89 protein-coding genes, 2 tRNA genes and 1 pseudogene are annotated in these 97,930 nt (G+C 65.2%); 49 read left to right on the top strand and 43 right to left on the bottom strand.

Annotation, left to right across the window (positions count from 1 at the left end; translation table 11 throughout):
• On the top strand, window positions 1-269 hold a 269-nt coding region (locus F1609_RS27730), incomplete at its 5' end, for a transposase (protein WP_167080114.1).
• A gap of 143 nt (window positions 270-412) precedes the next feature.
• On the opposite strand, the gene F1609_RS27725 is transcribed toward F1609_RS27730, so the two are convergent.
• The gene (locus F1609_RS27725) at window positions 413-1,024 is read right to left on the bottom strand and encodes a c-type cytochrome (protein WP_167080112.1); all 612 of its coding nucleotides are present in this window, start codon (window positions 1,022-1,024) and stop codon (window positions 413-415) included.
• A 118-nt stretch (window positions 1,025-1,142) separates the two neighbouring features.
• Here F1609_RS27725 and F1609_RS27720 point away from each other — a divergent pair, with 118 nt between their 5' ends.
• From F1609_RS27720 to F1609_RS27705, 4 genes are read left to right on the top strand one after another with little or no spacing between them, the layout of a single operon-like run.
• Window positions 1,143-1,556, top strand: coding sequence for a DUF6331 family protein (locus F1609_RS27720; RefSeq protein ID WP_167080110.1), 414 nt, complete (start codon window positions 1,143-1,145; stop codon window positions 1,554-1,556).
• Between the two features lie 50 nt (window positions 1,557-1,606).
• Window positions 1,607-1,924, top strand: a complete 318-nt coding sequence (locus tag F1609_RS27715) for a hypothetical protein (RefSeq protein ID WP_167080108.1) — start codon at window positions 1,607-1,609, stop codon at window positions 1,922-1,924.
• 60 nt (window positions 1,925-1,984) lie between these two features.
• Window positions 1,985-2,554 carry a 2OG-Fe(II) oxygenase gene (locus tag F1609_RS27710; protein ID WP_167080106.1) on the top strand — a complete coding sequence of 190 codons (570 nt, stop codon included), beginning with the start codon at window positions 1,985-1,987 and terminating at the stop codon, window positions 2,552-2,554.
• Between the two features lie 41 nt (window positions 2,555-2,595).
• On the top strand, window positions 2,596-2,847 hold the full coding sequence (locus F1609_RS27705) for a DUF2164 domain-containing protein (RefSeq protein ID WP_167080104.1): 252 nt from the start codon (window positions 2,596-2,598) through the stop codon (window positions 2,845-2,847).
• Window positions 2,848-2,851: 4 nt separating this feature from the next.
• On the opposite strand, the gene F1609_RS27700 is transcribed toward F1609_RS27705, so the two are convergent.
• Together F1609_RS27700 and F1609_RS27695 are read right to left on the bottom strand one after the other, a co-directional pair.
• Window positions 2,852-6,013 (bottom strand): hybrid sensor histidine kinase/response regulator, encoded by a 3,162-nt coding sequence (locus F1609_RS27700; protein ID WP_167080102.1) that lies wholly within the window; start codon window positions 6,011-6,013, stop codon window positions 2,852-2,854.
• Window positions 6,014-6,229: 216 nt separating this feature from the next.
• Window positions 6,230-6,637 (bottom strand): response regulator, encoded by a 408-nt coding sequence (locus tag F1609_RS27695; RefSeq protein ID WP_167080100.1) that lies wholly within the window; start codon window positions 6,635-6,637, stop codon window positions 6,230-6,232.
• Window positions 6,638-6,950: 313 nt separating this feature from the next.
• Between F1609_RS27695 and F1609_RS27690 the strand changes: the two genes are divergently transcribed.
• Both F1609_RS27690 and F1609_RS27685 read left to right on the top strand, forming a co-directional pair.
• Window positions 6,951-8,642, top strand: coding sequence for a sensor domain-containing diguanylate cyclase (locus F1609_RS27690; RefSeq protein WP_167080098.1), 1,692 nt, complete (start codon window positions 6,951-6,953; stop codon window positions 8,640-8,642).
• A 65-nt stretch (window positions 8,643-8,707) separates the two neighbouring features.
• On the top strand, window positions 8,708-9,334 hold the full coding sequence (locus tag F1609_RS27685; RefSeq protein ID WP_167080096.1) for a GGDEF domain-containing protein: 627 nt from the start codon (window positions 8,708-8,710) through the stop codon (window positions 9,332-9,334).
• A gap of 9 nt (window positions 9,335-9,343) precedes the next feature.
• Here F1609_RS27685 and F1609_RS27680 read toward each other — a convergent pair whose 3' ends face one another.
• Window positions 9,344-10,156, bottom strand: coding sequence for a TlpA disulfide reductase family protein (locus tag F1609_RS27680; protein ID WP_167080094.1), 813 nt, complete (start codon window positions 10,154-10,156; stop codon window positions 9,344-9,346).
• A 96-nt stretch (window positions 10,157-10,252) separates the two neighbouring features.
• Between F1609_RS27680 and F1609_RS27675 the strand changes: the two genes are divergently transcribed.
• From F1609_RS27675 to F1609_RS27665, 3 genes are all read left to right on the top strand, one after another.
• On the top strand, window positions 10,253-11,794 hold the full coding sequence (locus F1609_RS27675; RefSeq protein WP_167080092.1) for a phospholipase D family protein: 1,542 nt from the start codon (window positions 10,253-10,255) through the stop codon (window positions 11,792-11,794).
• A 204-nt stretch (window positions 11,795-11,998) separates the two neighbouring features.
• Window positions 11,999-13,921 (top strand): outer membrane protein assembly factor BamB family protein, encoded by a 1,923-nt coding sequence (locus F1609_RS27670; protein ID WP_167080090.1) that lies wholly within the window; start codon window positions 11,999-12,001, stop codon window positions 13,919-13,921.
• Between the two features lie 219 nt (window positions 13,922-14,140).
• Entirely contained in the window at window positions 14,141-14,704 is a 564-nt protein-coding gene (locus F1609_RS27665; protein WP_167080088.1) for a YcxB family protein, read from the top strand.
• A 297-nt stretch (window positions 14,705-15,001) separates the two neighbouring features.
• Here F1609_RS27665 and dsbD read toward each other — a convergent pair whose 3' ends face one another.
• The 7 genes from dsbD to mrtJ are packed head-to-tail and all read right to left on the bottom strand — an operon-like array spanning window position 15,002 to window position 22,219.
• Complete coding sequence (gene dsbD / locus F1609_RS27660; RefSeq protein WP_167080086.1) at window positions 15,002-16,834, bottom strand: protein-disulfide reductase DsbD; 1,833 nt, start codon at window positions 16,832-16,834, stop codon at window positions 15,002-15,004.
• A gap of 36 nt (window positions 16,835-16,870) precedes the next feature.
• Window positions 16,871-17,761, bottom strand: a complete 891-nt coding sequence (locus F1609_RS27655; protein WP_167080084.1) for an FAD:protein FMN transferase — start codon at window positions 17,759-17,761, stop codon at window positions 16,871-16,873.
• Complete coding sequence (locus F1609_RS27650) at window positions 17,761-18,906, bottom strand: DUF3570 domain-containing protein (RefSeq protein ID WP_229422102.1); 1,146 nt, start codon at window positions 18,904-18,906, stop codon at window positions 17,761-17,763. Before F1609_RS27650 ends, F1609_RS27655 begins: the two co-directional genes overlap by 1 nt.
• 17 nt (window positions 18,907-18,923) lie before the next feature.
• A complete protein-coding gene (locus F1609_RS27645) occupies window positions 18,924-19,157 on the bottom strand; it encodes a DUF4266 domain-containing protein (protein WP_167080080.1) in 234 nt (77 codons plus the stop codon).
• A 2-nt stretch (window positions 19,158-19,159) separates the two neighbouring features.
• Complete coding sequence (locus F1609_RS27640) at window positions 19,160-19,669, bottom strand: TlpA family protein disulfide reductase (protein WP_167080078.1); 510 nt, start codon at window positions 19,667-19,669, stop codon at window positions 19,160-19,162.
• 23 nt (window positions 19,670-19,692) lie between these two features.
• The gene (locus F1609_RS27635) at window positions 19,693-21,816 is read right to left on the bottom strand and encodes a choice-of-anchor D domain-containing protein (RefSeq protein WP_229422101.1); all 2,124 of its coding nucleotides are present in this window, start codon (window positions 21,814-21,816) and stop codon (window positions 19,693-19,695) included.
• A gap of 31 nt (window positions 21,817-21,847) precedes the next feature.
• Window positions 21,848-22,219, bottom strand: a complete 372-nt coding sequence (mrtJ, locus tag F1609_RS27630) for a JDVT-CTERM system glutamic-type intramembrane protease MrtJ (protein ID WP_167080076.1) — start codon at window positions 22,217-22,219, stop codon at window positions 21,848-21,850.
• Window positions 22,220-22,418: 199 nt separating this feature from the next.
• Between mrtJ and F1609_RS27625 the strand changes: the two genes are divergently transcribed.
• From F1609_RS27625 to F1609_RS27610, 4 genes are read left to right on the top strand one after another with little or no spacing between them, the layout of a single operon-like run.
• Window positions 22,419-23,015, top strand: coding sequence for an RNA polymerase sigma factor (locus tag F1609_RS27625; RefSeq protein ID WP_167080074.1), 597 nt, complete (start codon window positions 22,419-22,421; stop codon window positions 23,013-23,015).
• Window positions 23,012-23,662, top strand: a complete 651-nt coding sequence (locus F1609_RS27620; RefSeq protein WP_167080072.1) for an anti-sigma factor family protein — start codon at window positions 23,012-23,014, stop codon at window positions 23,660-23,662. Before F1609_RS27625 ends, F1609_RS27620 begins: the two co-directional genes overlap by 4 nt.
• Window positions 23,662-24,879: a S8 family peptidase gene (locus F1609_RS27615; RefSeq protein ID WP_229422103.1), complete on the top strand. Its 1,218-nt coding sequence runs from the start codon at window positions 23,662-23,664 to the stop codon at window positions 24,877-24,879. The genes F1609_RS27620 and F1609_RS27615 overlap by 1 nt, the downstream gene beginning before the upstream one ends.
• A 24-nt stretch (window positions 24,880-24,903) precedes the next feature.
• Window positions 24,904-25,596 carry a TorF family putative porin gene (locus F1609_RS27610; protein ID WP_167080071.1) on the top strand — a complete coding sequence of 231 codons (693 nt, stop codon included), beginning with the start codon at window positions 24,904-24,906 and terminating at the stop codon, window positions 25,594-25,596.
• A 55-nt stretch (window positions 25,597-25,651) separates the two neighbouring features.
• On the opposite strand, the gene F1609_RS27605 is transcribed toward F1609_RS27610, so the two are convergent.
• The 3 genes from F1609_RS27605 to F1609_RS27595 form a co-directional block, all read right to left on the bottom strand.
• A complete protein-coding gene (locus F1609_RS27605) occupies window positions 25,652-26,302 on the bottom strand; it encodes a hypothetical protein (protein WP_167080068.1) in 651 nt (216 codons plus the stop codon).
• Between the two features lie 185 nt (window positions 26,303-26,487).
• A tRNA-Arg gene (locus F1609_RS27600) sits at window positions 26,488-26,564 on the bottom strand.
• 140 nt (window positions 26,565-26,704) lie between these two features.
• Window positions 26,705-26,781, bottom strand: a tRNA-Arg gene (locus F1609_RS27595).
• 232 nt (window positions 26,782-27,013) lie between these two features.
• Between F1609_RS27595 and F1609_RS27590 the strand changes: the two genes are divergently transcribed.
• Entirely contained in the window at window positions 27,014-30,910 is a 3,897-nt protein-coding gene (locus tag F1609_RS27590; RefSeq protein ID WP_229422100.1) for a two-component regulator propeller domain-containing protein, read from the top strand.
• Window positions 30,911-30,964: 54 nt separating this feature from the next.
• Entirely contained in the window at window positions 30,965-32,110 is a 1,146-nt protein-coding gene (locus tag F1609_RS27585; RefSeq protein WP_167080066.1) for an alpha-hydroxy acid oxidase, read from the top strand.
• Between the two features lie 69 nt (window positions 32,111-32,179).
• Here the strand turns inward: F1609_RS27585 and F1609_RS27580 are convergent, their stop codons facing one another.
• The gene (locus tag F1609_RS27580; protein ID WP_167080064.1) at window positions 32,180-33,124 is read right to left on the bottom strand and encodes a D-2-hydroxyacid dehydrogenase; all 945 of its coding nucleotides are present in this window, start codon (window positions 33,122-33,124) and stop codon (window positions 32,180-32,182) included.
• A gap of 1 nt (window position 33,125) precedes the next feature.
• Entirely contained in the window at window positions 33,126-34,043 is a 918-nt protein-coding gene (locus F1609_RS27575; protein WP_167080062.1) for a LysR family transcriptional regulator, read from the bottom strand.
• A 132-nt stretch (window positions 34,044-34,175) separates the two neighbouring features.
• Here F1609_RS27575 and F1609_RS27570 point away from each other — a divergent pair, with 132 nt between their 5' ends.
• The 7 genes from F1609_RS27570 to F1609_RS27540 all read left to right on the top strand — a co-directional run bounded on the left by F1609_RS27570 (window position 34,176) and on the right by F1609_RS27540 (window position 43,053).
• Window positions 34,176-34,370, top strand: coding sequence for a hypothetical protein (locus F1609_RS27570; protein ID WP_167080060.1), 195 nt, complete (start codon window positions 34,176-34,178; stop codon window positions 34,368-34,370).
• Window positions 34,367-35,212 carry an alpha/beta hydrolase gene (locus F1609_RS27565; protein WP_167080058.1) on the top strand — a complete coding sequence of 282 codons (846 nt, stop codon included), beginning with the start codon at window positions 34,367-34,369 and terminating at the stop codon, window positions 35,210-35,212. Before F1609_RS27570 ends, F1609_RS27565 begins: the two co-directional genes overlap by 4 nt.
• Before the next feature lie 196 nt (window positions 35,213-35,408).
• Entirely contained in the window at window positions 35,409-36,680 is a 1,272-nt protein-coding gene (locus tag F1609_RS27560; protein WP_167080056.1) for an efflux RND transporter periplasmic adaptor subunit, read from the top strand.
• A 5-nt stretch (window positions 36,681-36,685) separates the two neighbouring features.
• Window positions 36,686-39,862 carry an efflux RND transporter permease subunit gene (locus tag F1609_RS27555; protein ID WP_167080054.1) on the top strand — a complete coding sequence of 1,059 codons (3,177 nt, stop codon included), beginning with the start codon at window positions 36,686-36,688 and terminating at the stop codon, window positions 39,860-39,862.
• 8 nt (window positions 39,863-39,870) lie between these two features.
• Window positions 39,871-41,328, top strand: a complete 1,458-nt coding sequence (locus tag F1609_RS27550; protein ID WP_167080130.1) for an efflux transporter outer membrane subunit — start codon at window positions 39,871-39,873, stop codon at window positions 41,326-41,328.
• Window positions 41,329-41,414: 86 nt separating this feature from the next.
• Complete coding sequence (locus F1609_RS27545) at window positions 41,415-41,996, top strand: sigma-70 family RNA polymerase sigma factor (protein ID WP_229422099.1); 582 nt, start codon at window positions 41,415-41,417, stop codon at window positions 41,994-41,996.
• Window positions 41,983-43,053: a hypothetical protein gene (locus tag F1609_RS27540; RefSeq protein WP_167080052.1), complete on the top strand. Its 1,071-nt coding sequence runs from the start codon at window positions 41,983-41,985 to the stop codon at window positions 43,051-43,053. Before F1609_RS27545 ends, F1609_RS27540 begins: the two co-directional genes overlap by 14 nt.
• A gap of 6 nt (window positions 43,054-43,059) precedes the next feature.
• On the opposite strand, the gene F1609_RS27535 is transcribed toward F1609_RS27540, so the two are convergent.
• The 3 genes from F1609_RS27535 to F1609_RS27525 all read right to left on the bottom strand — a co-directional run bounded on the left by F1609_RS27535 (window position 43,060) and on the right by F1609_RS27525 (window position 49,473).
• Window positions 43,060-45,912: a DUF2135 domain-containing protein gene (locus F1609_RS27535; protein ID WP_229422098.1), complete on the bottom strand. Its 2,853-nt coding sequence runs from the start codon at window positions 45,910-45,912 to the stop codon at window positions 43,060-43,062.
• 121 nt (window positions 45,913-46,033) lie between these two features.
• Window positions 46,034-48,952, bottom strand: coding sequence for a DUF2135 domain-containing protein (locus F1609_RS27530; protein WP_167080050.1), 2,919 nt, complete (start codon window positions 48,950-48,952; stop codon window positions 46,034-46,036).
• A 191-nt stretch (window positions 48,953-49,143) separates the two neighbouring features.
• Entirely contained in the window at window positions 49,144-49,473 is a 330-nt protein-coding gene (locus F1609_RS27525; RefSeq protein ID WP_167080048.1) for a hypothetical protein, read from the bottom strand.
• Window positions 49,474-49,672: 199 nt separating this feature from the next.
• Here F1609_RS27525 and ligD point away from each other — a divergent pair, with 199 nt between their 5' ends.
• On the top strand, window positions 49,673-52,237 hold the full coding sequence (ligD, locus tag F1609_RS27520; protein ID WP_167080046.1) for a DNA ligase D: 2,565 nt from the start codon (window positions 49,673-49,675) through the stop codon (window positions 52,235-52,237).
• A 36-nt stretch (window positions 52,238-52,273) separates the two neighbouring features.
• Here ligD and F1609_RS27515 read toward each other — a convergent pair whose 3' ends face one another.
• The 6 genes from F1609_RS27515 to F1609_RS27490 all read right to left on the bottom strand — a co-directional run bounded on the left by F1609_RS27515 (window position 52,274) and on the right by F1609_RS27490 (window position 57,021).
• Window positions 52,274-53,725, bottom strand: a complete 1,452-nt coding sequence (locus tag F1609_RS27515; RefSeq protein WP_167080044.1) for a catalase — start codon at window positions 53,723-53,725, stop codon at window positions 52,274-52,276.
• A gap of 95 nt (window positions 53,726-53,820) precedes the next feature.
• Window positions 53,821-54,180, bottom strand: coding sequence for a hypothetical protein (locus F1609_RS27510; protein ID WP_167080042.1), 360 nt, complete (start codon window positions 54,178-54,180; stop codon window positions 53,821-53,823).
• A gap of 38 nt (window positions 54,181-54,218) precedes the next feature.
• Entirely contained in the window at window positions 54,219-54,569 is a 351-nt protein-coding gene (locus F1609_RS27505; protein WP_167080040.1) for a hypothetical protein, read from the bottom strand.
• A 201-nt stretch (window positions 54,570-54,770) separates the two neighbouring features.
• The gene (locus tag F1609_RS27500) at window positions 54,771-55,007 is read right to left on the bottom strand and encodes a hypothetical protein (protein ID WP_167080038.1); all 237 of its coding nucleotides are present in this window, start codon (window positions 55,005-55,007) and stop codon (window positions 54,771-54,773) included.
• Between the two features lie 16 nt (window positions 55,008-55,023).
• Window positions 55,024-56,010, bottom strand: a complete 987-nt coding sequence (ku, locus tag F1609_RS27495) for a non-homologous end joining protein Ku (RefSeq protein WP_167080036.1) — start codon at window positions 56,008-56,010, stop codon at window positions 55,024-55,026.
• 15 nt (window positions 56,011-56,025) lie between these two features.
• Window positions 56,026-57,021 carry an SDR family oxidoreductase gene (locus F1609_RS27490; protein ID WP_167080034.1) on the bottom strand — a complete coding sequence of 332 codons (996 nt, stop codon included), beginning with the start codon at window positions 57,019-57,021 and terminating at the stop codon, window positions 56,026-56,028.
• 187 nt (window positions 57,022-57,208) lie between these two features.
• On the opposite strand from F1609_RS27490, the gene F1609_RS27485 reads away from it, so the two are divergent.
• The 15 genes from F1609_RS27485 (at window position 57,209) to arsH (ending at window position 70,701) form a co-directional block, all read left to right on the top strand.
• Window positions 57,209-58,645 (top strand): GGDEF domain-containing protein, encoded by a 1,437-nt coding sequence (locus F1609_RS27485; protein WP_229422097.1) that lies wholly within the window; start codon window positions 57,209-57,211, stop codon window positions 58,643-58,645.
• A 201-nt stretch (window positions 58,646-58,846) separates the two neighbouring features.
• Window positions 58,847-60,481 (top strand): SulP family inorganic anion transporter, encoded by a 1,635-nt coding sequence (locus F1609_RS27480; protein WP_167080124.1) that lies wholly within the window; start codon window positions 58,847-58,849, stop codon window positions 60,479-60,481.
• Window positions 60,478-61,149 carry a phytanoyl-CoA dioxygenase family protein gene (locus tag F1609_RS27475; RefSeq protein ID WP_167080030.1) on the top strand — a complete coding sequence of 224 codons (672 nt, stop codon included), beginning with the start codon at window positions 60,478-60,480 and terminating at the stop codon, window positions 61,147-61,149. The genes F1609_RS27480 and F1609_RS27475 overlap by 4 nt, the downstream gene beginning before the upstream one ends.
• A gap of 73 nt (window positions 61,150-61,222) precedes the next feature.
• Window positions 61,223-61,924 carry a 2OG-Fe(II) oxygenase gene (locus F1609_RS27470; protein ID WP_167080028.1) on the top strand — a complete coding sequence of 234 codons (702 nt, stop codon included), beginning with the start codon at window positions 61,223-61,225 and terminating at the stop codon, window positions 61,922-61,924.
• Window positions 61,925-61,952: 28 nt separating this feature from the next.
• A complete protein-coding gene (locus F1609_RS27465; protein ID WP_167080026.1) occupies window positions 61,953-62,540 on the top strand; it encodes a DinB family protein in 588 nt (195 codons plus the stop codon).
• A 99-nt stretch (window positions 62,541-62,639) separates the two neighbouring features.
• On the top strand, window positions 62,640-64,412 hold the full coding sequence (locus F1609_RS27460) for a DUF1302 domain-containing protein (RefSeq protein ID WP_167080024.1): 1,773 nt from the start codon (window positions 62,640-62,642) through the stop codon (window positions 64,410-64,412).
• 119 nt (window positions 64,413-64,531) lie between these two features.
• Entirely contained in the window at window positions 64,532-65,371 is an 840-nt protein-coding gene (locus F1609_RS27455) for an urease accessory protein UreD (protein WP_167080022.1), read from the top strand.
• A gap of 17 nt (window positions 65,372-65,388) precedes the next feature.
• Window positions 65,389-65,691 carry an urease subunit gamma gene (locus F1609_RS27450; RefSeq protein ID WP_167080020.1) on the top strand — a complete coding sequence of 101 codons (303 nt, stop codon included), beginning with the start codon at window positions 65,389-65,391 and terminating at the stop codon, window positions 65,689-65,691.
• A gap of 13 nt (window positions 65,692-65,704) precedes the next feature.
• Complete coding sequence (locus tag F1609_RS27445; RefSeq protein ID WP_167080018.1) at window positions 65,705-66,028, top strand: urease subunit beta; 324 nt, start codon at window positions 65,705-65,707, stop codon at window positions 66,026-66,028.
• A gap of 1 nt (window position 66,029) precedes the next feature.
• Window positions 66,030-67,730 (top strand): urease subunit alpha, encoded by a 1,701-nt coding sequence (ureC, locus tag F1609_RS27440; RefSeq protein ID WP_167080016.1) that lies wholly within the window; start codon window positions 66,030-66,032, stop codon window positions 67,728-67,730.
• A 12-nt stretch (window positions 67,731-67,742) separates the two neighbouring features.
• Window positions 67,743-68,255, top strand: coding sequence for an urease accessory protein UreE (ureE, locus tag F1609_RS27435; protein ID WP_167080014.1), 513 nt, complete (start codon window positions 67,743-67,745; stop codon window positions 68,253-68,255).
• A complete protein-coding gene (locus tag F1609_RS27430; RefSeq protein WP_167080012.1) occupies window positions 68,252-68,917 on the top strand; it encodes an urease accessory protein UreF in 666 nt (221 codons plus the stop codon). Before ureE ends, F1609_RS27430 begins: the two co-directional genes overlap by 4 nt.
• 23 nt (window positions 68,918-68,940) lie before the next feature.
• Window positions 68,941-69,555 (top strand): urease accessory protein UreG, encoded by a 615-nt coding sequence (gene ureG, locus F1609_RS27425; RefSeq protein WP_167080010.1) that lies wholly within the window; start codon window positions 68,941-68,943, stop codon window positions 69,553-69,555.
• Between the two features lie 90 nt (window positions 69,556-69,645).
• Complete coding sequence (gene arsC / locus F1609_RS27420; RefSeq protein ID WP_167080008.1) at window positions 69,646-70,002, top strand: arsenate reductase (glutaredoxin); 357 nt, start codon at window positions 69,646-69,648, stop codon at window positions 70,000-70,002.
• A gap of 15 nt (window positions 70,003-70,017) precedes the next feature.
• Entirely contained in the window at window positions 70,018-70,701 is a 684-nt protein-coding gene (gene arsH / locus F1609_RS27415; protein ID WP_167080122.1) for an arsenical resistance protein ArsH, read from the top strand.
• Here the strand turns inward: arsH and F1609_RS27410 are convergent.
• The 3 genes from F1609_RS27410 to F1609_RS27400 form a co-directional block, all read right to left on the bottom strand.
• Window positions 70,698-71,084 carry a diacylglycerol kinase family protein gene (locus tag F1609_RS27410; RefSeq protein WP_167080006.1) on the bottom strand — a complete coding sequence of 129 codons (387 nt, stop codon included), beginning with the start codon at window positions 71,082-71,084 and terminating at the stop codon, window positions 70,698-70,700. The two genes, arsH and F1609_RS27410, sit on opposite strands and share 4 nt — an antisense overlap.
• Window positions 71,085-71,211: 127 nt before the next feature.
• Complete coding sequence (locus tag F1609_RS27405; protein ID WP_167080004.1) at window positions 71,212-73,119, bottom strand: linalool dehydratase/isomerase domain-containing protein; 1,908 nt, start codon at window positions 73,117-73,119, stop codon at window positions 71,212-71,214.
• Window positions 73,120-73,217: 98 nt separating this feature from the next.
• The gene (locus F1609_RS27400) at window positions 73,218-73,766 is read right to left on the bottom strand and encodes a hypothetical protein (RefSeq protein WP_167080002.1); all 549 of its coding nucleotides are present in this window, start codon (window positions 73,764-73,766) and stop codon (window positions 73,218-73,220) included.
• A 370-nt stretch (window positions 73,767-74,136) separates the two neighbouring features.
• Between F1609_RS27400 and F1609_RS27395 the strand changes: the two genes are divergently transcribed.
• Together F1609_RS27395 and F1609_RS27390 are read left to right on the top strand one after the other, a co-directional pair.
• Entirely contained in the window at window positions 74,137-74,994 is an 858-nt protein-coding gene (locus F1609_RS27395; RefSeq protein ID WP_167080000.1) for a DUF535 family protein, read from the top strand.
• A 224-nt stretch (window positions 74,995-75,218) separates the two neighbouring features.
• Entirely contained in the window at window positions 75,219-75,545 is a 327-nt protein-coding gene (locus F1609_RS27390) for a hypothetical protein (RefSeq protein WP_167079998.1), read from the top strand.
• A gap of 10 nt (window positions 75,546-75,555) precedes the next feature.
• Here F1609_RS27390 and F1609_RS27385 read toward each other — a convergent pair whose 3' ends face one another.
• Window positions 75,556-79,602, bottom strand: coding sequence for a Pls/PosA family non-ribosomal peptide synthetase (locus F1609_RS27385; RefSeq protein WP_167079996.1), 4,047 nt, complete (start codon window positions 79,600-79,602; stop codon window positions 75,556-75,558).
• Window positions 79,603-79,780: 178 nt separating this feature from the next.
• On the opposite strand from F1609_RS27385, the gene F1609_RS27380 reads away from it, so the two are divergent.
• The 3 genes from F1609_RS27380 to F1609_RS27370 are packed head-to-tail and all read left to right on the top strand — an operon-like array spanning window position 79,781 to window position 82,200.
• A complete protein-coding gene (locus tag F1609_RS27380) occupies window positions 79,781-80,572 on the top strand; it encodes a DUF1444 domain-containing protein (RefSeq protein WP_167079994.1) in 792 nt (263 codons plus the stop codon).
• A gap of 2 nt (window positions 80,573-80,574) precedes the next feature.
• The gene (locus tag F1609_RS27375) at window positions 80,575-80,946 is read left to right on the top strand and encodes a hypothetical protein (protein WP_167079991.1); all 372 of its coding nucleotides are present in this window, start codon (window positions 80,575-80,577) and stop codon (window positions 80,944-80,946) included.
• 42 nt (window positions 80,947-80,988) lie between these two features.
• Window positions 80,989-82,200 (top strand): DUF1444 domain-containing protein, encoded by a 1,212-nt coding sequence (locus F1609_RS27370; protein WP_167079989.1) that lies wholly within the window; start codon window positions 80,989-80,991, stop codon window positions 82,198-82,200.
• Here the strand turns inward: F1609_RS27370 and F1609_RS27365 are convergent.
• From F1609_RS27365 to F1609_RS27355, 3 genes are read right to left on the bottom strand one after another with little or no spacing between them, the layout of a single operon-like run.
• Complete coding sequence (locus F1609_RS27365; RefSeq protein ID WP_187363151.1) at window positions 82,137-83,465, bottom strand: permease; 1,329 nt, start codon at window positions 83,463-83,465, stop codon at window positions 82,137-82,139. The two genes, F1609_RS27370 and F1609_RS27365, sit on opposite strands and share 64 nt — an antisense overlap.
• Window positions 83,466-83,468: 3 nt before the next feature.
• Window positions 83,469-83,714: a DUF2249 domain-containing protein gene (locus tag F1609_RS27360; RefSeq protein WP_167079987.1), complete on the bottom strand. Its 246-nt coding sequence runs from the start codon at window positions 83,712-83,714 to the stop codon at window positions 83,469-83,471.
• Window positions 83,711-84,175, bottom strand: a complete 465-nt coding sequence (locus F1609_RS27355) for a hemerythrin domain-containing protein (RefSeq protein ID WP_167079985.1) — start codon at window positions 84,173-84,175, stop codon at window positions 83,711-83,713. Before F1609_RS27355 ends, F1609_RS27360 begins: the two co-directional genes overlap by 4 nt.
• A 130-nt stretch (window positions 84,176-84,305) precedes the next feature.
• On the opposite strand from F1609_RS27355, the gene ubiU reads away from it, so the two are divergent.
• From ubiU to F1609_RS27335, 4 genes are read left to right on the top strand one after another with little or no spacing between them, the layout of a single operon-like run.
• Complete coding sequence (gene ubiU / locus F1609_RS27350) at window positions 84,306-85,334, top strand: ubiquinone anaerobic biosynthesis protein UbiU (protein ID WP_441294935.1); 1,029 nt, start codon at window positions 84,306-84,308, stop codon at window positions 85,332-85,334.
• A 10-nt stretch (window positions 85,335-85,344) separates the two neighbouring features.
• Window positions 85,345-86,247: a ubiquinone anaerobic biosynthesis protein UbiV gene (ubiV, locus tag F1609_RS27345; RefSeq protein WP_229422095.1), complete on the top strand. Its 903-nt coding sequence runs from the start codon at window positions 85,345-85,347 to the stop codon at window positions 86,245-86,247.
• Complete coding sequence (ubiT, locus tag F1609_RS27340) at window positions 86,244-86,705, top strand: ubiquinone anaerobic biosynthesis accessory factor UbiT (RefSeq protein WP_167079981.1); 462 nt, start codon at window positions 86,244-86,246, stop codon at window positions 86,703-86,705. Before ubiV ends, ubiT begins: the two co-directional genes overlap by 4 nt.
• A gap of 12 nt (window positions 86,706-86,717) precedes the next feature.
• Entirely contained in the window at window positions 86,718-87,098 is a 381-nt protein-coding gene (locus tag F1609_RS27335) for a putative zinc-binding protein (protein ID WP_167080118.1), read from the top strand.
• A 63-nt stretch (window positions 87,099-87,161) separates the two neighbouring features.
• Here F1609_RS27335 and F1609_RS27330 read toward each other — a convergent pair whose 3' ends face one another.
• The 11 genes and pseudogenes from F1609_RS27330 to F1609_RS27280 form a co-directional block, all read right to left on the bottom strand.
• Window positions 87,162-87,878 (bottom strand): anaerobic ribonucleoside-triphosphate reductase activating protein, encoded by a 717-nt coding sequence (locus tag F1609_RS27330; RefSeq protein ID WP_196785499.1) that lies wholly within the window; start codon window positions 87,876-87,878, stop codon window positions 87,162-87,164.
• Window positions 87,862-88,056: an anaerobic ribonucleoside-triphosphate reductase gene (nrdD, locus tag F1609_RS35125; protein WP_167079979.1), complete on the bottom strand. Its 195-nt coding sequence runs from the start codon at window positions 88,054-88,056 to the stop codon at window positions 87,862-87,864. The genes F1609_RS27330 and nrdD overlap by 17 nt, the downstream gene beginning before the upstream one ends.
• Window positions 88,057-88,087: 31 nt before the next feature.
• Window positions 88,088-90,103 carry a ribonucleoside triphosphate reductase gene (locus F1609_RS27320; RefSeq protein ID WP_167079977.1) on the bottom strand — a complete coding sequence of 672 codons (2,016 nt, stop codon included), beginning with the start codon at window positions 90,101-90,103 and terminating at the stop codon, window positions 88,088-88,090.
• A gap of 120 nt (window positions 90,104-90,223) precedes the next feature.
• Entirely contained in the window at window positions 90,224-90,814 is a 591-nt protein-coding gene (locus F1609_RS27315) for an SCO family protein (RefSeq protein ID WP_167079975.1), read from the bottom strand.
• Entirely contained in the window at window positions 90,811-91,605 is a 795-nt protein-coding gene (locus F1609_RS27310; protein ID WP_167079973.1) for a formylglycine-generating enzyme family protein, read from the bottom strand. Before F1609_RS27310 ends, F1609_RS27315 begins: the two co-directional genes overlap by 4 nt.
• 7 nt (window positions 91,606-91,612) lie before the next feature.
• Window positions 91,613-93,031: a copper-containing nitrite reductase gene (gene nirK / locus F1609_RS27305; RefSeq protein ID WP_167079971.1), complete on the bottom strand. Its 1,419-nt coding sequence runs from the start codon at window positions 93,029-93,031 to the stop codon at window positions 91,613-91,615.
• A gap of 187 nt (window positions 93,032-93,218) precedes the next feature.
• Window positions 93,219-93,410: pseudogene (locus F1609_RS27300) on the bottom strand (IS6 family transposase); the annotation flags it as partial.
• A gap of 52 nt (window positions 93,411-93,462) precedes the next feature.
• Entirely contained in the window at window positions 93,463-93,912 is a 450-nt protein-coding gene (locus tag F1609_RS27295; protein WP_167079969.1) for a zinc ribbon domain-containing protein, read from the bottom strand.
• Window positions 93,913-94,050: 138 nt separating this feature from the next.
• Window positions 94,051-94,431, bottom strand: a complete 381-nt coding sequence (locus F1609_RS27290; protein WP_167079966.1) for a SirB2 family protein — start codon at window positions 94,429-94,431, stop codon at window positions 94,051-94,053.
• A 16-nt stretch (window positions 94,432-94,447) separates the two neighbouring features.
• Window positions 94,448-94,705, bottom strand: a complete 258-nt coding sequence (locus F1609_RS27285; protein WP_166881875.1) for a DUF2249 domain-containing protein — start codon at window positions 94,703-94,705, stop codon at window positions 94,448-94,450.
• Window positions 94,706-94,772: 67 nt separating this feature from the next.
• Window positions 94,773-97,049: a nitric-oxide reductase large subunit gene (locus F1609_RS27280; RefSeq protein WP_167079964.1), complete on the bottom strand. Its 2,277-nt coding sequence runs from the start codon at window positions 97,047-97,049 to the stop codon at window positions 94,773-94,775.
• Window positions 97,050-97,225: 176 nt separating this feature from the next.
• Here F1609_RS27280 and F1609_RS27275 point away from each other — a divergent pair, with 176 nt between their 5' ends.
• A complete protein-coding gene (locus F1609_RS27275; protein WP_167079962.1) occupies window positions 97,226-97,675 on the top strand; it encodes an RrF2 family transcriptional regulator in 450 nt (149 codons plus the stop codon).
• Window positions 97,676-97,930: the final 255 nt, after the last annotated feature.

The raw sequence follows: 97,930 nt of genomic DNA, 5'->3' as shown, positions 1-97,930 counted from the left end.
CACTCGGCCGGATTGGCAAGCAGGAAGTGGTGATCGATCCGAAAAAACGGCCTCTGTGCGCTGCCATGGCAGAGAAGTTCAAATCCGTGACAACGCAGGCGGCTTACCGAAAACGCAAGTGGATCTCAGAACCGCCCAACGCCTGGGTGAAAAGCGTACTGGGTTTCCGCCAATTTAGCATGCGAGGACTGGCCAAGGCGCAGGCCGAGTGGAAACTCGTCTGCACCGCGCTGAACTTGCGGCGAATGGCAAAAATGATGTACGCGTAGACCTGGAAAGGGCGAAAATCGCCCAATTCGAGGCCGGAAGCTTCTATTTCATTCGACTTTCGCGCGCGAAAGTGAATCGCTATCGACGGCGGCGAAGACGCGCCTGGCATGCTCAGCGAAAAAACTGTCTGCCGCGCAGACTCCTAGCGCACTGTTGCCAGGTAGGCCGAGACGGCGCGCATGTCGGCGTCGCTGAGCTTGACCGCCACTTGTTTCATCGCAGTGGCCAGCGGATTGTTGAACCTGGGCGCGTCGCGGTACACCTTTAACTGTTCCAGCGTGTAGCCGGCCGGCTGCGAGGCGATGCGCGGGAACGGCGCCTGGCCGTGGCCCTTCGGCCCGTGGCAACTGGCGCAGGCTGGTGCGCCGTTTGCGCTGCCATGCTCGAAAACGTGCCGGCCCTGCCGTTCCATGGCTGCATCGGTCGGGGGCTGGGGCTTGGCCTGCTGGGCCGCGTAAAAGGCGGCCAGCTCGCGCATTTCCGGCGCGGTCAGCTGCTCGGCCACGGCGCGCATCTGCGCATGCGGCCGTTCGCCATTGCGGAAGTTTGTCAGTTGCAGTTCGATGTACGCCGCCGACTGGCCCGCCAGGTTGGGATACAGCGCGGCGGCGGCCGTGTTGCCGTTCGCGCCGTGGCAGGCGGCGCAGCGCTGCAGCAGCGCCGTCGATGGTACGGCCAGGGCGGGGAGGGCGAGTACGGCGAGCGTCAGTGCCAGCGCGGCGCTGGTCCGGTGACGGAAAATTGTGGTGTGCATGGTGGTGTCCTTTTCGCCCGGAACAGGCGGCTTGGGTAGCACCCGAGTATAGAAGGGCTTGCGCGGGAGGCACTTATACTTTGGTATAGTGGAAAAGCAAGTATAAAAGGGGACATCAATGAACAAGTCGGTAAAGCGTCCGCAAAACGCCATCGCGACCGGGCCTGATACGTGGATCGACCACGTGGAGCCGGCCGTGCCGTATGGGAAGGCGGTGACGATCGACGATTTGCTGGCCGACCTGACGCCCATGTGGGCGGCGCTGGAAACATATTGTGTGGCTGGCTGCTGCGGATTCGATGCCTTCGATTTTTCGGCCGATGGCGTGGCCGCGTCCCTGTCCAAAGTCAATGCGGCGCGTACCTGCGAGGCGCTGGCAACGCTGCGCGGGAATCTGCTGGCCTTGCGCGCCAATGCGGTGTCCAGTAATCGGCTGAATATGTATTGCGATAAGAACGAATTCCTGGAATTGCTCGGACACCTTGACAGATGTTATCGCGCTGCAATACCCGCCGGTCGAGATCAGCGTTGACGGCGCCGACATGATCGAACGAACCGCCGCATCCTATAATATACAACACAATGAGAACCCTGAAAAAACCGATCGCAGCGCTGGTACTGTTTGCTTCTGGCGCTCCTGCGTTTGCCGGCGAGGCGTGCGATGAGCAGGCATTGAACGCGCTACGGCCGTTGGTGAAGGTCAACCGGCCGGACTGCGCCAGCGTCCGGATGTTGGCCACTCCCTGCACCGTGCTGCCGGACGATCCGCGCAACACTGCCGCAGCCATTATTTTCCGGGGCGATCCCGGCAAGGTGGACGACGACAACGAGAATCACAACGGCCAGCAAGACGATATCAAACCCTACGTACAGGCAAAGGATCAGTGGTTCAGGCGATGACGGCGCGTCCCATTCACAGGGAACGTTGGCAATTTCACTTCATCGACAGGACAACTTATTATGCACATCGAAAAATTTGGCATGGGTATCTTCTATATACATGATTTTCTTACCCCCGAAGAATGCGCGCGCCACATCGCCGAGAGCGAAGCGATCGGCTACACGGCGGCCGGCTTGAGCACCGGCAGCGGCGAGATGATGGCGCTCGATTTCCGCAATAACGAGCGCATTATTTACGATAACGCCGCGCTGGCCGGCCAGCTGTACCAGCGCGCCGCGCCCTTCCTGCCGCCGCTGCAGCGCGACTGGGAACTGAGCGGGTTTAACGAACGCTTCCGGTTCTACCGTTATCAGGACCAGCAGTTCTTCAATGCGCACATGGACGGCAGCTACGAGCGCAGCGAATCGGAAGTCAGCTTTCTGACCATCCTGTTTTACCTGAACGACGATTTCACCGGCGGCCATACCGATTTCAGGTGGGAGAGCATCAAGCCCAAAGCCGGTTCCGCCCTGGTATTCCCGCACCTGCAAATGCATCAGGGGTCGGCGGTGGAAAGCGGCACCAAATACGTCTTGCGCACCGATATCATGTACCGCCAAGCGGCCGGCGCGATCCCCGGCGACGCCTGATTCTGCTAAGCTGCGGCTCCCTCACGACACAAGAAACAACGATGGCCATTAAACTGAACCAGGAAACCGAGGAGCGGCTGCTGTCGTCCCTGCAGCGCTATTGCATGAAGAATTTCGATGAAGAGGTGGGCGTGCTCAAGGCGCGCCTGCTGCTCGACTTTTGCCTGCGCGAGATCGGCCCGTCGATCTACAACCAGGCCGTGCAGGACGCGCAAGCGGTGATGCAGGAAAAGATCGCCGAAGTCGATACCAACTGCTACGAGAGCGAATTCGCCTACTGGAGCAAAAAGTAGCGTCTCAGCCCCTGCGCTCGATGATCTTCCGCATGACCGCCATCAGCGCATGCATGTCGTAGGGCTTGTTGAGCACCAGGTCGCCCGGCGCCACGTCCGGGTGGATCTGCCCGGTGGCAAACACCACGGCCAGTCCCGGCAGGATCGCGCGCACTTTCTCGGCCAGCACATTGCCCAGCAGCCCGGGCAGGCCGACATCGGTAATCATCGCGTCGAAGCCGGTGCGCGCCACGGCGTCGAGCGCGGCCTGGGCATCGCTGGCGTATTCCACGGCATGCCCCATCAGCTTGAGCATTTCGAAGGTGATGTCGCCGACCGCCGCGTCATCTTCGACCAGCAGCACGCGCAGCGCCGCCGGCGCCAAGGTGGCCGGCTGGTCCGGCGGAGTGACCCGTTTCTGCTGTTGATTGGCCAGCACATGGCGGATTTTCCTGGCCAGCGCTTCGCGCGTGTAGGGTTTGCCCAGCAGCTCCACGCCGGCATCAACCCGTCCGCCGTGCACGATGGCGTTTTCGGTGTAGCCGGACGTGAACAGCACCGCCAGTTGCGGCAAGCGTTCGCGTGCCTTGCGCGCCAGCTCCGGGCTGCGCAGCGGCCCCGGCATGACCACGTCGGTAAACAGCAGGTCGACCTGTACGCCGCTGTCGATCACGGTCAGCGCGCTGGCGGCGTCGCTGGCCTTGAGCACGCGGTAGCCGAGCTCGGTCAGCATGTCGACCACGGTGGCACGCACCTGGTCGTCGTCTTCCGCCACCAGGATGGTTTCGGTGCCGCCGACATACACGGAATCGACCGGCACGGCCTGCGCCTCCTCCATCTCGAACGAGCGCGGCAGGTAGATGCGCACCGTGGTGCCGTGTCCTTCTTCGCTGTAGATCTTGACGTGCCCGCCCGATTGCTTCACAAAACCATACACCATCGACAAACCGAGCCCGGTTCCCTTGCCCTCCGGCTTGGTCGAAAAGAAGGGCTCGAACGCATGCGCCAGCACGTCCGGCGTCATGCCCTTGCCGGTGTCGCTCACGGCCAGCATCACGTATTGCCCGGCCTCGACTTCCGGGTGGCCGCTGGCGTACCTCTCGTCGAGCACCGCGTTGCCGGCTTCGATGGTCAGACGGCCGCTGCCGTCCATGGCGTCGCGCGCGTTGATGGCCAGGTTCAGCAGCGCGTTTTCGACCTGGGCCGTATCGACCAGGGTGTTCCACAAGCCGTCCGAGATCACGGTGTCGATATCGATCGCTTCGCCCAGGCTGCGGCGCAGCATGTCTTCCATGCCAAGCACGAAGCGCCCGATCTTGACCACCTTCGGTTCGAGCGCCTGGCGCCGGCCGAAGGCGAGCAGGTAGCTGGCCAGCTTGGCGCCGCGGTCGACCCCGGCCATGGCGTTGTCCACGCGCCGGGCCGCGCGCGGGTTGCCTTGCACGTCTTTCGCCAGTAATTGCAAGTTGCCCGAGATAACCTGCAGCAGATTGTTGAAATCGTGCGCCACGCCGCCGGTCAGCTTGCCGATGGATTCCATTTTCTGGGCCTGCTGCAACGCCAGTTCGGTCTGGCGCATGGCCTCGGCGGCCTGGCGCTCGGCCGTGATGTCGCGCCCGACCGCGTGGATGAACGCATTGTCGGGGGCGGCGCTCCACGAGAGCGTGCTGTAGCCGCCGTCGCGCCGGCGGTAGCGGTTTTCGAAGCGGAAGGTGGTCGCGCCCGCACCCAGCGAACCGACCTGTTCCAGGGTGGCGGCGCGGTCGTCCGGGTGAACCAGGTCCATGAACGATTGTCCAACCACGCTGTCCGCATCCCAGCCCAGCACGCTGTTGAAGGCGGGGTTGACGGCCACGATGCCGGCCGTGAAATCGGCCACCAGCATGATGTCGGTCGACAGGCGCCACATGCGGTCGCGCTCGGCGGTGCGGGCGCCGACCTGCTCGGCCAGCGTGCTGTTGAGCCGTTCTAGGGCCAGCGCGCTGCTTTTGTGGTCGTCGATATCGGTGTTGGTGCCGATCCAGCTGATCAACTCGCCACTGTCGCTAAAAATCGGCAAGGCGCGCGACAGGTGCCAGCGAAAGGCGCCATCGGCGCGGCGGATGCGAAATTGCGTCTCGTACACGGTGCGCGCGGCGATGGCGCTGGCCCACAGGGCGGCGGCGGCTTCCAGGTCTTGCCCGTCAATCAGGCTGGCCCAGCCGTCGCCGTCGAGCGTGCCGGGCGCCGCGCCGCTGTAGGCGTACACGCGCTCGTTGAACCAGTCGAGATAGCCGTCGGCGCGCGCCGACCACACATGGTTGGGCATGGCCTGCGCCCAGACCCGGAACTTGCGCTCGTTGGCGCGGGTATTCCTTTCGGCGTTGACCCTTTCGCTCACGTCCGCGCCCTGCACGAACACGCCCCAGATCGCGCCCTTGTCGTCGCGCACGGGCTGGTACACGAAATCGAGAAAGGCCTGGCGCGCCGGCGCGGTGGCGGTGGCCGAGATCGAAAAAGCGACCTCGTTGCCGCGAAACACCTCGCCGCTGACGAACATGCGGTCGAGGTGCTCGATAAAACCCTGTTCGGCCGCTTCCGGCAGCACCTCGCGCACGGTGCGCCCGATCAGGTCGCGGTTGCCGACCAGGTCGAGATAGGCTTTGTTGGCCAGGATGAATTCGTGCTGCGGGCCGCCCAGCAGCGCCATGAAGCCGGGCGCCTGTTCGAACATGCTGTGCAGGCGGCCGATTTCACCGCGCGCATGCCGTTCGGCCATCACTTTGGCGGTGCTGTCGATGACGATCGCGATCACGCCGCCGACCTGGCCGTTGTCGCCCTGCACCGGTGAATAGTCGAGGTTGAGCCAGAACTGTTGCAGCTGGCCGTTGCGGGTCCAGCTCAGTTCCTGGTCGCGATAGGTGAGGGTGCCGCCGCCGAGCACCACATCCAGTACATTGCGGTTGAACTCGGCCACATCGGGGAAACTGTCGCACACCGGCTTGCCCAGGATGCCTGGGTGATTGTCTCCCGCAAACACCGCGTATGCTGCGTTGTAGAGCATTACCCCGTCGGCGCCCCACAGCAGCGTCATGGCAACGGGCGAGCGCAGCACCAGCGCGACCGTCGATTGCAACGCTGGCGGCCATGCCGCGACCGCTCCCAGCGAGGTGGCGCTCCAGTCGACCCCGGCGATCGCGGCGCCCATGCCGCTTGCCTCCGATAAAAATGCGGGAAGGGAGGCGGAAACCGGGGATGAAGTCATGGGTGCGATAGGTAAGTGAGCGCGCGGAATATCGGAACAGCCGAAATTATACCTACTGCAATCATCATTAAGCGCAAACAGGATGCGCACGCGCTTGCCGACACAGCGCATGCCACGTCCTTGTGACATGCGCGTGTCGTATTTTGGCTGCGCCGCGGCTTACGGCATGCGGTCGATCAGGTCCTTGATCGAGTTCGGATTGACCGGCTTGACGAAATAATGGTCGAAGCCGGCGCCCAGCGAGCGCTGCTTGTCGTAGGCCTGGCCATAGCCGGTGAGCGCGATCAGTACCGCGCCCGAGGTGTCCGGCAGGCGCCGCAGGTTTTCGGCCAGCACGTTGCCGTTCATGCCCGGCAGGCCGATGTCGAGCACGCAGACCTGCGGCCGCAGTTCGCGCGCCAGGTTCAGCGCGGCGTACGGATCGGTGGCGATGGTCACTTCGTAGCCGGACAGTTGAAGATACGTGCCCAGCGTATCGGCGGCGTCGGCGTTGTCGTCGACGATCAGGATGCGCGGGCGCTTGGTTGCCGACGATGTCGGGCTGGTGGCGAGGGTTTGTGGCTGCACTGTGTACACCTTTAAGTCTTCGGTTTGATCACGAATCGGTCGCGCAGGCGGCGTTCAAGCGGCGCATGCACGGGTCCGTTAGCTTCTTATGTTACAGGCGATCTCGCGGCGCGGCGCTGTTTGCTTGCCCTGCGTACAGCGAGAATCCTCAACAATGTATATATGTTAAGCTTTTTTACAAAATACTCGCGTTCGCTTGCACGGATGTGTTATGCCCATCGTGCACATGCCGCCGGGTAATAAGGCGGCGACAAGGTAAAATGACATGCGCGGCATTGTTCCCTCGCGCTATCTTTGCCGAAAAACCACACCGATGCCTTTCAACCTCAATCCAGCCACGCTCAAGTTCCGCCTGACCGTGCTGCTTATCGGCTTGGTGCTGCTGGCCACCAGCTTGCTCACCTTCGTGTCGCTGTACCTGGCCGAGCGCCAGATGCGCGACGTGATCGGCTCGCAGCAGGTGGCGCTGCTCTCGAGCGCGGCCGCCTACATCGACGCCGACCTGGAAGCGCGCCAGACGCTCCTGAAAACCCTGCGCGAAGAACTGGGCCGCACCGACGGCAAGCCGAGCGGCGGCATGCAAACCTTTCTGGAAGCGCACGCCGGCCTGCGCGACGAGTTTTTCAATGTGCTGGTGCTCGACAGCAGCGGTGCCATGCTGGCCAACATGAACGACCGGCGTATCAACGACAAGGTCAACTTCGGCAAGCGCGCCTACTTTACCGACACCGTGGCCGCGCGCGAGGGCGTCATTTCGCGCCCGTTCAAGAGCGCCCTGTCGGGCAAACCGGTGATCCTGCTCACCGAACCGGTGTACGACGCCGACGGCAAGCTCATTTTCATGCTGGGCGGCGCCATCGACCTGCAACGGCCGCGCTTTTTCGGCCAGCTGGCGTCGCTCGGCTCGGGCGCCACCGGCTACCTGTTCATGCTCACCGGCGACGGCACGGTGATCCACCACCCGGACAAGGGACGCATCCTGCAGCGCGTGCAGGACGAGCCGGGCGGGGTCACGCCCGCGACCCGCGCCGCGCTGGACGGCTTCGAAGGCTGGGTCGAAGGCCCCACCAAGAGCGGGGTGCGCGCGTTGATCACCTACAAGCGCCTGCGCAAGACCGACTGGATCGTCGGCGCCGTGTACCCGGTCGCCGAAGCGTTCACGCCGCTGATCCGGATGCGCCCGACCGCGCTGCTGGCCTCGGTCGCGGTGGCGGCGCTGGCCGGACTGGCGGGCTGGCTGGCCATCCTGCGGTTGCTGCGGCCACTCGGCGCGCTGCGCCGGCACGTGGCCGGGAATGCCGACGGCAGCGAAAACATCGACGTCTTCAACGTGCGCCGGCGCGACGAGTTCGGCGAACTGAGCCGCGCCTTTTTCACGCTCTCGCAGCAGCGCCGCGAGGCCGAAGTCAAGCTCGAGGCCCAGGCCCGCACCGACATCCTGACCGGCATCGACAACCGCCGCATGTTCGAAGAAACCTTTGCCGCCGCACTGGCGCGCGCCGCGCGCGCCAACAGCAGCGTGGCGCTGGCCTACCTCGACATCGACCATTTCAAGGCCATCAACGACACCTACGGCCACAAGGCCGGTGACCAGGTTCTGGTCGAGTTCGCCAAACGCCTGCGCGCGGCGGTGCGCTCGACCGACAGCGTGGCGCGCCTGGCCGGCGACGAATTCGTGGCGATCTTCGAAGGCGTGAGCAATGATGCCGAACCGGCAATCCTGGCCGGCAAGATCCTCGACATCGCGCGCACACCGTTCCTGGCGGCCGGCAAACCGTTGCAGGTGACGACCAGCGTCGGCATGGCCATCGGCGGTGGCGGCGCCAGCATGGAAGACTACCTGGCGCTGTCGGACGAAGCCCTGTACGCCGCCAAAGATGGCGGACGCAACCGCTTCGCCCTGCGCCTTCTCGACAGCGCGCCGCCGCCCGTGGCGCGTGTGCGCGTGCCGGTGCGGCCGCCCATACCTGACGCCATAACGGACGCCCTACGGGACGCCGAATAATGCTTGATTGCAGGTAACTCCGGCGTTAAGCTTTGCGTACAAGCACAATCTCTAAGGAATTCTTGATGAGTACACAATGCGACGGTTGCCCGGAATGCGCGCCCTTGCGCGCCAGGCTGGCTGAAAAAGAGCAGGAAATCCTGGACCTGACCGAGTCGCTGACGCGCCACGACACCCTGACCGGCGCGCTCAACCGGCGCGCGCTGACCGAGCTGGTGGCCGAGGAGCTGCAACGCTCCTCGCGCACCGGCCAGCCTTTCTGCGTGGCCATGATCGGCATCGACCACCTGAAAGACGTCAACCTGCAGTTCGGGCACGACAGCGGCGACGCCGTGCTGCAAGCGGTGAGCCGCTCGGCTACCGAGCTGCTGCGCACCTTGGACCGCTTCGGCCGCATCGAGAGCGACGTGTTCGGCATTATCCTGCCGGCCACCTGGTTGCACCAGGGCGTGCTGGCGATGAACCGCCTCAACGCCAAGGTCGCCGGGTTCGACTGGGAAAGCGTCACGCCGGGCCGCAAGGTCACGTTTTCGACCGGCCTGACCACCAATGCCCCGGCCGAAACGGCCGACATGATGATCCAGCGCGCCGAAAAAGCCATGGCCGAAGCCAAGCAGGAAGGACGCAACCGGATCGTGCAGATCGAACAGGAGTTGCCTGCCGGCCTGTTCGCCGCCATGGACGATATGTAAGGACGGAAACTAGTCCGGCTTGCGCAAGTCGGCCAGCTTGCTTTCCAGCGAGGCGGCCGACACCGCGCCCAGGTGCGAATTGGCAAGCCGGCCGCCGGCGTCGTAGAACAGGGTGGTCGGTAGCGCGCTCGATCCCACTTCGCGCCCCATGGCCGAGCTGGTGTCGAGCACCACGTTCTCCAGCGCCAGCTTGCCGCCGTTCAGGTACGCCATCACGGTCTGGCCATCTTCCCCCTGGTTGACGAACACAAACACCACATCGCGGTGGCGCTGCTGCGCGGCGGACAGGACCGGCATCTCCTGGCGGCACGGCGGGCACCAGCTGGCCCACAGGTTGAGCACCACCGGCCGTCCCTGCGCCAGCGCGGCCAGATTGACCGGCGCCCCGGCGGGCGTGACCAGCGCGATCGCAGGCAAGGGCTTGCGCTCGCTCAGGTTCAGCAGCAGCGGCGCACCCGAGGTGAACCAGGCCAGCGCCCCGGCCAGCACGCCGGCCGCCAGCGGATTGCGCAGGCGTGGTTGCTGGAACATGCGCCAGGCGCCGAAGGCCAGCGCGGCCAGCACTACCGCCCACGGCGTAAAACCGCCGTCGCGGATGTCGATGATCGACAGCGGGTTGGCGCGGTACTGCGCGAACCAGCTGGCCACGAACACGATCCGTCCCGCCACCAGGCCCACGAGGAACATGTCGAGCAGGATTTTGCCGGTCCTGACCTTCTGATGGCGACCAACCCAGTTGCCGACGCCACATGCTATAAGTAGCGATATCAGCAGCAGCAAGTGCGCCGTCTGGAAGCTGAAGGGCCCGAGGCTGACGTTCATGGCGGATTATTTTTCATGGGGCGGCTCCGGATAAGCAAACCCCACTATTATGGCGCACACAGATTAGGCCTGGATTAAGCAGTCCGGGAACCACGCATGAAGACCTCGCCATTAACGTCGCTGCTCGCTGCGCTGCTGCTGTTGGCGGCCACGCTGAGCGGCTGCGCCAGCCTGCCGCCGCTCGACGGCCGCACGCCCAGCCACTATCTTGCAACCACCCCGCCAACGCGGCTGGGCACGGCGCTGGCGCCGCTCGCCGCGGCCCATCCCGGCATGTCGGGCCTGTACGCGCTGGCCAGCGGGCGCGACGCCTTTGCCGCGCGCGCCATGCTGGCCAACGCCGCCGAACGCACGCTCGACATCCAGTATTACATCTGGCGTAACGACAGCACCGGCCTGCTGCTGTTCAACGCCCTGCGGGCGGCGGCGCAGCGCGGCGTGCGCGTGCGCCTCCTGCTCGACGATAACAACACGCGCGGCCTCGACCCGATCCTCGCCGCGCTCGACGCCGACCCGAATATCGAAGTACGGCTGTTCAATCCGTTCGTCCTGCGCGAGCACCGCGGACTCGGCTTCCTGTCCGACTTTGCGCGCCTGAACCGGCGCATGCACAACAAATCGTTCACGGCCGATAACGCCGCCACCATCATCGGCGGGCGCAATGTCGGCGACGAATATTTTGGGGCGGACGGCAACCTGCTGTTCATCGACCTCGATGTGATGGCGGTCGGCCCGGTGGTGGACGCCGTCTCGCGCGACTTCGACCGCTACTGGAACAGCCGTTCCGCCTATCCGGTCGGCCTGCTGGTGGCGCCGGCCGGCGCCGCCGACCCGCTGGACGCGCAGGCAGGGCAGGGCGGCGCGGCGCTCGGGTATGTGGCGGCGGTGCGCGCCTCCCCGTTCGTGGAACAGCTGGTCGCGCGCACCTTGCCGTTCGAGTGGGCCAACACCACGCTGGTGAGCGACGACCCGGACAAGGTGCTCGGAAAAGAAGCGCCCGACACCAAAGTCACGTACCAGCTCAAGCGCCTGCTGGGCGACCCGACCGAAACGGTGGACCTGGTGTCACCGTATTTCGTGCCGGGTAAAACCTGGGCCGGCAATTTTTCGGCGATGGCCGCGCGCGGCATGGACGTGCACATCCTGACCAATTCGCTCGAAGCGACCGACGTCGCGGCGGTGCACGCGGGTTATGCCAAATGGCGCAAGCCCTTGCTGGAAGCGGGGGTGACGCTGTACGAGTTCCATCGTGGGGTTGGCGGCGAAGGCGCGCCGCCCGCAACCAGGGGGAGCAAACTTGGCAGCGCCGCGACCAGTTTGCACGCGAAGACGTTTTCGGTGGACCGCAAGCGCGTCTTTATCGGCTCCTTTAACTTCGACCCGCGTTCGGCCGACCTCAATACCGAGATGGGCTTCGTGATCGAGAGTCCGGCGATGGCCACACGCATGGCGGCAGCGTTGCGCGCCCAGGTGCCGGCGCGCGCCTACCGGGTGCGTCTGGCCCCCGACGGCGCCCTGTACTGGACCGAACGCGTGGGCGAGAGCGAGATCCGCCACGATACCGAACCCGGCACCGGCTTCTGGAAACGCGCGGCAGTCGGCTTGTTATCGCTGCTGCCGATCGACTGGCTGTTGTAGCGCGCCGCGAGGGCAATGCTTGATCAAGATACTGCTGGATCAGCCTGTACCACTTGAACTGACCGTGTCCGTACGTACGCATGACCGCTGGCCGGGCCAACGCCGGCCGCATCTTTCTGCCGGCCAGATGAGCAAAAATTCTTTTAGGCAATTTGTAACCTGTACAATGCGAGCCATTTCCCAACTTGTCCTATAGATATCTTTATGAATGTTCGTTTTAGCGGCCTGATGGCCGGCGTAGTCGCATTAAGCCTGGCCGCTTGCGGTGGCGGTTCCGGTGGCGGTAACCCGGCTACCCCGCAAAGCAACCAGGCCGGAAACTGGCTCACCTTCACTCCGGCGGCACCCGCTACGGCGCAGTATCAGGGCGAAAGCGCGAGCGTGGTGTTGGCCGCCATCGCCAGCCGCACCTTTGCCGCACCATTCAATGTGGCCATCGTTGACGCTTCCGGTGTGATCTCCCCGGATGTGCGGATCACGGCGCTGTCGCCAACCGAATATGTCGCAACCCTGCGCACCTCCAGCACCCTGGCCGCCGGAGAACATTCCACCATGCTCGAAGTGCGCCTGTGCGAAGACACGCCGACCATCTGCGCCAAGCCACTCCCCGGTTCGCCGTGGCGTGTTCCGCTGAAGGTGCAGGTAAAGTCAGCCGCTGAAGCGAAGGCGCGCCTCACCGTGGCGACGCCCAGCGTGAGCGTAACGACCTATCCGGGCGAGAAGGCCGGGTTTTCCATCGAGGCTCAACTCAGCAAGGAGCCGATCTCGCAGTCCGTCAATATCGGGGTGTTCGATCCATCAAGCCTGACGATTGCTCCACTGAGCCGCACGGCGAGCGCGCCGGACGGGCGCTATGTGTTCGACCTGTCGACGGCGACCAGCAACGCGCTTGCGATCGGTACCCATAGCAGCAATCTGGAGCTGCGCCTGTGCCAGGATGATGTGCGCGTTTGCCGCCAGCCGATGGCTGGTTCGCCGTGGATCGTGCCGCTGACGGTCAAAGTAGTGTCGCCCACTAACCTGACGACGCTCACGGCCGTCGACGGCGTGGGCGCCTGGTCAACGTACCAGGGCAATCCGGCGCACACGGGCCATGTGGCGGCAAGCTTCGATCCCGCTGCCTTTTCGCGCCGCTGGAAAGTGGCAAGCGACGGCAATTATTCGCGCGATTTCGTCTCCGCAGCCATCGACAATGGACGCGCATTTTTCGTTCGCCGCGTCACGGGCGGCCGCTCGGAGCTGATCGCCGTTTCTGAAGATACGGGCGAACAGGCATGGAAAGTGGACCTCGGCACCCTGAACCAGGTCAATTCGCCTGCTGCAAGCAATGGCCGCGTGTACCTCACATCGACCGGCCACCAGGATACGTTCTTGTGGGTATACGACCAGGTCAGCGGCATGCTGCTGAGGCAAGAAACAATGAGTTCTCAATGGCCAAGCTATTCCGCACCCACGGTACTGGGCACGGATGTGTACACCGTGAACGGCTACTTCGGTGGCATCTCCAAGTATGGTGATGCTCAAGGCAAGTTCAGTTGGCATGTCGCGGGGAAGCCTAATGCTGGCTGGAGCCCGAGCACGGATGGGCGTTTCGTCTACACATACAGTACACCTGACAATACACTCAGGGTGCTCGACGCTGCCAACGGCAGCGTGGCTTACTCAATCGGCGATCCTTACCCGTACAGCACCTACTTTATTTCCACCCCTGTCGTCTTGACCGACACACAGCAAGCCATCGTTGGCGGCGGTAGCCTGACGGCATTCGACCTGAATGGCCATAAGCGCTCGTGGATCCAGAACGCCAGCACGACCGGCACGCCGGCCTATGGCAACGGGACCATCTACGCACTCGCCGCGAACGGCCTGTCACTCGAGGCACGCGCCCCGGCAACCGGGAACCTGCTGTGGACGGTATCCCTTCCGGAAGGCGGCTACTACACCAACGTCATCGTGACACGCAACCTTGCCTTCGTCAGCTCGAGTTCCAGCACCCAGGCCATCGATCTCGCAGCGAAAAAGATTGTCTGGACTTATCCTATGGGTGGCAGCCTGGCCATTTCGGCACGCGGCGTGTTATATGTCCTGAATGCGTCCAGCGTACTTGCAGCCGTCAACCTGCGCTAAAGCAAAAGGCATGATTCGGGGGCAAGGTCGGCTCAGCGCCAACCTGGCCCCGGCGGCGCAGGAGCACTGCACTGAAAAACATGCCGGGAACCGCATTGTTCAAGGGCTGAGAAAGACGGGCTGATTTTTCGGGATGCAGGCGCCGGAAGTTTGAATGCTCCCGCTCCGACCAGGTTCTTCCTGAGAATCATGACGAGAAAGGCCCCAGGAACTGGGGCCTTGTCATTTCCGGCGCCGGGTTGGCAGCGATGTAAAGATCATAAGGGCTCAAAAAACATGGATTCCCAGTATCGTTTCTGTTTCTCCGAAGATCATTTGATAGCGTCGTTTGTGAGATATAGACGGCAACTCTGGTGGCGTCGACCGTTCATTGGGTTGAAATGGTTTCTTGCAGCGGCGCTCCTTGCGCTCCTGGGGCTCACCCTGTTCCTGGGTTCGGTGGCGCTTTGCGCAATAGTCGGTGGCATCATGGGAGCGCTGCTCCTCGGTTGGCCTATTGACGCCTGGTTTATTCGTAGAAACCTCAGAAGTTCACCATTTCATAACGACGATATTGCATTCACCATCTCGGAAAGTGGGGCGCACATTGTTGGCCGGGATAGCGAAGCACGTATTGGATGGGCCAGCTTTTCAAAAGCGCGACGGTTCGCGGATGGGCTGTTGCTCTTCCAAGGGCCTGGTTTTGTCAATTGGCTGCCGGATTCGGCTGCCACTGACAAGGCAGCCATTGCGAATGCACAAGAACTGGCACGTTCGAAGATTCAGGACTACCGTGATGCGTAATGCGCCGGGCACGCTGCACGAGCCGATATACCGTTCCATCCCTGAGCGTGCAAACGCGCTAGGAGTACGGCCAACGCGCTAAAAAAAGCGGCTCTCGCGGTGTCAGGAACATCGCTCCAAAGTGCCTGCGCAGCCGCGCGGAACAATGACGCCGCCGTAACTGCTTCCCGACAAGAATCGCCAATCCTTTTGGAAGAGCTTGGGCCAATCCCGATGGATTGGCCTTTTGTAAGCATGCTCAAATTGGCCCGGGTGGCATCAAACACCAGCCAAAAGATTGTCAATTCCTTGCCCTGGTCAGCCCGCCGTGCCGTGGGCCGCCTGCAGGCGTTCGGCGAAACGCTGGGCCGGCACGAAGCCGATGATGCGCCCCTGCGGCACTTCCTTGCCCCTGGCGTCGAACAGGATGATGCCCGGTGGCCCGAACAGGCTGAATTTCTTCATCAGCGCGCGGTCGTCGGCATTGTTGGCCGTGACATCTACCTGGATCAGGCGCATTTTCTTCATCGAGGCGGCCACCGCGCTGTCGGGGAAGGTCATGCGCTCCATCTCCTTGCAGGCCACGCACCAGTCGGCGTAGAAGTCGAGCATCACCGGCGTGCTGGTATCGGCCAGTGCGCGTTCGAGTTCGGCGACGGTGCGGATGCGGGTGAACTGCGGACCTTCTTCGTGTGCGACCGCCGTGCCGCCAGCGCCACCGCGCAGATGCGCCAGCGGTTGCAGCACGTCGCCTCCCGAGCTGGCCGCGCCGGCCAGTTCGAACAGGCCGGCGACCAGCATCACCACGCCCAGCGCCTTGCCGGCGTAGGCGCCGGCGCCGCTATGCGGCGGCAGTGCATGGCCCACGTGCAGGAACACCGCGCACAGGATCGCGAAACCGCCCCACAGCGCCATCATCACCTGCACCGGGAACACCGGCGAGACCATCCAGATGGCGACCGCGATGAGCAGCATGCCGAATACTTTTTTGACGCCGTTCATCCAGGCGCCGGCGCGCGGTAGCAGGCTGCCGGCAGACAGCCCTGTGAGCAGCAGCGGCACGCTCATTCCGAGCGCCATCGAGAACAGGGCCCAGCCGCCGATCAAGGCGTTGCCGGTCTGGCTGATGTAGAGCAGGGCGCCAGCCAGCGGGCCGGCCACGCACGGCCCGACGATCAATGCCGACAGCGCGCCCATGATGAATACGCCCGCGAAGCGCCCGCCCTGGACCGCGCCGCCGGTACTGGACAAGCGCGATTGCAGGGAACTTGGCAGCTGCAACTGATAGACGTCGAACATCGACAGCGCCAGCCCGACCAGCAGCGCGCCGAAGGTCAGCAGCACCCAGGGTTTTTGCAGCGCGCCGGCCAGGCCTTCGCCGGCCAGCCCGGCACCCACGCCGAGCGCGGTGTAGACCAGCGCCATGCCGAGGCAGTAGGCGGCCGCCAGCAGCAGGCCGCGCGAACGCGAGACCGAGCCTTCGCCGACGATGATCGACGACAGGATCGGCACCATCGGCAGTACGCACGGCGTAAACGACAGCAGAAGGCCGAACAGCAGGAAGGCGCTGCCGATGCGCCACAGGCTGCCGCTTTGCAGGGTGCGCTGGGCGAGGGTGGTGTCGTCTTCAGGGGCGGCCGCGCTGGACGCTGGTGCTGGTGGAGTTGGCGTGGCCGCAGCCGGCGCTTCGGCCCGCGCCGTCAGCACGCCCGGTTTGGCCGGGTCGACCAGATAGGTCTTGGTGATGGGCGCATAGCACAGGCCCGCGTCGGCGCAGCCCTGGTAGGTCACGTTCAGGGTGAACGGCCTGGGGCTCGCGGCCAGCGTGGCATCGAGCTGGCCGCCGTAGGTTTCCATCTCCTTGTTGAAGTTCTCGTCGAACTTGCGCACGCCTGGCGGCAGGCTTGGCGCCGCAATCGGGTCCTGGCCGGCGGCGCTGGTGAATCCGATGCGGTCGCGGTACAGGTGGTAGCCGGGGGCGATGCTCCAGCGCAGCGCCACGGCGCCGTCCTGGCGCACTTCGGTGCGCAGCACAAAGGCCAGTTCGGGATCGAGGAAGTCGTCGGCCGCGGCGGCCTTGCCGGCCCAGCCGGCAAAGGCGAGCATGGCCAGCAGCGACAGCAGCCATCTCAGAAAAGGTGTGGATGTCATGGTGGTTCTCCAATAGTGAATTCAGGGTGAAGCTGCTTACACATCCTTGCGGAAGCACTGGCCGTCCCGGTCGATAGCCAGGTAGGCCATGCCAGAGCGGTCGAGGAAGGCCAGGCCATCCTCCTGCATCAGCATGGCGATGGTGGAGCAACTGCCGGCGGCGATTGCCAGGGGACCGAGCACGCTGACCGAGCGCCAGTGCGACACCGGCATGCCACTGCGCGGATCGAGCACATGGCAGTAGCGCGTGCCGTCCACGTCGATGAAGCGCTCGTAGTCGCCGCTGGTGGCCAGGGCGCCGCTGGCGATCGGGATCGCCGCCGCCAGTCCTTTGGCGTCGCGCGGGTCCTGCACGCCGATCGACCACGCCACGCCATCCGGCTGCGGACCGATGATGCGCAGGTCGCCCCCCAGGTTGACGTAACCGTGGCGCACGCCGGCCCCCTGCAACAGCGCGGCGGCGCGGTCGGCGGCGTATTCCTTGCCGAAGCCGCCGAAGTCGATCTGCATGCCGGCCTGCGCCAGGCGAATGGCGCCATTGGCACGCTCCACATGGCGCCAGCCGACCAGCGGCAGCAGCGCGTCGAGTGCCGCCTGCGCCGGCAGCAGCGGACGGCCAAAGTCCCAGGCGCGCCGCAGCACGCCCGAGGTGATGTCGAACAGGCCGCCGCTGCTGGCGTGCAGCACGCCGGCGTAGTCCAGCAGCGCGTTGGTCTCGTCGTCGCAGGCCACGGCATCGCCCCCGGCGGCGGCATTGATGCGCGCGACGATGCTGTCGGCCCGGTAGCGCGAAAAAGTGCGCTCGATGCGCCGCACTTCGTCGATGGCCACCTTGGCCAGCGACGCGCCATCGCTACCCGGCGGCAGCGCCAGGCGCAGCTCGCAGCGGCTGGCCATGGCATCGAACGGGAAGGTTTGGACGTCCATTACCACTGGCGCGTGAGGCCGAGCTGGATGCTGTGGGCGCGCAGCGGTTCGAGTCCGGGGCTGCCCTTGTCGAACAGGCGCCAGTTGCCGCGCTGCTGGTAGGCTTCGAGCTTGACGTCGACGATCCAGTCGCGGCTTAACTGCCTGGCCACCTTGATCCCGAGCGTCACCGCGCCGAAGCCCGAGAGGCGCTGGTCGGCCGATGACAACGCATCCGGGTTGCTGTCGAAGCCGGGCCGGAATGGCTCGCCCAGCACGCCGTCATACACCGGATCGAAGTAGAAACGCGCCGCCCGCTGCGAATACAGGCGCGCCGAGGGCGTGATGATCCAGCCCTGGCCGACCGGCTGCACGTATTCGCCCCCGAAGGTGTGGGCGCGGATGCCGTAGGTGTCGGTGTAGTAGCGGTACGACAGGCGGCTGGTACCCCCAAGCGCCGCATAATGATGGTTCCAGCGCCCCATGACGGTGCTCTGCTTGCGCTGGCGCGGACGGTTGTCGAAGGCCTTGTACGGGTCCGAAAAATAGCCGTGGCCGCGGTTGTGGGTCACGGTCAGCTGCGCCAGGTCGTTCTGCCCCAGCACCTGCGTCACGCCGGCCAGGAAGTTCACGGTCTGGCGCGATTCGTCGCGCACGATGAAGTTGACTGGATTGATCGCATCGTCCGAGCCGCCCACGCCGAGCGAATAGGTGGTGTTCTTGTCTTCGCTCGACATGGTGGCGGTCACCGACAGGGCGCGCGAGTCGTAGTCATGCTCGGTCGAATAGGCCGCGCCGACGGTAAGACTGCCGCGCGAGAAATAGCGCGTCAGCGCCGCGTCGCCGGCCTTGCGCTCGTCGCTCATGCGCGAGGCGCCCGATACCGCCGTGTGGTAGCGCGGCGAGGCGCCCGAGACATCGTCGGCCGTCAGCGAGCCCGATACCGACCATACGCCGGCCACCGGCGCGATGAGCGAGATGGACGGCGCGCGCACGCGGATGCGGTCCATGCCCGACTGGCTTTCGTCGTAACCGAGCAGCTTGACGCTGATGGACGCGTGTTCCGGCGGCGTTTCGGCATGCACCAGGCCTGGCAGCATCAGGGCCGCCGCCAGGATGGCGTGGCCGAGGGCCGGAGTGTGTGCTGATGGGAGTGGGGTGGTCATGTGATCAATCATCTCTCTCAATTGCAGCCGCAGCCGCCGCCACCGACGCCGCTGCCGCCGGACGCTGCCTCGCGGCTGTTGTAAATATGTTCGTTGAAGCGCGCTTCAAGTCCGTCGCCCTCCATCAGCATTTCAGTCTTCGCCAGCGTGCCTTTTTCCCAGGCTTGCACCGGGGTGATGGCCGAACAGCCGGTGGCGCCGGCGGCCAGCGCCGCTACCGCGGCGAGGCGCAGCATGATCGTGGTCATCATCGTCATTTCTTCGCTCCCAGTGCCGCCTTGATTTTCGCTTCCAGTTCTTCGCGGTCGGCCGCCTTGAAGCCGCTATGCTCGAAGATTACCTTGCCGTCCGCGCCAACGAGTACACTGCTCGGCATGCCCTTGACGCCATAGCTGCGCGGGGTGGCGCCGGCCGGATCGAAGCCGATCGCGAACCTGGCCGGCGTGCCCGCCAAAAAAGTGCGCGCGTCCTCCACCTTGGCGTCGACATTGACGCCGACGATCTGCAAACCCTGGGGGCCGTATTTGGCCTGCATCTCGTTCATCCACGGGAACGACTGGCGGCACGGGCCGCACCAGGAGGCCCAGAAGTCGACATACACCACCTTGCCGGCGTATTTTTCCAGCTTGACCGCGCCATCCGGTCCCGCCAGGTTGAAGGCCGGAGCGGGTTTGCCCGCTTCCAGCGCGCTGGCCGGCGCCGCCAGCAGCGCCAGGAGAAGGGATGCGGCGACTGCGCGTGTAGTGCGTTTGAAGTTGTTCATAGCGGTTCCGTAAAGGTGATTGATCATGACTGCGCCGGATTGCGACGGCGCCAGAAAAGGACGCCGGCCGCCAGCAGCGCCAGCAGGGCCAGCATCGGATCCGTGCCATCGCGTACCGACGAACAGCCGCCGCCGCCCTGGTTCTGCGCCGGTGCAGGATTGGCCGGCACGGCTGCGGCCTGGCCGGCCAAGGCGATGGTCCAGTTGGCGCCGCCGTCGGCTTGCAGCACGACGCTGCCGCTGCTGGCGCTGGAAGCGGCCGGGGTGTAGCCGATCACGAGGTCGCACGAGGCGCCCGGTTGCAGTGCAAACGGCAAGGCCGCGCAGCCGCTGGCGTCATTCACGCGCGCGAACGGTCCGCTGAAGGTCGCCGCCGACAGGTTGATGGCCGCGGTACCCGCGTTGGTCAGCGTGAAGCGCTTGGACGCCGCGCTGGCGCCAAAGTCGAACGACTGCGGCGTGAGCGTGAGCGCAGGTGCCGCCGCGATGGCGGTGCCGGTACCGGTGAGTGGCAGCGAAAATTGCGTGCCGCCGTTGGTCAGCAGGAGCAGGGAGGCGGCGCGCGCACCCGGTGCGCCCGGTTTGAAGGTGGTCTCGATGGTGCAGCTGCCGCCGGGGCTGACCATGCCAGTGACCGCGCAGGTGCCGCCGAGGACAAAGTCGCCGCCGTTGGCGCCGTCGATCACCAGGGTGGCGATGGTCAGTGCCGCCGTGCCGGGATTGCGCAGCACCGTCGTGTGCGGCGCTGCGCTTTTGCCGACCTGGATTTCGCCGAAACCAATGGGACCGGCGTCCGACAGGGCAGGCGTGGCCACGGCCGCCGTGGTGCCGGCGCCGCTCACGGCCACCTGCACCGCGCCGCCATTAAAGGTGGCCACCAGCGTGCCCGCAAACGCGCCGTTGGCCATTGGTGCGAACAGCACAGGCACGCTGCAGGTGGCGCCCGGCGCCAGAGCTGCAACGCAGTCACTGCCCGGCGCCACGCTGAACCCGCCCGCGCCATTGACGGCGATCGACGAGAATGTCAGCGCCACGTTGCCGCTATTGGTCAGCGTGACGTTTTGCGTGGCGGCCGCGCCGCCGATGGTCTGGCTGCCGAAGGCCAGCGCGTTCGGCGTGGCGCTGGCCGCCGCCGTCGCGCTGGCGCCGCTGCCGGCCAGGCCGATGGTGACGTTGCCGTTGGCGGCATTCGAGGCCACCGTCAGGTTGCCGGCAAAGGCGCCGCTGGCGGTGGGTTGCGCCGCCACCGTCAGCGCGCAACTGGCGCCGCCGGCCAGCGGTTTGTTTACCGCGCAGTCGCCGCCGAGCGTGAAGATGGCGCCGTTGGCGCCTGCCAGCGTAATGCTGCTGAAGGTCAGGGCGCTCTGGCCGCTGTTATTGAGCGTAATGCTTTGCGGGGCCGATGGCGCATTGGTGGCCAGCGCGCCGAAGTTGATGCTGGTGGCCGAGACGCCAATGGTGGCCTGCGGCGCCGCGCTGCCGGTGCCGCTCAGGGCCACGCTGCTGCTGCCGCCGGTGCCGTTATGGGCCACGGCCAGGCTGGCGCTGCGCGCGCCGGCCACGCTCGGCTTGAAGCTGACCAGCACCGTGCAGTTGGCGCCCGCCGCCACTGCGCCTCCGGGCGCGCAGGTGCCGCCGGCGATGCTGAAGTCGGCCGCCGCCGCCCCGGTCACGCCAATGGTATCGATATTGAGCGCACCCGGGCCGGTATTGGCCAACGTGGCGGCGAGGGTGCCGCTGGCTTGCCCGAGCAGCGTGCCGCTGAAGGCCAGGCTGGCGGGATTAAGGCTGGCCGCCGGCGCCGCGCTCACGCCGGGGTTGCCGATGAAGGCTGCAATATCGGCCAGGTCGACGTCTGAAAATTTGCCGGCGTAGAGATTGCCCATGCCGCCCTTGTTGGCGGCGATCGCAGCGCTGATGGCGGCCGGATGATTGGCCGCGCTCAGGATTTTGCTGACGTTGGCCGTCGGCGACGCGGTATGGCAGCGCGCGCAGGCGGTGCCGCCGCCGGCCGGGCCGTTCAGGTACAGCGTCTTGCCGTGCAGGGCATCGGCCGCGTGGGCCTGGCTCATGGCCAGCAGCGCGCACAGGCCGGCGCCGCGCATGTGATGCCGCGGGCCGGATTGGTTCAGTCGAAATCCCGTCATTGCTACTCCTGTTGTTATGTCTGTTTGTTGTTCAATAGATGTTGAAACTGCAAAAAATCAGCGCGATGCCGTTACACAGCGCGTGGAGCAGTGCGCATAGCCGCCAGTCGCGCCAGCGGCGGTAAACCAGTCCGAATGCCAGTCCGGGAAAGAACACCAGCGCCATGGCTTGCGCGCCCGACATCACATGCAGCAGGCTGAACGCCAGCGCCGGCACGCCCAGCACCAGCGCCGCGCCGCTTCCCCGCCGCATCAGCCACTCCTGCAGGCCGGCGCGCACGATCAGCTCCTCCAGCAGTGGGGCGAGCAGTAACAGGCGAAACAGGCTGCCCGCCGAGTGATCGAGAAGTGAGGGGCCGCATAGGGCAAACAAAATACTGATCCTTCGGTGGCAGCGATGCATTGTTCGGTCTTATTGAACGGTCAATACGGGCTCGCGCGTAAAAGGTTCAATGCTTTTGAAAAAAGTTTTGGTAAAAATTGCCACGTGTAAAATCAGGGCTGGATGTGAACGACATATTTTTTTCTCGGCAGCATGAACCTTTTCACTGCGGGCAAGTATTCACCGCAGAAGTAGAAAACATCGTGGAGAACATCGAAGCATGCTGAAACAATGGAGAGCGCGTTTCGGGAGGGCGCCGGCCGGACCATCCGGGTCGAGCGAGACGGCGTTGATTGCCCTGATCGCGGGCGGGGACCGGGACGCCTTCCAGGCGCTGTACCGGGTCTACTTCGGCCGGCTGGCGCGCTTTCTGGACCGGATGGTGCGCGATGGCGCCCTGATCGAAGAAATCGTCAACGACACCATGCTGGTGGTGTGGCAGAAGGCGCACACCTTCGACCACACCTGCAAGGTGTCGACCTGGGTGTTCGCCATCGCCTACCGTCAGGGACTGAAGGCGGTCAATATGCGCGACGAGCCGGTGGAATCGAATGTTGAGCTGGAGGTGGGCGACGTTCGGCAGGAACCGGAGCACGCTCTCGCGCAGCAGCAGTTGCAGGAGGGCGTGGGCGAAGCGCTCAAGGCGCTCTCGCTCGAACAGCGGGTGGTCGTCACCCTGACCTATTACCACGACATGGGCTACCAGGAAATCGCCGAGACGATGGGATGCCCGCTCAATACCGTGAAAACGCGGATGTTTCACGCCCGGCAGCGCCTCAGGGTGCTGCTGTCGGCACATCAGGAAGAACTGTCATGAACCTGAACCAAGAACCGACCAGCGCATCGCACCAGGCGATGCGCGATTTGCTGCCGTGGTTCGCCAACGGCACCCTGGACGAGAGCGAGGCGGCCGAGGTGCGCGCGCACCTGCAGCAGTGCGCGCAATGCGCCGGCGAGGTAGCATGGCAGCGCCAGTTGCACGCCGCGGCGCCGTGCGAACCGTCCGGACTCGATCCGGAGCGCGCCCTGGCGCGCCTGATGCCGCGTCTGGGTCCGCAAAACAGCGTGGCGCCCGCCAGGGCCTCCGGCATGCGCGCCTGGTTCGGCGGTGGCTGGATGCCGTGGGCGATGGCGGGGCAGTGCGCCCTGATCACCGTGCTGGTGATCCAGATGATCGCGCCGGTGGGCAAGGGCGACGCCTACCAGGCGCTGAGTAACGCCGCTGGAGGTCCGACTGCGGCGCCGGCCGGCACCATCGTCGTCGTGTTCCAGCCCGAGGCCAGCCTGCGCGAGGTGCAACGGCTGTTGCAGGCCAGCGGCGCGCGCGTGGTCGACGGGCCGACCGTCACCGGCGCCTTTGTCCTGAGCGCGCCGCCGGGCGGCCAGTCCACGGCGCTGGCCGTGCTGCGCGCCGACGCCGACGTGCAACTGGCTGAAGCGCTGGGGCCGCGGAGCGCGCCGTGATGCGCGTACTGATGTCGGTGCTGCTGCTCCTGGCGGCGCTGACCGGCCGCGCCCAGGAGGCGGCGCCCCAGGCCCCGCCCGAGGCGCGCCAGATCCTGGTCATGCTGCATTTGCCGGCGCCGCACTTCCGGCCCGACGCCGCCTACGGCGCCAACTACCGCGACGACGCCGGCCGCCTGGCGCGGCGCCGCATCGCCGAAGCGCTGGCGCGCGAGCACGGCCTGACCATCCTCGAAGGCTGGCCCATGCCGGCCCTGAACGTCGACTGCTACCGCATGGCCGAACCGCCCGGCGCCGAGCCGGGCAAGATCGTCGAAGCGCTCTCGCGCGATGCGCGGGTCGACTGGGCGCAATCGATCAATACCTTTTCGGCCCAGGCCAGCGACCCGCTGTACCCGGTGCAGCCGGCCGCGCTGCAATGGCAGCTGGGCGAAGTACGCAAGGCCGCCACCGGGCGCAAGGTGCTGGTGGCGGTGATCGACAGCGGCGTCGAAACCGACCATCCCGACCTGGCCGGGCAGGTCGCCTTCCAGGAGAATTTTGTCGATGGCCAGGCCTACGCCGCCGAGACCCATGGCACCGGCGTGGCGGGGGTGATCGCGGCGCTGGCCGGCAATGGCGTGGGAATCGAAGGCGTGGCGCCGGACGCGCGCCTGATGGCGCTGCGCGCATGCTGGCAAGTGGCCGGCGGCGCCACCCGCTGCAACAGCTTCACCCTGGCCAAGGCGATCAATTTCGCGTTGATGCACGGGGCGCAGGTAATCAATCTCAGTTTGTCGGGACCGGCCGACCGGCTGCTGCGCGAACTGATCGACGTCGCCTGCGCGCGCGGCGTGCGGGTGGTGGGGGCGGTCGACGCGGCCAGTGCCGATGGCGGTTTTCCCGCCTCGCATCCGGGCGTGTTCGCGGTGGCGGCCGACAGCGGCCGGCAGTTGAACGCACAGGTGCTGATGGCGCCCGGGCGCGACATTCCGACCGCCGCGCCGGGCGCGCGCTGGGGCATGGTCTCGGGGTCATCCTATTCAGCGGCGCATATCTCTGGCATGATGGCCGTGCTGAGCGAGCTGCGTCCCGGGCTCACCTTGCCGCAGGTCCGATCGAGCATTGTGCTGCAACCGGGCGGCATCAACCTTTGCGCCACCGTCACCCGCCTCACAGGAAAATGTACATGCGTCTGCGTCGAGGTCACGCCGCCCAAGATCGTCCGCCTGCCCTGACCGCCGCCATGCGCGGAGCCGCCCTTGCGTAGATGGCCGCTGGCGCTCGCACTGTCATCCTGCCTAGCCGGCGGCAACGCCTGCGCCCAGGCCAGCGGCAGCGTGTCGCTCGTCTCCGACTATTATTATCGCGGCATCGGCTACAGCAAGGGCGACCCGGTGGCCCAGTTCAATCTCTCGTTCGATACCCGCAGCGGCTTGTATGCGGGCGCGTTCGCCTCGTTGCTCAAGATGAGCGGCACGCCGCGCGGCGTGTACGCGATCGGCTACGCCGGCTATGCGCGCCGCATGAGGTCCGGCCCGTCGTGGGAAGTGGGCGGATCGAACCACACCTTTTCCACCATGTCGTCCCTGAACTACCGTGAAGTCTATGCGGGGCTGGGCGGCGAGCGCCTGAGCGGCAGGGTCTCGTATGCGCCTGCCTATCTGGGCACCGGCATGCGCACGCTGTACGCGGAACTCAATGGCGGCGTGGCGTTGAGCGACGACGTTGGCCTGTTTGCGCGCGTTGGCTACCTGCGGCCGGTATCGGTTGTGCCGCGCTATACCTCGGGCACGCGGGTTGATGGCCGGATCGGCATTGCCTTGAGCATCGACGCCTGGAAAATGCAGGCCGCGTGGGATGCGCTGCATGCGGAGAATGGCGAGTACGCCCGTTACAGCGGCAGCATCGGCTCGCGCAGCGGGATGGTGCTGAGCGTCGGGCGTGTATTCTGAGCGCGAACCTGCAAAGTACAGCGGCGCTGCGGCTCCATGGATGAGGCTCGCGGTACTATTTGAAAATGCCGCGCGCAGCCAGGACCGTTTCTTTCTTCGCCTGGAACAGGTCGTGCGCTGGTGTGGCGAGAAGGCAGTGCGCGCGTCCGTCGCGAATCTCGAAATACGCTGCAGGATATCGCCGCTCGACCAGCTCCGGATCCAGCCCATCGAGCGCATACGATACCGGCTCGAGGAATTGAACGGGACGCGCATGGACCGTGCGCTTGACCTTGCGCGTGGTTTGATACGGATCTCCACATCCGTACCATTGCCCATCGCTGCCACGGTGTACGTCGAAAAACTGGTACTTCTCGTGCAGCCATGTGCCGTCTTCCTGCAGGCTGACGAACAACAGCACATTGTCGTACCTGGAAAATGCGGGTTCACCGAAGTGATCGTAGACATCGAAGGTAATGAGAGCGTCGCGGTAACTGCCGAAGACGGTGTCGAGGACGCGGTACGTGGCGAGGTAATGCGCATTCGTGATAATGCAGTGCTCGCACTGCGGTCGTGCTTGCTCTGTCAAGCCGACTTTTTGACCGATAAAGGCAAGCAGACGCCCGCCGTTGGCCATGGTCGCGTCAGTCGCGGCGCTGGCTTGGCTCAATGCTGCGAGGGCGCAGGTAAGCACAGCCTTTGTGAAGAATGTCGATAGTGCGCGCATCGGGTGCCGGCTCCAGAGATGGAATGTGCTTGCCGCGACAATAATAACCCTTGTTGTGCGGTCGATACCGATTGTACCCGAGGTCGCGCCGGGCGTGCGTGCGCCGAAGTAGCGGTCTGCACCCGCGCCGCACAAAGAAAAAGGGCCTGTCGATTTCTCGGCAGGCCCTTCGTCTTACGAATTTTTGGTGCGGCTGGCAGGAATTGAACCCACGACCCCTTGGTTCGTAGCCAAGTACTCTATCCAGCTGAGCTACAGCCGCTTAAGCAAACATTATAGCAGCGTTTCCGCGCATTACCAAATCTTCTCACGCATTTACCAAAAACCGCCGAACTAACAAACGGCAGGGCAAAGAAAAAGGGCCTTTGAATTACTTCAAAGGCCCTTCGTCCTTACGAATTTTGGTGCGGCTGGCAGGAATTGAACCCACGACCCCTTGGTTCGTAGCCAAGTACTCTATCCAGCTGAGCTACAGCCGCTTAAGCAGTGATTGTAACAGCTTCACTTCGTTTCCGGAACCCTCGCTTGGCGGTTCTTTTAGCTCCGTGCTTCTATTACCCTTCGGATCGCTTGCATTTCCGAAGAAGGCGCTATTGTAGTGGGGCCTTCGCCGTTTGTCCAGAGGGCGATCGGCACGCGGCCGCAAGCAAGTAATTTTCACCCGCGCCCGGGCATCTGTTAGATTACTCCTATTGCTGCGTGGAATGCCCGATGATGCTTCGTTTGACGAACCGACCGAATGCGATACTGTTCCGGCTGGCCCTTGCCTGGCTGCTGGGCGTGGCGTGCGTGGCCTGCGCGGGTGGCGCGCTGGCGGCCCCGGCGCGCACCCTGCGCTTCGAGCATATCGGGTTGGAGCAGGGCTTGTCGCAGGAGTCGGTGCAGAGCATCCTGCAGGACCGCCAGGGCTTCATGTGGTTCGGCACGCAGGCCGGCCTGAACCGCTACGACGGTTACCGCATGACCGTCTTCAAGAACGATCCCACCGATCCCGACAGCATCGCCGACAATTACATCTCCGCCTCGTTCGAGGACGACCAGGGCCGCCTGTGGTTCGGTACCAAGGGCGGCTTGATCCGCTATGAGCGCGGCACCCGCAAATTCATCCGCTACGCCACCGGCGACGTCAACAACCGCGTGGTCTCGGCCATCGTGGCCGACGGCGCCGGCGGCCTGTGGCTGGCCACCGGCGAAGGGCTCAAGCACTTCGACCCGGCCAGCGCGCGCTTTGCCACCTTGCGCCACGACCCTGGCGACGGGGCCAGCCTGTCCGACGACCGCGTCAACGCGCTGGTGCGCGATACCGATGGCAGCCTGTGGGTGGCGACCGCGCGTGGGCTGGACCGGCTGGCGCCGGGCGCGCGCGGATTCGAGCGCTTTACGGTGGCCTTGAGCGGCGACGCCCGGCGCAACCAGGTGCTGTCGCTCTCGCTCGGCGCCAACCGGACCTTATGGGTCGGCACCGCCGGCGGGCTCGAAGCGTGGCAGCTTGGCGCGGCGCAGCCGGTGCGGCGCCAGTTCGGCGCGGCCGACGGCATCGGCGCGGTGCGCGTGCAGTCGCTGTACCACGACCCCAAGGGGAACCTGTGGGCCGGCACCGAACTCGATGGCCTGTTCTGGCGCGACCCCGCCAGCGGCGTTTTCGTCAGCTACCGCCACCAGCCGCTCGACCGCCATTCGCTGTCGGACAACCGCATCGCGGCCAGTTTCCTCGACCGCAGCGGCACGCTGTGGGTCGGCAGCTGGTTCGGTGGGGTGAACCGGGTCGACATCGCCAGCGGCGGTTTTAACCGGCTCGCGCACGTGCCCGACGATCCGCGCAGCCTCAGTTCCAGCAAGATCCGCGCGCTGGCGCCCGGCGCCGGCGGCGCGCTGTGGCTCGGCACAACCGGAGGAGGCGTGAACCGGGTCGACCTGCCCGGGGGCGGCGTGACGCGCATGCGCGCGGGGGAACTCGTTACCGCTCTGGCGGTCGGGGGCGGCCGGGTCTGGGTCGGCACGCCCACCGGCTTGTCGTCGATGGACAAGGAGGGCGGCGACGTCACGCCGCTGCCGCTCGGCGGCGACGCCAACGCCTCGTACATCCAGCGCCTGCTGGTCGACCGCGCCGGCAAGCTGTGGATCGTCACGCGCGGCGGCGTGGTGCGCTACGATCCGGCCAGCGGCACCCGGATCGGCTGGCGCCACGATCCGGCCAACCCGTACAGCCTGGGCGAGAACCACGGCTTTGCGATCGTGGAGGACCAGCGCGGCATCATCTGGATCGGCACCGACAACGGCCTTGAGCGGCTCGACCCCGCCACCAGCCGCTTTACCCATTACCGCTACGACCCGGCCGATCCGGCCAGCCTGCGCCACAGCCGCATTTATTATCTGTTCGAGTCGCGCGCCGGCCAGCTGTGGGTCGGCACCGCGGGCGGCTTGCACCGGGCCGACCCTGGGGCCGACGGCAAGGTGCGCTTTCGCTTTCATGACCTCAACCGGACCGGGGCCGAAGACCCGATCGGCGGCATCGTGGAAGACGATGCCGGCATGCTGTGGGTGAGCAGCACCGCCGGCCTGGCGCGGCTGGACCCGACCAACGGCCAGGTCAAGCACTACACGGCCAGGGATGGCCTGACCGATGGTTCGTATTTCGTCGGCGCGGCCGCGCGCAGCGGCGACGGCAGCCTGCACTTCGGCGGCATCAATGGCCTCACGTCGTTCCGTCCGGAGGCGATCCGTGAAAATCCCTATCCGCCGGTGGTCATGATTACCGACTTCCTGATCTTTAACCGCCCGCTGCGCGCCGGCCAGCAGTTGGGCGACGCCACCTTCACGGGCGCCATCGAAGACGCGCGCGAGATCACGCTGTCGTACCGCGATTCGGTGCTCTCGCTCGAATTCGCGGCCCTGCATTTTGCCGACCCGCAGCGCAACCGCTACCTGTACCAGCTCGAAGGCTTCGACCGGGGATGGGTCAGCACCGACGCCGGCAAGCGCTTTGCCACCTACACCAATCTCGATCCGGGACGGTATGTGTTCCGCGTCAGGGCCAGCAACAAGGACGGCGTGTGGAACGAGGCGCCGACCGTGCTGGCCATCACGATTACGCCGCCGGTCTGGAAAACCTGGTGGTTTCGCCTTGCGCTGGCGGCTGTGGCGTTGGGCGTCGGCTATGCGCTGATGCGCATGCGGGTGCGCGCGCTGGTGCAGCAAAAATCCCTGCTCGAGCGCCTGGTCGGCTCGCGCACTGCGGAACTGCGGCTGCAGAAGGATTCGGTCGAACGCCAGAAAGTGGAAGTCGAACAGGCGCACCGCAATATCGCTCTCCTGAGCGACATCGGGCGCAAGCTGACCGCCAAACTCGATAGCGAATCGATCATGCTGATGCTGTACGCCCATGTCAATGAGCTGATGGATGCGAGCGTGTTCGGCATCGGCTTGTACCGGCCGGAGCGCGCCTGCATCGACTACCCGTTCGCGATGGAGGGCGGCAAGCGCTATCTGCCGTATTCGCGCAGCATGGACCATCCGAACCAGCTGGCGGTATGGTGCATCGCCAACGAGCGCGAGGTGTTCATCAATGACCTGGAGCAGGAGTACGGCAATTACATCAGCGATCTGCTGCTGACCTCCAGCGAAGAGCATCTGGGCACGCTGGAAGACGGCTCGCTGCCTACCTCGCCGCGCTCGCTGCTGTACGTGCCGATCGCCGTCAACGGCCGCATGCTGGGGGTGGTGTCGGTACACAGCTATGCGACCAATGCCTACGAACGCATTCACCTCGACATGCTACGCACGCTGGCCTCTTACGTGGGGGTGGCGTTCGATAATGCCGACGCCTACCGCCAGCTCCAGAGCACCCAGGCGCAGCTGGTGGCGCAGGAAAAGCTGGCGGCATTGGGCTCGCTGGTGGCCGGCGTGGCGCATGAACTCAACACCCCGATCGGCAACAGCCTGCTGATGGCCAGCACCTTGCAGGAGAAAACCAGCGAGATCGCCCAGAAATTCGACGGCGCCAGCATCCGCCGATCCGACCTGAAGGTGTTCATCGATGCGTCGCAGGAGGCGTCGGCGCTGATCATGCGTAGTCTGTTCAACGCGGCCGACCTGCTTAACAGCTTCAAGCAGGTGGCGGTGGACCAGGCCAGCGCGCAGCGGCGCCGCTTCAACCTGGAGCAGGCCGCGCACGAAATCGTGGCCACCATGATGAACCAGGTGCGCAAGGCCGGCCACACGCTCACCATGGCGGTGGAACCGGGCATCGAGATGGATAGCTATCCGGGCCCGTTCGGACAAGTCATGATCAACCTGATCAACAACGCGCTGCTGCATGCCTTCGAAGGGCGCATCGGCGGTGCGATCACGGTCACGGCGGCGCTGCAGGGCAGCGGAAGGGTGCTGCTGGTGTTCGTCGACGACGGCGTCGGCATCCCGGTCGAGCACCAGGCGCGCATTTTCGATCCGTTTTTTACGACCAAGATGGGGCAGGGCGGTTCTGGCCTGGGCCTGAACATCACCTACAACATCGTCACGTCGCTGCTGGAAGGGAGCATTCGCGTCGAAAGCGGCGCGGGGCGCGGCACCACGTTCTTCATCGACCTGCCGCTCAAGGTGGCGCCGTAGGCGATCGGCAGCAACCATAAGCAACCACAGGCAACAGCGCGCACAAGGAGATGCATGACCATCATCACGACCATTGAAGACCTGCGGGTTCTGGCAAAAAAGCGCGTTCCCCGCATGTTTTACGACTACGCCGATGCCGGTTCCTGGACCGAATCGACCTACCGCGCCAACAGCGACGATTTTGCGAAGATCAAATTTCGCCAGCGGGTGGCGGTCAACCTGGTCGACCGCACCACCCGCACCACGATGATTGGGCAGGAGGTGGCGATGCCGGTGGCGCTGGCGCCGACCGGGCTGACCGGCATGCAGCATGCCGATGGCGAAATCCTGGCCGCGCGCGCCGCCGAACGCTTCGGCGTGCCGTTCACCCTCTCGACCATGAGCATCTGCTCGATCGAGGACGTGGCCGCGCATACCAGCAAACCGTTCTGGTTCCAGCTGTATGTGATGAAGGACCGCGAATTCATCAACCGCCTGATCGACCGCGCCAAGGCCGCGCGCTGCTCGGCGCTGGTGCTCACGCTCGACCTCCAGGTACTGGGCCAGCGCCACAAGGATATCCGCAACGGCATGACGGCGCCGCCCAGGATGACACTGGCGAACATCGTCAACCTGATGACCAAGCCGCGCTGGTGCATGGGCATTTTGCGCACGCCGCGCCGGGGCTTCGGCAATATCGTCGGCCATGCGAGCGATGTGTCGGACATGTCGTCCCTGTCGGCGTGGACCTCGCAGCAGTTCGACCCGGCCCTGTCGTGGGCCGATGTGGAATGGATCAAGCGGCGCTGGGGCGGAAAACTGATCATCAAGGGCATCATGGACGCGCAAGATGCGCGCCTGGCGGTGGACTCCGGCGCCGATGCGCTGATCGTCTCGAACCATGGCGGGCGCCAGCTCGATGGTGCGCAGTCGAGCATCGGCGCGCTGCCGGCCATCGTGGAGGCGGTCGGCAAGCGCATCGAGGTGCATATGGATGGCGGGGTGCGCTCGGGGCAGGATGTGATCCGCGCGCTGGCCCTGGGCGCCAAGGGCGTGTATATCGGCAGGCCGTTCCTGTATGGCCTGGGTGCCATGGGCGAGCAGGGCGTAACCAAATGCCTGGAGATTATCCGCAACGAGCTCGATCTGACGATGGCGTTTTGCGGCCTGCGCGACGTCAATGACGTGGACGGCAATATCCTGTTGCCGGGGACCTTTTAAGGAGGCGGCGCCGCTGACCGAAGCTGCCATGGACTCCCGCCTGCGCGGGAGAGACGGCAGCTACCGAGCTTAAACCACGCTGTGCGGCTTGCCGGCCTCGAACGCTTCCACGTTATCGATCAGCATATCGGCCAGGGTCTGCATGGCGCCGGCGCTGGCCCATGCCACGTGCGGCGTGAGGATGAAATTCGGCAGCCGCAGCGACAGCAGCGGGTTGCCGGGCAAGGGCGGCTCCTGGCTTAACACGTCGAAGCCGGCGCCGCCGATCACGCCATCGGTCAGCGCCTTGGCCAGCGCCGCTTCGTCCACCAGGCCGCCGCGCGCGGTATTGATCAACAATGCGGTGCGCTTCATGCCGGCCAGTTCGCGCGCGCCGATCATGTTCGTTGTCTGCGCGCTCAAGGGCAGGTGCAGGCTGACCACGTCGGATGTCGCCAGCAGCTCGTCCAGGGTCACGGCATCGACATCGGCATCATCGACCGGCGAGCGCGATACCACGGCGATGCGCATGCCGAAGGCGCGCCCGAGCGCCGCCACTTTCTTGCCCAGCGCGCCGTAGCCGACGATGCCGAGCCGGCTGCCGGCCAGGTCGGCGATCGGGTGGTCGAGCAGGCAAAACTGGCTGGAGGCCTGCCAGCGCCCCGCATCCACATCGGCGCCATACGCCTTGAGGTTGCGGCGCAGGGCGAGAATGAGGCTCATACAATGCTCCGGGACCGACACCAGCGAATAATTACGGATGTTCGACACCACGATCCCGCGCGCGCGGCAGGCGTCGAGATCGACGTTGTTGGTGCCGGTGGCGGCCACCGCCACCATTTTCAGTTCGGGCAGCTGGTCGATATCGGCCGCGCCCAGCGGTACCTTGTTGGTGATCGCAATGGTAGCGCCGCGCAGGCGTTCGGCCACCTGGCCGGCGCTGGTGGCGCCATGTTCGCGCCACGCGTGCTCAAAAGCGGGACGGCGTACCTCGGCCAACAGGCTGTCGCGGTCGAGGAAGACGATGCTGTGCATATCAGGGCCTTTGCAGTTGCAGGAACGGGTGGGTGAGGAACAGGTCGGCGACCCATTCGACGAAGACGCGCACCTTGGCCGACAGGTGGCGGTTCTGAGGATATACCACGTTGATCGGCAGCGGCGTGCTGCTCCAGTCGGGGAGCACGATTTCGAGCTTGCCGGCGGCGACCATCTGGTCGACCATGAAGCTCGACATCTGCATCAGCCCGAGCCCCTGCATGCCCGCCGTCAGGTAGGCAGTGGAGTCGTTCACGGCCAGGCAGGCCGGCGCGGCGATGTTGATCACTTCATCGCCGCGAATGAAATCCCAGTCGTAGATCTTGCCGGACTTGGTGGAGAAGTAGTTGATGCAGCGGTGGCTGGCCAGGTCGTGCGGGTGGGTCGGCCGTCCGTGCTTGTCCAGATAGCCCGGCGTGGCGCAGGTGACGAAATGGAGCACGCCGACGCGGCGCGCAATCAGCGCCGAATCGGGCAGGTTGCCGCCCCGGATGGCGCAGTCGACGCCTTCTTCGATCAGGTCCACCGGCCGGTCGCCGATGCCGAGGTCGAGCCGGATGTCGGGGTAGCGGTGGAAAAAATCGGCCAGCGCCGGCAGCAGGATGTCGTTGGCGATGCCGCTCGAGACATCCACCCGCAGCCGCCCGCTCGGATTGGCGCGGTTGCGCGAGAGCGATTCCTCGGCCTCGCGCACGTCCGACAGAATGCGCAGGCAGCGCTCATAATAGGCGGCGCCGTCGGCGGTCACGCTGACGTGCCGCGTTGTGCGGTGCAGCAGTTTGACTTCGAGCGCCAGTTCGAGCGCCTGCACCAGGGTAGAGACGGTAGCCTTGGGCAGCTGCATGTTCTCGGCCGCGCGCGTAAAGCCGCCGGAGTCGACGACCTGGACAAACACTTCCATGGCTTGCAATTTATTCATATATCTCCGTATTGTTCAGATTCCTGAACAATCAATTCGCTCTTGCCCTCTTTATCAGATTGTAGATCAAGTTTAAAGTGATCGTACTGCATCAAAGGATGTCGGTACAACTGGAAGGAAAGGGCTACTCAAATGCGTTATCAAAAAGCAATCATGATGATCGTGACACTCGCGATGGCGATGCTGACGTTGACGGGAACCGCCTTGACCCATCAATTCCCGCAGGCCGCGAGTGCCGAAAGCGTCGGTTTTGACGCACTTGCACACGACCTGTTCGGAACCTCCCTGCTGGCCGGCGCCGACGATGAAATGGCGGAAGCGCCATGAGCGCCCAGGACGCGCCAGTGCAGCTGAAGATCCGCGACCTTGAGGTTGCGGGGGCCGAAGGCCCGCTGGCTGCGCGTCTGTATTCCGGCGGCGACGCCGGCGCCAAGAAAGATGGCTTGATCGTGTTCTTCCACAGCGGCGGCTTTATCGGCGGCGACCTCGATGAGGCGGACGAATTCCTGCGCCACCTGGCCAGCTGCTCGACCCAGCATCTGGTGCTGGCCTCGCGCTACACCTTGGCCACCGAGCGCCCGTTTCCCGCCGCCGCCGAAGATGCGCACGCGGTGCTGGCCTGGGCCAAGAAGCACAAGGCCAAGCTGGGATGGAGCGGCAAGCGCCTGCTGGTGTCGGGCATCGAGGCCGGGGCCAACCTGGCCGCCGTATGCACCCTGATGGCGCGCGACCGCGGCGGGCCGGCGCTGGTTGGCCAGATCCTGATCATGCCGATGCTCGACCCGGGCCTGTCCACCTGTTCGATGCGCGAAATCCCGCACGACGCCAGCCTGGCCGGCGTGGCCGTGCAGTGCGCCGCCAGCTACCGGGGCTACCTGCCGAATGCGGCCGACCGCACCCACCCGTACGCGTCGCCGCTGCAATCGAGCCGCCTGAAAAACCTGCCGCCCGCGCTGATCCTGTCGGCCGAAGACGATCCCTTGCGCGACGAGGCGGAACAATACGGCGCCAAGCTGGCCACCTGCGGCGTGACCACCACGGTCAAGCGCATGGCGGCGGCCCCGCTGGACGACACGGCCGCGCGCAACGAGTGCGCCTGCAGAGCCGTGGCCTTGCAGGAAATCGGCAGCTTTTTGCATGGCCTGGAGTGTCCCCCCGCGCCATCCTGACGCCGCGCATTACCTGTAGCACCCCACCAGTTACCCCCGTGCAGCTGCGCTGAGAGACCCTCGGCGCAGCGTACGGACCCTTTTCGCCTTTTTTGCATATTTTTGCATTACAGCAATACCGCAGGTCGCGGCAGGCCCCCCGCTTGTCCGTTTTACGCCTGATTCATTAAACATTTTCATAAATAAGAGGAATAAAATGAAAAGCACTAATAGATTAATGACCTTCGCCCGCCCGCTCGCGGCCGCGATGGCCTTGGCGGGACTGGCGGCCTTGTCGCTGGCGGGGTGTGAAGAGGCGAACAGCAAGGCCCAGCCGGCAGCGCCAGCGGGCCCGCCGATCACCGCCGCCACCGTGATCGAACGGTCGGTCAACGAAACCCAGGAATTCTCGGGCCGCCTGGAAGCGGTCGACCGCGTCGACATCCGGGCGCGCGTGAACGGCTTTATCACCTCGGTCAACTTCAAGCCGGGCAGCGTTGTCAAGAAGGGCGACGTGCTGTTCGTGATCGACGCCCGTCCTTATCAGGCCGAAGCCAATCGCGCCGAAGCGGCCGTGAGCTCGGCCCGCGCGCGCGCCGACCTGGCCAAGGTGGAACTGGCCCGCGCCGAGCGCCTGCTGGCCGACCGCGCCATCGCGCAGCGCGAGTTCGACGAAAAGGCATCGGGCCTGAAGGAGCTCGACGCCAACGTGCGCGCGGCCCAGGCTTCGCTCGAAGCGGCGCGCCTGAACCTGAGCTACACCAATGTGCACGCGCCGATCGGCGGGCGCGTCTCGAAAGCCGAAGTCACCACCGGTAACCTGGTCGACGGCGCCGTGATCCTGACCTCGGTGGTATCGAGTAATCCGATCTACGCCACCTTCGACGGCGACGAAGACACCTACCTGCGCGTCGGCCGCGTGGCCCAGAAGGGCACCACGGTGCCGGTCAAGATTGGCCTGGCCAACGAGAGCGGCTTCCCGCATGAAGGCAAGCTCGAATTCATCGACAACCGCCTCGACACGGCCACCGGCAGCGTGCGCATGCGCGCCATGTTCGACAACACCGACAACACCCTCGTTCCGGGCCTGTTCGCACGGGTGCAGCTGGGCGGCGGCGAAGGCGGCCAGGCCAAGACCATCCTGATCAACGACCGCGCCGTCGGCACCGACCAGAACCGCAAGTTCGTGTATGTGATCGGCGCCGACAGCAAGGCAGAATACCGCGCCGTGGTCCTGGGGCCGAGCGTGAACGGCCTGCGCGTGGTGCGCAGCGGCGTCAAGCCGGGCGAAAAAATCGTCATCAACGGCTTGCAGCGCGTGCAGCCGGGCGCGCCGGTGACGGCGCAGATGGTGGCGATGGACCAGGACAGCAAGGCGCCGCAGGCGAAGGCCGACGATGCCAAGGCCCCGGACGCCAAGGCCGCCGACGTCGCTGACACCAAAAAAGAAGTCAAGGTTGCCGACGCATCGGCTAAAACCAAGGAATAACTCACATGAACTTTTCACGATTTTTCATCGACCGGCCGATTTTCGCGGCCGTCCTGTCGATCATCATATTCGTGGCCGGCCTGCTGTCGATTTTTGCATTGCCGATCTCCGAATACCCTGACGTGGTGCCGCCATCGGTCGTGGTGCGTGCCCAGTATCCTGGCGCGAACCCGAAAGTGATCGCCGAAACCGTCGCCGCGCCGCTGGAAGAACAGATCAACGGCGTCGAAAACATGCTCTACATGTCGTCGCAGAATACTTCGGACGGCTCGCTGATGCTGACCGTGACGTTCAAGGTCGGCACCGACGTCGAGCAGGCCGAGTCGCAGGTGCAGAACCGCATCCAGCGCGCCTTGCCGCGCCTGCCCGAAGAAGTGCGCCAGATCGGCGTGACGGCGGTGAAAAGCTCGCCCAACCTGACCATGGTGGTGCACCTGTTGTCGCCAACCGGCCGTTACGACGATGTCTACCTGCGTAACTACGCGGTGCTCAACGTGAAGGACCAGCTGGCGCGCATCCCGGGCATGGGCGATACCCAGCTGTTCGGCGCGGGCGACTACGCCATGCGCATCTGGCTCGATCCGCAAAAAGTCGCTGCGCGCGGCATGACCGCGCCCGACGTCGTCGCCGCAGTCCGCGAGCAGAACGTGCAGGTTGCCGCCGGCGTGATCGGCGCCTCGCCGTCGAAAGGCGCCGAGTTCCAGCTGACCGTCAACACCCAGGGCCGCCTGACTTCGGTCGAGGAATTCGGCGACATCATCGTGCGCACCGGTGCCGACGGCGCCATTACCCACTTGAAGGATGTGGCGCGGATCGAACTCGGATCGAACTCCTACTCCCTGCGCGCGCTGTTGAACAACAAGTCGGCCGCCGCCATCGGTATTTTCGAGGCGCCGGGCGCGAACGCGCTGCAACTGTCGTCCGACGTGCGCGCCAAAATGGCGGAACTGAAGAAAGACTTCCCGGAAGGCGTCGACTTCAGCGTGGAATACGATCCAACCCAGTTCGTGCGGGCATCGATCAAGTCCGTCATCCACACCCTGCTCGAAGCGGTGGCCCTGGTGGTGCTGGTGGTGATCATCTTCCTGCAAACCTGGCGCGCATCGATCATTCCGCTCTTGGCCGTGCCGGTGTCGATCATCGGTACCTTTGCGGTGATGCTGGGCTTCGGCTTTTCGATCAATACCCTGTCCCTGTTCGGGCTGGTGCTGGCGATCGGCATCGTGGTCGATGACGCCATCGTGGTGGTGGAAAACGTGGAACGCAATATCGAAGCCGGCTTGAGCCCGCGCGACGCCACGGTGCAGGCCATGAAAGAGGTGAGCGGTCCGATTATTGCGATTGCCCTGGTGCTGTGCGCCGTGTTCGTGCCGATCGCGTTCGTGGCCGGCCTGTCGGGCCAGTTCTATCGCCAGTTCGCGCTGACGATCGCCATTTCGACAGTGATTTCGGCATTCAGCTCGCTGACCCTGTCGCCGGCGCTGGCCGCCGCCTTGCTCAAACCCCACCACGCGCCAAAAGATGGACTGACGCGCGTGATGGACAAACTGTTCGGCCGCTTCTTCGCCTGGTTCAACCGTTTCTTCGGGCGCGCATCGACCAGGTATGAAGGCGGCGTGAACGTGGTCCTGAAACGCAAGGGGCTGTCGCTGATCGTGTACGCCGTGCTGGCCGTGGCCGCCGTGTTCATGTTCAAGGCGGTGCCGAGCGGCTTCGTGCCGGCCCAGGACAAGCAGTACCTGGTCGGTTTTGCCCAGTTGCCCGATGCATCCTCGCTGGACCGCACCGATGCCGTGATTCGCCAGATGTCCGACATCGTGGCCAAGGTGCCGGGCGTGGAATCGTCGATTGCGTTCCCGGGCCTGTCGATCAACGACTTTACCAATGCGCCCAACGCCGGCATCGTGTTCGTCACGCTCAAGTCGTTCGAGCAGCGCACCGGCAAAGGCATGTCGGGTCCCGAGATCGCCGCTGAAGTGAACAAGCGTCTCGGCGCCATCCAGGATGCCTTCATCATGGTGTTCCCGCCACCGCCGGTCAATGGCCTCGGTACCGTGGGCGGCTTCAAGATGATGATCGAAGACCGCGGCAACGTGGGCTACGACGAGTTGTACAAGGCGACGCAAGCGGTGCAGATGAAAGCCTGGCAGGACCCGCAGCTGGCCGGCGTATTCTCCAGCTTCCAGATCAACGTGCCGCAGCTGTTCGCCGACGTCGACAAGGTCAAGGCCAAGCAGCTCGGCGTGCCGCTGACGACGATCTACCAGACCTTGCAGATCAATCTGGGCTCGCTGTACGTGAACGACTTTAACCAGTTCGGCCGTACCTACCAGGTGCGCGTGCAGGCCGATGCGCCATTCCGCTCGCACGCCGACCAGATCGCCCAGCTCAAGGTCCGCAACGACAAGGGCGAGATGATCCCGCTGTCGTCGCTGATGCGCATCAAGGACACCTATGGTCCTGACCGCGTGCAGCGCTACAACGCCTACGTATCGGCCGACATGAACGGCGGCCCGGCTCCTGGCGTCTCGTCCGGCCAGGCCCAGGCCGCGCTGGAAAAGATCGCCGCCGAAACGCTGCCAAAAGGCGTGTCGTACGAGTGGACCGAACTGACTTACCAGGAGATTTTGTCGGGTAACACGATGGTGCTGGTATTCCCGCTGTGCGTACTGCTGGTGTTCCTGGTGCTCGCCGCGCAGTACGAAAGCTGGACCCTGCCGCTGGCGGTGATCCTGATCGTGCCGATGTCGATCCTGTGCGCACTGGTTGGCGTCAAGCTGACCGGCGGCGACAACAATATCTTCACCCAGATCGCGCTGTTCGTGCTGGTGGGGCTGGCCTCGAAGAATGCGATCCTGATCGTGGAATTCGCCCGCGAACTCGAAGACCATGGCCGCACCATCGTGGAAGCCGCGCTCGAATCGTGCCGCCTGCGTCTGCGTCCGATCCTGATGACGTCGATCGCGTTCATCATGGGCGTGGTGCCACTGGTGTTCTCGAGCGGCGCCGGCGCCGAAATGCGCCATGCGATGGGCGTAGCGGTGTTCGGCGGCATGCTGGGCGTGACCTTCTTCGGCCTGTTCCTCACGCCGGTGTTCTACGTGATCCTGCGTACCTTCGCCAAGAAGATGGAAAAGAAATCAAGCGTGGCAGTGCCTGCGCATCTGGAAGGAGCAGTGTAATGGCTGATATGAAGACAACAATCACGAGCCGCATTTCACCCCTCGTTGCGCCATTGCTGGCGGCGCTGCTGCTGACAGCCTGTTCCAGCATCCCGGAACTGAAAGCGCCGGCGCTCGACATGCCGTCCGCCTTCAAGGAGTCGTCCGAGCCGCTGCAGGCGGCCGACGGTACCCGCTGGAAGGTGGCGCAGCCGGCCGAAGGGCAGGCGCGCGGCGAATGGTGGCTGGCGTTTAACGACGCCGACCTGACCGCGCTGATCCGCGAAGCGACCGACGCCAACGCAAATCTCGCGGTGGCGGCGGCGCGGGTCAAGCAGGCCAGGGCGCTGGCCGGCATCTCGCAAGCGGACCGCGCGCCGCAGGTGGGCGCCGGCATGGGCGCGCAGCGCAGCCGCAACTCGGGCGTCTCGCGCGGCCTGGCCGACGATGCGTCGGTCGCACCTGGCAATGTATACCAGGCCAGGCTGACCGCCAGCTACGAGCTCGATCTGTTCGGCCGCGTGGCGGCCAACGTCAGCGCCGCCAACGCCGACGCGGCGGCATCGGAGGCGACCTACAAGTCGGTGCTGCTGGCCTTGCAGGCGGACGTGGCCCAGACTTACTTCAAGCTGCGCGAAACGGACGCCGAACTGGCCACCCTGGCGCGCACGGTCGACCTGCGCACGCAAAGTGTGAAAGTGAACCAGAGCCGCTACGACAATGGCGACATCGGCGAATTCGACCTGGCCCGCGCCAGGACCGAACTGTCGACGGTGCGCGCCGAGGCGATCGGCCTGCAACGCCAGCGCGTGCAATTCGAGCACGCACTGGCCGTGTTGCTGGGTAAACCGGCGGCCATGTTCAGCGCCGGGGTCAACCCGCTGGTGGAATCGGCGCTGCTCCCAAGCATTCCGGCCGGGTTGCCATCGACCCTGCTGGAGCGCCGCCCGGACATCACCGCCGCCCAGCGCGCGATGATCGCCGCCAATGCGCGCATCGGGGTGGCCAAAACGGCGATGTATCCGTCGCTGAGCCTCACCGGTGGCCTTGGCACCGAATCGGGCAGCGGCGGCAACCTGTTTAACTGGAGCGCGCGTTCGTGGGTATTGGGCGCGCTGCTGTCGATGCCGATCATCGACGGTGGCCGCAACAAGGCCAACATCGCACGCAGCGAAGCGGTGCTGGAAGAGTCGGTGGCGAGCTACCGCCAGAACGTGCTGGTGGCGTTTGCCGAAGTCGAAGACAACCTGGCCGGCCTGCGCATCCTGGCTGGCCAGACCGAGCAGATCGACGCCGCCGTGGTATCGGCGCGCCGTTCGGCCGACCTGGCGCAAAAGCTGTACAACGCCGGGCGCTCCAGTTACCTGGACCTGCTCGACGCCCAGCGCAACCTGGCGGCGGTCGAACGCAATGCGGTGCAGCTGCGGGGCGAGCGCGCCGTCACCACCGTGGCGCTGATCCGCTCCCTGGGCGGCGGCTGGCAGTAATCAAGCCGGCATCCCCATGACAAATGCCGCGGCCGGACAGCCGCGGCATTTGCGTATTCACAGGGCACGCCCTACAATGGCGGCACATGCCCGCCACCCTACAAGACGAGCAGCTCATGCTGCGCTACCGCGATGGCGACCTGGTCGCCTTCGAGGAGCTCTATCGCCGTCACCATGCGGGCCTGTACCGCTTTGTCGCCTGGCGTTCGCCGCGCGCGGACTGGGTCGACGAGATCGTGCAGGACAGCTGGATCAACCTGCATCATGCGCGCAGCCGCTACCAGCCCGACGCGGCGTTTCGCACCTACCTGTTCCAGATTGCCCGCAACCGCCTGCTCGACCTGCTGCGCCAGCAGCAGCCCTTGCTGGCGGCGGAGCTGGGCAGCGGCACGGATGGACGCGACGTATTTGACTCGCTGGCCGATGCGGCGCAGGATGTGGTCTCGCCCGATGTCGCGCTCGAACAAAAACAGCAGAGCGACAGCTTGCATGTGGCGCTGGCGGGCCTGCCGAGCGAGCAGAAAGAGGCGCTGGTGCTGCAGCAGTTTTGCGGCATGAGCCTCGAAGACATCGCCGCCGTGGTGGCAGCACCGGTGGAAACGGTCAAGAGCCGTTTGCGCTATGCCATGCGCAAACTGCGCGAAGGGAGCCTGAGTGAACAACGATGACATGAGCGACGACGAGTTCGACGCCTTCCTGCGTGGGGAAGACGATCTGTCGCGCCGTCTGCAAGGGTTGACCCAGCCGGCTTCCAGCCCGAAGCTCGATGCCGCCATCCTGGGCTACGTGAAAGCGGGCCTGGAACAGGAGGCCAGGGCGGCGCGGCCGGCGGCGGCCAACGACGCCGTGATCGACGGCGCGCCGCCGCTGCTGGCGCCTGGCGTGGGCCGGCGCTGGCGCATTCCGGCCGGGATCGCGGCCGGCGTGCTGGCCGGCGTGCTGGGCCACCAGGCGTACCAGGGCAGCGGCGCGCGCATGGAGGACCGAATGGCCGCCGCGGAGCCGGCGCAAGCGCCGGTTGTGTTAAACATGCCGGCCGAGATGGCGCGGGCGGCGCCGCCGATGATGCCGCCGGCTGCGCCAGTGCCGCGCGCCAGTAGTCCGATGCCTGCGCCGTCGGCCGTTGTGGCCTCCGCTGCGCCCGAGCCGGCTGTCAGAGCGGCCCCGCCGGTGCAGGTGGCCGCCGCCCCGGAATTCGAGCAACTCCAGCGGGTGGAAATCACCGGCTCCTCGATCAAGCGACGGACTGCCGAAACCAGTTCGCCGGTGCAGGTGTTCAAGGAGAAGGCCGCCACCCCATCCTACGAAGGCTACAACAGCGACAATCCGGTCCCCGAGATGCAGACGCCGGCGAGGGCGGCCGCCGCCCCGGCGCCAGTGGCCGCACCGCCGGCGCCAGCGCTCGCAGCGCCGCCGCCGGTGCGCGACGCGTATGCCTTCGACTTGCAACAGGCAGCGCCTCAGTCGTACGCACGCGCGGCCAAACCCGCGCAGGTACGGCGCGAGCCCGAGGAGGTGGCCATGAAGGTGGCGGAGTCGTCGAAAATCGCCACGGCCGATTCGCACGACAAACATGCGCGCGACTGGCTGGCGGTGATCGACGCCATGCTCAAGGCGAAGCTGGACAGGGACGCGCTGGCCGAATGGACCAGGTTCCGCGCCGCCTATCCCGATTATCCGGTGCCGGCCGCAACGCGCGACCGTATCGCCGCGATCAAGCCCTGACCACGTTCACGGCTTGATCTCGAATTCGCCCACCAGCTCCTGCTGGTAGCGTTTCGTCAGGCGCATGGTGACCGACTGCTCCTTCTGGCGACGCGTACCGAATGCGCTTGTCACCTTGACCTGCAAGGTGGGCGGCGCTTCCAGTACCTGCTGGGAACTGCCGATGTACATCGCATGGACGCGGTATTTGCCGGGGGCGGCGCGGCGCAGCGCGTATTCTTCCGGCCCATAGCCGCCCCTGAAATTGTTCGACATACGTCCATCCTGGCGCGACCGCCCGGCACTGTCATACGCCGATATGTAGCCGTCCGGCGCTGTCACCCAAAAGTCGAAGTCGCTGTTGTCGGTATCCCAGGTCAGCACCATGCGCAGGTCGAGCGGCTCGCTGGCGAGCAGGCGGGGATCGATGCGGGTCAGCTTGAGCGGCTTCCTGGCGGTGGCGATGATCGCGTTCATCTCGGTCAGCAAGATCGTTTCGATGCCGGGAAAACGGCGGTGCCACGGGCGCTCGATTGCGTCGTACAGGAGATCGACCGCCTCTTGCGCGTGCCCGGTGGCGGCCAGCGCCAGGCCCAGATCGCGATACGATTGCGGCTCTTCATCGGCAAGGCGCAGCACTTCGCGCAGGACCGGCACGGCCAGCGCCGGTGCGTCGGCCTGCATCAGGCGGTAGCCGAGCAGGCGCAGGAGCGCCCGGTTTTCGAGGTCGATCTCGGCCAGGTTGGACAGCACCCGCAGCGCCAGCTCGCGCCGTCCCTTGTCGAACAGGATACCGGCGGCATCGAGGTAGAACGCGCTACTGTCGGCATAGTCGGGCTTGAGCTCGAGGTAGACAGCATATGCATCGACTGCCGTGGCCTGGCGCAAACGCGCCAGATAGGGGGCGTCCGCCGTCGACGATGGCACGCTGGCGCGGGCCTGGACCGCGCGGACCGTCGCGTCGATCCGGCCCTGCGCTTGGCTTGGGGCGGCCGCCGCGTTAAGGCCAGGCGCGGTCGACGTTTCCACTTCGACCATTCTCCTGTGAACGGTTCCAGTGACCGTCACGATCGTCATGCCGTCGCGGATGACTGGCGCCGGCGGCTTGGACGCCGGGCGCGGGAATCGGGTATTCCACCACGCGCTGCGCTGCGCGAAAGCGCGCGCCACCCGCTCCAGGTGAGCGCGCCGCTGCGCCTCTCTGTCGACGGTATCTTCCGTTTGCCGTTCGCGCCAGGCCTGGAGCATGTCGGCCGGGGGCGCGATATCGAAGCGCACGTAGTCGTCCAGCGTCTCCAGCACGATGAGGGAAGTCTCGCGCGTGGGGATGCCGAAGCGGCTGCCGATGCGGCCGATTTCGGCGCGCTGCAAGCCGCCGTCCGCTTCCAGCCTGCGCAGGCGGAAGGCCGCCCACATCGATGCGGCCATCGGATGATAGGGCGCGTCGGCGCCGATCGGCAGCTTGATGATATGGTTCCTGCCGCCGTTGGCGATGGTGACATCGAGCGCGGCGTCCGGCGCCAGCACACGGCCGGCGATGCGCAGCATGCCAGCCTCGATGATGGTCGATCCGGTTTCGATGTCGGTGGCGCCGCCAGCGGCAATGTGCTCGATGCGGGCCTGGGTATGCAGCAGCGCGTTGGCGAGCGCCTGCGGGGTGGCCGGGTCGATTCCGATTAACTGCCCACGCTGGCGTTCGGCCAGCGCCGCCAGGCGCACCGTGTCGGCGGCGCTGGCCGAATTGACCGCGAACAGCGACTGACGGCGCGATAGTTGCGGCGCCCTGGCGGAGCCGTAGTTGGACAAGCCGTCGCTAAACAGCAGGTACTGGTCGACATCGTCCTGTGGCTTCCAGTCGTTCAGGGCGCTGGCGCCGTCGTAACGGGTGCTTTCGAGCGCGCGCCGCAAGGCGCTCCAGTCGCCGCGCCTGATGTGGAATATCTGCTGCGCCTCCGGCCGGTCGCGCAGGCGCGTCAGGCGTACCTGCACCGACCCGAGCGCGCGCAGGTAATGGTCGAGCGCAGCCAGTTCGGCGGCCAGGTTGCGCCGTTCGCCCGAGCCGGAACTGTCCCACAGCAGGCCGATGACGGGTGGCGCCGCGCGCGGCGTGGGCAGGTTCGTCACCGGCATTTCGGCCACGAACCAGGTGGCGCCGAGCCGGTCTTCCTTGTACACGCGCGCCTCGGTGCTGGCGGTGGTCAGCACGTCGAGCGCGCCGCCGGCGCTGTAGTCCTTGCGGTTCAACCGGGCCTGGTAGACGCCGTCGGCGCGTTCGAAGTCCAGGCCGGGGCCGGGGGTGGCAAACACGGGCGCCGCAGCGGCATCGTTGACGCGGATGGTCAGGTCCAGATTGCGCACCGCGCCGTATTCCAGCGGCAGGCGGTACAGCCACTGGCCGCCGCGGCGCGCGAGCGGCTCCATGTAGCTCAGTTCCACCACGCGGCTACTACGCGGCATGATCGGATAGACGCGCAGCTTGAAGTTGTTCCCCTGCGTGACCTCCAGCAGCGCTGGATCGACCCTGGCGCGGGTGATCTCGTCGAACACTTCGCGCCCGCGTGCCTTGGCCACCGCAACCGCCGGGCGCATCCTGCCGCCGATGTCGAGCGCAAAAGCGCCGATCCGCTGCCCGTCGAGCAGGGGGAACTGCAGATTGCCTTCGAGCTGGCGCGGGTTCGGATTGTAGAACTCCATGCGCACCGTTGTTTGCGCCATGCTGCCGCTGATGCTCGCCTGGATCGTCAGCTGGCGCAGCTCGATCGGGTCGCCCTGCGCGCTGTGCATGGTCACTCGCGGCAAGCGCAAGGGAGTCGGTGGGGTGAGGGCATGGACGGCGCTGCTGGCGATGCACAGCAGCGCGAGGATAAGAAGTCGGGTCAAGATGGTGGTCTCCAGTTGGCCGGGCGGGCCGGCATACCAATGAAACGCACCACCTGCAACAAAGGGGTTAAACACGCGGACTAAACGCGGCGCAGCGTTGCCGATGCGCCGCGCCGCCAACTCAGGGCTTGATGTCGAATTCGCCCACGAACACCGTTTCGCTGCGGTCCTTCAGGCGCAGCGTGATCGCCTGTTCTTTCTGGCGCGGCGTGCCGAAGGCGGTAAACAGCCTGACCTGCAAGGTGGTCGCGCCGGCCACCACCTGCTGGCGGTTGCCATAATAGTTGGCCTCGATCTTGTACTTGCCCGGCGCCGCGCGCCGCACCGAAAACTCTTCCGGACCATAGCCGCCGGTGAAGTCGTTGGTCATGCGCGCACCCTGGCTGGACAAGCGGTGCAGATAACTCGATTTTTCGCCATCCGGCGCCGTCACCCACAAGTCCATGTCGCTGTTGTCGGCGTCCCAGGTCAGCACCACGCGCAAGTCGAGCGGCAGGTTGGCGCGCAGGCGCGGGTCGATGCGGCGCACATCGAGCGGCTTGGGCGAAGCGGCGACGATGGCGTTGATTTCCGCCAGCACGATGGTTTCGATGTCCGGAAAGCGGCCGTCCCACGGCCGTTCGACCACCTCGTAGAGCGTGTCGATCGCTTCCTGCGTACGGCCGCTGGCGGCCAGCGCCAGGCCCAGGTCGCGGTACGATTGCGGTTCTTCACCGGCCAGGCGCAGCACTTTTTCGAATACCGGCACCGCCAGCTGCGGCGCGCCGGCCTGCAACAGGCGGTAGCCGAGGATGCGCAGCACCGCGCGGTTTTCCAGGTCCATTTCGGCCAGGTTGGACAACACGCGCAGCGCCAGGTCGTGCTGGCGTTTTTCGAGTAGGATGTCGGCGGCGTCCAGATAGAAGGCGCTGCTGTTGGCGTAATCCGGTTTCTGGTCGAGGTAAATGGCGTAGACGCTGGCGGCGTCGGCGTCGCGCAAGCGCTTGATGTAGGGCGCGTTCGGCACCCATTTTTTCAGCCCCATGCCGATCGACGGCGCGCGCTCGGACACGTTCATTTGCTTGGCAGACGCCATTTGCGGCGTAAGCATCGATGCCATCTCGGGGCGTCGTACCGAATATGCTGTTATCTCGACGCGCTCCGGCTCCGGCGCTGCCTTAAATGAAAACGCCTGCTCCACAGGCGCGGGCGCGGGCGCCGCCACCGGTGCGGAAGGCGCTGCCATCAGCTTATCGAACGGTTGGTAGCGCTCTTGCGCGGGTTTGGCGGCAACGCGCGGGAAGGCCGTGTTCCACCATGCGGTGCGGCTCTCGAAATGTCGTACCACCTGCTCCAGATGCTTGACGCGCGCGCTGCTACGCTGGCCGCCGCGCAGGTCGCTGAGCTTGCGCCAGGCGTCGAGGTAGTCCTGCGGCGGCTCGATCTCGTAGCGCACATAGTCTTCCAGCCGGTCAAGCACGATCAGGGACGTTTCGCGGGTCGGGATGCCGAAGCGGCGCCCGATGCGGCCGATTTCGGCGCGGTGCAGCTCCGGGTCCGCTTCCAGCGCGCGCAGGCGCAGTGCCGCCCAGGTCGACGCGGCCAGCGGATGCTGCGGGCTGTCAGGGCGAATCTGCAGGGTCACGGTTTGCTTGGCGGCGCCGGCGGCCAGCGTGACATTGACGGTGGCGTCGTCGGCCAGCAGGCGGCCGGCGATGCGCAGCATGCCGCCTTCGACCACGCCGCTGCCGGCTTCGATGTCGGTGGCGCCGGTGGCCGCTACCTGTTCGATGCGCGGCTGCGCCGACAGCAGGGCCTCGCTGGCGCGGCCAGGTGCGGCCGGGTCGATGCGGATGATCTGGCCGCGGTTGCGTTCGGCCAGTGCGGCCAGACGGCCGGTGTCGGACGACGCGGACGAAACCAGTGCAAACAGCGCCTGGTGCTGCGCCAGTACCGGCGCGCGCGCCGGACCATAGTTGGCCAGGCCGTCGCTAAACAGCAGGTACTGGTCGACGCTCGCTTCCGGCTTCCAGTCGTTGAGGGCGCTGGCGCCGTCGTAGCGGGTGCTTTCGAGCGCGCGGCGCAGGGCGCTCCAGTCGCCGCCACGGATGTCGAATACCTGCTGCGCTTCGGGACGGTCGCGCAGGCGCGTCAGGCGCACCTGCACCGAACCGAGCGCGCGGAAATAGGCATCGAGTCCGGCCAGTTCCTGCCCGACGTTGCGCTGCTCGCCCGAGCCCGAGCTGTCCCACAGCAGGCCGATGACGCGCGCACGCGCACGCGCCACCGGGGTTGCCGCGACCGGAATCTCGGCCAGGAACCACGATTGGCCGAGGCGCGTTTCGCGGTAGATGCGTGCGTCGGTTGAGGCCACGGTCTGGATGCCGATCTCGCGTTCGGCCTTGTAGTTCTGGCGCTGCAGGCGCGCTTCATAGGCGCCGCCGGTGCGCTCGAAACGCAGCTCGTGGCCGTTGGCGAGCAGTTGCGGCGCCTCGGCGGCGTCGTTGACGCGGATGGCCAGGTCGAAATTGCGTACCTCGCCAAAGGCCAGCGGCAGTCGATAGAGCCAGTTGGCGGCGCTGCGGGTCAAGGGGCCGGCGTAGGTCAGTTCGACGGTGCGGGTCTTGCACGGCAGGATGGGATAGACGCGCAGCTTGAAGTTGTTGCCTTGGGTAACTTCGAGCAGGGCCGGGTCGACGCGGCCGCGCACGATTTCTTCGAACACGGCGCGGCCACGCTCTTTTTCGACCGGCACGGCGGGGCGCATCTTGCCGTCGATATCGAGGGCGAAGGCGCTGACCTGCTGGCCGTCGGGCAGCGGAAACTGCAGATTGCCCTCGAGCTGGCGCGCGTTCGGGTTGTAGAACTCCATGCGCACGGTGGTTTGCGCCATGCCGCCGCTGATGTCGGCGCTGATCGAGAGCGATTGCAGTTCGATCGGCCTGGCGTCGGCGGCTGTCTGCATTAACGGCGGTGGACGCTGGATCAGGCGCGGCGATTGTGCGAGCGCTAAGGACGTGGCGGAAAACAGCAGTGCCAGGGGCAGGATTCGATTGAACATGGGGAGGCTCCGGTTGGCCGGCGCTGGTGCCGGCATTGACTGTGAAACGGAGCGGGGCGACAAAAGGGGTTAAAGCAGGGTGACGTCGATGCACATTTTTCAAAAAACGTGTTTTGATCCGGGGAAACAAAAAACCGGGACGAAAAAAAAGACAGGGGGGGCCTGTCTCTTTCTTCTCACTGCGGAACAACTTACTTCATTGCTGCGTCTTTTTTGGCTTCTGCGCTGTCGACAGCAGCGTCTTTTTTAGCTTCAGCTTTCTCTTTTTTGGCTTTCGAGTGGGCTTTGGCTTTCGACTTGGTGGCGTCGGCATGGGCTTCGGCGACGTCCGATTTGGCTTCAGCGGCAGCTTTTTCTACTTTTGCATCGGCTTTGGCATCGGCTTTTGCAGCTTTGGTATCGGCTTTGACGACTGCTTTCGCTTCTTTTGCTTCGGCTTTAGCGACTGGAGCGGCAGGAGCCTGGGCGAAAACCGAGGTAGCGAACAGACCGGCGATCAACGATGCGATAACTTTTTTCATGGTGTTTCCTCAGTGTGGTTATATGGTGGAGCAGTTCTTGGGTGCTACAGAGTCACTAACGCGGCCCATGACATCTCAGTTGACGCGATTTACAACTACTTACAATCAGCCTCGCCAGCCTGTTGGTTAGCTGGCGAACAGTCGTTCGGCCCGGCTGGCCCCAGAATCGGCAAAAAACCATCAGGAAGAGGTTGCCGCCATGCCGGATGCATTAAAGGTCTACAAGTCCAAACGCGATTTTTCGATTACCTCCGAACCGGCCGAGGGGGGCGAGGCGGCGGCCGGTGCGCTCACCTTCGTCATCCAGAAGCACTGGGCCAGCCGCCTGCATTACGACTTTCGGCTGGAACTGGACGGCACCATGAAAAGCTGGGCCGTGCCCAAGGGACCTAGTTACGATACCAAAGACAAGCGCATGGCGGTGCATGTGGAGGACCATCCGATCTCGTATTCGAGCTTCGAGGGCACCATCCCGGAGAAGCAGTACGGGGCCGGCAAGGTGATCATCTGGGACAAGGGCACCTGGCAACCGCTTGACGATCCGCACAAGGGCTACGAAGGCGGGAACCTCAAGTTCGAGATCCACGGCCATAAAATGCGCGGCAAATGGGTGCTGGTGCGGATGAAGGGCAAGGGCGAAAAACAGGAGCCCTGGCTGCTGATCAAGGAAAAAGACGATTATGCCAAGCCCGCCGCCGAGTTCTCCGTGGTCGACGAGATGCCGGACAGTGTGAGCAAACTGCCGATGCCGGGCGCCAAAGCGGTCAAGGCCAAGGCGCAACCCAAGGCGGCGCCCGGGGCTACCCGTGGCCTGCCGGCGCAGGCGCTCAAGGCGGCGCTGCCGGCATCGCTCTCGCCCGAACTGGCGACCCTGGTCGACCAGCCCCCGGGCGACCCGGCCGAGTGGATCTTCGAGGTCAAGTTCGACGGCTACCGGCTGCTGGCCCGGATCGAGGACAAACAGGTACAGCTGATTACGCGCAATGGCAACGACTGGACCCACAAGCTCGAACCGCTGCAAAAGGAACTGGTCAAACTCAAGCTGCCGGACGGCTGGTACGACGGCGAAATCGTGGTCCATGACGAGAACGGACGGCCCGATTTCGGCTTGCTGCAACTGGCCTTCGACGGCTCGAACACGGCCGACATTGTGTACTTCCTGTTCGACGCGCCGTACTTCAATGGCCACGACCTGCGCGCGGTGCCGCTCGAAGCGCGGCGCGCGCTGCTTGGCGCGCTGTTAGAGAAGGCGTCGTCCGACACGGTGCGCTTTTCGGGCGAGTTTGGCACCGATCCGGAGGAACTGGTCGTTGCCGCCTGCAAGCTGGGACTGGAAGGCGTGATCGGCAAGCGGCGCGATTCGCGCTACGTCACGCGCCGCTCGCCCGACTGGATCAAGCTCAAATGCGGCCAGCGCCAGGAATTCGTCATCGGCGGCTACACCGATCCGCAGGGCTCGCGCGCAGGTATCGGCGCGCTGCTGCTCGGGACCCACGACAAGGACGGCCTGCTGCAATACGCCGGGAACGTCGGCAGCGGCTTTACCCAGGCCGTGCTGCGCGACCTGAAAGACAAATTGAGCGCCCTCGATACCGACGAGAGCCCGTTTCCGCCCAAGGCGGTGGCGGGGCGCAAGCATCACTGGGTCAAGCCCACCTTGGTGGCGGAGGTCAGCTTTGCCGAGTGGACCAGCGCCGGGGCAATCCGTCACGCCGTGTTCCAGGGCCTGCGCAGCGACAAGCCGGCCAGGAAAATCGTACGTGAAGTCGCCAAACACATGGAGGAGTCGATGCCGACGCAGAGCAAGACCAAAGCGAAGACCGCAACAAAGAAAACCGCGACAACCAAGGCCGAACCAGTCGCGCCCGAAGGCAAGCTGCCCGCTACCCTGAAAGTGACCAACGGCGAGCGCGTGATCGATGAACAAAGCGGCACCACCAAGATCGAACTGATTCGCTATTACGCGCTGGTCGGGCAGCTCATGCTCGAGCACCTGAAAGGCCGGCCGGTGTCGCTGGTGCGCGCGCCCAGCGGCGTGGGCGGCGAGCTGTTTTTCCAGAAGCACGCGGAAGTCGACAAGCTGCCCGGCGTGAAGCGGATGGACCAGGCGCTCGATCCCGGGCACCCGCCCATGCTGGAAGTGGGAACGGTGGGCGGCATCCTGTCGGCGGCGCAGTGGAACGTGGTGGAGTTCCACACCCAGAACGCGACCGGCAAGAACTACGAAGCGCCCAACCGCATGGTGTTCGACCTGGACCCGGGCGAGGGCGTCGACTGGCCCGCGATCCAGGAGGCGGCGCAGCTGATGCACGCGTTCCTGGACGAACTGGGCCTGCCATCATTCCTTAAAACCAGCGGCGGCAAGGGCTTGCACGTGGTGGTGCCGCTCAAGGGCGGCCTCGATTGGGATACGGTGAAGGACTTTTCGCAGGAGGTGGTGCGCCGTATGGCGCTCACGCTGCCGGACCGGTTTGCGTTCAAGAGCGGACCGAAAAACCGGGTCGGCAAGATCTTCATCGATTACCTGCGCAATGCCCGTGGCGCCACCACGGCCTGCGCCTGGTCGGCGCGGGTGCGGCCGGGGCTGGGTATTTCGGTGCCGGTGGGGTGGGATGAACTGGCCGGGCTCAAGTCGGGCGCCCACTGGACGGTGCATAACGCACACACCCGGCTCGACCTCGGCAACGCGCCGTGGGACGGCTATGCAAAAGCCGCCAAGACGCTGACGGCGGCCATGAAGAAGCTGGGCTTCAAGAAGGAGTAGGGCGCGGGCCGTTGAAACCCGCGCCGGATGCTGCGCTTACTTGATGTTCAGCGCGGCCCGCACGCCATTGCCGTAGGCGCTGTCGGCCTTGTCGAAGTGGGCCAGCTGGCGCTGCAGGATCTCGTCGCTCACCTGGCTCAGGGGCCCGGCGAGGTTGGCGCACAGGTTCAGCTTTTCCTGCTCCGTCAGGAGGCGGAACAGGTTGCCAGCCTGGGTGTAGTCGTCTTCCACGCCGCGTCCGTCGAAGCGGCCGGCGCCGCCGCGCAGGGCCAGTTCCGGTTCGCCGTGCCCCATGCCGCGCGGGGCGCTGCCGGCCGCGTTGACGTTGGCGTAGTTCTGCGCCGCGCCGCCGTTATGGGCGGCCATCGCGCCATCGCGCTGCTGGTTGTGGAACGGGCAGCGCGGCGCGTTCACCGGCAGATGCTGGTGGTTGGTGCCGACCCGGTACAACTGGGCGTCGTGGTAGGCGAACAGGCGGCCTTGCAGCATCTTGTCCGGGGAGTAGCCCATGCCCGGCACCGCGTTCGCCGGCGAAAACGCCACCTGCTCGACTTCGGCGTGGTAGTTGTCGGGATTGCGATTGAGCTCGAAGATGCCGACCGGGTGCAGCGGGAAGTCGCGGTGCGGCCAGACTTTGGTCAGGTCGAACGGGTTCCAGCCGGTGCGCGCTTCCCAGTCGTCCAGCTGCTGCTCGGTCGCCACCTGGATCCGTACTTCCCACTGCGGGAAGTCGCCGCGCTCGATGGCGCCGAACAGGTCGCGCTGGGCGTAGTCCGGGTCTTCGCCGGCGATGCGCGCGGCATCGGCGGCACTGAGGTTCTTGATGCCCTGGCGCGTCTTGAAGTGCCACTTGACGTACACGCGCTCGCCGGCGGCGTTGATCAGGCTATAGGTGTGGCTGCCGAAACCGTCCATGTGGCGGTAGCCGTCCGGCGTGCCGCGGTCCGAGAACAGCATGGTCACCTGGTGCAGGCTTTCGGGCGCCTTACTCCAGAAGTCGAACATCATGGTCGGCGACTTGAGGTTGCTGCGCGGGCAACGCTTTTGGGTGTGGATGAAGTCGGGGAACTTGATCGGGTCCTTGATGAAGAACATTGGCGTGTTGTTGCCGACCAGGTCCCAGTTGCCTTCCTCCGTGTAGAAGCGCAGGGCGAAGCCGCGCGGATCGCGTTCGGTGTCGGCGCTGCCGCGTTCACCGCCCACGGTGGAGAAGCGGGCGAAGGTGTCCGTTTTTTTGCCGATGGCGCTGAACAGTTTCGCCCTGGTGAAGTGGCTGATGTCGTCGGTGACGGTAAAGGTGCCGTACGCGCCCGAACCTTTGGCGTGCACCACGCGCTCGGGAATGCGCTCGCGGTTGAAGTGCTGGAGCTTTTCGATCAGGTGGAAGTCCTGCAGCAGCAAGGGGCCGCGTGGACCGGCGCTGATCGAGTTCTGGTTGTCGGCGACCGGGATGCCGGAAGCGGTGGTGATCTGTTGGTCTTGGCTCATGCTTGCAACTCCTCAGTGGTGATTCGATGCAGGCAGTGTATTTGAGCTCATCAGTTAGTCAAAGGCAATTAAATATATCCGACCGATAGTTTTTATCAATTCACTTTTTTTGGGGCAGGGAAGATCGCGGCGAAGATCAGCATGCCCAGCACCGGGTATGCGGCCGCTTGCAGAGTGAGGTGCAGGTCTTTGGCCATGTTGAAGAAGGCGGCGACCACTGTCACGGCGCATAACAGCAGGTACAAGGCGAGGCGCAGGATTTTGCTTGCGAGGGGCATGGGGGACAAGGTCAGGTACCAGACCAGCGCCGCGGCGATCAGGACCGTCGGCCATAAAAAGTAGAGCACGATCAGCGCATCTTCGCCGACGAGCACGCCCACCAGGAGTAGCGACGACAAGAAGAACGCACTGACGACGGCGCCCTCGGCATGCCGCATCATCCGACTTTTCGCCATGCTTGCCTCCTGGGTTCAATCCGGGGAATGGCTTACTGCTATTCTTTCTCGATCACGAAGCCGCGGCCATATCCGCCATGCGCCAGTGGCAGCAAGAGGCACAGCCAGGGGGCCTTGTTGGTGGCGGCGATGCCCTTGATGCCATCGCGCTGCTCGACATAGTCTTCGCTCGCGCGCAGCTGTTCCGCCGTTTTGCCCGACTTTTTGATCTGTTCGGCCAGGCGTTCCTTGTCGACGGTCAGGTTGGGGCAGTTGGCGCTGGCGTAGTCGCCCGAGGCCATGGCCCCGGCGACTTGCGCCTGAATGGCGTCTTGCTCGGTGACCTCGGCATGGGCGGCGCCCGTTCCCAGTGCGAGGAGGGCGGCCGCTGCGAGGGTGGCGAATTTCATGGGTGATGTCCTGTCAATTGGGTATTGACATTATCACATGAATATCAATCTACCAAGCTGTCAGCCTTGCGGGGTTTCCGGCTCTTCCGGTGGTTGCGCCGCCTCGCCGTCCCGGACAGTATAGGCGCAGGGAAAAACCCATTGGCAGCTTCGCTGCGGTATGCCGACCATTATTGCATGCTGGTCGCTGGCCAGCTTTTGTCAGGCATCCTCGTTCTTGCGGATGCCGCGCACGTTCAGGGCCAGCAGGCCGACGTTGAGGGCAATGAGCGCCCAGGCGGCTTCGCCCCAGCCCCACGCGATCCACATCAGGTTGCCGACGATGAGCATCCAGAAAGCGACGATGCGCTTGCCGGCCTTTTTTGAACCCATCCACCATGCGGCGGCCAGGCTGATCGCCATCGCCGGCCACTCCAATAAAGCAAAAATTTCGTACATGCGGCTCCTGTTTACGTCACGCAGCCTTGCGCCGGGCCGGCGCTGGCTTGGCTTTGGCCGCAGGCTTGGCGGCCGCTTTGGTCGCGGCTTTCGCTGGCGCCTTGGTGCGGCTCGCGGTTTTTGAGGCAGCCTTGCGCGGTTTGGCGGCCGGCGCTTCCTCCTCGTCCTCGGCGTCGCTCTCTTCGGGTGGGGCGCTGGCCTTGCCCGGCTTCTTGCCCAGGCTTTGCTGCAGCAGCGCCACCAGGTCGATGACGTTGCTCTTGCTGGCGGGCGCCTTTTCCTTCTCCGGCATGGTGATGGTCTTGGTCTGTTTGGCCTTGACCTTTTTCTGGACCAGCGCCAGGATATCTTCGCGATAGGTGTCGTGGTACTGCTCCGGCTCCCAGTCCTCGCTCATGCCCTCGACCAGCGCCATCGCCATTTTCAGCTCCTTGTCGGAGATGGCGGCGCTCTTCGACCTGGCGCCCGGGATCTTGAGTTCATCGGTGGGGCGGATCTCGTCGCTGTAGCGCAGCGTATTGAGGACGATGGTATCGCCTTCGCACACCAGCGCCGCCAGGTGCTGCTTGACCCGGATGACCACTGTGGCGATGCCGATCTTGCCGACCTTTTTCAAGGTCTCGCGCAGCAGCGCGTAGACCTTGTCGCCACCCTTTCCGGGCGCCAGATAGTAGGGCTGTTCGTAGTACAGCAGCGGCACGGTGTCGGCGTCGACAAAGGCCAGGATGTCGATGGTGCCGGTGGCCTCGGGGTTGGCGCGGCGCAGGTCTTCGTCGGACAGCACCACGTACTCGTCGTCGGCGTACTCATAGCCCTTGACGATGTCGTCCCACACCACTTCCTTGTTGTTGCCCTTGTTGTAGCGCTTGAAGCCGACTGGCGAGAAGTCGCGGCGGTCGAGCATGGTCAGGTCGAGCGCGTTGTCGCGCACGGCCGGATGCATCTCGACCGGAATATGCACCAGCCCGAAGCTGATGGCGCCTTTCCATAGACTGCGTCCCATATGCCGGTCCTTTCCTTATCCGCCCACGCTGCCGGTGACCGGCAACACGATGCCGGTGATGTAGCTCGAACATACCGCCGAGGCCAGGAAGACATACGCCGGCGAGAGTTCTTCCGGCTGGGCCGGACGGCGCATGTCGGTGCTTTGCCCGAACTGGGCGATCTTGTCGGGCGCCTGGTCGGCCGGGTTGAGCGGGGTCCAGACCGGGCCTGGCGCAATGGCGTTGACGCGGATGCCCTGGTCCAGCAGGTTCGAGGCTAGCGACATCGTGAAGGCATGGATCGCGCCTTTGGTGGCCGAGTAGTCGAGCAGCTTGCCAGAACCCTGCAGCCCGGTCACCGACCCGGTGTTGATGATCGCCGCGCCGCGCTTGAGGTGGGGCAGGGCGGCTTTGGCCATGTGGAAGTAGCCGTAGATATTGGTGCGCATAGTTTCGTCGAAGCGCTCTTCGGTCAGGTCCAGCAGCGAGTCGGCGTGCTCCTGGAAGGCGGCGTTATTGACCAGCACATCGAGGCGCCCGAATTCGGCCACCACCTTGTCCACCGCCTCCTGGCAGAACGCCATGTCCTTGACGTCGCCCGCCACCGCGATGCAGCGCTGGCCTTCGGCTTCGATGCAGCGCTTGGTCTCCTCGGCGTCTTCGTGTTCGTTCAGGTAGAAGATGGCCACGTCGGCGCCTTCGCGCGCGAACAGCACCGCCACCGCGCGCCCGATGCCCGAGTCGCCGCCGGTGATGATGGCCGTTTGCCCTTGCAGCTTGCCGCTGCCCTTGTAGCCTTCGGCCATGAAGCGCGGCTTTAATTCCATCGACGCTTCGATGCCCGGTTTGACCAGGTGCTGCGCTGGCAGCGGTGGCGCCGGCTGCACCGGGCCGCCCGTTTGCACCGCTTTCTTGCTTTCTTCCGTGGCGCCCGAGGCGTCCTTCTGGTCCTGCCGGCTCTGGATCGCGCGCTGTTTGTCGGCGACCGCTTCGACTTGCGAACTCATTGCGTTTTCGTCTGTATTTGCCATGGTGCTTCCTCCGTTAGAACACGCAGTATCGGACCGTGCTACTGTGTTGACGGTGCGCCCGCGCACACTGCGCGTGCGTTCGTGTTTGCTGGTTTGGTGCTTTATGGCAAACTGTGAAACGGGCGGGCGCAAGGGATGTTGCCACTGCGTATTTATGCCGCATACTTTAGTGCTCAAGGGAGATTTAATGACGCAGCAGATTGGACTTTTTCTCAATCCCGTAGGACAGCGTCGGGTCGATTTCCAGGGCATGTATGCCGACATGTTCGCGCGCCTGTTCATTGCCGACGGCAGCGAGCAGGCCACCGTGCTGCTGGGCCAGGAGCGGGTCGACCTGCTGATCATCGATCTCGAACGGTTCGACCGCGGCTTCGACCTGGAGGCGCTCGGTGAACTGATTGCGCGCCGCGCCGGTGCGCCGGTGCTGGTCCTGTGTCCGTTCATCAGCGCCGGCTGGCTGCCCGCGCTGATGGCATTCGGCCCGCTCGCGTACGCCATCACGCCGCTCGATGAGGGCGAACTGCGCGCCGCCATCGACGCCCAGCTCGGCGCGCCCGAGGCCAGCGTCACCCATGCGGACGAGCTGCGCTCGCTGCTGGCGCTGCGCACCCGCTTGCAGCAGGCGCTGGTCGATGTCGACGACCTGGCCAGCGTGGCCGAACAGATTTGCGTGGCGCTGTGCGACGCCGCCGGTGCCGTGCATGCCTCGCTGTTTCGCATGGACGTGCCGGGCGACCTGCAGCTCGAAGCGCAGTATTCGCCCACGGGCCTGAACCTGACGCGCGTGCTTCACCGCAGCGACAGGCTGCTGCAGTCGCCGCTGCGGCATGCCTTCCCCGGCCTGGTGGCCGCGTGCAGCAACGAAATGTGCCTGCTCGATGCGCCGGCCAAGGCAGGCGAGCCGGAACTGGCGCTGTCGCTGGTCGACAAGGGCGTCGAGATGGTGATCGGCCTGCCGCTCGGTTCCGCGCCGGGCAGCGCGCTGGCCGGCTCGCTGTGCCTCATGTTCGGCCGCGCGCGCCAGTTCAGCGTGGAGGAACTCGATTCCTTCGTGGCGCTGGCCCAGATGGCCGGTTTTGGCTTGCGCATGGCGGCGGTGAGCCGCGAGAACGAAGCCTTGCTGGGACGCGTGACGCACATGGCCACGGTCGACGCGCTCACGGGCGTGGCCAACCGGCGCCATGGCGAGCACCTGCTCGAACTGGAAATCAAGCGCGCCCGCAGGTACAGGGTGCCGGCAGCGTTGATCGGGTTCGACATCGACCGCTTCAAGGCCATCAACGACCAGTTCGGGCATCCGGTGGGCGACGCGGCGCTGCGCACGGTGGCCGATGTGGTGCAGGCCACGCTGCGCACCAGCGATGTGCTGGTCCGTTCGGGTGGCGAGGAGTTCCTGATTATCGTGCCGCACACCAGCGCCATCGATGCGCTCAAGATCGCCGAGAAGATCCGGGTGGCGGTGGCGCAGACCGACATCGCCGGCTGCGACAGGCTGACCATTTCACTGGGCGTGGCGCAGCTGGCCGACCAGGAAAGCGCGGACGCGCTGATGCTGCGGGTCGACGCGGCCCTGAGCCGCGCCAAGCGCGCGGGACGCAATTGCGTGGAATTGGCGATGTCGTAAGCGGCCGTTCCCGACACTCCGCCGCTTCCACCGTCTCCCCCGCGCCAAGGCGGCCCTCGGCGGGGATCTATGGCACCATTGAGCAGCGGTGCTATGGGCCCCCGCCTGCGCGGGGGAGACGGAGCTGATGGTGGTGGCCAGAGAAGTGCGCTGCTGTATAATCGGCCATCACCGGCAAAAGGGTAAACAGATCACGTGGGCATGCTGCAATGGTTAAGACACTACCGGCGCGCGTCGCTGCCCGGTGATATCAGCGCCGGCATCGTCGTCGCCCTCATGATGATCCCGCAGGGGATGGCCTACGCCCTGGTGGCCGGCTTGCCGCCGGTGGCCGGCATCTACGCCAGCATCCTCCCTCCCATTCTGTACGCGATCTTCGGATCGAGCATGACCCAGTCGGTCGGCCCGATGGCCATCATCTCGCTCATGACGGCCGCCGCCCTGGCGCCGCTCGCCGCTCCCGGCTCCGGCCTGTACATCGTGCTGGCCGCCCAGCTGGCCCTCGCTTCCGGCGCCGTGCTGCTGCTGTGCGGCTTGCTGCGGCTCGGCTACGTGGCCAATTTCTTCTCGCGTCCCGTCATGAGCGGCTTCACCATCGGCGCGGCCATCGTCATCGCCCTCGGGCAGGTAAAAGTGCTGGCCGGCGGCACGCTGGCGCAGGTGCACATGCCCAGCGCGTTGCTGGGCGGCGGCGCCATCGCCGTGCTGCTGCTGGCCAAACGCTACCTGGCGCCGCTGCTGCGCCGCGCAGGTCTGTCTTCCAGCGCGGCCGACATCGGCGCGCGTCTCGCACCCATGCTGGTGGTGCTCGGCGCCATGCTGCTCTCAAGCCTGCTGGACTTGCCCGGTTTGGGCGTGCAAAGCACCGGCGAGGTTCCCGCCGGCCTGCCCGGCCTGAACCTGGCCACGTCCAGCACGCACTGGCGCGCGCTGCTGCAACCGGCGCTGCTGATCGGCTTCATGATCTTCTTGCTGGGGATGTCGGCCGCCCAGACGCTCGCGCTCAAGCGCCAGGAAAAACTGCAAAGTAATATGGAACTGGTCGGACTGGGCGTGGCCAACATCGGCAGCGCGCTCACGGGCGGCTTGCCGGTTACCGGCAGCCTGTCGCGCTCGGGCGTGAACTTCGCGGCCGGCGCCAACACGCCGCTGGCGAGCATCCTCACCGGCGTGCTGCTGGCACTGGCGCTGGTGGCGCCGACCGGCTGGCTGGCGCTGCTGCCGCTGCCGGCGCTGGCCGCGACCATCATCGTGGCGGTGCTGGGCATGCTGGAACTGGACACCTTGCGCACCGCCTGGCGCTACGACCGCGGCGACGCGCTGGCCCTGCTGGCAACGGCCGGCGGCGTCATCGCGCTGGGCGTCGATGTGGGCGTCGTTCTCGGCGTGCTGCTCTCGCTCGGCACCCTGATTCTCCGCGCCAGCCGTCCGCATATCGCGGTGCTGGGGCGGATCGCCGGCACCGAGCATTTCAGGAATATCGAGCGCTACCCCGCCGGCACCGTGCCCGATGTGCTGATGCTGCGCATCGACGCCAATCTCTTTTTCGGCAACGTGGAAGCGGTCAATGCGCGCATCGAGGATGAACTGGCGCTGCATCCGGCTGCCCGCCATCTGGTGCTGGTGATGACGGCGGTCAGCTCGATCGATACCTCGGCCCTGTTCGGGCTGGGCGAACTGAATCTGGCGCTGCGCCAGCGCGGCATTGGCCTGCACCTGGCCGAGGTCAAGGGGCCGGTGATGGACCGGCTTAAGGAGAGCGACCTGCTGGGCGCCATCAATGGCCGGGTTTTCCTGAGCGCGGCCATGGCGGCGGACGCGCTGGCGGTCAGATGAAAGCGCAGTTTGCGCAAGTGGGCTATGCGCTCGTGCCCCGGGTGCTGCCGGCGGCCGAGTGCGCGCGTCTGGCCGGGCTGGTGCAGCCGGCTGGCGCGGCCTCGGGCGGCACGCGCTGCCTGCTGGCCGAGCCGTGGTGCGCCGCGCTGGCCGCGCGCCTGCGCGCCAATCCCGCGCTGGCACCCTTGATTGAACCGGATGCGGTGGCGGTGCAGTGCACTTACTTTGAAAAATCGGCGGGCCGCAACTGGCTGGTGCCGCTGCACCAGGACCTGAGCATTCCGGTGGCGGCGCGGGTCGATGCGCCGGCGCTGCGCGGCTGGTCGCTCAAGGAAGGCACGCTGTTCGTGCAACCGGCGCCGGCGGTGCTGGAACAACTGGTGGCCGTGCGCGTGCACCTGGACGCGTGCGGCGTCGACGACGGTCCGCTGCTGGTGGTGCCGGGATCGCACCGCGCCGGCGTGCTTGCGCAGCCTGACGCCGCCGCCGCGCGCGACGCCACGCCGCCGCTGGCGTGCCTTGCCGGCATCGGCGGCGCACTGGTGATGCGCCCGCTGCTGCTGCATGCGTCATCCAAGGCGCTGGGGCAGGGCCGGCGCCGCGTGCTGCACTTTGTGTTTGGACCGCGCTCTCTTCCGCACGGGCTGGCGTGGAACGTCGCCCTGTAAGTAAGCTAGTGACCCCGCGGCGCGCCTTGTGTACTATGCCGGTATCAGAAAACCCAGACCCGAAAGAGTGACGATGGACGACTTCATCGAGATTTACGACAACGCGCTGACCGGCGAACAGTGCGCCGCCGTCATGGCGCGCTTCGACGCCAGCGACAAGGTCGTGCGCGGCAAGACCGGTAACGGCGTCGACACCAGCAAGAAAGACAGCTACGACCTGACCATCTCGGCCCACGAGGAATGGCAGGACGTGGCGGCCATCATGATGCAGGCCGTGCGCGAGCATCTGTGCGCCTACCTGGACAAGTACCGCATGATGCTGATCGGCGCGCTGTCGCCGCAGGTGATCCACCCGGGCACCGGCGAACCGGTCACGCTGTCGCCGGAGAATTTCGACGAGTGCGGCACCGCCCACATCGATGAACTGATGCGCATGATGTACCGCGCCGGCCAGATCAACGTGCAAAAGTACGTGCGGGCCAGCGGCGGCTATCATCACTGGCATTCCGAGATCTATCCGCAGAACGCCAGTTGCGAGAGCCTGCACCGCGCGCTGCTGTTCCAGTTCTACCTGAACGACGTGGACGACGGTGGCGAGACGGAGTTCTACTATCAGCGGCGCAAAATCGAAGCGCGCCAGGGCCGCCTGATCATCGCGCCGGCCGGCTTTACTCATTCGCACAAGGGCCACGTGGCGCGCAGCGGCGACAAATACATCGCCACCTCGTGGATCCTGTTCCAGCGCGCCGAGGCGCTGTATGGCTCACCGGCGTAAATCGACTTCCACCCCGCTTACCGACATCATGAACCAGTTTCTACGCTACCTGATCGCCCAGGCCTACAACAACGCCTGGGCCAATCACCGTTTGTTGCGCGCCTGCGCCCAGTTGTCGCAGGAAGAATTCGAACTCGCCACGCGCACCAGTTTTTTCCCGTCGATCAAAGGGACCCTGAATCACAACCTGACGGTCGACTGGTTCTACATCGACGCCATGGAGCGGGCGGCGCGTGCCGACGAACCGCATCCGGATTACTGCGCCGCCTTTTTCGAGCCGGAAGAGCCGTTCGCCACCTGCGCCGATGTGTGGGCCGCGCAAAAGTCGAGCGACCAGCGCCTGATCGCCTACTGCCGCCAGCTCGACGAGCCCACGCTGGCGCGCGACGTCGGCATCCTGCGCGACCACGGACTGATGCTCGACACGCCGGCGCGCCTGCTGGCGCACCTGTTCCAGCACCAGATCCACCACCGTGGCCAGGTTCACGCGATGCTCGCCGGGACCGCCGTCGAGCCGCCGCAGCTCGATGAATTCTACAGCCGTGGCGAAGCCGAAGACCGGGCCGACGATTTCGCGGAACTGGGCTTTACCGAGGCCGATGTGTGGGGTGTGTAAGTACGCGTGACAAGCCAGTGTAACGCGTGGTAAATTCAATTGTAACCAAAAGTAATGGCCGGCGAGTGTCGGCTTAGCGCAACCTACCACAGGCCAGACATGCATAGCACCGGGCGCCGCCACGTTCACGCCGCATTCACGGCCGCCGCTCTGGCGAGCGCGCTGCCCGCATGCGCGCTGGAGACGCAAGTGAGCGGGCGGCTCAGCTTCGGCGCCAGCTTCCGCACCGAGGCAGCGGCCCCGCATATGCTGGTTGCATACAATGCGCATGCGGTGGACCTGGCCGGCCTCGCCAGCGCGGGCCAGAACAGCGATGACGCCAACCTGAACTTCCGGCGCGGCGATGCCGTCACGCGCGCGCTCAAGGGCTATGTGGATCTGGCCGTTTTTGAAGGCAATGTCAGCGCGCTGGTGCGCATCAAGGCGTGGCACGATTTCGCCCTGAACGACCATGCGCGCGCGTGGGGCAACAGTATCAATGGCTACGCTGCCGGCGAGCCGCTCGGCGACGCCGGCGGCGCGCGGCTGTCGCGTTTTTCGGGCGTGGCGCTGGGCGATGCCTTCGTCGAGCATCGCGCGCAAGTCGACGATGTGCGTGTACTGACGCGCCTCGGGCAGCAGTCGCTGGCGTGGGGTCAGCGCAGCGGCTTTGCGGGTGGCCTGGCTGCGCTCAGCGCGGTCGACTACCCGGCGCGCAGACGTGCGGACGCCGTGCCGCAGGAAACCCTGGTGCCGGCCCCCATGTTGTTCGCACGCCTGGAAGCCGGCAGCGGCGTGGGCGTCGAAGGCTTCTATCAGCTCAGCTTTCGGCCATCGGTGGCCGACCTGTGCGGCACCTTCTGGTCTGCCACCGACTACATGGCGCAAGGCTGCAACCTGGCGTTCGCAGGGCCGATGACGGCCAGCGACCGCACTCGCCTGGCGGGCCGCGCCTATGTAGAACGGATGGACAATCCGGCACCGTCCGACGAGCGCCAGTACGGAGTGGCGCTGACGTGGAAGTCGCTGCCGCTGGCGATGGATGTGGGCTTGTATCATGCGCGCTACACTGGCAGCACCCCCTTGCCTGGCGTGCGCAAGGCGCAGCGGCCTGGTTTTGGCCTGATCGCAGGCGATCCTGATGGCAGGAACATGCGTTACTTCACCGAATACGCGGGCGGCATTGCCATGACTGCCCTGACTGTGATGCACCGGCGCGCGCACGGCAGCGTGTTCGGAGAGCTGACATGGCGCGCCAACCAGCCCATGCAGCTGCCGCCCGGCGACACATTGCCGGCACTGCTCAATTCCGCCTTTCCATCGTTCCTGCGCAAGGAGATCGATGCGCTGGCGCCTGGCGCGCTGTATCACACCTATGACCGCTACCGCACCGTCCAGCTTCAAGCGGGCGCGCAGCGGGACTGGCCGCGCGTCGGCGGCGTCGCTCTGAGCAGCCTTGGGGAAGTCGTGGTCAAGCATGTCGCCGCGCTGCCCGATCCGGCCGTGCGGCGCTACGGACGGGTCGACCAGTACGGCAATGGCCCGGTCAACGGGACGTGCATCGTCACGTCCATCGACGCCGCCCGCCAGTGCAGCAGCGATGGATATGTCACGCCGAGCGCGTATGCGTACCGCATACGGATGGACGCGCGCATGGCGCAGGTGGGGCCGGGACTGAACCTGCACGCGTGGGCGCAGCTCCAGCACGATGTGAAGGGCTGGTCGTACGACTTCATGCTCAACGAAGGCCGGCGCACCGGTAGCCTGGGGGTGCGCATGGAATACCTGAAGCGCTACGTCGCCGAAGTGGTCTATATGCCGGTATGGGGCGGCGTCTACAACACGCAGGTGGACCGCGACGTACTGGCGCTGTCGATGGGCGTCAAGTTTTAAGCGAGTGCGCACCACTGCGGTGCGTGCGCGCCGCGCCGGTGCGCTTGCTCCCCAGCGGCGGGCATGCCGCACCGTGAACGTGCCCCGCGCGCTGGCACGTATCCTGCTCTTTCAACGGTATGCGAGATTGCCACCCGACCGAACCGACCCACAGTGCATGGCAAGCGACCCTGCGGCTGCGCTTTGCCGACGATGGCGGCACCACGCGGCTGCTCGAGCGTGCGCATAGCGGGCCGCTGCGGGTGCAAAAGCCGCTGTATCCGGAAGGCGCGCGCATCTGCCACGCGATCATCGTCCATCCGCCCGGTGGCGTGGTGGGCGGCGACCGGCTGTCGGTGAGCGTGTCGGCCGGTGCATCCGCGCACGCGTTTCTGACCTCGCCCGGCGCCGCCAAGTGGTACCGCGCCAACGGCAAGATCTCGCGCCAGGACGTGATGATCGACGCCGGCGCCGGCGCGGCCGTCGAGTGGATGCCGCAGGAAGCCATTTTCTTCAACGGCGCCCATGTGGCGCTCGAACAACGGGTCGAGCTGGCGGTTGATGCCAGCTACATCGGCTGCGACATCCTGTGCCTGGGCCGGCGCGCCTCGGGCGAGACCTTCGACAGCGGCACCATCACCCAGCACACGCAGATCCGCCGCGGCGGCAAGCTGCTGTGGTGGGAGCAGGGCGCGCTGGTTGGCAGCAGCGCGGCCATGCACAGCCCCCTGGGCCTGAGCGGCGCCAGCGTGTGCGCCACCCTGGTCGGCGTGGGCAAGCCGGCCGGTGCCGCGCTGATCGACGCCGTGCGCGCGCTCGACCCGCACCTCGGCATCACCCAACTCAAATCGGTGTTCGTGGCGCGCTACCTGGGCGACGACAGCGAAAGCGCGCGCCGCGTCATGTTCGGCGTGTGGCAACTGCTGCGCCCCCATTTGCTCGGATGCGCCGCGCCGCTGCCGCGCATCTGGAATACCTAGAAAAGAGAACACGATCCATGAACCTGACCCCGCGCGAAAAAGACAAACTGCTGATCTTCACCGCCGCCTTGCTGGCCGAACGGCGCATGGCGCGCGGCCTCAAACTCAATTACCCGGAAGCGGTGGCGCTAATCAGCGCCGCCATCATGGAGGGCGCCCGCGACGGCAAGACGGTGGCGCAGCTGATGTCCGACGGCGCCGCCATCCTGACGCGCGCCGATGTCATGGACGGCATCGCCGACATGATCCCCGATATCCAGGTCGAGGCGACTTTCCCGGACGGCAGCAAGCTGGTGACCGTCCACAACCCGATTCCCTGAGAGCGAGACAAGCATGAACCCTGGCGAATACCTGCTGGCCGATGGCGACATTGAACTCAACGCCGGCCGCGCCACCCGAACCATGGTGGTGGCCAACAGCGGCGACCGGCCGATCCAGGTCGGCTCGCACTTTCACTTCTTCGAGGTCAATACCGCGCTGCACTTCGCCCGCAGTGCGGCGATCGGCATGCGCCTCAATATCGCCTCCGGCACCGCCGTGCGCTTCGAGCCGGGCCAGCGGCGCACGGTGGAACTGGTCGCACTCGGTGGCGAGCGGATGGTGTTCGGCTTTAACGGCCTGGTGATGGGCGAACTGCCACCGCACGGGAGCGATTGAGATGCCGTCGATCAGCCGCCGCGCCTATGCCGACATGTTCGGCCCCACCACGGGCGACCGCATCCGCCTGGCCGATACCGACCTGTTCATCGAGATCGAGCGCGACTTCGCCATCCATGGCGAAGAAGTCAAGTTCGGCGGCGGTAAAACCATCCGCGACGGCATGGGCCAGTCGCAGCGGCTGCACGCCGACGTGATGGATACCGTGATCACCAACGCCGTCATCGTCGACCACTGGGGCATCGTCAAGGCCGATATCGGCCTTAAAAACGGGTTGATCGCGGCCATCGGCAAGGCCGGCAACCCGAATGTGCAGCCAGGCGTGACGATCGCCATCGGCGGCGCCACCGAAATCATCGCCGGCGAAGGCATGATCGTCACCGCCGGCGGGGTCGATACGCACATCCATTTCATCTGCCCGCAGCAGATCGAAGAAGCCCTCATGAGCGGCATCACCACCATGATCGGCGGCGGCACCGGGCCTGCGACCGGCACCGCTGCCACCACCTGCACGCCCGGACCGTGGCATCTGCACGCCATGCTGGGAGCGGCGGACGCCTTTCCGATGAACCTGGGCTTCATGGGCAAAGGCAACGTGAGCCTGCCAGGGCCGCTGGAAGAACAGGTGCTGGCCGGCGCCATTGGCCTGAAACTGCATGAGGACTGGGGCAGCACCCCGGCCGCCATCGACAACTGCCTGGCGGTGGCCGATCGCATGGACGTGCAGGTGGCGCTGCATTCGGACACGCTCAACGAAGGCGGTTTTCTGGAAACCACGCTCGGCGCCTTCAAGGACCGCACTATCCACACCTTCCATACCGAAGGCGCGGGCGGCGGCCATGCGCCGGACATCATCGCCGCCGTCGGCCAGGACAATGTGCTGCCCTCGTCGACCAATCCGACCCGGCCCTTCACCGTCAACACGCTCGACGAGCACCTGGACATGCTGATGGTGTGCCACCACCTCGACCCGGCCATTGCCGAAGACGTGGCGTTCGCCGAGTCGCGCATCCGGCGCGAGACCATCGCCGCCGAGGATATTTTGCACGACCTGGGTGCGATCTCGATGATGTCGTCCGACTCGCAAGCCATGGGCCGCGTGGGCGAGGTGATCATGCGCACCTGGCAGACCGCGCACAAGATGAAGCAGCAGCGCGGTGCGCTCGCGCCCGACACGGCGCGCAACGACAACTTCCGGGTCAAGCGCTACATCGCCAAATACACCATCAACCCGGCCATCACGCATGGCGTGTCGCACGCGGTCGGCTCGCTGGAAGTGGGCAAGATCGCCGATATCGTACTGTGGAAGCCGGCGTTTTTCGGCGTCAAGCCGTCGCTCATTCTCAAGGGCGGCATGATCGCGGCGGCGCAGATGGGCGACCCGAACGCCTCGATCCCCACGCCGCAGCCGGTCCACTACCGCATGATGTTCGGCGCCTTTGGCGGCGGACTGAAAAAGTCGTTCACCTTCGTCTCGCAAGCGGCCTATGACGCCGGCATCGGCCAACAACTGGGCTTGAGCAAGACAGTCATTGCCGTGCACGGCATGCGCCATCTGCGCAAGCGCGACATGATCCACAACGGCGCTACGCCGCACATGGAAGTCGATCCCGAAACCTACGAAGTGCGCGCCGATGGCCAATTGCTGGTGTGCGAAGCCGCAGTCGTGCTGCCGATGGCGCAGCGCTATTTCCTGTTCTGAGAGAACCCTGTGATGATGACATTGCATACCAAGCTGGCGCACGCCGAGCGAATCGACGATGAGCTGGTGCTGGCCTACGACCAGCGTGAAAAATGCCGCCTGCGCGCGCGTTTGGCGTCGGGCGAGGAAGTGGCGCTGTTCATGGTGCGCGGCACGGTGCTGCGCGACGGCGAACTGCTGACGGGCGCCGAAGGGCGCGTGGTGCGCGTGGTCGCCGCCAGCGAACCGACTTACGTCGTCCATTGCGACACGCCGTTGACCATGGCGCGCTGCGCTTTCCACCTGGGTAACCGGCACACGCAAGCCCAGATCGGCGACGGTTTTCTGCGCATCCGGGTCGACGCGGTGCTCAAGGAGATGGTGGAGGGCCTGGGCGCGCGCGTGGAGCAGCAAGACGCGCCGTTCGAGCCGGAGGCGGGGGCTTACGCGGGTGGAGGGCACAGCCACGCGCACGATGGCCATCTTCTGGCGCCGGTGCCGCTGCGCCAGAAAATCCACCGGCCGGGCGATCCGGCTCCCGCATGAACGCGGCCGCGCTGCTGCACCTGCTGCAGTTTGCCAGCCCGGCGCTGCCGATCGGCGGCTACAGCTATTCGCAGGGGCTGGAAGCGGCGTTCGACGCCGGCCTGGTCACCGACGCCGGCAGCGCCCGCGCCTGGATCGCGCGCCACCTGGGCGAGGTGGTGGCGCAGTGGGATGCGCCGCTGTTCTGGCGCCTGCTCAAGGCCTTCGAGGCGCATGACGATGCCTCGGTGGCCTTGTGGAGCGAGCGTTTCCTGGCCTCGCGCGACAGTGCCGAGTTCCGTGCCGAGACGATCCAGATGGGCTATTCGCTCACGCGCCTGATCGCGGAGCTGGGCGTGGCCGACGTGGCCTCGCTCGGCCCCGAGGTGGCGCTGCCGACCGCCTTTGCCTGTGCGGTCGACGCCCTTGGCATCCCGCACGAGGAAGCGCTGCTGGCCATGCTGTTTGCGTGGGTTGAAAACCAGGTGCTGGTGTGCGTCAAGTCGGTGCCGCTGGGGCAGGTGGCGGGGCAGCGCATGCTGCTGTCGCTGCGCGCCGACATCAAACAGGCGGCGCGGCGCGCGCAAACGCTGGGCGACGAGGAGATGTCGAACTGGTCGCCCGGCTTGTCCATGCTGTCGATGCGGCACGAGGTGCAGCATGGCAGGTTGTACCGATCATGATTAACAAGGAAGAGAGACAGAAGATGACATCGAATCCCCTGCGGGTGGGCATTGGCGGCCCGGTTGGTTCCGGCAAAACCGCCTTGTGCGAAATGCTCTGCAAAAGCATGCGCGAGCAGTACGACATGGCGGTCATCACGAACGACATCTACACCCGCGAAGACATGGAAATCCTGCTGCGCGCGGATGCCTTGCCGGCCGAGCGCCTGATGGGCGTGGAAACCGGCGGCTGCCCGCACACGGCGATCCGCGAGGACGCCTCGATCAACCTGGAAGCCATCGCGCGCATGCAGGCCGACTTTCCCGACCTGGACCTGATCCTGATCGAGTCCGGCGGCGACAACCTGGCCGCCACTTTCAGCCCCGAACTGTCGGACCTGACCCTGTACGTGATCGACGTGGCCGGCGGCGAGAAAATCCCGCGCAAGGGCGGCCCGGGCATCACGCGCTCGGATCTGCTGATCATCAACAAGACCGACCTGGCGCCGCACGTGGGGGCCGATCTCGGCATCATGGCGCGCGATGCGAAGCACCAGCGCGGCGAGCGTCCCTTCATTTTCACCAACCTGCGCAGCGGCGAAGGCGTGCATGCCGTGGTGGCCTTCATCCGCGAACAGGGCCTGCTCGACGCCCGATGAGGGGCGCGCCCACGGCGGGCGCTTGTTTTGATGGGTCATTTCGACTATTATTGAATTATCAAAACGAGCCGCATTGCGCGCGAATCCGCCATGACCATCACGATTTACCACAACGCGCGCTGCAGCAACTCGCGCCGCGCCCTTGAACTCATTCTCGCCGGCGGTTTTGACCCGCAGATCATCGATTACATCGCCGAACCGCCCACGCGCGCCGTGCTGGCCGGCCTGATCGCAGGCGCCGGCCTGTCGGTGCGCGACGCCATGCGGACCAAGGAGCTGGAATACGCCGCTCTTGGACTGGCCGATGCCGCCGATGATGCGCTGCTCGATGCCATGATGGCCCATCCGACCCTGATCAACCGCCCCTTCGTGGTCACGCCGCTCGGCGTGCGCCTGTGCCGTCCGGGCGACCTGGTACAGGGTATTTTGCCGGCGAAGGAAGCCTGAATGGACCTGAACGATATGAGCCTGCCGAACCTGGCCGAAGCGCAGTTCGACCTGCCGACGCTGGACCAACTGGCGCCGCCTGCGCGCTTCGATCATGCGCCGCGCATCCTGCTGCTGTATGGCTCCCTGCGCGAGCGCTCGTTCAGCCGCTTCCTGACCGAAGAAGCGGCGCGCATCCTGGCGCACATGGGCGCCGACGTGCGCATTTTCGACCCGCACGGCCTGCCCATGACCGACAGCGAAGCGGTCACCCATCCCAAGGTGGCCGAGCTGCGCGCCTTGTCGCTCTGGTCGGAAGGGCAGGTGTGGTGCAGCCCGGAGCGGCATGGCGCCATTACCTCGGTGATGAAAAACCAGATCGACTGGATTCCGCTGGAAGTCGGTTCCACCCGGCCGACCCAGGGCCGCACGCTGGCGGTGATGCAGGTGTCGGGCGGCTCGCAGTCGTTCAATACCGTGAACACCCTGCGCCTGCTGGGGCGCTGGATGCGCATGGTGACCATACCGAACCAGTCGTCGGTACCCAAGGCGTACGAGCAGTTCGACGAGGCGGGGCGCATGAAGCCGTCGCCGTTTTACGACCGTGTGGTCGATGTGATGGAAGAGCTGTTCAAGTTTACCTTGCTGCTGCGCGAGCGCGGCGATTACCTGGTGGACCGCTACAGCGAACGCCGCGATGCCGCCCAGCGCCAGGTCTAAAGGTAAGGCCAGAAGGTCAGCGCGCCGATCAGCACCGCGCCGGCGGCGGCAATGAGCACGCCGCCGGCGCCGATGTCCTTGGCGTGCTTGACGGCGACCGCGTAGCCTGGCGAGACCACGTCGCACACGTATTCCACCGCTGTGTTGATGGTTTCGGCCACCCACACCGCCACCATGGCGGCGACCAGCCAGCGCCAGTCGGCGCTGCTGACGTTGAAGTACAGCCCGAGGCCGACCACGATCACGCTGGCGGCCAGGTGCAGCCAGGCGTTGTGCTGGGTCTTGAGCATGAACACAATGCCCGCGATGGCGTAGCCGAAGCTCTTGGAGCGGGCCGCCAGCGAAAAGCGCTGCGGCGTGCCGACGTTCTTGGTTTCGTTCATGGTGTGTCCGTAGGTTTGATCAAGCGCCAGTCCTGCGCTGCGCCGGGCCGGCGGGCCGGGATGGTCAGCCACGATGTTATTGCGACGGCGCCTCCAAGAATGGCAGCCAGCAGGACGCAGCAAGCCATTATCTTCCTCCCCGGGCGCGAACGTGCAGATTTGTGCGCCCGGCGAACGCCATGCTCAAGCTGGCCTTGCCCCCGGCATCGGCCATGAAGCCAATCTCGTTGGCGAAGTACTGTCCGTGCGCTTGCAGGCCAATCAGGCCGATCGCGTGAACGCCCTCGCCATACAGCACCGCGTGCAAGCCGTTGTCGCCGGCATGCGCGCTGGCGACCAGGATGTCGGGGTAGGGCAGGCTGTCCAACTGCGGCCCGGCGAGCGCACGCGGAGCGCCAATCACCTGGCGAAAGCCATCGCGCGTGCCGGCGCGCGCCATCAGCTCGACGCCATGGGCCCAGACCGAGGCGCGCAAGCGGTGGATCACGCCATCCTTGAGCACACTCGGGCACTCCGCTTCCAGCGCGTCCATGCATGCGGCGTAGACGGCGCTGTCGCCCAGTTCCGCCGCCGCCAGCGCCGTGGCGCTGTAGGCGCTGGCGCGCGAGAAACCGTAGTTGCCGGTGTCGATAGGCCAGAAGGCGCGGCGGCGCAAGGCGCCATCGCGCCCGAACAACTGGCGCCGCAGCAGCAGCCACTGGCGGCGCGCCAGATCCGGGGCGACCACGTTCAGGAAAAAGCACGGCATCGCCAGCGGCATCGCGCCGCCGATGGCCGGCAGGGCCAGGCCGGTGCGCGCCGACTTGCAGGGGATGTAGCGCCCGAAGCCGTCGAGGAATTCGGCTTCCAGGTTGTGGCGGAAGTCGTGCGCGTGGCCGGCCCAGCGCTGCTCTCCGTGCTGCGCGTCGAAGGCCATGATGGCGCTCGCGCCGATGGTGTTACACAGCGGGTAGACCCAGTTCGGCTCGCAGGCGATCAGGTAGTAGGGCGAGGTCGTATATTCGTGTTCCAGGCGCCGCACCAGCGAGCCGGCATCGTGCGTGTAGCGCCGGCCCGATGGATGGGCGAGCGTAAAGCGCCCGGCCTGGGAGAAGTCGCGGCGCCCGGTGCTGGCACTGAACAGCGCCATTTGCAGCGCCACGAAGCCGGTGTACATGATGTTTTCGCGCGCGACCGGGTCCGGGTCGGCTTGCAGGTTACCCCACAGGTTTTCCAGCTTCCAGTACGACCAGACCTGGTGCTGCGCCTGTTTGTCGAGCAGCGCGATCTGGGCCGCGTGCATGTAGCCGCGAAATGCCGGCGTGTAGCGCGCCTGCGTGAGCGCCACGCCATACGCGAGAAAGTTCAACTGGTAGCGCGTGGCGGCGGTCTGGAACTGGTCGATTTTTTCGAAGCCGTTGAACTGGTCGAGCGGTTGCAGGGCGCGGTCGAGGGCAAAGCGCAGGCGCCGCAGGTGATCGAGCGACATTTCGGGCGCATCGCCGGTGTCGGGAGCGGCGTTGAAAATGTGGCTCAAACGGTCCGATTGACTGGCAAGCCAGGCATTGTCGATCTTGCGTTGGCGCTGCGCGAGGGCGAAGCGCGCGGCCATGGCCAGGGCCAGGGCCACGAAAGCGAGGGCCAGTCCGGAGAGCACCATGTCGATCGTCGCTGCCCGCAGCGCTCCGTGGCGCATGGTGGCCGCGCCAACAGCCATGCCCAGCCAGGCCACGGGCGGCGCAAGGATGTTGCCGGTCCCGAACCAGACCAGCAGGGCCACGGCGAATGTGGCCATGCCGGCGGCGGCCGCGAGCAGGTGGCCGACGCCGCTGGCGGTGCAGATGTCGGCATGGGCGAGAAAGCCGCCGCCGGGCAGGATCAGGCCCATGCCCAGGATGCGCAGCTGGTCCTGGTGCGTCAGGAACAGCAAGGCCATTCCTGCGCCGAGCATCAGCAGATAGAGAAGGAACAGGCGGATGAGGCGTGCCTGGGTCACCGGGCCGAACAGGCGTAGGTAAGGTGGCAGGGGGGCGATATCGGAGTCGTGAGAAGTCATTCCTGCCGGCCGGTCGGGTAAAGCACCATTTTACTTGAACTGCCGCAAGTAAATTTGTTGCCCGCCGGGATTAGATGAGTTTGAAGGCATGGGCATGGCTACCATTTGCCTTCGAAGCCGCCATCACAAAATTCGCCGTTGCCCTTGACCAATATCGAACACCAGGGCATTCGTCGCGACAAGGCCAGCAGCGCCGGGCGTGAAAAATTGTCTCCGTCCAGGGTGATGCAAATATGCGCTAATTGCGTCATCGGCGCCAGTCGGTCCAAGCCGGACTGGTCGATCGAGGTCCCGTGAATTTGCAGATTGACCAGATTGTTGAGCTTTAGCAGGTGAACGATGCAGTCGTTGGTGAGCTGATCATTTTCCTTCAGCCGCAGGCTGGTCAGGCGTGGCAGTGTGGCAAGGTGCGCCAGGCCCTGGTCGCTGATCTCCGTCCACTGCAGGTTCAGGTCCTCAATGCTTTTCGCTTTCGCAAGATGGGCCAGCCCGGCATCGTCGAGGTTGGTGCCGCTAAAGCACGCAGAGCGCAGGTGGCTTAGCTCGCACAGCTTCCCCAGCTCGGCCATGCGAGCGATATCGCGTGTTCCGGCGAAAGTAAAATGGCGGATAGACCGATCGAACCATGCACCGTCGATATTGATCATGCGTGCCTTCCGCAGGCGCGCGCGCAGATGGTTGAACGTGAGAAATGTAAGATGAATGTCATATGGGGCAAGGATAAGCGCGAGCCGGTACCATGCGCAAGCGGCCGTTCTTGCGGCTGCTGATATCCGGCACGTCAATCATGGCGTCCTTATATATCCAAACGGAAATTAAATGTATTTACCGCCCCGCTTTTAATTTACAATAGAAGATCACTGCAACGGTAGTTTTTCATTGGAAACACCCGCTTGCATCGTTTCTGATTGTTAGCGGAGTCCAGTAATGAATTTTCAAGAAGGCCCTTTCGCAGGAGGGCTGGAGACAGTTTTCCTGACGCCAACGATCAGCCTCCGTTCAGGCGTCCCGGACACCTTGCCCACATTGCAATACTGGCGCGAGCGCGTCAAGCTGCAGGCGCGCGCGCTGATGCATCGGCGCGTCACCGATCAGTGGTTGCGGGTGCTCAATGCGCATCCTGTTTTTTGCGATCTGGTGCGCGATTCGCCGAAGCTGCTGTATAAAATCTATCGCCCCTACATGAGCAATGTGCTGTGCGCCGAGGCGCGCCTGCGCGTGTTGGCGACGCATTACGGCTTTGTGTTCAGCCGTGGAATGGGGCCGCTGATCGTCGCGGCCGCACGCGCCGGCGTAGCGCTCGGATCGGTCGAGGGCAAAACCGGCTCAATATATGAGCTGCAACTGCGCGCCGTGTCCACCATGGAACGCGAAGGCGAGCTGGTGTTGCAGTTGTACGATGGCGGCACGCCGGTGTTTTCGCTGGCGTTCACCTTTGCGGAAGAAGAGGGCCACCCGATCGTGTGCATCGGCTGCATCCAGGGTCCGAAGGGCAGCGACGGACTTGAAGCGATCCGCACGGCAACGCGCGAGTTGCACGGCGCACGGCCCAAGCATTTGCTGGTGACCCTGGTGCGGCAGCTGGGCCATGCTGTCGGTTGCAGTCGCGTGCGGCTGGTTGGGAATGCGAACCGGGTTGTACACGGTGCAATTCGACGTGGCAAGGTGATGGCCGACTACGATCAGATGTGGAACGAACTGGGAGCCGAGCGCCGTGCCGATGGCGATTATACGATTGCCTGCGAGCCGGTGCCGGAACCCGACATGGAGCAAATCCAGTCGAAAAAGCGCTCCGAAGCGCGCAAGCGTCATGCGGTGGTGCGGGAACTGGCCGATGCGCTGGTGGCCAGCCTGGCCAAGCCACCCAATCCTTGATCCAGCTCAAACCGGGGTTTGAACCTAATGGCGTGAGCTTAAGGTCCGTCAGTTCACTGCGCGGGAACGACGGTTTTTCGTTAGTGGCCAAAAATCCGCTTAACTTGACGGCATCAGGCTCTGACCCCGGTTTGAGGCGGATCAAGTCAGGGGGCGCGCTGGTGGAATCCACCGTCGAACGCGAGCGCATTGGCGCGCCGCCGTCCTTGTAGCAGGAGAGTTGTTTGATCTGTGCGATTGCCGCCGGTCCGCCGCCGCATGCTTGCTTGATCGATGCCGCAAACGCCAGCGGTTTGCCCAGCCAGGTGAATTCGAGCGCATTCATGGCCAAGGCGGGTAGCGGCAGCGCTGTCAGCGTGTCCATCGCCCTCTGCCAGTGGGCCTTGCCGATCTCCTTGTCGCCGGCAATGGCCTCGAAGTGCGGCAATGCCCGCGACAGGTTCTCCACTGCCCTCTCCACGCTCGTGCATGGCAGTTCGAGTGCGATCGGCTCATCCCCCTCAAACAGGTACGCACGGTTCGCCATGGGGTGCTTTCTGGTAACGGAATGAGTCTGACAGTTTATGTTGCCGATGCCGCATTTGCAACACGCGCAGGCGCCGCCGGGCAACCCGCCCAGCTGGTGCCTGCCGGAATGTGTTCGCCCTTCATCACCAGGGTCAGCGGGCCGAGACGGGCATTGTCGCCCACCTTGGCGCTGTAGAGCACGGAACTGCGCGGCCCCATCGTGACCTTGCTGCCAATCTCGACATGGTCGATCTTCATCACGCGGTCTTCGAACAGGTGGGTCTGCGGGCAGGCCAGGGCGTTGAGCTCGCTGTAGTCGCCGATCGAGACGCAGTCGAATTCGGTGATATCGGTGGTGTCCAGATACACGCCGCGCCCCATTTTGCATCCCAATAAGCGGAACGCGACCGGCAGCCAGGGCGTGCCGCGCAGATAGCGCATGAAGTTCGGTACGGCAATGCCTTCGTACAGATTGGTCACGCCTTCCGACAGCCACACGAACGGCGTCCACATCGGCGCCGAGCGCTTGCGGTAGTGGCCCAGCAGCAGCCATTTGAGCGTGAGCACGAACACGAAGTTGCCGATGCCGTACACCAGTCCGGCCAGCGCCAGGTCGACGGTCACCTCGCCCCACAGCCCGGCGGCCGCGGCCGGCATGACGTCGAGCACCACCGTGTAGCCGACGGCAATGACCAGCGCGTGCGGCGCCACGATGCGGAACGTTTCCACCAAGGTGCGTCCGATACGGCGCAGCGCCGATGGCCGGTAGGTCAGCCATTCCGGATAGCCGCTGACCTGCTCGCGCGCCGGCAGGTGGATCGCCGGCGAACCGAGCCAGGTGTCGCCGCTGGCCATACGCGCGTTGTCCGGCGCGTGGGTATGCACGCCGACCAGTACCCGCTCCGGCAGGATGGTGCCATCGGGAATATAGCTGCCATTGCCGACAAAGCTGCGGTGCGACACCACGGTGGCCTGCATGGTCATCCAGCCGCCGTCGATGTGTTCGTCTCCGAGCATGACGGCATCGGCGATAAAGGTTTCGTCGCCCAGGGTCAGCATGTCGGGCACCACGCCGAGCGCGGTCGAAATCTCGGCATCGCGCCCGACCTTGGCGCCCAGCAGGCGGTACCAGAACGGTGCGAATACAGTCGCGTAAATGCCGTGCAGCACGTTCAGGCTGGATTCCTGGATATGGCTCACCAGCCACTTTGCACAATAGATATTGCTGTGGACGGCAGAGCGGCCCGGTTTCAGGCGCGGCAGGCCGCCCCAGCGGATTGCGGCCGAGACCAGCGCGGTCAGTACGATCAGCACGGCGGAAGCCGGAAACGCCAGCAGGAAGTAGCGCACCAGCTGGGTCATGACCTGGTTGCCTTGCAGCCAGGGCATGACTTCCATCTCGTCGAGCCAGTCGATCAGCACAAAACTCGGGAACACCGGCATGAAGAACACCGTCGTCACCAGCAAGATGCCAAGCACGAAAAACACCGCTTCGCCCGCCAGGCGCGCAGGGCTGACCTTGGGCCGGGGCGGCAGGCTCGATACGAACGGACCCTGGTCGCGCGCGGGCGAACCGCCCCAGACGCGCGCCGCCGGTACGCTGGCGCCGTCGGCCAGCGCGGCCTGGCCTTCGAGGTGGCCGAGCGCGCCCACCGAGGTGTTGCCTTCCATGACAGCATAGGACGACACCGAAGCGTTTTCGCCCAGGGAAATCGCGCCCAGCAGCAGGCGTCCGCGCTCGACCCTGGCGTTTTCGAAGTTGACGGCATTGCCGATGCTCACGCCATCGGCGATGTGGAGCAAGTCCGGCGCGCGCAGGGTGATCGAGCCGACCAGCACCTCGCTGCCGACCCGGGCGCCGAGGGCGCGCAGCCACCACACATACAGCGAGGAGCCGCTGAGCAGGTAGACCGGGGCCGACTCGACCAGGCGGTCGGCCAGCCACCAGCGGTAGTAGGTCCAGCCCCACAGCGGGTAGGAACCGGCTTTCAGGCGCCCGGCGATCAGCCATTTGCCCACAATCGCAATGACGAATTCCATGACCGTGGCGAACAAGAACACGCCGATCGAGGCGGCCACGGCGAGCGCGACCGAGTCGCCCGGTTCGCCCGTGAAAAAGTGATAGGTAAAGAACGGCGCCAGCCACTGCGCCATGCGCAGGGTGACCAGCGGCGGAATGGCCAGCGCCTGGCCGGCCGCACAGAGCCAGCGGCGGGTGGCGGACGGCGCCGTCCAGTCTGGTTCAGGCGCGCCGGCGGCGGGCGCATCCATCAGGGCGATGGCGATCTTGCCGATCTGGCGCTGCTGATAGATATCGCGCACCGTGACATGGGCAAACGCCGGATCGGCGCGCAGGGCCGAGGCCAGCCGCGCCGCCAGCAGGGAATGCCCGCCCAGATCGGTAAAAAAGTCGGCTTCGCGCCGGATCGGCATTCCGGGGAACAAGCCGGCCAGGGCCTTGAACAGGGCGTCTTCGGCCGGGGTTTCGGGCTGGTCCGAGCCCTCGGCGGCGGCCAGCGCGGCCAGCGGCATGGCCTTGAGCGCCTTGCGGTCGATCTTGCCGGACGTAAGACGCGGCATCAGCGGCAAGACTTCGTAGCGGCTCGGGACCATGTAGGCCGGCAAATGCCCGGCCAGGGCGCGGCGCAAGGTGGGACCGGACACGGCGTCGTCGCCGGCGCCGGCGGCCGCCACCAGGTAGGCGACCAGCTGGTCGATGCCATCGTCCTTGCGCAGCAGCACGGCGACCGTGCCCACGCCCGCCTGCTGGGCCAGCACGGCTTCGATTTCGCCCAGTTCCACGCGGAAACCACGGATTTTCACCTGGTCGTCGGTGCGGCCGAGGCACTGCACTTCGCCGTCGGCGTCGATGCGCGCCAGGTCGCCGGTGCGGTACAGGCGCGCGTCGTGCGGGCCGCTGGACCAGGGGTTGGCGAGGAATTTTTCATCGGTCAGGTCGGGCCGGCCAAGGTAGCCGGCGGCAAGACCCGGGCCGGTGATGCACAGTTCGCCCGTGGTGCCGCGCGGCTGCAAGGCCAGGCCCGGGCCGTCGGTGCCGATGACCAGCAGGCCATAGTTGGGCAGCGGCGTGCCGATGGTGATCGCGCGCCCGCGTTCCAGGCGCGCCAGGCTGCACGAGACGGTGGCCTCGGTCGGGCCGTAGGTATTGAACATCTGGCGCCCGGGAGCGGACCAGCGCTCGACTACGGCGTCGGGGCACATTTCGCCGCCCAGGTTAATCAGGCGCAAGCCCGGCACATCTTCCGCGAACAGGGCCAGCAGGGTCGGTACGGCGTGCAGCACGGTCACGCGGTGGGCGACCAGCATGCGCGGCAGCGTTTCCGGGTCGCCGGCAATCTCTTTGGGGCCGATCCAGAGCGTGGCGCCGACCAGCCAGGAAATCCAGATTTCCTCGAACGACATGTCGAAGGCTACCGAAAATCCCTGGTACACGCGGTCTTCCGCGCGTACGCCGAGCACCGCGTTTTCGCTGCGCAGGAAGTGGCAGATGCTGCGCTGGGTAATCAGGATGCCTTTCGGCTTGCCGGTCGAGCCCGAGGTGTAGATGACGTAGGCAGGCTGGTCGGGCGAGACCTCGCCACGGCGCTGCATTGATTCGCCGTCCGCCAGCGGGGCCAGCAAGTCTTCGGCGCACCAGGCCGGGGTGGCGCCGCCGGCCAGCTGGGCGGCAAAGGCGGCGCTGGTCACCACGCCGATGGCGCTGGCGTCGTCCACGCAGACGGCGAGGCGCTCGACCGGGGTATCCTGGTCGACCGGCAGCCAGGCCGCGCCGGCCTTGGCGATGGCGGCCTGGGCGACCAGCAACTCGATGCCGCGCATCATCCACAGGCCGACAATATGGCCGGGACGCACGCCCAGGCCGATCAGGCGCGAGGCGCCGATATCGGCCAGTTGGTCCAGCTCGGCGTAGCTCAGGCTGCGCTCGCGGTAGATCAGCGCAATCTGGCCGGGCGCGCGGCGGGCGCTCGCTTCGAGCAGGTCGGCCAGGATTTCGTGTTTCAGCAGGGAGGGTTCGGCCGGCCCGTACAGGATGTCCGGATGGGCGGTGGGGGCGGCGACAGGCAAATTTTGATCGGGCATGTGTACCACGTGGTTGTACTGCGCAAAGGGAGCTCGGCGCCAGGCGTCAAGATATAACATTTCATATCGGTCGTGTTGCTGTGTGGCTTTGTATTCAGCGTAACTTAAGCCAGGGGAGCGAGATTGGTGCCGCAAGCAGCTACAATTTCCCTATATTAACCATTATGCGAGACTGGCCGTGGGCATCCTGGACCTGTTTAACTCCAAACCGGCGCCAGCCAGATTTGCCACGATGATGACGGTCGCGGCCAGGCGGCGGGGAGAGACGCAGCCGATTCGCTTCGATGCGGAGGCGTTCAGCCTCACCATCGGCACCGATGACACAAGGGTGCTGTATTTGCACAATGTCTACACAGATTATTGCCAGGCAGGCAAGGGCGAGCGTGCCAAGGTGATCGACGTCTGTCTCGCCGCAGCGTCGCAGCCGCCCAAGCCGGCAACGTTCGCCCAGTGCAGGCAAAGCTTGCTGCCGATCCTGCGCCGCCGCGCGATGTCCGAGGTGCTGCGCCTGACGCAGCTGGCCGACAACGACAGCGAGCACAATGCGCGGGCGATGCTGCCGTTCAGCGAGGACGCGGTGCTGATGCTCGGCTACGACACCGAACACGCGGTCGAGCCGCTCGCCGCGTCCGACCTGAAGGCGTGGGGCGTGAGTGCCGAAGAATGCCTGGCTGCGGCGCTGGACAATCTGCGCGACCGCAGCGTGTGCAACTTCGACGAGGCGCTGCCGGGCGTCTTTCTCAGCGCCTGGAACGATACCTACGACAGCTCGCGCCTGCTGTTTCCGGATATCGTGCACCAGCTGAACCTGGGCGCCGATCCGGTGATGATGATGCCCACGCGCTCGCGCCTGATCGCCAGCTCCGCCAACAATATCGCGGGCATGCTGGCCATGGTCGATCTGGCGCAGCGTTGCGCGGACCAGGAGGGGCGGCAGGTGTCGGCGCTGATGTACCGTTCGGACAGCTGAAATTGTTTCAATCGCAATCACTGGCATCCGAATACGAGCTCCAGAAAGGGCTGCTCGAAAAATTCCATCGGCGCAAAGGGATCGATATCTTCGTCTCCAGCTGTAAAGTGCTGCAACGTGCCGGTGAAAGCGCGTTCACCATGTGCACCTGGACCGAGGGCGTCTCCAGCTTGCTGCCGAAAACCGATGTGGTGGTGCGGGTCCGGCTCGACGGCAGCGGGAAACTGCGCGAATCGCTGCTGCTGGAGTGGGGGGAGCTGGCGGACAAGACTGGCGCACTGACCCTGCTCGACGCCACTTATCCGCCGCGTTACCGCACGGGCGAATTTCCCTCCCAGGCCTTGCGCGAAACCCTGACCCCCATCGCGCTGTAGTTTAGAATTTCATTCTATTAATTTTACGCATGCGAGGCACCCGTGGGAATCATTGACCTGTTCAGCTTGAAGCCGACACCTGCCAAATTTGCCACGCTGATGAGCGATACCATCCGGCAGCAGGGCATCACAGAGCCGATCCGTTTCGATCAGGACGCTTTCAGCCTGGTCATCGGCAGCGATGGCAGCCGGGTGATCAACCTGTACAACGCCTACAACGACTACTGCAGGGCAGCGAAGGGGGATCGTGCGCAGATCATTGCCGAGTACGCCACCGGGTTTGCACCGCCCACGGTTCCCACGAGCCTGGCCGATGCCCGCGCAAACCTGCTGCCGATCCTGCGCAATCGCGCCATGCCGGAGTTCATGCGGCTCGACCAGCTGGCCGGCAGCGACGACCCGGGCGATGCACTGGCAGCGCTGCCGTTCAGCGACGACACGGTGCTGATGCTGGCGCACGACGGCGAGCACGCACTCCAGACGCTCGGCACAGCGACCCTGAAAGAGTGGGGCGTGAATATCGAGGAGTGCCTGCCGATTGCGCTGGACAATCTGCGCGAGCGCAGCGTATCGCGTTTTGAACAAGTCGCGCCGGGGGTGTTTGTCGGTACCTGGAGCGATTCTTATGATACCTCGCGCCTGCTGCTGCCGGACTTGGTGTACCAGCTGGACCTGGGCGGCGAGCCGGTCATGATGATTCCCACGCGCGGATGCCTGCTTGCCACCTGCGCCAACAACCTCGCAGGCATGCTGGCCATGGTCGACCTGGCGCAGCGTTTTGGGGAAGAGGAAGCACGGCAGGTGTCGACGCTGATGTACCGTTTCCAGAACGGCCGGCCGGTGCAGTACGTGCCCGATGAACAGGTGGCCGCCGCGCTCATGCCGCTGCAGCTGAAGACGATGGCCTTCGACTACCGCCTGCAGAAAGAAAGGATCGACAAATTCCACGAACGCAAAGGGATCGACATTTACGTCGCGGGTTGCGAATTGATGCGCGGCCCCGACGGCAAGCTGGTGACGATGAGCGTCTGGACCGAGGACGTTGCGACCCTGCTGCCGAAGACCGACATGGTGGTGTTGAACCGGCTCGATGCGGACGGCCAGCCGCTCGGGATGGTTGCCGTACATTGGGACGAACTGGCGAGCAAGACCGGCGCCCTGGTTCTGTTTGACTCCAGCTATCCACCGCGCTACCGCACCACGGATTTTCCGTCCACGGCGCTGTGCGACACGCTGGTGACCATCGAACTGTAGCCGCGCCGCAGCGCTACTGACAAATTCACCAGCAGCCAGCCGGACGACAGGCCCATGGCCACGGCCGCCGGGCGCGCCAGCAGCGCCGGCCACCAGCAGGCCGCCAGTAGCAGGGCCAGGGCTGCGGCATGCAGCCAGAACTGGCGCTGCGCCACCTCGTCGCGAATGAGCGTCTTGATGGCCGGGGCGCGCTGGCCTTCGGCGGCGCGTTCCTGCAGCTCACGCCAGACCAGGAAGGGCACGATCTTGTACAGCATGCCGTTGATCGTCGAGTACAAAAACCCCACCAGCATCAGCACGCCCATTGCCAGGGTGCGGCCATCGCCCGCCACGCCGGCCGGCAGCGCCCACAGCGCCGCGCAGGCGAGCATGCTGGCCATGGCCAGGCGCCAGAACAGGGTCATGGCGTCGGCCTGCGCTCGTTTGCGGCGCGCCAGCAGGCGCAGGGTGGCCAGCGCGAAGATGCCGTAGGCGCTAAGTACCAGCGCGCTGGCCAGCGCGTCGATCCAGGGCAGGCGCGCGCGCAGGGCGGTGGCGCTCACGCTCCACAGCACCAGCAGCAAAAAGATCGCTACGCCCAGCACTTGCGGCAGCGGTTTGTCGTACAGCGGCGTGACCTGGAACATCGGCACCACCTGGAACGATACCCCGGCCAGCAGCAATCCGCCCCATCCGAACACACCCCACAGCGCATGCAGGTCGGTGACCAGCATCAGCGGCAGCGGCGCGGCCTGGGCCGGCCAGGCGAAGGCCCACGCCATCAGCGCGCCAAGCGTCACCGTCACGATCAGGCTGCCGAGCGCCAGCCGGACGGTGGCCGTCATCGGGATCGCGCCGGGCGGCGGCATCTGCCACAAGGCGACTGTGAGAGCGCCGATCAGCCACCCAAAGCCGGGCAGCAGCAGGGCCAGCGCGAGTCCGAACAGCCAGGGCTGCGTGAACAGGAAGGCGCAGCACAAGGCGGCCGTACCGCCGGCCAGCAACGCATGCACGCCCGGCGCCAGGATGCGCGCACGCGGCAGCGACACGCCGGCCACCACGGGCAGAATCTGGATCAGCGCGCCGGTCATGGCCATGCCCAGGGTGCCGAGGGTGAGCAGGTGGGTGAGCGCCAGCGTGGCCGGCGACCAGCGCGAGGCCAGCGCCGGCGCGCCCTGCCACAGCAGCAGCGCGGCGGCCAGCAGCGCGAACAGCGGCGTGGCCAGAAAAAATCGCAGCACCGCGCCGAGCGGCGGCGATTGTTCGAGCGAGAGGGTGCGCTGCATGGGTCAGGCGGCCGGCACGCGGCGCCAGATGCGCACTTCGTACAGGTAGTCGGGCAGCGCCGTGGTGGCGTGGCCGTAGCCGTTTTGCGACAGGATGCGGTACAGCGGGCGCGGTTCGCGTTCGATCAGCATGCACAGGTGGTCGCCTTCGGGCAGGCGGTCGAGCGCATCGAGCACGCGTTCGAGCGGCTCGGGCGGCTCCAGGCCGCGCACGTCGATGTGGTGGGTTTGCGGGCTGGTGGCGTTCATGCGGCGCTGGCCATCTGGTCCAGCGCACCGAAGTCCCGCATGGCCGCCACCAGCTTGTGGCGGCTCGGCGCCAGCACCCGCTCGATCATTGGATAGAGCACGCCTTCTTCCTTTTCGCTGTGCTGGTACAGCACGATGCCGAGCGTATTGGCATGATCGAGGAAGGCTTCGGTGTCGCGTTCGCGCAGCGAGTTCGACAAGCGCTGCACTACGCCGCGAATGCGCAGGTGCTCGCTGCGCATGGATGCGGTGGGCGCGCTGGCGGCGCCGATGGCTCTTTCAAACGCCGGAAACACGATCCGCTCCTCCATCAGCAAATGCCGTTCGAGCGCGTGGCAGAAGGTGGCGAATGCATGCCCCGCTTCGCGCCACAGGCCCTTGCGCACCGCGCGCCGCGCGTCTGCGAACAGCGCGTCGCAGCGCACATGGTCGGCTTCGAGATAGCTTCCGATTGTGTCCATCGTCCTCTCCTGCTGTTTGTGCATGGCGTCATTGTCGCCGCTTCGCAGTCCAAAAATCCTTGATGCAGGTCAAAGATTTTAGGACGGCCGCCGGGCTACAGTGCAGTCCCCCACCTTACGACGAATGAACATGATGTCAAATTCCTCCGACGGCGCCACGCCGTTCGAACTGGTGTGCCCGGCCGGTAGCCTGCCGGCCCTCAAGGCGGCCGTGGACAATGGCGCCGACTGCGTCTACCTCGGTTTTCGCGATGCGACCAACGCCCGCAACTTCGCCGGCCTGAACTTCGACGAAGCCGCGATCGAACAGGGCATCGCCTACAGCCACGCGCGTGGGCGCAAGGTGCTGCTGGCGCTGAACACCTATCCGCAGCCGGCCGCCGGCGCCTTGTGGCGGCGCGCCATCGACCGCGCCGCCGGCGCCGGCATCGACGCCATCATCCTGGCCGACCCGGGCCTGATGCGCTACGCCGCCGAGCGCTATCCGGCGCTGCGGCTGCACCTGTCGGTGCAGGGTTCGGCCACCAATTACGAGGCCATCAACTTCTTCCACCGCCACTTCGGCATTGCGCGCGCGGTGCTGCCGCGGGTGCTGTCGGTGGCGCAGGTGGAGCAGGTCGTGCGCAATACGCCGGTCGAAATCGAGGTCTTCGGCTTCGGCAGCCTGTGCGTGATGGTCGAAGGGCGCTGCGCGCTGTCGTCGTACGCCACGGGCGAGTCGCCCAACACGCATGGCGTGTGTTCGCCGGCCAAGGCGGTGCGCTGGCAGCAGACTCCGGCCGGACTGGAGTCGCGCCTGAACGATGTGCTGATCGACCGCTACGCCGACGGCGAGCAGGCCAATTATCCAACCCTGTGCAAGGGACGCTTCGACGTCGCCGGCGAACAGTTTTACGCGATCGAGGAGCCGGCCAGCCTGAACACGCTGGAACTGCTACCGCAGTTGATCGAACTGGGCGTAAGCGCGATCAAGATCGAAGGGCGCCAGCGCAGTCCCGCCTACGTGGCGCAGGTAACGCGCGTGTGGCGCGAAGCGATTGACCAGTACCACGCCAGTCCGCTGCGGTTTTCGGCCAAACAGGCATGGATGGCAGATCTGAACAAGGTGGCGGAGGGGCAGCAGCACACGCTGGGCGCCTACCACCGCTCATGGAAATAAGGGAGGCACGATGATGAAACTGGCCCTCGGACCGGTGTTGTACTACTGGCCGCGCGATACGATGATGGCATTCTACGAATCAGTGGCGGCAAGCTCGGTCGATATCGTCTACCTTGGCGAAACGGTGTGCTCGCGCCGCCACGAGCTGCGCCTGCCCGACTGGCTCTCGCTCGCAGCCATGCTGGCCGACGCCGGCAAGGAGGTGGTGCTCTCGACCCAGGCCCTGCTCGAATCGGGCAGCGACCTGGCCAACCTGCGCAAACTCACCTCCAACGGGCGCTTTGCGATCGAAGCGAACGATATCGGCGCGGTGCACTGCCTGGACGGCACGCTGCCGTTCGTGGCCGGCCCGCACCTGAACCTGTACAACGAAGACAGCGTGGCGCTGATGGCGCAACTGGGCGCACGGCGCTGGGTCATGCCGTTGGAGATGGGCCGCGCCGCACTGGCGACGATGCAGCAAAGCCGCCCGGCGGGGCTGGAGACCGAGGTATTCGCCTACGGGCGCATGCCGCTGGCGTTTTCCGCGCGCTGCTTTACGGCGCGCCACCGCAACCTGGGCAAGGACGATTGCCAGTTCAGCTGCATGGCGCACCCGGACGGACTGGAACTGCGCACGCGCGACGCCGATACCTTTTTGATCCTGAACGGCACCCAGATCCAGTCGCACCTGGTGTATAACCTGCTGGGCGAAATGACGGTATTGGCGTCGATGGGCGTGGACGTGCTGCGTATCAGCCCACAGGCGCAGCATACCGACGCGGTGGTGGCGCTGTTCGACCGCGCGCGCCACGGCCAGATCGACACGGTCCAGGCGCAGGCGGTCCTGGCGCCGTTGATGCCGGCGGCAGCCTGCGACGGCTACTGGCACGGTAAACCAGGCATGGCGTTCGACAAGCGGGAGGCAGCATGAAGCCGCACGCGTATCCGCTGTTGCCCAAGCCGCTGGCCGGCGTGCTTGGGCGCCTGCCGCGTTTTCCCGGTTCGCTGCTGTTTGCAGCCGGCTTGACGCGCGTGCTCGGGCCGCACCTGCCCGGTGACGTGCGTGCGGCCATGCAGAATCGCTCGATTTGCATCGTCGTCAACGATGCCGGCCTGCGCTTCGATGTGAGCTGGCACGGATCGCGCTTCGTGGCAATTGCGCCGCAGCAGAAGCCGGACCTGTCGATCGGCGCCAGCGCGCGCGACTTTTTGCTGCTGGCGCAGCGCCGCGAAGATCCGGACACACTGTTTTTTGCACGTCGCCTGACAATGGAGGGCGACACCGAACTGGGGCTGCTGGTGAAGAACACGCTCGACGCGATTGACGTTGCGCTGTTCGATCCGGAGCGTTTGCTGCCGGCGCGCTGGCGCCGGGGTTCTGCCATGTAAGGGAGGTTGATGATGGGTACCGACAGGGCGGTGCTGCCGCTGGTGTATTCGTGTTCGGGATGTTCGAGCGCGGCGCAGATGGCCAATTACCTGGCGCTGTCGCTCGACCGCAACGGCGCGGCTGAAATGTCGTGCATCGCCGGCGTGGGCGGCGGCGTGGCGCCGCTGGTCAGGCTGGCCCGCTCGGGGCGCCCGGTGCTGGCGATCGACGGTTGTCCGCTCGCGTGCGCGCGCCAGTGCCTGGCGCAGCATGGCGTGGTGCCGGACCAGCATGTGCTGCTCAGTGAACTTGGGGTGCGCAAGAAGATGCATGCCGACTTTGACAAGGCGCACGCCGATCAATTGGCGGAACAGTTGCGCACCGATGCCAGGCTTTTAGGACGAAACCCGTAGATCCGTCGTCTCCGGCAGTGCCGGAGACGACGGATCGTAACGGGTTGGAACTTGGTGCCTGTCTTACGCGGGCCGCAGTACGAAGGTCTCGAAGCGCGCCCCGATGCGTTGCAGCGCCGCTGCGCTCATGACAGTACCCGCCGTCGCATTCAAGCCGGCATCGGCGCAGCCCTGCGCGCGGAAGGTCTGGATGGCGTAATTGCGCACTCCCGCACCGGCCAGCGTACCGGCCAAGCCCTCAACCTCGGCTTCCGACAACAGCGCCGGATGCAGCGTGGTCCTGCACTCATGCGCCACGCCGCTGGCGACGATCATCTCCAGGCAAGCACGCGCCGGCTCGCCGCTGCCGGCCACGCCCGTCACCCTCTGATACGCGTCGAACGGGGCCTTGATATCAAACCCCACCCAATCGACCAGCGGCAGCACTTCCTTCAACCGGCGCGGGTAGATGCACGCGGTGTGCAGCCCGACCGCAAGGCCGATCTGGCGCACCGCCGTCATGGCAAACGGCAGCGCCGGGTCCATGGTCGGCTCGCCGCCGCTGAACACCACGCCGTCGAGCAAGCCGGCGCGCCGCACTAGCAGCGCCATCACGTCGGCCCACGAGTGCGGCCCGCGCCGGCGCGGCTGCAAGTGCGGATTGTGGCAGTAGCCGCAGCGCCACGGGCAGCCCTGAATGAACACCGCGGCCGCCAGTTTGCCGGGGAAATCGGTCGCGGTAAAGGCGGTGACCCCGCCCACCCGCAGCGCGCCGGCGCCCACGCTAGCTGCGCGCCGCAATGGCGCGCTCGTTGAACCAGGTACGTTCGTGGAACTCGCCCTTCTTGCCGGTATTGAAGGACGACACCGGGCGGTGATAACCCATCACGCGGGTCCAGACTTCACACGGCTGGCGTTCGGCATCGGTGAGGGTGATGGTTTGGGGTACGAAAAATACGGCTTGGCTCAGGTCTGACATGGATAACTCCTTTAGTGGTTACGCAAAGTGTTTAGGCAAGTTCGCGTTGCTTGCGCGCGATCAGGTCAAGATCGCATTTGGGACAAAATGGATGGCTGCCCCCCAGATAACCGTGCTTGGGGCAGATCGAAAAGGTGGGCGTGACCGTGATGTAGGGCAGGCCGAAGCGGCCAAGGGCGCGCTTGACCAGCTGCCGGCAGGCGTCGGCGCTCGACAGCGGTTCGCTCATGTACAGGTGCAGCACGGTGCCGCCGGTGTACTTGCGCTGCAGTGGGTCCTGCCGCTCCAGCGCCTCGAACGGGTCGTCGGTAAAGCCGACCGGCAGTTGCGAGGAGTTGGTGTAGTAGGGCATGGCGTCGGTGCCGGCCTGCAGGATGTCCGGATGGCGCTTGCGGTCTTCGCGCGCGAAACGGTAGGTGGTGCCTTCGGCGGGCGTCGCTTCGAGGTTGTACATATGGCCGGTCTGGTCCTGGAATTCGAGCATGCGCGCGCGCACGTGGTCCAGCAGGCGCAGGGCGAAGGCGTGGCCCCAGTCGCTTGCAATATCGTGCTCGCCCCAGGTGAAATTGCGGATCATCTCGTTGACGCCGTTCACGCCCAGGGTCGAGAAGTGATTGCGCAAGGTGCCGAGGTAGCGCTTCGTGTACGGGAACAGGCCATTGTCCATGTGGCGCTGGATGACCTTGCGCTTGATTTCCAGGCTGTCGCGGCCCAGGTCGAGCAGGCGGTCGAGCGCCTCGAACAGGCCTTCCTCGTCGTCCGCATGCAGGTAGCCCAGGCGCGCGCAGTTGATGGTCACCACGCCGAGCGAGCCGGTTTGTTCGGCCGATCCGAACAGGCCGTTGCCGCGCTTGAGCAGTTCGCGCAGGTCGAGCTGGAGGCGGCAGCACATCGAACGGATCATGTTCGGCTTCAGTTCGGAGTTGAGGAAGTTCTGGAAGTAGGGCAGGCCGTAGCGCGCCGTCATCTCAAACAGCAGTTCCGCGTTCGGGCTGTTCCACGCAAAGTCCTCGGTGATGTTGTAGGTCGGGATCGGAAAAGTGAACACGCGGCCCTTGGCGTCGCCGGTCATCATGATTTCGATGTAGGCGCGGTTGATCATGTCCATCTCGCCCTGCAAGTCGCCATAGGTAAACGGCATGTCGGCGCCGGCGATGTGCGGCACCTGCTCGCGCAGGTCTTCCGGGCATACCCAGTCGAAGGTGAGGTTGGTGAACGGCGTCTGGGTGCCCCAGCGCGAGGGGACGTTCAGGTTGTAGATCAGCTCCTGGATGTACTGCTTGACGCTCTCGTAGCTGAGCGAGTCGACGCGCACGTACGGCGCCATGTAGGTGTCGAAAGAGCTGAATGCCTGGGCGCCCGCCCATTCATTTTGCAAGGTGCCGAGGAAGTTGACGATCTGGCCGATGGCGCTCGACATGTGTTTCGGCGGCGCCGATTCGATCTTGCCCGGCACGCCATTCAAGCCTTCGTGCAGCAGTGTGCGCAGCGACCAGCCGGCGCAGTAACCGGCCAGCATGTCGAGATCGTGGATGTGCAGGTCGGCGCTGCGGTGGGCCGCGCCCACGGCGGGCGGATACACGTGGTCGAGCCAGTAGTTGGCGATCACCTTGCCCGAGACATTGAGAATCAGGCCGCCCAGCGAGTAGCCCTGGTTGGCGTTGGCGTTGACGCGCCAGTCGCGCTGCTCCAGGTATTCGTTCATCGACGCTTCGACGTCGATCAGGCTTTTGCGGTCGCGCCGCAGTCCGTGGTGCTGCTCGCGATACACGACAAAGGCGCGCAGGGTGGCGCGGTGGCCGGCGTCGAACAGGGCGCTTTCCACCATGTCCTGGACTTGCTCGACGCCGGGGGTGTCCATGCCCAGTGCCGACAGCGCGGGCAGCACCGCGTTCCAGGTCAGACGGTGGGCGGTGCCGGCATCGAACTCGCCGCTGGCCTGCGCGGCGCGCTGCATGGCCGACTTGATGCGGCTGGCGTCGAACGGCTTGACGGCGCCGTCGCGCTTGCGGATGTGGGTGGGGAAGTGAAGCGGTGGATTGATCATTTGCTCTCCATGAGGCACAAGATGTAGTGCATGGAGAGAGGTTAGTGACTGTATATAGTGTGGTCAACGAAGTTTTCGCGCGTCTTTAAAATCCTTGATCCAGGTTGGTTTCGGGGCCGGCTATTTGACCGCGAGCCGGATCTGGGCGACAAACGCGGGGTCGGGCAGAGGGCTGAGCTGCGTGCTGCTTGCGAGCAGCTTGCCCCCGGCGTCGAGCAGGCACACGCGCGTGGTGTGGTTGATTTCGCCCTTGGTGACGGCGCGGTACTTGACCTGCAATGCGCTGGCCATGGCGCGCGTATGCGTTTCGTTGGCGGCCACCGCCAGGCGGAAGATGGCCGGATCGAGCTTGTGCGATCTGGCCAGGTCGGCCAGCGAGCCTGGCGTGTCGTACAGCGGGTCCAGGCTGACCATCAGCACCGCCAGCCGGTCCGGTGCGGGCTTGACCGCGTCGACCGTGCGGCGCAGGTTTTCGATGATGATCGGGCAGGCCGCGTTGCAGTCGCCGTAGAACATGGTCACCAGCAGCGGGCGGCCGGCCAGCGCGCGCCAGTCGAACTGGCGCCCCTGGCTGTCCTTGAGCGGGACCGAAAGGCGGTACAGCGAATCGGCCGGCAGCGCATCGGCGTGCGCCAGCGGGGCCGCGATAACGCTGGCGGCCAGCACGCTCGCGCGCAAGAGCGCGCGGCGCACGGGATTGAAGGTGTTCATGGTGAGTCTTTCGGATGGGGTGTATTGGCGGCGTCGCGCGCGCAGCGAAAGCCCAGGTAGCCGCCATCCTGCGCGCCTTCCATCGCGGCCAGCAGGGCGATGCGCATCAGCACCGCGTAGTTGCGGCGGTCGCCCAGCGAGAGCGCCGCGCCGCCGCAGTAATCGAGCTGCTTGCGCGGGTCCTGGCTGCGGCTATCGGCACTGACGAACAGCGCGCTGTAGTCCTCGACCCATTCCCACACCAGGCCGTGCATGTCGTACAGGCCGTAAAAATTCGGGGCATTGGCGCGCACCCGCGACGGCGGCGTGCTGGCCGGATGGGCATACCAGTTGAGGATGTGCTCCAGCCATTGGGGATCGTCGCGGGCGTCGGCACGGGTGGCGTCGGCCGCGGCGGCGTATTCCCATTCGTGCCAGCGCGGCAGGCGCGCGCCTTCGCTGGCGCAAAAGGCGTTCGCCGCGTGCCAGCTGACATTGGTGACCGGCGCGTCCGGCGCCAGCGCGCCATGATCGGCGGCGCCGCGCCACGCCGCCAGGTAAGTGGGCGCGGCCAGCACCGCCGGCGCCTGGACGCGCTGCCACTCCGGATGCGCCAGCACGAACTGGCGGAATTCGGCGTTGCTGACCTGCGCGCTGCGCATCGAAAACGGCGCCACGATGGCCGGGGCATCCTTGCCGTCGGCCGGCATGACGGAGCGCAGCGCGCCGCCGGGCAGGGCCACATACTCGCCTGCGGCGGCGACGCCGCCCAGCAGCGCCGCACAGGCAAACGTGATCAGGTGACGTTTCATGGCGCGGTCAGTTGGCTTTGACCTGGCGCATCTGCTTGACCTGGGCCGGCGTGATGACGGCTTTGCCGCCGTTCATGTCGGTGCTGACGTAATTGATGACGGCGGCGACATCGTCGTCATCGAGATCCTGCGCCGGCATGACCGAGTTGTAATGCTCGCCGTTGACGACCAGCTCTCCGCTGCGGCCATGCAGCACGATATGCGCCATTTCGTAAGGCCGCTCCTGGAAAAAGTCGGAATTGGCCAGCGGCGGGAAGACGCCGGGAACGCCTTTCCCGTCCGGCAGATGGCAGGCCGCGCAGGTGTTATCGTAGACCGACTTGCCGCGCACGCGCTGCGCGCTGGTCGCTGCCGGCACCGGTGGCGCCTTGGCCGCTACGGCAGGCGGCTTGGCGCCGTTTAGCGCGGTCTTGACGCCTTTGCCGTAGAGGTCAAGCCGCTCAGGTCCGCTGACCGCCATCAGGCCGACCGCGCCCTTGTTGAAGGCGCGCGTGAGCGAGTGGTCGACCAAGGTCAGGTTGCCCGGCACCTTGGGCACGAATTCGACGATGGTCGAACCGCCCGCCGGTACCAGCGTGGTCTGCACGTTTTCCTGGAAATGCTTGCCGCCTTCGGTATAGACCTTGTCGAAGATGGCGCCGATGATGTGGAAGCTCGACACCGTATTCGGTCCGCCCACGCCGAAGAACATGCGCACCTTGTCGCCCGCCTTGGCGGTCAGCGTGCCCTGGCCAGTCAGTGCGCCGTCGGCGCCGTTGAACAGCACGTAGGTCGGGCGCTCGTCGATCGCTTTCTGCATGTCGAAGCCTTGCAGGCCGGGAGCGCGGTAGCCGCCGGTGGTGTAGAAGTCGCCCTGCATGACGTAGTACTCCTTGTCGACCTTGGACATGCCCTCCTTGGGTTCGACCAGGATCATGCCGTACATGCCGTTCGCGACGTGCATGCCGACCGGCGCGGTGGCGCAGTGGTAAACGTACAGGCCCGGTGCCAGCGCCTTGAAGGTGAAGCTGGCCTGGTTGCCCGGTGCGATCAGGGTTTGCCCGGCGCCGCCACCGGGACCGGTGACCGCGTGCAGGTCGATATTGTGGGGCAGCTTGTTACCGGCCAGGTTTTGCAGGTTCAGTTCGACCGTATCGCCTTCGCGCACGCGGATCATCTTGCCGGGGACGGTGCCGCCGAAGGTCCAGAAGGTGTAGCGCGTGCCCGGTGCGATCTCGCGTTCGATTTCCTCGACGGTCAGGTTGACGACCACGCGCGCCGGCGTCTTGCGCGTGATTTGCGGCGGCAGCGCGGGCGGCGCGAGCAGTTCCTGGTGGATGACGGGCAGCGCCGGTTCGGCGGCCACGGCCGGCAGGGCTTGCAGCGTAAGGAGGGCGGAAACGGTAGCCAGGCAGGTGCCGGCGAGGCGGAGAGGAAGCGAGCGCATGATAAAACCTTTTCTTTTTCTGTTGGACGTTGCAAAAGGCAGCCGTCATCAGAATGCTAAGGTTTGCGTTCTGGAAATTCCTTGATGTAGATTGTATTTCAAGGCATTCTGGCGAGTCGCCAGTGGGCCGGGTTCTGTCGCATTGTTGAACGAAGGACGGAATTTTCCTGGAACGGCACTGTGGCCCTCAAACTGGGCGGACCATCCCTGCGAGCGTAAAAAATTGGTCGACGAATGGCATCGCATCGGCGCCGTCGATCCCGAATTGCCCTTTTCGGATCATGTGCATCAGCTCAATTCCAGCCAGCATGGAACTGGCGGACCGGAACAATTTGAAGTTGAGCATGGGCTTGGTCACCCGATGGTTCATGGAATGATCCGCGCTGGACCGAAGCCGGCGAACACCAGGTCGCGCTCGACGCAAAAGCGATTTAGTGCAGACGTCCTTCTTGGACCCTTACGTCAAGTACGGTTTTTTCATCTGCAGCGAGGTCACACTCATAGATAATTGGCGTGTAGGCGCCGAATCCATTTTGGAATTCAATTTTGTCACCGATATAGGTAATTTCTCCTGCGACCGGATCTCGCCAACGAAATCGCGAGAACTTAGGCTCCAGCGCTTTGTCGGTCCACCTGACCGCATGCGTTGCCAAACGTTCGACGTGTGAACGGCAGTAGACCGCAGCGCTACCCAGCGTATTGCTTCCCCGGCACTGCAAATCGTTTTTTCCGCAGCTTGCTACCTGTGTTACGACTTTAGCTGTTTCTTTAGCAGGTTTGTAAAGGTCGTACAGTCCCATGCCGACGACAGCTAAAACACCAAGAAAAATCATTCCCAGCGCTTCACCGTTGCCAATTTTCGTCCCCGAACCGTTTTGCATTTGACGTCCCGGAGCGTTCCCTCATGCACAAATCCGAGTTTCATTTGCTCAGTCGTCGCTTCCAGGCTATCGTAAGATACGCCGTAGTGGCATGAACATTCTTGTCGAGACATCGCGTTGATGTGATGCGAACCACCACTACCCAACGATCAATACGCGTCGTGTCAGCGCAACCGCGACGATATAGAAGACCGTGAGCAGCGCCGCGCCGAAGGCAATGGCGCGCACGCTTTTCGGGCGCCCCGGCTTGAGCGCAACCACGCCCAGCCCGATGTAGACCACCAGCGCCACCACCTTGGCGCCCAGCCACGGCTGCACAAACGGATACTGGCCGCTCCATACCACCATGATGATGGCACTGGCCAGCAGCACCGAATCGACGACATGCGGCGCGCTCTTGACCCAGCGCTGCCCCAGCCGGGGCGAGTCGCGCAGCATCCACACGCCGCGCAGCGCGAACAGGAAGATGCTGAGCGCCGCGCAGCTCATATGCAGGTGTTTGACGGCCAGGTAACCCATTCTTTGTTCTTTCCCTTCAGGCGATCCCGAAGTCGATGATGATTTCGCCCGGCGCGCGCGCCACATAGGCGATCGTTACGCGCGAACCGAAATGGGCCTCGATCTGCGCCAGCAGCGGCAGCGGGTCGTGGTCGTTATAAAAGCGCATGGTCTCGCCCGGCTCCAGCGCGGCCAGCGCGCCGAAAATGGCGGCGTGCCGGAAGCGCTTGGCCACGCCGCGCGCGTCGAACGGGTAAAGACCAATGGAAGCGGTCGAAAAAACTGCGTGTGTCATGTTGTTACTCCTGATAGTGTAATCGATGCAAACCCCGGCTGGAAGTGCCCGCCGGGGGAAGGCTGACTTAGCGTTTGCCCGGGACGACCGAGCCGACGACGACATTGCTGCCACGCGCCCCGGTGGCGAGCTTGATGGCGAACAGCGCCAGGAAGCCGCAGCCGGCCGCGAACACCACGTCACCCGGCACGCGCAGCCAGACCAGCGTTTCCATCACCGTCGAGTGCACCACTTCCGGCGAGCGGGCAAACCAGGTGCCTTGCGTGACGCTGGCCCAGGCCTGGTAGATCCCGGAAGGAACCAGCGACATGAAGACCATCATCGCCAGGCCGATGTTCAGGCTCCAGAACATGGGGGCGAGCAGTTTGTCGGACCAGGCGGCGCGCTCGGTCAGGCCGCGCAGGCAGAACAACATCAGGCCGATGCCGAGCATGCCGTACACGCCGAACAGCGCTGCATGGCCGTGGGCGGCGGTCATGTTCATGCCTTGCATGTAGTACAGCGCGATCGGGGTGTTGATGGTGAAACCAAGCAGTCCGGCGCCAACCACGTTCCAGAAACCGACGGCGATGAAGCACAGGATCGGCCATTTGTAGGCTTGCACCCAGGGCGCCGCTTTCGAGCGCTGGTAATTGCGCCATGCTTCGACGCCGATCATCGCCAGCGGTACCACTTCCAGTGCCGAGAACATGGCGCCGATGGCGATCACAAACGTCGGCGTGCCGGTGAAGTACAGGTGGTGCAAGGTACCCAGGATGCCGCCGAACAGGAACACGATGGTCTCCAGAATGATGGCGCTGTTGGCGGTGGACGCGGCGATCAGGCCGAGGCGCGTGAACAGCAGGGCGATGACGGCGGTGGCGAATACTTCGAAGAAGCCTTCGACCCACAGGTGGACCAGCCACCAGCGCCAGTATTCAACCATGGCGTAGTGGGTGCGCGGACCCCAGGTGAGCGAGGTGGCGTAGAAGCCGCCGATGCACAGGGCTGCCAGGAACACCATGGCGATCAGGCCACGGCTCTCGGATGGCTTGCGCAGGGCGGGCATGAGGCCGCGACCGAGCAGCAGGACCCAGATCAGCAGGCCGACGAACAGCAGGATTTGCCACACGCGGCCCATGCTGGTGAATTCGAGGCCCTGGTTGCCGATCCAGAAGCTGTAGTCGTTGCCCATGTGTTGCAGGGTGCCGAGCCAGCCGGTGACGGTGGAACCGGCCACGATGAACAGCAGCGCGTAGAACAGGACGTTGACGCCGAGCGCCTGGTACTTCGGTTCGTGCCCCGAGATGGCGGGAGCGATGTACAGGCCCGTGGCCAGCCAGGCGGTGGCGATCCACAGCACGGCGAACTGGGTGTGGATGGTGCGGCTGACGGTGAACGGCAGGATCTGGCCGAGCGGGAAGCCGAAGAAGCTCTGGCCTTCGACCGCATAGTGGGCGGTGATGATGCCCATGCCGACCTGTGCCAGCACCAGCGCGATGACGACCCAGAAGTACTTGCGGGTGGCGCGCATCGAGGCGGTCGGCTTCATGTCGAACAGCGGGTCGGTCTTCGGCGGCGCGGGGTCGTCGCCTTCGTGGGCGCGGCCGTGGTAGAAGATCATGGCGGCGATCGCGGCGATCATCAGGATGATGCTGGCGATCGACCAGATGCCGGCGCCGGCGGTGGGGGCGTTGCCGACCAGCGGTTCGTGCGGCCAGTTGCTGGTGTAGCTGATCGCGGTTTCGCCCGGACGGTCGGCGGCCGCCGACCACGACGACCAGAAGATAAAGGCGGGCAGGGCGCGCAGGTCGTCGGGATCGGTCAGGCTGCCCGAACTCATGGCGTATTGCTCGCGCAGGACGTCGAGAGCGGGGTCGGCGCCGAACAGGGCGCTGTAGTGGGTGGCGACTTCACGCACGGCCTGGGCGCGTTCGGGCGAGAGGGTGATGATGCCGGTGCGCGCGTCCCAGGTGTTGGCGCGCATTTCACGCTTGAGGCGTTCGCCCAGCGCGGCCTGCTGCTCGAAGTCGAGCTGCGCGAACGGTTTGCCGAATTGTTTGGTGGCGTAGATCTCGCGCAGGGCCAGCGCTTCGCGGTGCAGCCAGTCGGCCGACCAGTCGGGCGCGAGGTAGCTGCCGTGTCCCCAGACGGAGCCGAGCTGCTGGCCGCCGGCGCTGAGCCAGGCTTGCTGGCCGCGCTGCACCTGGCCTTCGGAGAACAGCACCTCGCCCTGGCGGCTGGTGACTTGTTGGGGAATCGGGGGAGCTTTCAGGTAGATCTCGGTCCCGACCCAGCCGAGAACGGCGAAGGACAGGACGCAGATGACTGCGAGCCAGGTCCATAGTTTGCGTGAGGCGTGCATGGCGTGGTTTCCTTGTTATTGGAACGGGGCGGTACAGTCCGGCCCGTTAAAGAAGGATTCTAGATACATCTATTTAAACAAGCAAGTTAAATACTTCTTTAGCGCGCCGCAATGTAATCTGGATCAATAGATGTATACTGAATGCCTCATTTCACCCAACCGCGAGCCGAAACGCCATGCGACTGACCGCTTACACCGATTACACCCTGCGCACCCTGATCTATCTGGGCATGCACCGCGATCGCCTGGCCACCATCCAGGACATCGCCGACGTACATGGCATTTCGAAGAACCATCTGATGAAAGTGGTGTACCAGCTTGGCTTGTCGGGCATGGTGGAGACGGTGCGGGGGCGCAATGGCGGGCTGCGGCTCAGGCTCGAGCCGGACGCGATCAATATCGGCGCGGTGGTGCGCCACAGCGAGACCGATTTTTACATGGCCGAGTGCTTCGATCCGGAGAGCAGCTCGTGCACGCTGGCGCCGTCGTGCGCGCTCAAGGGCGTGCTGAAAGCGGCGACGGCGGCGTATCTGAAGGTGCTCGACGGGGTGACGCTGGCCGACCTGATTGCACACAGCGCGCGCCCCGGCGGCCGCGCGGACAAGGCGATCGTGGTCTGGAAGTAGGGCTACGGTGAGGGGTAATGCCGCTAACTTAAGGTCCGTCTTTCCCGCATGCGCGCTACTGTGTACCCACATTTCTGCAACCTTCGTCGTTGGCGTATGTCGAAGCGATAATGTCAGATTGTGGAGGTGGCGATGGAGGCGACAATGTTGGTAGCCGATGCTCCTTGCATCGGGGAGTTCGGTGATAAGCGGCTTTGCAAGACCGGATCACTGCTCTATAGTCGAATGATCGAACGTGGCACGGTGTGTTTGCGG

Source organism: Massilia aquatica, from assembly GCF_011682045.1.
GTDB lineage: Bacteria > Pseudomonadota > Gammaproteobacteria > Burkholderiales > Burkholderiaceae_D > Telluria_A > Telluria_A aquatica.
Note: the sequence above shows the minus strand (reverse complement) of the source record. Positions and strands in the feature narration are given on the sequence as shown.

Coding starts and splice junctions, on each gene's coding strand:
- ubiU (WP_441294935.1), top strand. CDS start 84,306: ATGATGTCAAATTCCTCCGACGGCGCCACGCCGTTCGAACTGGTGTGC.
- F1609_RS27580 (WP_167080064.1), bottom strand. CDS start 33,124: ATGCACAGCATCGTCTTCCTCGACCGCGACAGCCTGTTGGCCGAGGTA.
- F1609_RS27670 (WP_167080090.1), top strand. CDS start 11,999: ATGAATGTTCGTTTTAGCGGCCTGATGGCCGGCGTAGTCGCATTAAGC.
- F1609_RS27625 (WP_167080074.1), top strand. CDS start 22,419: ATGCTGAAACAATGGAGAGCGCGTTTCGGGAGGGCGCCGGCCGGACCA.
- F1609_RS27690 (WP_167080098.1), top strand. CDS start 6,951: ATGCCTTTCAACCTCAATCCAGCCACGCTCAAGTTCCGCCTGACCGTG.
- F1609_RS27525 (WP_167080048.1), bottom strand. CDS start 49,473: ATGAAAAAAGTTATCGCATCGTTGATCGCCGGTCTGTTCGCTACCTCG.
- F1609_RS27360 (WP_167079987.1), bottom strand. CDS start 83,714: ATGAACGCCACCAGCCCGCAAACCCACCACATCGACGTGCGCGGCCTG.
- ligD (WP_167080046.1), top strand. CDS start 49,673: ATGCCGGATGCATTAAAGGTCTACAAGTCCAAACGCGATTTTTCGATT.
- F1609_RS27465 (WP_167080026.1), top strand. CDS start 61,953: ATGAACCAGTTTCTACGCTACCTGATCGCCCAGGCCTACAACAACGCC.
- F1609_RS27725 (WP_167080112.1), bottom strand. CDS start 1,024: ATGCACACCACAATTTTCCGTCACCGGACCAGCGCCGCGCTGGCACTG.
- F1609_RS27295 (WP_167079969.1), bottom strand. CDS start 93,912: ATGCAAAACGGTTCGGGGACGAAAATTGGCAACGGTGAAGCGCTGGGA.
- F1609_RS27475 (WP_167080030.1), top strand. CDS start 60,478: ATGAAAGCGCAGTTTGCGCAAGTGGGCTATGCGCTCGTGCCCCGGGTG.
- F1609_RS27545 (WP_229422099.1), top strand. CDS start 41,415: ATGCCCGCCACCCTACAAGACGAGCAGCTCATGCTGCGCTACCGCGAT.
- F1609_RS27640 (WP_167080078.1), bottom strand. CDS start 19,669: ATGAACAACTTCAAACGCACTACACGCGCAGTCGCCGCATCCCTTCTC.
- F1609_RS27490 (WP_167080034.1), bottom strand. CDS start 57,021: ATGGCAAATACAGACGAAAACGCAATGAGTTCGCAAGTCGAAGCGGTC.
- ureE (WP_167080014.1), top strand. CDS start 67,743: ATGATGACATTGCATACCAAGCTGGCGCACGCCGAGCGAATCGACGAT.
- F1609_RS27405 (WP_167080004.1), bottom strand. CDS start 73,119: ATGACTTCTCACGACTCCGATATCGCCCCCCTGCCACCTTACCTACGC.
- F1609_RS27685 (WP_167080096.1), top strand. CDS start 8,708: ATGAGTACACAATGCGACGGTTGCCCGGAATGCGCGCCCTTGCGCGCC.
- F1609_RS27400 (WP_167080002.1), bottom strand. CDS start 73,766: ATGATCAATATCGACGGTGCATGGTTCGATCGGTCTATCCGCCATTTT.
- nrdD (WP_167079979.1), bottom strand. CDS start 88,056: ATGTCAGACCTGAGCCAAGCCGTATTTTTCGTACCCCAAACCATCACC.
- dsbD (WP_167080086.1), bottom strand. CDS start 16,834: ATGACATCCACACCTTTTCTGAGATGGCTGCTGTCGCTGCTGGCCATG.
- F1609_RS27280 (WP_167079964.1), bottom strand. CDS start 97,049: ATGCACGCCTCACGCAAACTATGGACCTGGCTCGCAGTCATCTGCGTC.
- F1609_RS27450 (WP_167080020.1), top strand. CDS start 65,389: ATGAACCTGACCCCGCGCGAAAAAGACAAACTGCTGATCTTCACCGCC.
- F1609_RS27355 (WP_167079985.1), bottom strand. CDS start 84,175: ATGGACACAATCGGAAGCTATCTCGAAGCCGACCATGTGCGCTGCGAC.
- F1609_RS27310 (WP_167079973.1), bottom strand. CDS start 91,605: ATGAAACGTCACCTGATCACGTTTGCCTGTGCGGCGCTGCTGGGCGGC.
- F1609_RS27585 (WP_167080066.1), top strand. CDS start 30,965: ATGACCATCATCACGACCATTGAAGACCTGCGGGTTCTGGCAAAAAAG.
- F1609_RS27430 (WP_167080012.1), top strand. CDS start 68,252: ATGAACGCGGCCGCGCTGCTGCACCTGCTGCAGTTTGCCAGCCCGGCG.
- F1609_RS27655 (WP_167080084.1), bottom strand. CDS start 17,761: ATGGACGTCCAAACCTTCCCGTTCGATGCCATGGCCAGCCGCTGCGAG.
- F1609_RS27680 (WP_167080094.1), bottom strand. CDS start 10,156: ATGAACGTCAGCCTCGGGCCCTTCAGCTTCCAGACGGCGCACTTGCTG.
- ubiV (WP_229422095.1), top strand. CDS start 85,345: ATGATGAAACTGGCCCTCGGACCGGTGTTGTACTACTGGCCGCGCGAT.
- arsC (WP_167080008.1), top strand. CDS start 69,646: ATGACCATCACGATTTACCACAACGCGCGCTGCAGCAACTCGCGCCGC.
- F1609_RS27515 (WP_167080044.1), bottom strand. CDS start 53,725: ATGAGCCAAGACCAACAGATCACCACCGCTTCCGGCATCCCGGTCGCC.
- ku (WP_167080036.1), bottom strand. CDS start 56,010: ATGGGACGCAGTCTATGGAAAGGCGCCATCAGCTTCGGGCTGGTGCAT.
- F1609_RS27410 (WP_167080006.1), bottom strand. CDS start 71,084: ATGAACGAAACCAAGAACGTCGGCACGCCGCAGCGCTTTTCGCTGGCG.
- F1609_RS27570 (WP_167080060.1), top strand. CDS start 34,176: ATGCGTTATCAAAAAGCAATCATGATGATCGTGACACTCGCGATGGCG.
- nirK (WP_167079971.1), bottom strand. CDS start 93,031: ATGCGCTCGCTTCCTCTCCGCCTCGCCGGCACCTGCCTGGCTACCGTT.
- F1609_RS27480 (WP_167080124.1), top strand. CDS start 58,847: ATGCTGCAATGGTTAAGACACTACCGGCGCGCGTCGCTGCCCGGTGAT.
- F1609_RS27555 (WP_167080054.1), top strand. CDS start 36,686: ATGAACTTTTCACGATTTTTCATCGACCGGCCGATTTTCGCGGCCGTC.
- F1609_RS27635 (WP_229422101.1), bottom strand. CDS start 21,816: ATGACGGGATTTCGACTGAACCAATCCGGCCCGCGGCATCACATGCGC.
- F1609_RS27605 (WP_167080068.1), bottom strand. CDS start 26,302: ATGCGCGCACTATCGACATTCTTCACAAAGGCTGTGCTTACCTGCGCC.
- F1609_RS27565 (WP_167080058.1), top strand. CDS start 34,367: ATGAGCGCCCAGGACGCGCCAGTGCAGCTGAAGATCCGCGACCTTGAG.
- F1609_RS27590 (WP_229422100.1), top strand. CDS start 27,014: ATGATGCTTCGTTTGACGAACCGACCGAATGCGATACTGTTCCGGCTG.
- ureG (WP_167080010.1), top strand. CDS start 68,941: ATGACATCGAATCCCCTGCGGGTGGGCATTGGCGGCCCGGTTGGTTCC.
- F1609_RS27455 (WP_167080022.1), top strand. CDS start 64,532: ATGCGAGATTGCCACCCGACCGAACCGACCCACAGTGCATGGCAAGCG.
- F1609_RS27445 (WP_167080018.1), top strand. CDS start 65,705: ATGAACCCTGGCGAATACCTGCTGGCCGATGGCGACATTGAACTCAAC.
- ubiT (WP_167079981.1), top strand. CDS start 86,244: ATGAAGCCGCACGCGTATCCGCTGTTGCCCAAGCCGCTGGCCGGCGTG.
- F1609_RS27315 (WP_167079975.1), bottom strand. CDS start 90,814: ATGAACACCTTCAATCCCGTGCGCCGCGCGCTCTTGCGCGCGAGCGTG.
- F1609_RS27705 (WP_167080104.1), top strand. CDS start 2,596: ATGGCCATTAAACTGAACCAGGAAACCGAGGAGCGGCTGCTGTCGTCC.
- ureC (WP_167080016.1), top strand. CDS start 66,030: ATGCCGTCGATCAGCCGCCGCGCCTATGCCGACATGTTCGGCCCCACC.
- F1609_RS27675 (WP_167080092.1), top strand. CDS start 10,253: ATGAAGACCTCGCCATTAACGTCGCTGCTCGCTGCGCTGCTGCTGTTG.
- F1609_RS27645 (WP_167080080.1), bottom strand. CDS start 19,157: ATGATGACCACGATCATGCTGCGCCTCGCCGCGGTAGCGGCGCTGGCC.
- F1609_RS27275 (WP_167079962.1), top strand. CDS start 97,226: ATGCGACTGACCGCTTACACCGATTACACCCTGCGCACCCTGATCTAT.
- F1609_RS27510 (WP_167080042.1), bottom strand. CDS start 54,180: ATGGCGAAAAGTCGGATGATGCGGCATGCCGAGGGCGCCGTCGTCAGT.
- F1609_RS27500 (WP_167080038.1), bottom strand. CDS start 55,007: ATGTACGAAATTTTTGCTTTATTGGAGTGGCCGGCGATGGCGATCAGC.
- F1609_RS27335 (WP_167080118.1), top strand. CDS start 86,718: ATGGGTACCGACAGGGCGGTGCTGCCGCTGGTGTATTCGTGTTCGGGA.
- F1609_RS27710 (WP_167080106.1), top strand. CDS start 1,985: ATGCACATCGAAAAATTTGGCATGGGTATCTTCTATATACATGATTTT.
- F1609_RS27575 (WP_167080062.1), bottom strand. CDS start 34,043: ATGAATAAATTGCAAGCCATGGAAGTGTTTGTCCAGGTCGTCGACTCC.
- F1609_RS27615 (WP_229422103.1), top strand. CDS start 23,662: ATGCGCGTACTGATGTCGGTGCTGCTGCTCCTGGCGGCGCTGACCGGC.
- F1609_RS27700 (WP_167080102.1), bottom strand. CDS start 6,013: ATGGGCGCCGCGATCGCCGGGGTCGACTGGAGCGCCACCTCGCTGGGA.
- F1609_RS27470 (WP_167080028.1), top strand. CDS start 61,223: ATGGACGACTTCATCGAGATTTACGACAACGCGCTGACCGGCGAACAG.
- F1609_RS27320 (WP_167079977.1), bottom strand. CDS start 90,103: ATGATCAATCCACCGCTTCACTTCCCCACCCACATCCGCAAGCGCGAC.
- F1609_RS27460 (WP_167080024.1), top strand. CDS start 62,640: ATGCATAGCACCGGGCGCCGCCACGTTCACGCCGCATTCACGGCCGCC.
- F1609_RS27560 (WP_167080056.1), top strand. CDS start 35,409: ATGAAAAGCACTAATAGATTAATGACCTTCGCCCGCCCGCTCGCGGCC.
- F1609_RS27720 (WP_167080110.1), top strand. CDS start 1,143: ATGAACAAGTCGGTAAAGCGTCCGCAAAACGCCATCGCGACCGGGCCT.
- F1609_RS27620 (WP_167080072.1), top strand. CDS start 23,012: ATGAACCTGAACCAAGAACCGACCAGCGCATCGCACCAGGCGATGCGC.
- F1609_RS27485 (WP_229422097.1), top strand. CDS start 57,209: ATGACGCAGCAGATTGGACTTTTTCTCAATCCCGTAGGACAGCGTCGG.
- F1609_RS27505 (WP_167080040.1), bottom strand. CDS start 54,569: ATGAAATTCGCCACCCTCGCAGCGGCCGCCCTCCTCGCACTGGGAACG.
- F1609_RS27650 (WP_229422102.1), bottom strand. CDS start 18,906: ATGACCACCCCACTCCCATCAGCACACACTCCGGCCCTCGGCCACGCC.
- F1609_RS27530 (WP_167080050.1), bottom strand. CDS start 48,952: ATGTTCAATCGAATCCTGCCCCTGGCACTGCTGTTTTCCGCCACGTCC.
- F1609_RS27385 (WP_167079996.1), bottom strand. CDS start 79,602: ATGCCCGATCAAAATTTGCCTGTCGCCGCCCCCACCGCCCATCCGGAC.
- F1609_RS27715 (WP_167080108.1), top strand. CDS start 1,607: ATGAGAACCCTGAAAAAACCGATCGCAGCGCTGGTACTGTTTGCTTCT.
- arsH (WP_167080122.1), top strand. CDS start 70,018: ATGAGCCTGCCGAACCTGGCCGAAGCGCAGTTCGACCTGCCGACGCTG.
- F1609_RS27285 (WP_166881875.1), bottom strand. CDS start 94,705: ATGACACACGCAGTTTTTTCGACCGCTTCCATTGGTCTTTACCCGTTC.
- mrtJ (WP_167080076.1), bottom strand. CDS start 22,219: ATGCATCGCTGCCACCGAAGGATCAGTATTTTGTTTGCCCTATGCGGC.
- F1609_RS27290 (WP_167079966.1), bottom strand. CDS start 94,431: ATGGGTTACCTGGCCGTCAAACACCTGCATATGAGCTGCGCGGCGCTC.
- F1609_RS27365 (WP_187363151.1), bottom strand. CDS start 83,465: ATGCAGCGCACCCTCTCGCTCGAACAATCGCCGCCGCTCGGCGCGGTG.
- F1609_RS27550 (WP_167080130.1), top strand. CDS start 39,871: ATGAAGACAACAATCACGAGCCGCATTTCACCCCTCGTTGCGCCATTG.